Origin of the sequence: Mucilaginibacter sp. (assembly GCF_041663085.1) — a bacterium.
In the GTDB taxonomy this organism is placed as follows: domain Bacteria; phylum Bacteroidota; class Bacteroidia; order Sphingobacteriales; family Sphingobacteriaceae; genus Mucilaginibacter.
On record NZ_JBAZRC010000003.1, the window covers coordinates 1 to 115,343 of the forward strand.

At 42.9% G+C, this 115,343-nt stretch carries 113 protein-coding genes and 3 riboswitches (1 of these 116 running past the window's edge); of the genes, 49 read left to right on the top strand and 64 right to left on the bottom strand.

Annotation, left to right across the window (positions count from 1 at the left end; all coding sequences use genetic code 11):
- Positions 1–742, bottom strand: a 742-nt coding sequence (locus tag WC615_RS01815) for an MFS transporter (protein ID WP_372976441.1), incomplete at its 3' end; no start/stop codon positions are given.
- A 197-nt stretch (positions 743–939) separates the two neighbouring features.
- On the opposite strand from WC615_RS01815, the gene WC615_RS01820 reads away from it, so the two are divergent.
- On the top strand, positions 940–1,548 hold the full coding sequence (locus WC615_RS01820; RefSeq protein WP_372976442.1) for a porin family protein: 609 nt from the start codon (positions 940–942) through the stop codon (positions 1,546–1,548).
- A gap of 100 nt (positions 1,549–1,648) precedes the next feature.
- Here WC615_RS01820 and WC615_RS01825 read toward each other — a convergent pair whose 3' ends face one another.
- From WC615_RS01825 to WC615_RS01840, 4 genes are all read right to left on the bottom strand, one after another.
- Positions 1,649–2,020, bottom strand: a complete 372-nt coding sequence (locus tag WC615_RS01825) for a hypothetical protein (RefSeq protein WP_372976443.1) — start codon at positions 2,018–2,020, stop codon at positions 1,649–1,651.
- Positions 2,021–2,204: 184 nt separating this feature from the next.
- Positions 2,205–2,804, bottom strand: coding sequence for a bifunctional nuclease domain-containing protein (locus WC615_RS01830; protein WP_372976444.1), 600 nt, complete (start codon positions 2,802–2,804; stop codon positions 2,205–2,207).
- A 31-nt stretch (positions 2,805–2,835) separates the two neighbouring features.
- On the bottom strand, positions 2,836–3,813 hold the full coding sequence (locus WC615_RS01835; RefSeq protein WP_372976445.1) for an electron transfer flavoprotein subunit alpha/FixB family protein: 978 nt from the start codon (positions 3,811–3,813) through the stop codon (positions 2,836–2,838).
- Between the two features lie 31 nt (positions 3,814–3,844).
- The gene (locus WC615_RS01840) at positions 3,845–4,585 is read right to left on the bottom strand and encodes an electron transfer flavoprotein beta subunit/FixA family protein (RefSeq protein WP_372976446.1); all 741 of its coding nucleotides are present in this window, start codon (positions 4,583–4,585) and stop codon (positions 3,845–3,847) included.
- A gap of 75 nt (positions 4,586–4,660) precedes the next feature.
- Here WC615_RS01840 and WC615_RS01845 point away from each other — a divergent pair, with 75 nt between their 5' ends.
- Positions 4,661–5,005, top strand: a complete 345-nt coding sequence (locus tag WC615_RS01845) for a tetratricopeptide repeat protein (RefSeq protein ID WP_372976447.1) — start codon at positions 4,661–4,663, stop codon at positions 5,003–5,005.
- A gap of 122 nt (positions 5,006–5,127) precedes the next feature.
- Here WC615_RS01845 and dnaB read toward each other — a convergent pair whose 3' ends face one another.
- The gene (gene dnaB / locus WC615_RS01850; RefSeq protein ID WP_372976448.1) at positions 5,128–6,699 is read right to left on the bottom strand and encodes a replicative DNA helicase; all 1,572 of its coding nucleotides are present in this window, start codon (positions 6,697–6,699) and stop codon (positions 5,128–5,130) included.
- A 282-nt stretch (positions 6,700–6,981) separates the two neighbouring features.
- Between dnaB and rlmB the strand changes: the two genes are divergently transcribed.
- Positions 6,982–7,749, top strand: a complete 768-nt coding sequence (gene rlmB, locus WC615_RS01855) for a 23S rRNA (guanosine(2251)-2'-O)-methyltransferase RlmB (RefSeq protein WP_372976449.1) — start codon at positions 6,982–6,984, stop codon at positions 7,747–7,749.
- Positions 7,750–7,862: 113 nt separating this feature from the next.
- On the opposite strand, the gene WC615_RS01860 is transcribed toward rlmB, so the two are convergent.
- A complete protein-coding gene (locus WC615_RS01860) occupies positions 7,863–8,948 on the bottom strand; it encodes a mannose-1-phosphate guanylyltransferase (RefSeq protein ID WP_372976450.1) in 1,086 nt (361 codons plus the stop codon).
- A gap of 242 nt (positions 8,949–9,190) precedes the next feature.
- On the opposite strand from WC615_RS01860, the gene recQ reads away from it, so the two are divergent.
- Complete coding sequence (recQ, locus tag WC615_RS01865; RefSeq protein ID WP_372976559.1) at positions 9,191–11,383, top strand: DNA helicase RecQ; 2,193 nt, start codon at positions 9,191–9,193, stop codon at positions 11,381–11,383.
- A 124-nt stretch (positions 11,384–11,507) separates the two neighbouring features.
- On the opposite strand, the gene WC615_RS01870 is transcribed toward recQ, so the two are convergent.
- Together WC615_RS01870 and WC615_RS01875 are read right to left on the bottom strand one after the other, a co-directional pair.
- On the bottom strand, positions 11,508–13,412 hold the full coding sequence (locus tag WC615_RS01870) for an OmpA family protein (protein WP_372976451.1): 1,905 nt from the start codon (positions 13,410–13,412) through the stop codon (positions 11,508–11,510).
- A gap of 39 nt (positions 13,413–13,451) precedes the next feature.
- Positions 13,452–14,075: a 7-carboxy-7-deazaguanine synthase QueE gene (locus WC615_RS01875; RefSeq protein ID WP_372976452.1), complete on the bottom strand. Its 624-nt coding sequence runs from the start codon at positions 14,073–14,075 to the stop codon at positions 13,452–13,454.
- Positions 14,076–14,231: 156 nt separating this feature from the next.
- Between WC615_RS01875 and WC615_RS01880 the strand changes: the two genes are divergently transcribed.
- Both WC615_RS01880 and WC615_RS01885 read left to right on the top strand, forming a co-directional pair.
- Positions 14,232–14,981, top strand: coding sequence for a hypothetical protein (locus WC615_RS01880; RefSeq protein ID WP_372976453.1), 750 nt, complete (start codon positions 14,232–14,234; stop codon positions 14,979–14,981).
- 5 nt (positions 14,982–14,986) lie between these two features.
- Positions 14,987–15,322: a Rieske (2Fe-2S) protein gene (locus tag WC615_RS01885; protein ID WP_372976454.1), complete on the top strand. Its 336-nt coding sequence runs from the start codon at positions 14,987–14,989 to the stop codon at positions 15,320–15,322.
- A 134-nt stretch (positions 15,323–15,456) separates the two neighbouring features.
- On the opposite strand, the gene WC615_RS01890 is transcribed toward WC615_RS01885, so the two are convergent.
- The 8 genes from WC615_RS01890 to WC615_RS01925 form a co-directional block, all read right to left on the bottom strand.
- The gene (locus WC615_RS01890; protein WP_372976455.1) at positions 15,457–16,338 is read right to left on the bottom strand and encodes a bifunctional 5,10-methylenetetrahydrofolate dehydrogenase/5,10-methenyltetrahydrofolate cyclohydrolase; all 882 of its coding nucleotides are present in this window, start codon (positions 16,336–16,338) and stop codon (positions 15,457–15,459) included.
- Between the two features lie 81 nt (positions 16,339–16,419).
- Positions 16,420–18,207: a translation elongation factor 4 gene (gene lepA, locus WC615_RS01895; protein ID WP_372976456.1), complete on the bottom strand. Its 1,788-nt coding sequence runs from the start codon at positions 18,205–18,207 to the stop codon at positions 16,420–16,422.
- Between the two features lie 74 nt (positions 18,208–18,281).
- Positions 18,282–19,871 (bottom strand): hypothetical protein, encoded by a 1,590-nt coding sequence (locus WC615_RS01900; RefSeq protein WP_372976457.1) that lies wholly within the window; start codon positions 19,869–19,871, stop codon positions 18,282–18,284.
- 99 nt (positions 19,872–19,970) lie between these two features.
- Positions 19,971–21,248: a DNA polymerase IV gene (locus tag WC615_RS01905; protein ID WP_372976458.1), complete on the bottom strand. Its 1,278-nt coding sequence runs from the start codon at positions 21,246–21,248 to the stop codon at positions 19,971–19,973.
- 165 nt (positions 21,249–21,413) lie between these two features.
- Complete coding sequence (locus WC615_RS01910; protein WP_372976459.1) at positions 21,414–21,938, bottom strand: DinB family protein; 525 nt, start codon at positions 21,936–21,938, stop codon at positions 21,414–21,416.
- Between the two features lie 161 nt (positions 21,939–22,099).
- On the bottom strand, positions 22,100–22,486 hold the full coding sequence (locus tag WC615_RS01915) for an acyl-CoA thioesterase (protein WP_067058329.1): 387 nt from the start codon (positions 22,484–22,486) through the stop codon (positions 22,100–22,102).
- Between the two features lie 56 nt (positions 22,487–22,542).
- The gene (gene metE, locus WC615_RS01920; RefSeq protein WP_372976460.1) at positions 22,543–24,867 is read right to left on the bottom strand and encodes a 5-methyltetrahydropteroyltriglutamate--homocysteine S-methyltransferase; all 2,325 of its coding nucleotides are present in this window, start codon (positions 24,865–24,867) and stop codon (positions 22,543–22,545) included.
- Between the two features lie 169 nt (positions 24,868–25,036).
- Positions 25,037–25,231: riboswitch (cobalamin riboswitch) on the bottom strand.
- A 444-nt stretch (positions 25,232–25,675) separates the two neighbouring features.
- Positions 25,676–26,977, bottom strand: a complete 1,302-nt coding sequence (locus WC615_RS01925; protein ID WP_372976461.1) for a DEAD/DEAH box helicase — start codon at positions 26,975–26,977, stop codon at positions 25,676–25,678.
- Between the two features lie 318 nt (positions 26,978–27,295).
- On the opposite strand from WC615_RS01925, the gene WC615_RS01930 reads away from it, so the two are divergent.
- Positions 27,296–28,390 (top strand): MBL fold metallo-hydrolase, encoded by a 1,095-nt coding sequence (locus WC615_RS01930; RefSeq protein WP_372976462.1) that lies wholly within the window; start codon positions 27,296–27,298, stop codon positions 28,388–28,390.
- 70 nt (positions 28,391–28,460) lie between these two features.
- Here the strand turns inward: WC615_RS01930 and WC615_RS01935 are convergent, their stop codons facing one another.
- From WC615_RS01935 to WC615_RS01945, 3 genes are read right to left on the bottom strand one after another with little or no spacing between them, the layout of a single operon-like run.
- Entirely contained in the window at positions 28,461–30,296 is a 1,836-nt protein-coding gene (locus WC615_RS01935) for an ABC transporter ATP-binding protein (protein WP_372976463.1), read from the bottom strand.
- Between the two features lie 31 nt (positions 30,297–30,327).
- On the bottom strand, positions 30,328–30,867 hold the full coding sequence (locus tag WC615_RS01940; RefSeq protein ID WP_372976464.1) for a hypothetical protein: 540 nt from the start codon (positions 30,865–30,867) through the stop codon (positions 30,328–30,330).
- A 12-nt stretch (positions 30,868–30,879) separates the two neighbouring features.
- Positions 30,880–31,656 (bottom strand): S-adenosyl-l-methionine hydroxide adenosyltransferase family protein, encoded by a 777-nt coding sequence (locus WC615_RS01945; protein WP_372976465.1) that lies wholly within the window; start codon positions 31,654–31,656, stop codon positions 30,880–30,882.
- 102 nt (positions 31,657–31,758) lie between these two features.
- Here WC615_RS01945 and WC615_RS01950 point away from each other — a divergent pair, with 102 nt between their 5' ends.
- From WC615_RS01950 to WC615_RS01965, 4 genes are all read left to right on the top strand, one after another.
- A complete protein-coding gene (locus WC615_RS01950; protein ID WP_372976466.1) occupies positions 31,759–32,718 on the top strand; it encodes a PhoH family protein in 960 nt (319 codons plus the stop codon).
- Between the two features lie 82 nt (positions 32,719–32,800).
- A complete protein-coding gene (locus WC615_RS01955) occupies positions 32,801–33,745 on the top strand; it encodes a phosphoribosylaminoimidazolesuccinocarboxamide synthase (RefSeq protein WP_372976467.1) in 945 nt (314 codons plus the stop codon).
- A 52-nt stretch (positions 33,746–33,797) separates the two neighbouring features.
- Complete coding sequence (locus WC615_RS01960) at positions 33,798–34,175, top strand: STAS domain-containing protein (RefSeq protein WP_067063300.1); 378 nt, start codon at positions 33,798–33,800, stop codon at positions 34,173–34,175.
- 18 nt (positions 34,176–34,193) lie between these two features.
- On the top strand, positions 34,194–35,111 hold the full coding sequence (locus WC615_RS01965; protein ID WP_372976468.1) for a ribonuclease Z: 918 nt from the start codon (positions 34,194–34,196) through the stop codon (positions 35,109–35,111).
- 66 nt (positions 35,112–35,177) lie between these two features.
- Here the strand turns inward: WC615_RS01965 and WC615_RS01970 are convergent, their stop codons facing one another.
- Positions 35,178–36,122, bottom strand: a complete 945-nt coding sequence (locus WC615_RS01970) for an MlaD family protein (protein ID WP_372976469.1) — start codon at positions 36,120–36,122, stop codon at positions 35,178–35,180.
- A gap of 32 nt (positions 36,123–36,154) precedes the next feature.
- The gene (locus tag WC615_RS01975) at positions 36,155–37,075 is read right to left on the bottom strand and encodes an N-acetylmuramoyl-L-alanine amidase (RefSeq protein ID WP_372976470.1); all 921 of its coding nucleotides are present in this window, start codon (positions 37,073–37,075) and stop codon (positions 36,155–36,157) included.
- Positions 37,076–37,169: 94 nt separating this feature from the next.
- Between WC615_RS01975 and WC615_RS01980 the strand changes: the two genes are divergently transcribed.
- Genes WC615_RS01980 through WC615_RS01990 form a run of 3 tightly spaced genes read left to right on the top strand, consistent with a single transcriptional unit; the run spans position 37,170 to position 42,677 of the window.
- Entirely contained in the window at positions 37,170–39,875 is a 2,706-nt protein-coding gene (locus WC615_RS01980; protein ID WP_372976471.1) for a putative LPS assembly protein LptD, read from the top strand.
- Between the two features lies 1 nt (position 39,876).
- Complete coding sequence (locus WC615_RS01985) at positions 39,877–41,118, top strand: competence/damage-inducible protein A (RefSeq protein ID WP_372976472.1); 1,242 nt, start codon at positions 39,877–39,879, stop codon at positions 41,116–41,118.
- 50 nt (positions 41,119–41,168) lie between these two features.
- Entirely contained in the window at positions 41,169–42,677 is a 1,509-nt protein-coding gene (locus tag WC615_RS01990) for a dihydrolipoamide acetyltransferase family protein (RefSeq protein ID WP_372976473.1), read from the top strand.
- Between the two features lie 82 nt (positions 42,678–42,759).
- On the opposite strand, the gene WC615_RS01995 is transcribed toward WC615_RS01990, so the two are convergent.
- From WC615_RS01995 to WC615_RS02010, 4 genes are all read right to left on the bottom strand, one after another.
- On the bottom strand, positions 42,760–43,971 hold the full coding sequence (locus WC615_RS01995) for a glycosyltransferase family 87 protein (protein ID WP_372976474.1): 1,212 nt from the start codon (positions 43,969–43,971) through the stop codon (positions 42,760–42,762).
- 133 nt (positions 43,972–44,104) lie between these two features.
- Positions 44,105–45,337 (bottom strand): homoserine dehydrogenase, encoded by a 1,233-nt coding sequence (locus tag WC615_RS02000; protein ID WP_372976475.1) that lies wholly within the window; start codon positions 45,335–45,337, stop codon positions 44,105–44,107.
- Positions 45,337–46,392, bottom strand: coding sequence for a homoserine O-acetyltransferase (gene metX, locus WC615_RS02005; protein ID WP_372976476.1), 1,056 nt, complete (start codon positions 46,390–46,392; stop codon positions 45,337–45,339). Before metX ends, WC615_RS02000 begins: the two co-directional genes overlap by 1 nt.
- A gap of 83 nt (positions 46,393–46,475) precedes the next feature.
- Positions 46,476–47,786 (bottom strand): O-acetylhomoserine aminocarboxypropyltransferase/cysteine synthase family protein, encoded by a 1,311-nt coding sequence (locus WC615_RS02010; RefSeq protein WP_372976477.1) that lies wholly within the window; start codon positions 47,784–47,786, stop codon positions 46,476–46,478.
- Between the two features lie 29 nt (positions 47,787–47,815).
- Between WC615_RS02010 and WC615_RS02015 the strand changes: the two genes are divergently transcribed.
- Complete coding sequence (locus WC615_RS02015) at positions 47,816–48,001, top strand: hypothetical protein (protein WP_372976478.1); 186 nt, start codon at positions 47,816–47,818, stop codon at positions 47,999–48,001.
- Between the two features lie 21 nt (positions 48,002–48,022).
- Positions 48,023–48,134, bottom strand: a riboswitch (SAM riboswitch).
- A 145-nt stretch (positions 48,135–48,279) separates the two neighbouring features.
- Here the strand turns inward: WC615_RS02015 and WC615_RS02020 are convergent.
- Positions 48,280–49,395: a PLP-dependent aspartate aminotransferase family protein gene (locus WC615_RS02020; RefSeq protein WP_372976479.1), complete on the bottom strand. Its 1,116-nt coding sequence runs from the start codon at positions 49,393–49,395 to the stop codon at positions 48,280–48,282.
- Positions 49,396–49,591: 196 nt separating this feature from the next.
- Here WC615_RS02020 and mqnE point away from each other — a divergent pair, with 196 nt between their 5' ends.
- From mqnE to WC615_RS02080, 12 genes are all read left to right on the top strand, one after another.
- On the top strand, positions 49,592–50,785 hold the full coding sequence (mqnE, locus tag WC615_RS02025) for an aminofutalosine synthase MqnE (protein WP_372976480.1): 1,194 nt from the start codon (positions 49,592–49,594) through the stop codon (positions 50,783–50,785).
- A gap of 74 nt (positions 50,786–50,859) precedes the next feature.
- A complete protein-coding gene (locus WC615_RS02030) occupies positions 50,860–51,480 on the top strand; it encodes a histidine phosphatase family protein (RefSeq protein WP_372976481.1) in 621 nt (206 codons plus the stop codon).
- Between the two features lie 11 nt (positions 51,481–51,491).
- Positions 51,492–52,235: a menaquinone biosynthetic enzyme MqnA/MqnD family protein gene (locus WC615_RS02035; protein ID WP_372976482.1), complete on the top strand. Its 744-nt coding sequence runs from the start codon at positions 51,492–51,494 to the stop codon at positions 52,233–52,235.
- 290 nt (positions 52,236–52,525) lie between these two features.
- The gene (locus tag WC615_RS02040) at positions 52,526–53,332 is read left to right on the top strand and encodes an SDR family oxidoreductase (protein WP_372976483.1); all 807 of its coding nucleotides are present in this window, start codon (positions 52,526–52,528) and stop codon (positions 53,330–53,332) included.
- A gap of 267 nt (positions 53,333–53,599) precedes the next feature.
- A complete protein-coding gene (locus tag WC615_RS02045) occupies positions 53,600–54,073 on the top strand; it encodes a hypothetical protein (protein WP_372976484.1) in 474 nt (157 codons plus the stop codon).
- A gap of 221 nt (positions 54,074–54,294) precedes the next feature.
- A complete protein-coding gene (locus WC615_RS02050; RefSeq protein WP_067061679.1) occupies positions 54,295–54,492 on the top strand; it encodes a cold-shock protein in 198 nt (65 codons plus the stop codon).
- Positions 54,493–54,610: 118 nt separating this feature from the next.
- Entirely contained in the window at positions 54,611–55,855 is a 1,245-nt protein-coding gene (locus WC615_RS02055; protein WP_372976485.1) for an MFS transporter, read from the top strand.
- Between the two features lie 147 nt (positions 55,856–56,002).
- On the top strand, positions 56,003–56,917 hold the full coding sequence (hemF, locus tag WC615_RS02060) for an oxygen-dependent coproporphyrinogen oxidase (RefSeq protein WP_372976486.1): 915 nt from the start codon (positions 56,003–56,005) through the stop codon (positions 56,915–56,917).
- Between the two features lie 2 nt (positions 56,918–56,919).
- Positions 56,920–57,318, top strand: coding sequence for a hypothetical protein (locus WC615_RS02065; protein WP_372976487.1), 399 nt, complete (start codon positions 56,920–56,922; stop codon positions 57,316–57,318).
- 179 nt (positions 57,319–57,497) lie between these two features.
- The gene (gene gyrA / locus WC615_RS02070; RefSeq protein WP_372976488.1) at positions 57,498–60,098 is read left to right on the top strand and encodes a DNA gyrase subunit A; all 2,601 of its coding nucleotides are present in this window, start codon (positions 57,498–57,500) and stop codon (positions 60,096–60,098) included.
- Between the two features lie 3 nt (positions 60,099–60,101).
- Positions 60,102–61,208, top strand: a complete 1,107-nt coding sequence (locus WC615_RS02075) for a tetratricopeptide repeat protein (RefSeq protein ID WP_372976489.1) — start codon at positions 60,102–60,104, stop codon at positions 61,206–61,208.
- A 79-nt stretch (positions 61,209–61,287) separates the two neighbouring features.
- Positions 61,288–62,535 carry a tetratricopeptide repeat protein gene (locus WC615_RS02080; protein WP_372976490.1) on the top strand — a complete coding sequence of 416 codons (1,248 nt, stop codon included), beginning with the start codon at positions 61,288–61,290 and terminating at the stop codon, positions 62,533–62,535.
- A 135-nt stretch (positions 62,536–62,670) separates the two neighbouring features.
- Here WC615_RS02080 and WC615_RS02085 read toward each other — a convergent pair whose 3' ends face one another.
- Complete coding sequence (locus WC615_RS02085; RefSeq protein WP_372976491.1) at positions 62,671–63,453, bottom strand: NIPSNAP family protein; 783 nt, start codon at positions 63,451–63,453, stop codon at positions 62,671–62,673.
- Between the two features lie 217 nt (positions 63,454–63,670).
- On the opposite strand from WC615_RS02085, the gene WC615_RS02090 reads away from it, so the two are divergent.
- The gene (locus WC615_RS02090) at positions 63,671–64,465 is read left to right on the top strand and encodes an SDR family NAD(P)-dependent oxidoreductase (RefSeq protein WP_372976492.1); all 795 of its coding nucleotides are present in this window, start codon (positions 63,671–63,673) and stop codon (positions 64,463–64,465) included.
- Between the two features lie 69 nt (positions 64,466–64,534).
- Here WC615_RS02090 and WC615_RS02095 read toward each other — a convergent pair whose 3' ends face one another.
- A complete protein-coding gene (locus tag WC615_RS02095) occupies positions 64,535–64,744 on the bottom strand; it encodes a hypothetical protein (RefSeq protein ID WP_191174710.1) in 210 nt (69 codons plus the stop codon).
- A gap of 203 nt (positions 64,745–64,947) precedes the next feature.
- On the opposite strand from WC615_RS02095, the gene WC615_RS02100 reads away from it, so the two are divergent.
- Genes WC615_RS02100 through WC615_RS02115 form a run of 4 tightly spaced genes read left to right on the top strand, consistent with a single transcriptional unit; the run spans position 64,948 to position 67,933 of the window.
- Positions 64,948–65,427: a DUF4442 domain-containing protein gene (locus tag WC615_RS02100; RefSeq protein WP_372976493.1), complete on the top strand. Its 480-nt coding sequence runs from the start codon at positions 64,948–64,950 to the stop codon at positions 65,425–65,427.
- A 1-nt stretch (position 65,428) separates the two neighbouring features.
- A complete protein-coding gene (locus tag WC615_RS02105) occupies positions 65,429–65,884 on the top strand; it encodes a GNAT family N-acetyltransferase (protein WP_372976494.1) in 456 nt (151 codons plus the stop codon).
- A 13-nt stretch (positions 65,885–65,897) separates the two neighbouring features.
- Positions 65,898–66,521, top strand: a complete 624-nt coding sequence (locus WC615_RS02110; RefSeq protein WP_372976495.1) for a helix-turn-helix domain-containing protein — start codon at positions 65,898–65,900, stop codon at positions 66,519–66,521.
- 38 nt (positions 66,522–66,559) lie between these two features.
- The gene (locus tag WC615_RS02115) at positions 66,560–67,933 is read left to right on the top strand and encodes an MATE family efflux transporter (protein ID WP_372976496.1); all 1,374 of its coding nucleotides are present in this window, start codon (positions 66,560–66,562) and stop codon (positions 67,931–67,933) included.
- A 248-nt stretch (positions 67,934–68,181) separates the two neighbouring features.
- On the opposite strand, the gene WC615_RS02120 is transcribed toward WC615_RS02115, so the two are convergent.
- The 3 genes from WC615_RS02120 to kynU all read right to left on the bottom strand — a co-directional run bounded on the left by WC615_RS02120 (position 68,182) and on the right by kynU (position 71,420).
- Complete coding sequence (locus WC615_RS02120; RefSeq protein WP_372976497.1) at positions 68,182–69,084, bottom strand: histone deacetylase; 903 nt, start codon at positions 69,082–69,084, stop codon at positions 68,182–68,184.
- Between the two features lie 5 nt (positions 69,085–69,089).
- Positions 69,090–69,947 (bottom strand): bestrophin family protein, encoded by an 858-nt coding sequence (locus tag WC615_RS02125; protein ID WP_372976498.1) that lies wholly within the window; start codon positions 69,945–69,947, stop codon positions 69,090–69,092.
- A 186-nt stretch (positions 69,948–70,133) separates the two neighbouring features.
- The gene (gene kynU, locus WC615_RS02130) at positions 70,134–71,420 is read right to left on the bottom strand and encodes a kynureninase (protein WP_372976499.1); all 1,287 of its coding nucleotides are present in this window, start codon (positions 71,418–71,420) and stop codon (positions 70,134–70,136) included.
- A gap of 107 nt (positions 71,421–71,527) precedes the next feature.
- On the opposite strand from kynU, the gene WC615_RS02135 reads away from it, so the two are divergent.
- Positions 71,528–72,145: a hypothetical protein gene (locus WC615_RS02135; RefSeq protein WP_372976500.1), complete on the top strand. Its 618-nt coding sequence runs from the start codon at positions 71,528–71,530 to the stop codon at positions 72,143–72,145.
- 394 nt (positions 72,146–72,539) lie between these two features.
- On the opposite strand, the gene WC615_RS02140 is transcribed toward WC615_RS02135, so the two are convergent.
- Genes WC615_RS02140 through WC615_RS02155 form a run of 4 tightly spaced genes read right to left on the bottom strand, consistent with a single transcriptional unit; the run spans position 72,540 to position 74,809 of the window.
- The gene (locus tag WC615_RS02140; protein WP_372976501.1) at positions 72,540–73,037 is read right to left on the bottom strand and encodes a pyridoxamine 5'-phosphate oxidase family protein; all 498 of its coding nucleotides are present in this window, start codon (positions 73,035–73,037) and stop codon (positions 72,540–72,542) included.
- A 41-nt stretch (positions 73,038–73,078) separates the two neighbouring features.
- Positions 73,079–73,681, bottom strand: coding sequence for a DNA-3-methyladenine glycosylase (locus WC615_RS02145; protein WP_372976502.1), 603 nt, complete (start codon positions 73,679–73,681; stop codon positions 73,079–73,081).
- Positions 73,682–73,683: 2 nt separating this feature from the next.
- The gene (locus WC615_RS02150; protein ID WP_372976503.1) at positions 73,684–74,334 is read right to left on the bottom strand and encodes an alpha/beta hydrolase; all 651 of its coding nucleotides are present in this window, start codon (positions 74,332–74,334) and stop codon (positions 73,684–73,686) included.
- On the bottom strand, positions 74,327–74,809 hold the full coding sequence (locus WC615_RS02155; RefSeq protein ID WP_372976504.1) for a GAF domain-containing protein: 483 nt from the start codon (positions 74,807–74,809) through the stop codon (positions 74,327–74,329). Before WC615_RS02155 ends, WC615_RS02150 begins: the two co-directional genes overlap by 8 nt.
- A gap of 75 nt (positions 74,810–74,884) precedes the next feature.
- Between WC615_RS02155 and WC615_RS02160 the strand changes: the two genes are divergently transcribed.
- Entirely contained in the window at positions 74,885–75,595 is a 711-nt protein-coding gene (locus WC615_RS02160) for a DUF3291 domain-containing protein (RefSeq protein WP_372976505.1), read from the top strand.
- Positions 75,592–75,840: a hypothetical protein gene (locus tag WC615_RS02165; RefSeq protein WP_067063720.1), complete on the top strand. Its 249-nt coding sequence runs from the start codon at positions 75,592–75,594 to the stop codon at positions 75,838–75,840. The genes WC615_RS02160 and WC615_RS02165 overlap by 4 nt, the downstream gene beginning before the upstream one ends.
- Before the next feature lie 302 nt (positions 75,841–76,142).
- Here WC615_RS02165 and WC615_RS02170 read toward each other — a convergent pair whose 3' ends face one another.
- The 5 genes from WC615_RS02170 to WC615_RS02190 form a co-directional block, all read right to left on the bottom strand.
- Positions 76,143–76,859, bottom strand: coding sequence for an ATP-binding protein (locus WC615_RS02170; protein WP_372976506.1), 717 nt, complete (start codon positions 76,857–76,859; stop codon positions 76,143–76,145).
- A 2-nt stretch (positions 76,860–76,861) separates the two neighbouring features.
- Positions 76,862–77,554, bottom strand: coding sequence for an NAD-dependent deacetylase (locus WC615_RS02175; protein WP_372976507.1), 693 nt, complete (start codon positions 77,552–77,554; stop codon positions 76,862–76,864).
- A 138-nt stretch (positions 77,555–77,692) separates the two neighbouring features.
- Positions 77,693–78,259 carry a DUF6580 family putative transport protein gene (locus tag WC615_RS02180; protein WP_372976508.1) on the bottom strand — a complete coding sequence of 189 codons (567 nt, stop codon included), beginning with the start codon at positions 78,257–78,259 and terminating at the stop codon, positions 77,693–77,695.
- A 50-nt stretch (positions 78,260–78,309) separates the two neighbouring features.
- Positions 78,310–79,368 (bottom strand): YncE family protein, encoded by a 1,059-nt coding sequence (locus WC615_RS02185; protein ID WP_372976509.1) that lies wholly within the window; start codon positions 79,366–79,368, stop codon positions 78,310–78,312.
- A gap of 10 nt (positions 79,369–79,378) precedes the next feature.
- Positions 79,379–81,403: a TonB-dependent receptor plug domain-containing protein gene (locus WC615_RS02190; RefSeq protein ID WP_372976510.1), complete on the bottom strand. Its 2,025-nt coding sequence runs from the start codon at positions 81,401–81,403 to the stop codon at positions 79,379–79,381.
- A 98-nt stretch (positions 81,404–81,501) separates the two neighbouring features.
- Positions 81,502–81,706, bottom strand: a riboswitch (cobalamin riboswitch).
- 112 nt (positions 81,707–81,818) lie between these two features.
- Here WC615_RS02190 and WC615_RS02195 point away from each other — a divergent pair.
- Positions 81,819–82,658, top strand: a complete 840-nt coding sequence (locus tag WC615_RS02195) for an SRPBCC family protein (RefSeq protein ID WP_372976511.1) — start codon at positions 81,819–81,821, stop codon at positions 82,656–82,658.
- A 181-nt stretch (positions 82,659–82,839) separates the two neighbouring features.
- Here the strand turns inward: WC615_RS02195 and rplT are convergent, their stop codons facing one another.
- From rplT to thrS, 4 genes are all read right to left on the bottom strand, one after another.
- Positions 82,840–83,184, bottom strand: coding sequence for a 50S ribosomal protein L20 (gene rplT, locus WC615_RS02200; protein ID WP_067193249.1), 345 nt, complete (start codon positions 83,182–83,184; stop codon positions 82,840–82,842).
- Between the two features lie 76 nt (positions 83,185–83,260).
- Positions 83,261–83,461: a 50S ribosomal protein L35 gene (gene rpmI, locus WC615_RS02205; RefSeq protein WP_067059792.1), complete on the bottom strand. Its 201-nt coding sequence runs from the start codon at positions 83,459–83,461 to the stop codon at positions 83,261–83,263.
- Positions 83,462–83,555: 94 nt separating this feature from the next.
- Positions 83,556–84,122, bottom strand: a complete 567-nt coding sequence (gene infC, locus WC615_RS02210; protein WP_067059793.1) for a translation initiation factor IF-3 — start codon at positions 84,120–84,122, stop codon at positions 83,556–83,558.
- Position 84,123: 1 nt separating this feature from the next.
- Complete coding sequence (gene thrS / locus WC615_RS02215) at positions 84,124–86,049, bottom strand: threonine--tRNA ligase (protein ID WP_372976512.1); 1,926 nt, start codon at positions 86,047–86,049, stop codon at positions 84,124–84,126.
- A gap of 295 nt (positions 86,050–86,344) precedes the next feature.
- On the opposite strand from thrS, the gene WC615_RS02220 reads away from it, so the two are divergent.
- Positions 86,345–86,944 carry a hypothetical protein gene (locus WC615_RS02220; protein WP_372976513.1) on the top strand — a complete coding sequence of 200 codons (600 nt, stop codon included), beginning with the start codon at positions 86,345–86,347 and terminating at the stop codon, positions 86,942–86,944.
- Positions 86,945–87,107: 163 nt separating this feature from the next.
- On the opposite strand, the gene WC615_RS02225 is transcribed toward WC615_RS02220, so the two are convergent.
- The gene (locus tag WC615_RS02225) at positions 87,108–87,641 is read right to left on the bottom strand and encodes a DinB family protein (RefSeq protein WP_372976514.1); all 534 of its coding nucleotides are present in this window, start codon (positions 87,639–87,641) and stop codon (positions 87,108–87,110) included.
- 96 nt (positions 87,642–87,737) lie between these two features.
- Between WC615_RS02225 and WC615_RS02230 the strand changes: the two genes are divergently transcribed.
- The gene (locus tag WC615_RS02230; protein WP_372976515.1) at positions 87,738–88,982 is read left to right on the top strand and encodes a hypothetical protein; all 1,245 of its coding nucleotides are present in this window, start codon (positions 87,738–87,740) and stop codon (positions 88,980–88,982) included.
- 99 nt (positions 88,983–89,081) lie between these two features.
- Here WC615_RS02230 and WC615_RS02235 read toward each other — a convergent pair whose 3' ends face one another.
- From WC615_RS02235 to rpe, 3 genes are all read right to left on the bottom strand, one after another.
- Positions 89,082–90,035, bottom strand: coding sequence for a D-2-hydroxyacid dehydrogenase (locus WC615_RS02235; protein WP_372976516.1), 954 nt, complete (start codon positions 90,033–90,035; stop codon positions 89,082–89,084).
- An 89-nt stretch (positions 90,036–90,124) separates the two neighbouring features.
- Positions 90,125–91,192 (bottom strand): 3-phosphoserine/phosphohydroxythreonine transaminase, encoded by a 1,068-nt coding sequence (serC, locus tag WC615_RS02240; RefSeq protein ID WP_372976517.1) that lies wholly within the window; start codon positions 91,190–91,192, stop codon positions 90,125–90,127.
- A 200-nt stretch (positions 91,193–91,392) separates the two neighbouring features.
- A complete protein-coding gene (gene rpe / locus WC615_RS02245; RefSeq protein WP_067059799.1) occupies positions 91,393–92,043 on the bottom strand; it encodes a ribulose-phosphate 3-epimerase in 651 nt (216 codons plus the stop codon).
- A 171-nt stretch (positions 92,044–92,214) separates the two neighbouring features.
- Here rpe and WC615_RS02250 point away from each other — a divergent pair, with 171 nt between their 5' ends.
- From WC615_RS02250 to WC615_RS02260, 3 genes are read left to right on the top strand one after another with little or no spacing between them, the layout of a single operon-like run.
- Entirely contained in the window at positions 92,215–92,571 is a 357-nt protein-coding gene (locus tag WC615_RS02250; protein WP_372976518.1) for a YciI family protein, read from the top strand.
- An 11-nt stretch (positions 92,572–92,582) separates the two neighbouring features.
- Positions 92,583–92,927: a YciI family protein gene (locus tag WC615_RS02255; RefSeq protein WP_372976519.1), complete on the top strand. Its 345-nt coding sequence runs from the start codon at positions 92,583–92,585 to the stop codon at positions 92,925–92,927.
- A 40-nt stretch (positions 92,928–92,967) separates the two neighbouring features.
- Positions 92,968–94,194, top strand: coding sequence for an RNA polymerase sigma factor (locus WC615_RS02260; RefSeq protein ID WP_372976520.1), 1,227 nt, complete (start codon positions 92,968–92,970; stop codon positions 94,192–94,194).
- A 296-nt stretch (positions 94,195–94,490) separates the two neighbouring features.
- Here the strand turns inward: WC615_RS02260 and WC615_RS02265 are convergent, their stop codons facing one another.
- Together WC615_RS02265 and WC615_RS02270 are read right to left on the bottom strand one after the other, a co-directional pair.
- The gene (locus WC615_RS02265; RefSeq protein WP_372976521.1) at positions 94,491–95,147 is read right to left on the bottom strand and encodes a 3-oxoacid CoA-transferase subunit B; all 657 of its coding nucleotides are present in this window, start codon (positions 95,145–95,147) and stop codon (positions 94,491–94,493) included.
- Between the two features lie 120 nt (positions 95,148–95,267).
- Entirely contained in the window at positions 95,268–95,969 is a 702-nt protein-coding gene (locus WC615_RS02270; protein WP_372976522.1) for a CoA transferase subunit A, read from the bottom strand.
- 549 nt (positions 95,970–96,518) lie between these two features.
- Between WC615_RS02270 and WC615_RS02275 the strand changes: the two genes are divergently transcribed.
- A complete protein-coding gene (locus WC615_RS02275; protein WP_372976523.1) occupies positions 96,519–97,064 on the top strand; it encodes a hypothetical protein in 546 nt (181 codons plus the stop codon).
- Positions 97,065–97,258: 194 nt separating this feature from the next.
- Here the strand turns inward: WC615_RS02275 and WC615_RS02280 are convergent, their stop codons facing one another.
- The 3 genes from WC615_RS02280 to WC615_RS02290 form a co-directional block, all read right to left on the bottom strand.
- On the bottom strand, positions 97,259–98,326 hold the full coding sequence (locus tag WC615_RS02280; protein WP_372976524.1) for a GDSL-type esterase/lipase family protein: 1,068 nt from the start codon (positions 98,324–98,326) through the stop codon (positions 97,259–97,261).
- Between the two features lie 131 nt (positions 98,327–98,457).
- Entirely contained in the window at positions 98,458–100,821 is a 2,364-nt protein-coding gene (locus WC615_RS02285; protein ID WP_372976525.1) for an endonuclease MutS2, read from the bottom strand.
- Positions 100,821–101,279 carry a DUF4296 domain-containing protein gene (locus WC615_RS02290; RefSeq protein WP_372976526.1) on the bottom strand — a complete coding sequence of 153 codons (459 nt, stop codon included), beginning with the start codon at positions 101,277–101,279 and terminating at the stop codon, positions 100,821–100,823. The genes WC615_RS02285 and WC615_RS02290 overlap by 1 nt, the downstream gene beginning before the upstream one ends.
- A 42-nt stretch (positions 101,280–101,321) precedes the next feature.
- Between WC615_RS02290 and WC615_RS02295 the strand changes: the two genes are divergently transcribed.
- The 4 genes from WC615_RS02295 to WC615_RS02310 all read left to right on the top strand — a co-directional run bounded on the left by WC615_RS02295 (position 101,322) and on the right by WC615_RS02310 (position 104,632).
- Positions 101,322–102,011: a YggS family pyridoxal phosphate-dependent enzyme gene (locus WC615_RS02295; protein ID WP_372976527.1), complete on the top strand. Its 690-nt coding sequence runs from the start codon at positions 101,322–101,324 to the stop codon at positions 102,009–102,011.
- Positions 102,012–102,091: 80 nt separating this feature from the next.
- Complete coding sequence (locus WC615_RS02300) at positions 102,092–102,568, top strand: N-acetyltransferase family protein (protein WP_372976528.1); 477 nt, start codon at positions 102,092–102,094, stop codon at positions 102,566–102,568.
- Between the two features lie 2 nt (positions 102,569–102,570).
- Positions 102,571–103,389, top strand: a complete 819-nt coding sequence (locus WC615_RS02305) for a DUF3298 domain-containing protein (RefSeq protein WP_372976529.1) — start codon at positions 102,571–102,573, stop codon at positions 103,387–103,389.
- A complete protein-coding gene (locus tag WC615_RS02310; protein ID WP_372976530.1) occupies positions 103,376–104,632 on the top strand; it encodes an aspartate kinase in 1,257 nt (418 codons plus the stop codon). Before WC615_RS02305 ends, WC615_RS02310 begins: the two co-directional genes overlap by 14 nt.
- Here the strand turns inward: WC615_RS02310 and WC615_RS02315 are convergent.
- The 5 genes from WC615_RS02315 to WC615_RS02335 form a co-directional block, all read right to left on the bottom strand.
- Positions 104,624–105,346 (bottom strand): TIGR00297 family protein, encoded by a 723-nt coding sequence (locus WC615_RS02315; protein WP_372976531.1) that lies wholly within the window; start codon positions 105,344–105,346, stop codon positions 104,624–104,626. The genes WC615_RS02310 and WC615_RS02315 overlap by 9 nt on opposite strands.
- 304 nt (positions 105,347–105,650) lie before the next feature.
- The gene (locus tag WC615_RS02320; protein WP_372976532.1) at positions 105,651–105,827 is read right to left on the bottom strand and encodes a hypothetical protein; all 177 of its coding nucleotides are present in this window, start codon (positions 105,825–105,827) and stop codon (positions 105,651–105,653) included.
- A gap of 66 nt (positions 105,828–105,893) precedes the next feature.
- Positions 105,894–106,220 carry a DUF6686 family protein gene (locus tag WC615_RS02325; RefSeq protein WP_372976533.1) on the bottom strand — a complete coding sequence of 109 codons (327 nt, stop codon included), beginning with the start codon at positions 106,218–106,220 and terminating at the stop codon, positions 105,894–105,896.
- 102 nt (positions 106,221–106,322) lie between these two features.
- Positions 106,323–106,937, bottom strand: coding sequence for an HmuY family protein (locus WC615_RS02330; protein WP_372976534.1), 615 nt, complete (start codon positions 106,935–106,937; stop codon positions 106,323–106,325).
- 28 nt (positions 106,938–106,965) lie between these two features.
- Positions 106,966–109,056 (bottom strand): TonB-dependent receptor plug domain-containing protein, encoded by a 2,091-nt coding sequence (locus WC615_RS02335; RefSeq protein WP_372976535.1) that lies wholly within the window; start codon positions 109,054–109,056, stop codon positions 106,966–106,968.
- 96 nt (positions 109,057–109,152) lie between these two features.
- Here WC615_RS02335 and WC615_RS02340 point away from each other — a divergent pair, with 96 nt between their 5' ends.
- Complete coding sequence (locus WC615_RS02340; RefSeq protein ID WP_372976536.1) at positions 109,153–110,106, top strand: helix-turn-helix transcriptional regulator; 954 nt, start codon at positions 109,153–109,155, stop codon at positions 110,104–110,106.
- Between the two features lie 59 nt (positions 110,107–110,165).
- Entirely contained in the window at positions 110,166–110,639 is a 474-nt protein-coding gene (locus WC615_RS02345) for a DUF4112 domain-containing protein (protein ID WP_372976537.1), read from the top strand.
- Between the two features lie 7 nt (positions 110,640–110,646).
- Here the strand turns inward: WC615_RS02345 and WC615_RS02350 are convergent, their stop codons facing one another.
- Both WC615_RS02350 and WC615_RS02355 read right to left on the bottom strand, forming a co-directional pair.
- Entirely contained in the window at positions 110,647–111,207 is a 561-nt protein-coding gene (locus tag WC615_RS02350) for a DUF6252 family protein (protein ID WP_372976538.1), read from the bottom strand.
- A 518-nt stretch (positions 111,208–111,725) separates the two neighbouring features.
- Positions 111,726–112,163 carry an Hsp20/alpha crystallin family protein gene (locus tag WC615_RS02355; RefSeq protein WP_372976539.1) on the bottom strand — a complete coding sequence of 146 codons (438 nt, stop codon included), beginning with the start codon at positions 112,161–112,163 and terminating at the stop codon, positions 111,726–111,728.
- Between the two features lie 135 nt (positions 112,164–112,298).
- Between WC615_RS02355 and WC615_RS02360 the strand changes: the two genes are divergently transcribed.
- Positions 112,299–112,745 carry an acyl-CoA thioesterase gene (locus tag WC615_RS02360; protein WP_372976540.1) on the top strand — a complete coding sequence of 149 codons (447 nt, stop codon included), beginning with the start codon at positions 112,299–112,301 and terminating at the stop codon, positions 112,743–112,745.
- Between the two features lie 78 nt (positions 112,746–112,823).
- Here the strand turns inward: WC615_RS02360 and WC615_RS02365 are convergent, their stop codons facing one another.
- The 3 genes from WC615_RS02365 to WC615_RS02375 form a co-directional block, all read right to left on the bottom strand.
- The gene (locus WC615_RS02365) at positions 112,824–114,632 is read right to left on the bottom strand and encodes a histidine kinase (RefSeq protein ID WP_372976541.1); all 1,809 of its coding nucleotides are present in this window, start codon (positions 114,630–114,632) and stop codon (positions 112,824–112,826) included.
- 2 nt (positions 114,633–114,634) lie between these two features.
- Positions 114,635–114,946, bottom strand: a complete 312-nt coding sequence (locus tag WC615_RS02370; RefSeq protein ID WP_372976542.1) for a hypothetical protein — start codon at positions 114,944–114,946, stop codon at positions 114,635–114,637.
- A 125-nt stretch (positions 114,947–115,071) separates the two neighbouring features.
- On the bottom strand, positions 115,072–115,343 hold the final stretch of the coding sequence (locus WC615_RS02375; protein WP_372976543.1) for an FAD-binding oxidoreductase. The gene runs 1,129 nt beyond the window's last position; 272 of the gene's 1,401 nt are visible here — the last part of the coding sequence; the start codon falls outside the window, past its right edge; the stop codon is at positions 115,072–115,074.

Below are 115,343 nucleotides of genomic sequence, written 5' to 3' on the forward strand. Positions count from 1 at the left end.
TTGACATAATAATAGCTGGATATTTAACCGGCACCAGGTCTTTATAAGCAGGTATTTTAGCAAAATCGTGTATGTAAGTATCGCCGTAGGCATTAGTAAGTTGTAAAGCAGCGCCTAATAACAATGAAAATGCAAAGAAGATAGCGAACCTTGGTGTTTTAAATAATGCGAAGGCGTTTAAACCCAAAAGGTTAGCAAACGATTTGTTACCTGTTTTAATAGCGAACGGCCTACACTTTGGTAAAGTGAACGCATAGATACCTAAAGCCAGCGATATGGCAGAAGCAATATAAAATTGATTTGATGAGGTTTCGTTGTGGGTTAAGCTTACTGTCCAAAGTGCTACAATAAAGCCGATGGTTCCCCAGATACGTATAGGCGGGTATTCTTTTACAATATCAATGTTACTGTTTTTTAATGCCGAGTAAGCTACCGTGATAGATAGCGATAGGGTAGGCATATAAAACATCATATTTAACAACAATACCCAAAAAAACGTGGTTGGGTCTTGTACAAGAGGTAATGAAAATAAGGTTGCCGCACCCAAAATGTGCATAATGCCATATAACTTTTCGGCATTTATAAACCTGTCAGATATTATACCGGTTATTGCCGGCATAAAAATAGACGCAATACCCATGGTTGAGAAGATGGCTCCAAATTGCGCCCCTGACCAATGTTTGTTTTGAAACCAGTACGCACCAATGGTAAGCAGCCAGGCGCCCCATATAAAAAATTGCATAAAATTCATTAGTATTAAGCGAAACTTAATATTCATACAGCACTGGTTTAACAATTAATAGTTATAAAAAAATAAAGGCTGAAAATAGTGAAATAAAGCGATATGGGAAAGGTGTTAAACTATAAGATTTAAAGCCTTTTTTTAGAGGATTTTATGCACGGAAATGTTATCTTCGCGTTCAAACTAAGTCACAATTTATGAATAAATTTTTTACTACAGTACTTGTACTATTGGCTGTATCTACTACAGCATTCTCACAATCAAAAGGCGAAACTAAATTTGGTGTTAACGTTGGTTTAAATTTTGCCAATGTAACCGCCAGCGGTATGACCAATGATGATTACAGAATTGGTTTCAATGCAGGCGTTTATGCAGATCATTACTTTTCTGATAGCTGGAGCCTTAAAGCAAAATTAACTTACGACCAAAAAGGCTGGGACAAAGGCTACATCAACACAGGTGGTGGCAACATCACTACTAATTACCAGGTTGATTATCTTACTATCCCTGTTTTGGCTAACTGGCATTTTGGCCGGACAAAAAATTGGTATTTAAATTTGGGCCCGTATGTTGGCATTTTGCTGAACGCAAAAGAAACAGCGGGAGGAATGGATCTGAAACCAATTTTCAGCTCAACCGATTTTGGTGCCGACCTGGGTATTGGTGTAAAATTCCCTGTTGCAGCAAAAACAAAACTGTTTATCGAGCTTAACGGCCAAGGTGGTCTTACTGATATTTTTAAGAACAATACAGGTTCTACAGTTAGGAACACGCTATCTGCCATTAACATTGGTTTTGAATTCTAAGAAGCTTATTATTATTTAAAAAAGGAAAGCCCCCGATAATTACCGGGGACTTTCTTGTTTTAGGAATAGGTGAAATTAAATCAATGTTGGTTAAACAATTTTATCGCCTGTATTCTCCCGAAGAATTTACCATATTAGGACCTACCTTAACGTAAAAATTAGAAAAAGTATACCCGTTTGCAGTTTGAACTACGGATGAAAAGACGTTGTAAGCGTTACTTGCAATTAAGTTATTACCACTATCGTAAACGTTTACATTCAAAATAGTTTGTGGTGTTGGGTTGTACTGAACATAAACAATATAATCGTTAGGATACGTACAGGTGCTGCAACTTAAATTAAAAATAGGTCGCTTTAACTTAAGCGTAGCTTTGAGGGTTTTAACCGGAGGTTTGGTTGCTTTGGCATGACTAAAATCAGTAGCCCCTGTAAACAATACCATTGCTAATAATACAAGTAAGATCTTTTTCATGATAATTTGTTTTAGTTTAACACCAAGTTAAATATCATAAAGTATTAAAACAAGAAAAATATATCAATAATTAATATATTCTATATTATTTCATATTAAGCACATTATATACGTAATTTAACAGTTGACACCCGATATGTGTAAACAAAAAAGGATACCGTTCTGGTATCCTTTTTTGTTGTTTTTATGACGACTTTCTCTTGGTGAGTTCGTCTCGTATCTTGGCTGCTTTTTCATAAGCTTCTTCGGCCAGCGCCTGTTGAAGTTTACTTTTTAGTTCATCCTCACTTAGCGAAGCATAAGTACCCGCTGCAGATGAATGTGTTTTTTCCTCGGGTGTTTCGTTAATGTTCTCCAGGTAAACAAAGTCGTTACCTTCAATTACTATCCCCGCGCTTGATAGGATAAACTCGTAAGTATAAATAGGGCACTCAAACCTTACCGATACTGCAATAGCATCAGAGGTACGCGCATCTATCTCCACTATTTTTTTACCATCGCTGCAAATAAGCTTTGAGTAAAATATGCCGTCGACCAGGTTGTAAATAATTACCTCCTGTACAGTAATATTAAATGCCTGCCCTAAACTTTTAAACAAGTCATGGGTAAGGGGGCGGCTCGGGGTCATTTTTTCTATCTCGATAGCAATAGCCTGCGCCTCAAAACTGCCTATAATAATAGGTAACCTGCGGCGCCCGCTAACTTCGCCCAATACCAAAGCATACGCGCCGGATTGTGTTTGGCTGTAGGATAACCCTACAATATCCAGCTTAATCTTTTTCATGTCATTACCCATCACGGCGATATATTATTTTTTAAGCTGTTGCTTTGTACTCTTTAACTGCAGCAATTAATTTTGGTAACACTTCAAAGGCATCGCCTACGATGCCATAATCTGCTACTTTAAAAAACGGTGCTTCGGCATCTTTGTTTATTACCACAATAACTTTTGATGAACTGATACCCGCAAGGTGCTGTATCGCCCCCGAAATACCTATCGCAATATACAAATTTGGACTGACAGCTATACCTGTTTGTCCAACGTGTTCGCTATGTGGGCGCCATCCGGCGTCTGATACCGGTTTTGAGCAGGCCGTAGCCGCGCCAAGCAAGTCGGCAAGCTCTTCAACCATACCCCAGTTTTCAGGGCCTTTCATACCACGACCTGCTGATACCACAATCTCCGCATCAGGTAATGAAACCTTATCAGTAGAGCGTACGATATCTTTGATCATCTCTTTAAAGTCGGATGCTTTTGCTTCGACACTAAAATCTTCTACCGGTGCAGGCGAACCGCCTTCAACCACTTTATAAGAGTTTGGTGTAAGTGCAATAACCTTATTTGCTGAGGTTAATTCAACCACGGCAAACGCTTTGCCGGAGAAGGCTGTTTTTTTAACCGTAAACTTACCGCCATTCTGCTCGGGCAGTGCAACTGCGCCATCGGCAACGCCAGCCTGCAGCTTAACACCCAAACGTGGGGCAAGGCCACGGCCGCTAAATGAATTTGAAAGCACAACAATATCTGCACCGTTAGCCTTTGCAGCCTCAGCAATAACCGATGCGTATGCCTGGTTCACAAAATTCTTTAGTTTATCGTTGCTTACGTTTAAAACCTTTTCGGCTCCGTATTTACCAAGGGCGGCCAAATCATCTTTGGCAACATCACCAATAGATATGGCTATAAGGTTTGTGTTATTTTGGCCGGCAATTGCTTTGGCGTATGATACTGCTTCAAAAGTTGATTTTTTGAATTTACCGCCCGCATTCTCCGCGTATATTAAAACTGACATATATGAAATATTGATCGTTAAAATCCTTTTATTAAATAACCCTTGCTTCTGTGTGTAACAGGTCAACCAGTTTAGCAACATCATCTGCCGAAACTAAATTCACCTGGCCGCGTGGGGCAGGGGTTTCATAACTGATGATCTCTGATAAAGTTTGCACCTCAACAGGTTCAACAATAGCCAACGGTTTGGTACGTGCGCTCATGATACCACGCATGTTTGGTATTTTTGGCTCGGCAACACCTTCGGCACAACCCGCTACAAATGGGAATGGAATGGTTAGCACTTCTTTGCCGCCTTCAATCTCGCGTTCAACAGTGGCTTCGCTATCTGTAGCATCCAGTTTTTTGATAATGGATACCGATGGCAGGTCTAACAGTTCGCCCAGCATACCGGCAACTTTAGAGCCGTTGTAATCGATAGATTCGCGACCGGTCAGTATCAGGTCGAAAGGGTTTGCCTTAACGTACTGGGCTATTTGGTACGCCACATACCAGGCATCATGCGGTTTAGCGTTGATGCGTACGGCATCGGTAGCGCCAATGGCTAATGCTTTACGAATGGTGGCTTCGGTATTGGCTTCGCCAACGTTTATAACGGTTACGCTGCCTTTGCCGCCATCGGTTAATTCGATAGCGCGCGCCAGGGCAATTTCATCGTATGGGTTAAGAATAAACTGAACACCATTTGTATTAAATTGGGTGTTGTTATCAGTAAAGGTTATTTTTGTCGTAGTATCCGGAACATTGCTGATACATACCAGTATTTTGCTCATTATAATTGGTTTATATTTTTACAGGTATTAGTAATTAGGATACTGCAAATTTAGTTAAAAAAGAGAGAGTTTAAAATGGAGATAAGCAGATTAGATAAGCTGTTAGCGTTTATACAGAACGAGCCCGAAGATGAATTTTTAAAATATGCGCTGGCTACTGAATACCTGCGACTTAACGATAGCGAAAAAGCACTGAGCTATTACGAAGACCTGGTGAACAACCACCCAAATTATACCGGCACCTACTATCATTTGGGTAAACTGTATGAGGCCCTTAACCGTAAAGACGACGCGATAAGCACTTATGAGAAGGGTATGGAGATAACAAAAGCCAAACGCGATATGCACGCTTTTAGCGAACTGCAAGCCGTTTACCGCTCGGCCAAAGGCTTTGAGGAAGATGATGATGAAGATTATTAAGAGAGTTAAGATAATAAGAATCAAGAGCCAAGACTTAGAAAAAAGAAAGCCCGTTTAATGTTAAACGGGCTTTCTTATATGCAGCTCTGTCTTGATTCTTACATCTTGACTCTAAAGTCTTTTTAAAACGGTGGTTCATCATCAATATCATCCATCCGCGATGGGCGGATAATGAAGTTACTTGGTTTGCTGTCAAAGTCAGGTGATGGGTTAAGGCCTGTAAAGGCATTATTGCCACCGGCTGCCGGGAAGCTGTCCATGCCCTGGTCAAGATCCGTAAATTTCACGTATTTACCAACGAATTTCAATCTTACGCGGCCTGTTTCACCGTTACGGTGCTTGGCTATGATAACCTCACCAACGCCCTGGGTAGGGTTGTTGTCCTCATCCACATCTAACCCGTAGTATTCAGGGCGGTAAAGGAACAATACCATATCCGCATCCTGCTCAATAGAACCAGATTCACGTAAATCTGATAGCATCGGCCTTTTTGAACCACCCGGCCTGTTCTCAACCGCACGGCTTAACTGCGACAGGGCAATAACCGGTACGTTCAATTCTTTGGCCACGGTTTTCAATGCACGCGATATACTACCAATTTCCTGCTCGCGGTTACCACCACCGCCTTTACCTTCAGCTTTACCCTGCATTAGCTGCAAGTAGTCAATGATGATGAGCTGGATATCGTGTTGAGATTTTAAACGGCGGCATTTAGCGCGGAACTCAAATATGTTTAGTGATGGTGTATCGTCAATAATTAAAGGGGCGGCTTCAAGGCGGCCAATTTTTGAGTGGATCTGTTGCCATTCCCATTCTTCCAGTGTGCCCTTACGGATCTTTTCCTGCTCAATTTCGGTTTCGCCGGATATTAAACGATTAACCAACTGGACAGACGACATCTCCAGCGAGAACACAACAACCGGTTTATCAAAATCAACCGCAGCGTTACGGGCGCAACTCAATACAAACGCTGTTTTACCCATCGCGGGGCGGGCAGCGATGATCACCAAATCGGATTTTTGCCAGCCCGAGGTCATCCTGTCCAGATCTGTAAAGCCTGATGCAACACCGGTTAAACCATCTTTTTTATCTTTTAAAGCCTCAATATCTTTTAAAGCCTCGTGCACCAGGTCGTCCATTTTGCGCGAATCGCGGCGAAGGTTATTCTGGGCTATCTCAAAAAGGTTTTTTTCGGCCTTATCAAGCATTTCCAGTACATCGGCGCTATCCTCATATGCCATGCTTATTACATCTGTAGAGATGCGGATCAGTTCGCGCTGGATATATTTTTGGATGATGATACGCGAGTGGTACTCAATATTGGCAGCTGATGCTACGCGGTTGGTTAATTCGGTAATATAGTATGCACCGCCTATCATTTCAAGCTCGCCCTGCTGGCGTAGCTGTGCTGTTACAGTAAGAATATCTACGGGCGATGTTTTTTCAAAAAGGATGGCTATTGTACTGAATATTTTTTGGTGTCTTACATCGTAAAAAACCTCAGGTTTAAGTACGTCAATTACTGAAGATAGCGCATCTTTTTCAAGCATTAAAGCACCTAAAACAGCTTCTTCCAGATCGAGCGCCTGTGGCTGTAATTTGCCGTTTGCCGGATAAGATGGGGTGGCATTTGTAAACCTGCTTTTACGGTCAGTGTTTTGCTTGTAATTAGGGCTATCGTTCTCGAAATTCATAACTCAACAAAAATATATAAAAAATGTTCCCGCCTGTTTTTAAATCGCTAACAAATGAGTTATTAACATAATGAAAACATTATCAGCACTATAAATTTCGGCGTCCGTAATTAACATCGTATGTTTATAACGTGTTAATAACGCTATAAGTACCTCATTTACATATATGTTTATAAGTATTGTACATTGTTAAGTATTATCAACAATACCCAAACTGAAGTAAGTTCAATAACCGTTAAATCAGTTAATTTAGGTACTTTTGGCGAAATAATTTTAAAGAAAATGACATATAATTCTAAACCTGTACGCGAAGGCAACCAAATGGTTTTTGGCATCAGGGCGGTGATAGAAGCTATACTTGCAGGTAAAGAAATTGAGGCGCTATATATACAACGTGGTTTGGGTGGAGGCTTGTTAAATGAGCTGCGCGATGTAACCAACGAATACAACATAACCCCACAGCAGGTGCCGGTTGAAAAACTGAACCGAATCACCATGAAAAACCATCAGGGTGCTATCGCTTTCATATCGCCAATCATCTACCAAAAAATAGAAAATATTATACCCGACGTTTTTGAAAGGGGCGAAGTGCCTTTAGTTTTGGTGCTGGATAGCATTACCGATGTACGCAACATGGGCGCCATTGCCCGTACGGCTGAATGTGCCGGTGTGCATGCTATAGTGATACCTGCAAAAGGTTCGGCACAGATAAACCCCGATGCTATTAAAACATCGGCAGGTGCATTATACAAGATCCCGGTATGCAGGCACGATAACTTTATGCAAACCGTAAAATTCCTCCAGGAATCGGGCTTGCAACTGGTTTGCTGCACCGAAAAAACCAACGACTATATCTATACGCCCGATTACACCGCCCCAACGGCCATCATCATGGGGTCGGAAGAAGACGGCATCCGCAATGAGATCATCCGCATTAGTGACCACCTGGCCAAGATCCCGATGTTTGGCGAGATAGAATCACTTAACGTATCGGTGTCAACCGGGGTGATCCTTTACGAAGCTATAAGACAGAGACAAGCCGCGAATTAGAATCAAGATATAAGACTCAAGAATTAAGACATAAGAAAGCCCGGCTAAACATTAGCCGGGCTTCTTTATTTTTTCGGTCTTGAATCAAGATTCTAAAAATCTTGATTCTCTCCCTAAATGTATCTCGTCCCAAATTTATTTTTCACATCGGCTACTACCTGCTTGATGTTCTGTTCCTGGTCGCGCGGGCAGATGAGCAGGGTATTGTTGGCTTCAACCACAATAAAATCATGCAGGCCTTGTAGTATCACAAGCTTTTCGCTGGGCACGTTCACCATACAGTTGCTGCTATCGTACATAATAACCTTGTCTGACGGGATAACGGCATTGCCTACGTAATCTTTATCGGCAAGCTGGTAAATAGATGCCCAGGTGCCCAGGTCGCTCCAGCCAAATTCTGAGGGCAGTACGTACACGTTTGATGCCTTCTCCATAATGCCATAATCGATAGAGATATTGATACAGCGCTGGTAAACCTTGTGTACAAACTCTTTTTCATCGTCGGTGTTGTATACCGAGCGTGCTTCGGCAAATATCTCGTGCATTTCGGGCAGGTGGCTGTCAAATGCCGCCACAATGGTTTTAGCCGACCAAACAAAGATCCCTGCGTTCCACAAAAAGTCGCCGCTTTGGATAAAGGTTTTCGCAATATCAACGGTTGGTTTCTCGGTAAAGGTTTTTACTTTATGAAAATCCTCGTTCAGGGTTTGGTCGGTGTATTGGATGTACCCATAACCGGTATCGGGGCGTGAGGGTTTAATACCCAGGGTTATCAGGCAATTATTTTTCGAAGCAGTTTCTAATGATTTTTCTATAGTGGCAATAAAAGCCGCTTCGTCAAGTATCAGATGGTCTGAGGGCGCTACAACAATAGCGGCATCAGGGTTCATGCTTTCTATTTTAAAACAGCCGTATGCCACGCAGGGCGCTGTGTTGCGCATCACAGGTTCGGTCAGTATCTGCTGATCCTCCATATCAGGCAACTGTTTTTTAACCAGGCCGGTATAATTCTCGTTTGTTACAACGTATATATTTTCTTTTGGGCACACCTTGAGGAAGCGCTCGTAAGTATTTTGTATTAGTGTTTTGCCGGTACCCAGTATATCTATAAACTGTTTTGGATGCGATGTTCTGCTGATTGGCCAAAAACGGCTACCGATTCCGCCAGCCATAATGATAGCATAATAGTTTTTATTCATTATATAAGTTGTAGATTTTAATTTGGCAAATCCATGCTAAATATGTGCATTAATTTGTAAATTTAATATCAGGTAAAACTAAAATATTTAATTGTGGATTTTACCAATTCTAAAAGCGATAAATAAACAAATTGTTTTTAATCAAATAATCATTTTAGTATAAAATTTTTAACGAAACGCATCGTTTATTTATAAATTTTTGTTATTTTGAACCATAATTCCAAACGCACAAGTAAATAATGATTGAGACTAAAAAGTCGCTTTTTGATAACCTGCAAAATTTTTTCGGGTTTGATAACTTCAAAGGTGAGCAAGAAGCGATCATAACGAACATCTTAGCGGGGAACGATACTTTTGTGATTATGCCTACCGGTGGTGGTAAATCCATGTGTTATCAATTACCTGCATTAATGAGCGAGGGCACAGCGATTGTGATCTCTCCGCTCATCGCCCTGATGAAAAATCAGGTAGATCAGCTAAGGGCCTTTGGTGGTTCAGACAGCATTGCACATTTCCTAAACTCCTCGTTAACAAAAGCAGATATTTTAAGGGTTAAAGACGATGTATTAAGCGGCAAAACTAAATTACTTTATGTAGCGCCCGAATCATTGACCAAGCAAGAGAATGTTGATTTTTTAAGGTTGAACCAGGTGTCGTTTGTTGCCGTTGATGAGGCGCACTGTATATCTGAGTGGGGGCATGATTTCCGCCCCGAGTACCGCAAGATACGCCAGGTTATCAGCAATATAGGTGATGATATACCCATTATAGCCCTTACCGCTACCGCAACGCCAAAAGTACAGCAGGATATTCAAAAGAACCTGCAAATGAATAATGCTACGGTTTATAAATCATCTTTTAACCGCAACAACCTGTTTTATGAGGTTAGGGCAAAGCGAAATGCTATAAAAGAAATTGTTAAATTTGTAAAGCAAAACCAGGGTAAATCAGGTATCATCTATTGCCTTAGCCGTAAAAAGGTTGAGGAAGTAGCAGAAGCCCTAAACCTTAACGGTGTAAAAGCATTACCATACCACGCGGGTTTAGACCCCAAAGTACGCGCCGACACGCAGGACAAGTTCCTGATGGAGGATGTAGACGTTATTGTGGCTACCATAGCCTTTGGTATGGGTATAGATAAACCCGATGTACGTTACGTGATACACCACGATATGCCAAAAAGCATGGAGGGTTACTACCAGGAAACCGGCCGTGCCGGCCGTGATGGTGGCGAAGGTGTATGTGTAGCATTTTACTCGGGCAAGGATATTGATAAGCTGCAAAAGTTTATGAAGGATAAGCCCGTTGCAGAACGGGAGATAGGTACACAGATACTGAAAGAGGTAATAGATTACGCCGAATCGTCTGTATGCCGCCGTAAACAATTGCTGCACTACTTTGGCGAGAATTTTAACGAAGCCGGTTGCAACAACATGTGTGACAACTGCTGTGGGCCAAAAGTACATTTTGATGGCGAAGAGCATCTGCACAGGGCGTTAAGCCTCATCAAACTCATAGGCGAGAAATTTGACGATTGCCACATCATCAATATTTTAATGGGTAAGGATGATGCCCAGGTTAAAAACTACGAACATGATAAACTGGACTACTTTGGCTCGGGCAAGGAGCAGGGCGAGAACCTTTGGAACTCGCTGATGCGCCAGGCGCTGCTAAATAACTTCCTGTCTAAAGATATTGACCAGTACGGCTTACTGCATTTAACAAAAGCCGGTAACTCGTTTATAGAGAACCCTTACAGCATCCGTTTCCTGTTAAACCAGGAAATGGGCCCAACAGACGAGGATGAAGCCGAGGACGGCCCTAAACAGGGTGGTGGTGCCTTAGATACAGAGCTACTGCAGATGTTGAAAGATCTGCGTAAAAAGCTGGCTAAACAAAAAGGCCTGCCTCCGTTTGTTATATTCCAGGATCCGTCGTTAGAGGAGATGTGTACGCATTATCCAATTAACACAGAGGAGTTGAAACAGATCTCGGGTGTAGGAGCAGGCAAAGCGTTAAAATTCGGCGCGCCGTTCATCGACCTGATCAAGAAATATGTGGAGGATAATGATATTGACCGCCCGGTTGATATGGTGATCAAAAGTGCCGCTAACAAATCGGCCCTTAAGGTTTTCATTATTCAAAACATCGACAGGCATTTAAACCTTGATGATATAGCGGCTTCAAAAGGCCTTACTTACGAGGAAATACTGAAAGAGGTGGAAACCATTGTAAACTCAGGCACCAAGCTTAACCTTAACTATTACATTGATGAAATGATAGATGAGGATAAGCAGGAAGAGGTTTTCGACTACTTTAAGTCAGCCGAGGTTGATTCTATTGACGATGCACTGGCTGAACTTGGATCTGATGATTACACCCGCGAGGAGGTGCAGTTAATGCGCATAAAATTCCTGTCGGAAGTAGGAAACTAAGCTACAACGCAAGTTAACCACAAAGTACACAAAGATAAAAACACAAAGGTCACAGAGATTTATTCTTTGTGACCTTTGTGTTTTATACAAATTGCAGATCTTAGCGTTCTTTGTGGTAAAAAAGCTATTTCGCTATAATCATGAACTCCGTACGCCTGTTCAACGCGCGATTATCCTCGGATGTATTAGGCATTATTGGCTGGTCTTCACCGTAACCTTTATAAACTAACCTTGTGGCAACAATTCCGTTTGCCGAGAGGTATTGATAAACAGCATTGGCCCGTTTTTCTGACAAGGCTACGTTGGTTTGATGCGTACCTACATCATCGGTATACCCCGATATTTCAATCCGTACAGTTTTATTCTGTTGTAAAAATTCTATCAATTTTTGCAGTTCTGCTTTCGATTCTGCTTTTAGTTCAAACTTATTGGTGTCAAAAAAGATGTTCTTCAAGATCACTTTGTTGCCCACTTCAATAGGCGATAACAGCACCGAAAGATTAAATGCCTTTTTGTCCTTCAACCCCATCAGTGAAAAATTATCCGAGTAAAACAGGTAACCTTCCCTTGATATGTTTAAACCATAGTTTTTGCCAGCGGATAAAGTAGCCAAAAACTCACCCGCATCTTCCGAGCTGTAATCCTGGTACACCGGAGTGTTTTTTTGCAGGTCTATGATCTCTACAGCGGCCTCCAGCGGGGTTTTGGTTTTTTTATCAGCAACTGTACCTTTTACATAGGTTACGATGTTAGGGCGCAGGTTAGCGGGCAATTCAAAGGTGTAAATATCATACCCGCCAAAACCTTTTAAGTTATTTGATGAGAAAAATGCAGATGAGCCATTCGCTGTAAGCGTTAAACCATTCTCATCACCGCTTGAATTAATAGGATAGCCCAGGTTTTCGGGTTTCTGCCATTTACCATCCTTGCCGAGGCGACTTATGAAAAGATCTTTACCGCCCATACCCGGCCAGCCGTTGCTGCAAAAGTAAAAGGTGCTATCGTCGGGGTGTATAAAAGGTGATTGCTCATCGTAAGCCGTGTTGATCTCGGGGCCCATGTTTTCCGGCGCTCCCCAGCCTTTATCGGTAAGGTTTGATTTCCATATATCATAGCCGCCATAGCCGCCTTTACGGTTGCTTACAAAATACAGGGTACGCCCGTCGGCACTAATAGAGGGCTGCGCTTCCCAACCGGATGTATTGACAGGGGCACTCAGGCTAAATGGTTTTGCCCAGTCGTCGCCTTTTTTCTGGGCAATGTAAATGTCGCACCTGCCTAAACCATCGGGCCGGTTGCAGCCCGTAAAGAACAAATATTTACCATCTTGCGAAATGGATTGAGCGCCTTCGTTATAGGCGGATGTATTAATTATATCACTAAGGTATACAGCACTTTGCCACTTGCTATTTAACTTATTACTTTTATAAAAATCTTCGTTATTATCTATCTTACGGGTAAATATAAGAGTGCCTTCATCGGCCGTGGCAACAGGCAAATACTCATCTGTAGCAGTATTAATTTCGGGCCCCATGTTTACGGGTACAAAGGCTACCGGGTGGGTTAATGCCTGTATGCTAAACTTACAATCGGCTATTAGTTTTTGTGCATAAGCCATATTTTGCGCGGTGATGCCGGGATAAGTAATATATTTTTCCAGGTGGCGCAACGCCGGCTCATACATAGCGCTACTAATCTCGCAATCGCCAGCTTTTAAATAAACCGAGCGGTTGTATTCCGGGTCGAGCTCAATCACTTTTAAAAAATGCGTTACAGCAGGCTGGTACATATGCCTCATCCGTAAAACATCGGCCAACTGGGCGTGTGCCTCAACAAATTTCTTATCAATGCCAATGGCTTTTTCCAGTTGTGCTATGGCCTCATCATACAAATGATCATCAAGGCTTTGGTTTGACAGGGCATAATACTTTATAGCCTCCTCATTTGTAGTTGAATACCGCCTTTGCTGGGCAGAAACATTTACAGACAGTACCACCAATAAAAAAAGCAGAATATAGGTTTTAAACATTAGTTACTGATACGATAATCAATATACTAAGTTACACTATTACGGGATATTTAAGTACTTATGGGTTTGTAGTGATATTTCCCACTGTGGGTTGGCCATTACATAATCAACAATAAGCGGGGTCATCTCCGCATGTTTTGACCATTCGGGCTGCAGGTACAGCTTACAATTCGGCCCAACCAGCTTAGCATGGTGCTCGGCAAACGCAAAATCAGATTTATTGAAAATGATCACCTTCAGCTCATGTGCTTTATCGGCAACCTGTTGTGTGGGGGCCTTAAACTTTTTGGGCGACAGGCAAATCCAGTCCCAGTTACCCGAAAGGGGGTAAGCGCCTGATGTTTCAATAAAGGTTTTAATACCCTTTTGTTGCAGGTTTTGGGTCAGATAATCAAGATTATAGATCAGAGGTTCACCACCGGTCACAACAACGGCTTTTGAAGGAAATTTAGTAGCGTTGTCTACTATAGTATCGGCAGCTGTAAGCGGGTGCAGTTCGGCATCCCAGCTTTCTTTTACATCGCACCAGTGGCAGCCCACATCGCAGCCGCCAAGGCGGATAAAATAGGCTGCTTTGCCTGTGTTATATCCCTCTCCCTGTATCGTATAAAACTCTTCCATTAAAGGAAGCAACGTGCCATCTTCCGGAACCTGGTGTGCCATAATAAGGGCGCAAAGGTACACTTTTGTGCCGAAACGATAAAGGTAAATACTGCCTGAGCTTTAAGGCTATTGTTAAATTGACATTTTAACAATAAAAAAGTATTATAAAAATTTCTATTTCAGTAAATTTAACTATTATTACTTGAAATTTATCGTATGAAGAAACTATACATACCCCTTGTATTTTTTGCATTCTTCTGCCTCACTTCGTGCGTTGATATTGAAGAGCATTACGATTTTAAGCCTAATGGATCATGCAACGTGGTATACGGTTTTGATATGAGCAAAGCCGTATCGGTATTGGTAAACCTAATGACCGATTCTGTTCGCGAAACACCCCAGTTTAGCCTGGTTAAGGACACCACTCTTAACTTTTACAGCGCCCTTCCCGATAGCATCTCCCAAAAAATGACCACCGAAGAAGCAAAGATGGCGCAAGGTAGCGATCTGGCTATTAAAATGGACCTGAAAAAGAGCCTGATGAAGGTGAGCATTAAACACGAAGCAAAAGATGCCGCCGATTTGCAGTATTACCTGGAGCACCTGAGTAACATATCAATGAATAGCCCGATCACCAATGTAACCAAAAAATCATTTGATGCACAGCCACTCATAACCGGGCAAAGTTACTACAGCTACGAAATAACCGACCACAAATTTTACCGTATTATAGACAAGGTTAAATTCAATGCTTTTTTGAAAAAAGCGGGATCTAAATTTGCCATGGCCAAAGCCATGTTAATAGATATGCCTTATAAAGTAGTGCTTAATTTTGCCAAACCGGTTAAAAAAATGAACAATTCAAAAGCCATACTATCTGCCGACAGGCGAACGGTAACCCTGGTAACCAGTATGGACGAAGTGATGAAGAATCCCGCTTTAATGAACCTTAAAATAGATTTTTAGCGACCGTGAAATGGTATGTTGTACCCGGCATTGAACTTACAGGCGAGCCATTCATCAAAAAGATCAAGCTAAGCGGCAAGGGCATCATTATTATTGGTTACCAAAATAACCTTTATGCATTAGGCTCCACCTGCCCGCATGCCGGTGCCGAATTGAGCGGCGGCTGGTGTAAGGAAGGCAAAATTATCTGCCCGTTTCACCGATATTCTTACGACTTAAAAACAGGTAAAGGCAGCCCCGGTCAAAACGACTATGTAGATAGCTATCCTGTAGAAATAAGAGCAGGAGAGGTGTATGTAGGGATTGATACGTTCTGGGACAGGGTATTTGCAATTAAGTAAAAACCTCTACGCAATCGCCCGGCTCTTGCCGGGTGATGACTATTAATCGGCAAGAGCCGCAGTATATGAAATCGGCCGGAGGCCTTATAATAGTGGTCACTCGGCAGGAGCCGAGCGACTGCATTTTGATAATATTATTGATATACTTCTTTATTAGCCGAAGCCAGCGTATTTTTCAATAACCCTATAATGGTCATCAACCCAACGCCGCCCGGTACCGGGGTTATCCATGATGCTTTTTCGGATACGCCTTCAAAATCAACATCGCCATAAAGTTTAAAGCCCGATTTGGTTACGGTTGAAGTTTCGCGGTTCATACCAACATCAATTACAACAACGCCGTCTTTAACCATATCGGCAGTGATAAAATTCTTTTTACCGATGGCTACGATCAGGATATCTGCATCCAGTGTAAATTTCTTTATATCTGGTGTGCGGCTGTGGCAAATAGTTACTGTGCAGTTACCCGGTGTAGTATTACGCGCCATCAGGATGCTCATTGGCGAGCCAACGATATTGCTACGGCCAACCACCACGCAATGTTTACCTGCGGTCTCTATATTGTACTCTTTCAGCATTAAAGTAATGCCATAAGGTGTAGCAGGGATAAACGACGGCAGGTTGCGCTGCATTCGGCCAAGGTTAACGGGGTGGAAGCCGTCAACATCCTTGCGGTGGTCAATACGTTCGGTTACTTTCTCAGGGTCGATGTGCTTTGGAAGAGGCAGTTGTACAATAATACCGTCGATATCTGCATCGGCATTTAGTTCAGCTACTTTAGCAAGCAATTCGTCCTCGGTAACATCATCCTCGTAACGTACCAGGGTTGATTTGAAGCCCACCTTTTCGCAGTTCTTCATCTTGCTGGCAACATAGGTTTCGCTGCCGCCATCGTGGCCAACCAAAACGGCTACCAAATGTGGCTTGCGACCGGTGCGCTCTAAAATTTTAGCCGCTTCTTCGGCAATTTCACCTTTTAATTTTTCTGATACGTATTTTCCGTCTAATAACTGCATAGGAGAGAGTCATGATATTGAGAGTCAGGAATCAAGACAGAAGCTTTCTTGGGTCTTGATTCTTAACTCTTGATTCTAAAATTAATCTAATTTAAGTACCGCCATAAAAGCCGATTGTGGTATCTCTACGTTACCAACCTGTCGCATGCGTTTTTTGCCGGCTTTTTGTTTCTCTAAAAGTTTACGCTTACGCGATATATCACCACCGTAACACTTGGCGGTAACATCTTTACGCATAGCTTTAACGGTTTCGCGGGCGATGATCTTGGCACCGATAGAAGCCTGTATAATGATCTCGAACTGCTGGCGTGGTAAAAGCTCTTTCAGCTTCTCGCAGATCTTTTTACCAAAGTCATACGAGTTACCGCGGAAGATCAATGATGATAAAGCATCAACCGGCTCCGAGTTTAATTTAATATCCAAACGCACCAAATCACTTGGGCGGTAACCTATCTGGTGATAATCAAACGAGGCATAACCTTTTGATATGGTTTTTAGCTTATCATAAAAATCGAATACGATCTCACCCATCGGCATCTCAAAAACCAACTCCACACGATCAGACGTTAGGTACGATTGATTTTTAATGAACCCGCGTTTCTGGATACAAAGCGACATTACCGGCCCAACAAAGTCAGACTTGGTGATAATAGTAGCCTTAATATATGGTTCTTCTACACGGTCAATTTTACTGGGGTCGGGCAGGTCAGATGGGTTATTTACTGTAATTTCTTCACCTCTGGTTGAGTAAGCGAGGTATGACACGTTGGGTACGGTAGTAATAACCGTCATGTTAAACTCACGCTCCAAACGCTCCTGGATGATCTCCATGTGCAGCATCCCCAGGAAACCACAACGGAAACCAAAGCCTAACGCCGCTGATGATTCGGGTTCAAAAACCAGTGATGCATCGTTTAACTGCAATTTGGCCATCGATTCGCGCAACTCTTCAAAGTCATCGGTATCAACAGGGTATATACCCGCAAATACCATTGGTTTAACCTCTTCAAAACCCTGTATACCAGTTTCGCAAGGTCGGTTAATGGTAGTAATGGTATCACCCACTTTAACCTCGCGAGATTCCTTAATACCTGATATAATATACCCAACGTCACCAGTTTTGATAACGTCTTTTGGTAATTGTTTTAATTTAAGTGTACCAACCTCTTCAGCGATGTACTGCTTTTCGGTAGCGAAGAATTTTACTTTATCGCCTTTGCGGATCTCGCCGTTAACCACCTTGAAGTAAGCCACGATACCACGGAACGAGTTATAAACCGAATCAAAGATCAAAGCCTGTAAAGGAGCTTCCGGGTCGCCAACAGGGGCGGGGACACGCTCTACAATGGCACGCAGAATATCATGCACGCCCATGCCGGTTTTACCCGATGCGGCAAGGATCTCTTCGCGTTTGCAACCAATTAGTTCAACTATCTGGTCTTTAACTTCCTCGGGCATAGCGCCTGGCAGGTCCATTTTGTTTAACACCGGGATAATTTCCAGGTCGTTCTCTAACGCTAAGTAAAGGTTAGATATGGTTTGCGCCTGTATACCCTGTGCCGCGTCAACAATAAGCAATGCGCCCTCGCATGCTGCTATTGAGCGCGATACCTCGTACGAAAAATCTACGTGGCCGGGGGTATCAATCAGGTTCAGGACGTATTTTTGCCCGTCGAGTTCATAATCCATCTGTATGGCGTGGCTTTTTATGGTGATGCCACGCTCGCGCTCCAGGTCCATATCATCAAGCAATTGTGCCTGCGATTCGCGCTGGGTGATGGTGTTTGTGTATTCTAATAACCTATCGGCAAGGGTACTTTTGCCGTGGTCAATATGTGCTATGATACAAAAATTACGTATGTGCTTCATTCAACCGCAAAAATAACTTTTTAAGCGGATAAATTGGTATCGAGTTTTCAATTAGCTTTCAATACATTAAAACATTACGGCACAGCAACTTTCACAAAAATCGGCGTTTCTGTTGCCACAATTTTCAATTCCCCATTTACGGGGCTTACTTCACTGCTAACCATGGCACCGGCACCGGGTTTTAAACTATAAATAATGGCTTTTACCCCGGCACCCAAATTAAGCGTATAATCGGCTGTGCGGCCCTTTTGATCGGGCACGGTAAGCACATACATTATATTTTTACCTACCTGATACTTATCTACAATAGGGTCGGCATTGATAGTGCCTTTGTAAACATACTTACCCATCAGCTTGTTTACCTGCAAAATATAATCGGCAGCGGGGCGGCGCTTAGGGCTTTCGGCCAGGCCGGATGTCATATACTGTTCGGGGTTATTGGGCGCAGCATCAAACAACTGGTAAAAAAACAGGCGTTTTATGCCATGGCGGGCATACATTAATGATGAGCGCAGGATCCAGTCGGCTTGCGTTACCAGGGCCGGTTTATTACCAATTGGCGGCGCGTGCTGATAGCTTTGCTGATTAATATCATACCCCGTTTCTGTTACCCAAACCTCAGGCTTATTTTTTAACCCGTTTGCCAGTTTCACAAAACCATCGGCCACACTGCCGGATAGGGTAAGCTCGGGTGCTACACCCGTTGATGCACGCTGATGGGTGAACACGCTGCCATCATTTGCGTACAGGTGATAATTGATCACATCAAAACACAGGTTGATGCTGCCATCGGGTTTTAGCCCGCGGTTGGCTTTGCACCAGTTTATCATTCGTTGTACATACTTTACATCGGCAGTGGCAAGGCCGCCCATTACTACTATCATGTTGGGGTCGGCGGTTTTAACACCGGCATTGTTGCCCAGTGTGCCCATGTGCCCGTCATAAAAAGCTGATAGGTTAGCCGCATATTCTTCCGGCGATTGCGTGGCTTTATCGCCTTTCCACCAGCGGTCGGGCTCGTTGCCGCATTCTATATATTTAATAAGGCCCAAACCAATTTTAACCGTGTTTACTACGTCGTTTTTCCAGCGGGGGCGGCCGTCAACCTTTACCAGTTCGGGGTTTACATTAGTGTTTGATCCATATCGCGCAGCAAACTGGAACGCAGTACGGGCCTGTACAATATACGAGGCCTGTTTTGAACGGTCAGCCCCGTAAGGTGCCGGGGCGTTCTCGTCGTCGCGCTGATCGGCAGGGTAGGTGTTCATCATCCAAACCGGCAGGTTTTTGATATCGGCCACAACCATGATACTATCCTGTTTACAGCGACTGTAAATAACATCGTAATACCAGCTGCCGTTGTTGGTAGGGTTGTAGGTGTAATTGCCTTGGGTGTTTTCGAGTTTGTTCCAGTTCAGGTAATGCCTTACAGCGCTAAAACTTTTAATGAGTGCCATATTGGCCTCGTAGATATGGTTGCGGTCGTTTTTAGCCGCGGGGTTCTCCAAAAAGTTCCATTCGTAACCGTTTACGCCGAACATGTTTTTCAGTGGTGTTTGGTTGCTGTCGATAGCGTTTGCTTCGTTAGGATTAATAACCCTGATCGTATCTTTTACTAAAACTGTTGCTGTATGCCGGTTATGACATTGTGATAAGCCAAGCATGGCGATTAAAACAGAAAATATAGATCGGTAGCAAAACAGCATATAAAAATTATGGAGGCTTAAAGGTAATAAAAATGCTAAACGCGGGGAGGTAGGAAGCTAACTCTTATAATCCAGATCGGTCAGATCTTTCACTGAGCCAAAGCCGATCACATCTTTTATCACCTTGCCGTCTGTCATTTCTACAGCGCGGATCAGCTTATCTGACCCAAACTTATCTTTTATCTGGTGCATGGTTTTCAGTGCGGTTTCCTGCTTTTCCATGTCATCAAACAGGCTGTACAGCATATTACCATTGTTTACAAAATTAGTAACAGCCACGCGCATTTGCGTTATCTGCGTATTAAGGATAGGGCCGCATTTGGTTGCCTCCTCAAACTTTGCCATACGGATGCGGATCATCCGCATTAGACTGATGGCATCCTGCACGGGCACGCTGATGGTAAAGGCATCGTCCCAGCGGGTATCATCGGCATAACGCGCGGTAAACCCAACCGATTTACAGTGGAACTTATGATGCACCATGCGTTTCTCCAGGGTAAGGCAAAGCGTCATAAACAACTGGTCGATGTAGTTGATGTGCTGGCGCTTTTCGGCCGAGATCTGGCGCATGGCCTGCATGCCCTTGTACTCGTGCGCTACAATGTTGGTCTCGATAAAATTGAGGCGGTAATGCCAGTAGATGCCGTCAATACTTTTAAAGATGCTGCGTAACCGTTCGGGCGGAGCGTAGCGCATTTCCAGCGGAGTTTTAATGCCGGCGCGTTCCAACCGGTACGACATATTTGCACCTATGCCGGGCAGGTCGCCCAGTTTTAGCTCACTTAAAACCGAATCGATATTTTGCGGGGTGATCATCATCAGTCCGTCGCGTTTTTTGCCCCTAACGGATGCCAGCTTAGCTAAAAAAGCATTTGGCGCTATTCCTACCGAACAGGTGAGCCAGTCGCCCACTTTAGCCAGGATGTCTCTTTTGATGTTCATGGCCATTTGCATGGGGTCAACATTTTCGTAATTGCTAAAGTTTACAATGGCTTCGTCAATACTTTTAGGTACCACATCGTTGCAATACTCGCGCATTACGTTGATAATTTTAGTGTGATACTGCCGATAACGGGCGGGGTTACTTTCAACAGGCACCAGATCGGGGCATTGAACCATGGCATCATTAAGCCGCATCCCGGCTTTAAGCCCCCGTTCTTTGGCTTCGGTAGATAATGAGATTACGCAGCCATACTTGCCTGTGTAAACACAAACGCCAACAGGGCGGCCACGCAGCCAGTAGTTGGCTTGCTGCTCGCAACGGGCAAAATAACTGTTCATATCCACAAACAGTACACGCGCTTCGGCCTTTATCTCTATCTTATTCTGGTTCACATACAAATTTGCTAATTATTTTAGCATTTACAAGTATTTATATTGTTTATTTAACCACATAGGGAACAGAGATAAAAAGCACAGAGTGCACACAGAAAAAAAATCGCCTAAACAAAAATGCCACCCCGATATCAGGGTGGCATTTTACGAATTCCCGGTTCTTAGTTAGAACAACATTTCGTTAGGAGGCGTTACACCTTTTAAACGGATGTAAATAGTTGTTTGGCCACGGTGGTGGGTTTGGTGTTCAAAGCCTTTTGCCAACATAAGGCCGCGGGTAGATTTCATTTTACCCATGCTCACTTCTTCTTTAAACTGCGCTTCGGTCATGCCCTGGATGGCGCTGATAGCATAGTCGTAACTGTCTAAAACCGCTTTGGTGGTAGCTTCTTTGGTTTGGGCTACGGTTTTTTCTACAGATACATCTTTACCCAGTGGGCTTACCTTGCCGCTTGCCATACCTACAAAAAAGTAATTGGCATCAGCCAGGTGCAGCATCTGGCCGGCAAAGGTACGAACCTCTGGTGTGGCTTTAAACGCGTAACCATCGGCAGGCATGGCATCTAAATAAGCTTTGGTGTAGGCTTTGGCGCGTGTCCACTCGCCAACAATTTGATCTTTAGTTAATTGAGCGAATACCGAAGTACAGGCAAATGTTAGCATTACTAACAGGAATGATAGCTTTTTCATAATGATTTAAGTAATTAGTTTTTCGTTGGCTAAAGATAGCTATTTGATTTAAGCTGTTATAAAATCGCTTGTAATTTACTTCGCAGGTTTGGATCCAGATGACTTTAATGAACGACGAAACCGGTAAAATAACTATCCTGGAAAAAGGGATGTAATACCCCTTATTTTACTATCCTAACCGGTTTTTTGTGTTCATCAATAGCTACAAAGGTAAAGCTGCCGTGAATGGCCAGCTCTCGGCCCTCAGCATACATTTGCTCTATATAGATCTCCACATCAACCTTTAAGCTGGTGTTACCTACATGGCTAACGCGGCCAATCAGTTCTACAATGGTACCGGCGGGGATGGGTTTCTTAAAATCAATCTTATCGCTGCTTACGGTAACCATTACCTGCCTGCTAAAGCGGGTAGCGGTTATAAAGGCAACCTCATCCATCATGTGCATGGCGGTACCGCCAAAAAGGGTATCGTAATGGTTGGTAGTGTTCGGGAAAACGGCTTTAAATATGCGGGTTTCTGAGGCTTGTATTCTTTCGTCTAATGTCATGATGGGGGTAAAGGTAATAACAGGCAGGGGAGATCCCTGCCTGTTGGTTGTCAGTTTTAAATTATTGATGCTTCGGTGACAGAGGCACGCATTTCTTTGGCTGCCGCTACCATTTCTGTTAACGCTTTTTTGGTTTCGTCCCATCCACGGGTTTTAAGGCCGCAATCGGGGTTTACCCAAAGCTGGCTGTCGGGGATAACCGCCCTTGCTTTTTTAAGCAGGTGGGTCATTTCATCCTTATTAGGTACACGTGGCGAGTGGATATCATACACACCGGGGCCAATCTCGTTAGGGTATTTAAAATCGGCGAAAACATCCAGCAGCTCCATTTGCGAGCGGGAAGTTTCTATCGTGATCACATCAGCGTCCATATCGGCAATGCTTTGGATGATGTCGTTAAACTCCGAATAGCACATATGTGTATGGATCTGCGTATCATCCTGCACGCCGCTGGCCGAAATGCGGAACGCTTTAACCGCCCAGTCCAGGTAGGTTGCCCAATCTGCTTTGCGCAGGGGCAAGCCTTCGCGTATGGCGGGTTCATCTATCTGGATGATCTTGATACCCGCTTGCTCCAGGTCGCAAACCTCATCGCGTATAGCAAGTGCTATCTGCGTACAGGTTGCTGACCGTGGCTGATCGTTCCTTACAAACGACCACTGCAAAATAGTTACCGGCCCGGTAAGCATGCCCTTCATCCATTTATTGGTTAATGATTGTGCGTAGGCCGACCACTTAACCGTCATCCCCTCGGGGCGCGATACATCGCCATAAATAATAGGGGGCTTAACACAGCGGCTGCCATAACTTTGTACCCAACCGTTTTGGGTGAAGGTAAAGCCAGCCAGTTGCTCGCCAAAATACTCCACCATATCGTTACGCTCAAACTCGCCATGTACCAAAACATCCAGGTCAATTTCTTCCTGCCAATGCACCGCCTTTTCGGTTTCGGTAGCTATATGCAGATCATACTGTGCCTGGTTGATGACACCTTTTTTTAATTGTGAACGCCAGCTGCGCACCTCGGCAGTTTGCGGGAACGAACCAATAGTAGTGGTAGTAAACAACGGCAGGTTTAACAAAGCCTGCTGTTGTTGCTTACGCGATGGGAAACGGCTTTTACGTTGAGCATCACTTTCGGATATGCTCGCAACATGCTGTTTTACAAGTTCATTATGGATGAGTAATGAAGTTTTACGTGAGGTATTATCATGGATATTTTCGGCCAGTTTGTATTGGGCGTTAACACCCGGCGTATTGCCTGAAAGGCTTTTTAACAACGCTATTTCGCTTACCTTTTGTTTGGCAAAGGCAAGCCATTGTTTAATCTCCGGGGTTAATACATCGTTGTTGCTCTCGCTTTTTAAATCGCAGGGCGAATGGATCAGCGAGCAGGATGGGGCTATCCAAACCCTGTCGGCACCCAGTTTATCTTTTGCTTTTTGGATGGTAGCCAACGATTGCTCAAAATCATTCTTCCAAACGTTACGGCCATCTACCACACCTAACGAAAGGATGGTTTTGGCAGGCAGCAGTTCCAGCACCTCATCTAATTGCTGCGGCGCGCGCACCAGGTCGATATGCAGGGCATCAATAGGCAAGGATGCTGCCAGTTGCGCGTTATCGCCCAGGCGTTCAAAATAGGTGGCCAGCAAAAACTTGAGGCGCGGAAACTCTTTTCTAAGCTGCTTATAGGTATCGCGGTAAACCTGCTGCTCTTTTTCGGTCAGATCAAGCGACAGGAAAGGCTCATCAAACTGGATCCATTCGGCACCCAGGTCCTGCAATTTGGTCAGTATCTCCGCGTACACCGGCAGCAGATTTTTGATCAGGTCAATCTTTTCAAATCCCGCTTCTTTCTCTTTACCCAGTAACAGGTACGATACCGGGCCAATCAGCACAGGTTTGGTGATAATCCCCAGTTGCTTCGCCTCATAAAATTCATGCACTATCTTTTGCGAAAACAGACGAAACTGCTGGTTTTGATAAAACTCGGGCACAATGTAATGGTAGTTGGTATCAAACCATTTGGTCATTTCCATAGCCACTACATCCAACCCATTTTTTTGGTAACCGCGGGCCATGGCAAAGTAAAGGTCAATCTCTTCATTATCCTGTTTCAGCATCACCTCGTTATAGCGCTTCGGGATGGCGCCAAACATCAGGGAATGGTCGAGCACATGATCATAATAAGAGAAATCGTTTGAAGGGATCAGGTCTATCCCCGCGTCTTTTTGGATCTGCCAGTTTTCGTGGCGGATGTTTTTACCTACGGCCAGTACGTTTTTGTACCCCGTTTTGCCTGCCCAGTAGTTTTCGCAGACCTTTTTCAATTCGCGCTGGCCACCAATACGCGGGTAGCCTAAATTTTGCGTTAGCATTGCTTTAATTGATTAAATGAATAAATCGGTTAAAAGCCCGTTAGCTATTCTTCGCAATGCTTTGGGTAGGATGGATGGAAAAGTTTGGATATAGCACTCCCTTGCATAAAAATACAGGTGGTAACAAAAACTATATCAAACACACCGACCATTGCTTCATACCGCGAAAGCATTGTCAATTCAGTATGGCAGGTCTCCTGACTTGTAACATTTTTGCCGCCCTTCCCGTTCGTTGTTGGTACAAACAGTGGGCATTATTGGCAAAAACCTTTTTGTGTTACTTACAGTTGCGCGACAGTTAGTGATTTGCACACTATTCCCTATTAATCTACAATTAAGTAAAACCTATACCGGTTGATGAAGGAAAGTAAAGAACTTACATCAGCGCCAAATGTAAGTATAATGAGCGAGGAAAAGGTATAAGGGCATAATTCAAATCTTTGCATTTAACCAGGCGTTCCGATGGAACGCTTTTACTTGTTGTTCATTGTTCTACCAACCACACGTCCCGAATGGGACGAATTTGTATAAACGGTCGTCCCTGCGGGACGATTGGTTGGTAGCATAGTCCACAAACCCATTTCACGTTCCATAGGAACGTTTGGTGGCAGGTCACATACGGGTAAATTAAAAGCGTGGGAGTTCTGTCGCCGCAGGGTCTCTCTTTGCCGTCGCCTGGCTCCAGCCGGGTGACCGCTATTATACGGCGTCCCGCCGCAGTGTGCCGGTTATAGTAAGCAGCCGGAGGCCTTGTAATAATCATCACTCGGCTGGAGCCGAGCGATTGCAATAAGGGAAAGCTGAATACCTACCTCGAAATATCTATCTTGATCTTACGGCCTTTTATCTTCTCGTTTTTTACCAATGCCACTGTACGTTCTATCAGGCTACGTTTTACCGCGGCGTAGGAAGAGTGGTCCAGCACCTCAATCAGCCCGAGGTCTTCTTTGGCCAGTTCGCCTTTTTTCAGCAACAGGCCAACAATATCAATCTTATTTATTTTATCTTTTTTGCCTGCGGCGATGTACACCGTTGCCCATGGCGATAGTGCCGGGATCTTGATCTTAGCAGGAAGCTTTTCTTCTTCGGGCATCTCATTCAGGTAGGCCGGTTTTTCGCCGGGGTTTAGCATCAGGTAGGAGGTTCCTTTGGCATGCATCCTGGCTGTGCGGCCGTTACGATGCGTAAAAGCTTCCTGGTTATGCGGCAGCTGGTAATGCACCACGTGCTCTATTTCGGGAATATCCAGGCCGCGCGAGGCAAGGTCAGTAGTAATTAAGATATGGTGGCTACCATTCCTGAATTTTAGCAGCGCGCGTTCGCGGTCGTCCTGTTCCATACCGCCGTGGAAAATATCGTGCGGCAGGCCCATATCGTATAGCAGGTCGCTGATGCGGTCGACAGCCTCGCGGTGGTTGCAGAATACCAGCGTTGGTTTATCGCTTATTTTGCAAAGCAGGGCGAACAGGGCCTCTAAACGGTCGGCAGCTTCGCTAAATACTGCTTTCTGTTTCAAATCTGGCGTAATAGCGGCATTGCTCAGGTAATCCAGTTTGGTAGGGTTACGGATACCGGTAAAGCCCGGGATCTCGTCCATTTGGGTGGCCGAAGTCAGGATCCGCTTTTTGATATTGGGTAGCTGCTTAATGATGTAGGCCATATCCTCCTGAAAACCAAATTCCAGCGATTTATCAAACTCATCCAGTATAATGGTGGCAATAGCCGAAGTGTCAAACGTTTCGCGGCGCAGGTGATGGGTAATACGACCGGGAGTGCCTATCAGCACGGCAGGCGGCTGCGACAGGTTGTTCATCTCTATTTTTAAAGAGTGGCCGCCATAACAGCAATTTACTTTAAAACCACTGCCCATACTACGAAAAACCTGCTCTATCTGCAAAGCCAGCTCGCGCGAGGGAACCAGGATCATCACCTGGACAGTATTTACATTAGCATCAAGTAAACCCAGCAATGGCAACAAAAAGCCCAGTGTTTTACCCGATCCGGTAGGCGAAAGCAGTATTACATCGCCCTTTTTGGCGGCGGCAATGGCAGCCTCCTGCATAGGGTTTAAGGCTTGTATCTTTAAGTTTTGTAGGGCTTGCTTGATCATTTATTGTTGATGAGAAACCGCAAAGATACTTCATTATAGATGAAATGCTTTGCATATCTGGGATACTCAATACAAGAAACGTATCAAAGTGCGCCAGCGTTGCGGAATTATCCTAAAGTTAAGCTTTAGCTAATGTTGACTCCCCAACTGCTTCCTAAAGGTATTTTACGCCGCATGGGCTTTTAATTCTGAATAAATAGCAGGAGTAAGATTGCCCGGAGGCTGTTACTTAACCAGTTGGGTGCCATCAGTAATCTATTATCTAAATCATTCCCCGGGAAAATAATCTCTTAACGTTAAGCGTTATTTACACAGGGTATGAATAGGAATTATTTAGGAATTGGGATGGCTGCGCTGTTGCTGATAGCCATAGCCGGCTGTGGCGTGGTAAAGTCGGTAGGTAAAAACCCGGAGGGTGAAGAACTTGCCCGGTTAGATACTTTACCTAATTACAAAGATGGCGGTTTTGAAAATCTTGCCGAACGTACCGATTCGACAGTAAAACGCAATAAATTTCTTTTGTTATTACACAACCGCTCAAAGATCACCAGGCCTTCTCTTGGGTTGCCATGGGTTAAAACGGATTTGAATACACTTACGGCCCCTGCACCAACCGTGGTTTGGTTTGGGCATTCGTCTTTGCTTATTAAAACCAGGCAGGGTAATGTACTTATCGACCCTATTTTTAGCAATCACGCCGGGCCCTTACCCGGAATTGTTACGGCATTTCAGGGAACTACGAATTACCACGCCAAAGATATGCCGCCAATAGATGTGTTGATCATTTCTCATGACCACTACGATCACCTGGATTATCGAACCCTGAGGAAATTAAAAGATCATATTAAAATGGCGGTAGTGCCAATGGGGGTGGGCTCGGATCTGGTGTATTGGGGGTTTGATCCTAAAAAGATCATAGAACTGAATTGGAACCAATCTGTTACGTTGCCCGGTGGCCTCCGGGTTACGGCTACGCCGGCACAGCACCGCAGTAACCGTACATACGCTAAAACAAGTAAAACGCTTTGGGCATCTTATGTGATACAAACAGACCAATACCGGCTGTTTTACGGCGGCGATAGTGGTTATGGGACATACTTAAAAAAAATTGGCCAACAATATGGCCCGTTTGACCTGGCGCTGCTGGAATGCGGACAGTACAGCCCCAACTGGCCATGGGCACATCTGTGGTTTGGGCAAGCTGCCCAGGCAAGTGTTGACCTGAAGGCCCGTTTGCTGCAGCCTATCCACTGGGCAAAGTTTGAGGCAGCCGACCATGCCTGGAACGAACCGATAGAAAAACTGATGCCCGCTGCCGAAAAGCTGGGTGTACAGGTAAACGTACCGCGTATAGGGGAGCCTTACACCCTGGGTGATCCGCCGAGGGAAGTAGTTTGGTGGGATTTTAAATAAATATTTGAGCCGCCGCCCTGGTGGTGAATAACCCGTGTTATGGGAAATGCCCGGATGTTGGCTTAACTATTTAGTTAGCCTGTGCGGTCTCGAATTGCAGCTGACTTAAATACCTGTATAGGCCCTGCTCGTTTGCTATCAGTTCCTGGTGGTTACCGGTTTCAATGATGTTACCTTTCTCCAGCACGATGATCTTATCTGCCTCGCGGATGGTTGACAGGCGGTGGGCGATGATGATAGACGTACGGCCTTTCATCAACACCTCTAAAGCTTCCTGTACCAAACGTTCAGATTCCGAATCGAGCGATGAGGTGGCCTCATCCAGTATCAGGATAGCCGGATTTTTCAGCAAGGCACGGGCAATGGCTATGCGCTGGCGTTGTCCGCCTGATAGTTTTACGCCACGTTCGCCAACAATGGTATCATACCCTTCGGGGAAAGAGGTGATAAACTGATCGGCATTGGCTTTTTTGGCTGCCGCGATAATTTCTTCTTTGTCTGATCCCAGTTTACCATAGGCAATGTTCTCTAAAATAGTACCGCCAAACAGCAATACATCCTGCGGAACAATAGCTACCTGGTTACGGATATCGGTTAATGCGTATTCGCTTGCATCCAATCCGTCAAAATAAATGCTGCCGCTTTGCGGATGGTAAAATTGCAGTATCAGCGCAGCCATGGTTGATTTACCCGAACCGCTTGGCCCTACAATAGCTACCTTTTGGCCCGCATTGGCGGTAAATGAAATATCTTTTAGTACGGTAAGCTCCGAGCGGGATGGGTAAGCAAATACCACATTATTGAAGGCCAGGTTACCGCTTATTTTTTGTTTAACAAGGTTATCTTCAGCATTGATAGATACATCTTCGCCTTTCTCGTCCAGTATTTCCAAAACACGTTCGCTTGCACCAACGGCCTTTTGCAAATTGGCATACAACTCAGGGAAACTGCCCATAGCTGCGCCTACAAAAATAGAGTAGAGGATAAAGGTGGTTAAGCTACCAACAGAAAGTTCGTGGTGATGTACCAGTACCGACCCATACCAAATAACGCCTACAATGGCCCCAAACAGGCAAAAAACAATAAACGATGCGAACAAGCCACGGTATACTGCGCCCTTAACCGCAATTTTTACCACTTCGCGCAGGTTTTTGTTGTAACGGCCTGCTTCAAAAGCTTCGTTTACAAAGGCTTTAACATTGGCTATGCCTTGCAGGGTTTCTTCAATAATAGTGTTTGATTCGGCCAGTTTATCCTGGGCCTGTCTTGACAGTGTGCGGATGAACCTCCCGAAAAATACTGCTACAACGATCAATACCGGCAGCATCAGCAATAAAGCCAGGGTAAGTTTAAACGATACAATGGTAAGGAATGTAATACCGCCCACAAGCAAAACCAGTTGCCTTATCATTTCGGCAAAGGTGGTGGTCATGGTATCCTGTATCTGCGAAAGATCGGCAGAGATACGGCTATTTAGTTCGCCAACCCTGCGGTTAGCAAAAAAGTTCATGGGGAGGGTAACCAGTTTAAAATAAGTATCGCGGCGGATATCGGCCAGTGCCTTCTCGGCCACCTGTACAAACCAAACCACCCTAAAAAACGATACAAATGCCTGTACAAACAATATCCCGAAGGCTAAAAAACCAATAGCGTTAATAGTTGGCGGTAAAAAGGTGTATTTCTGTTTACCCTGCGCAGCATCTATCAAAGCTCCAAGTAATGATGGGAATGCAAGGCCTGTTAAGCTGGATAGAAAAAGGAAGATGATACCTGCAAAAAATTTGCCTTTGTAAGGTTTTAAATAGGAGATAAGCTTTGATATGCGGCCTAAACTCTCCAGGTTTAATTTTGCCTTTGGTAATTCTGCTTCCGACTTGCTGCCACTATTCAATCGTCCTCGTGCCATTAATATTTTTTATATGTACAAAGCCGTAAAATTACGCCTTTCTTTTTCTTTTTGTGAAGGCTAATGCTAAAATTGACGCAAACGTGAGAACTATCACTATTATATAAAGCTTTTGCCTGCTTTCGTAACCTGCTTTTTGTTTGGCTAAGGTTGCTTTTAAATCCTCGTTTTGTTCACGTAACCGGTTAATAGTGGTCATGAAAGCAATGCGGGTTTTCTCAACCTCTTTAGCGTTACTTTCTACCTGCTTTTTTTGGTAATTGGTGTAATTGAGCTGGTTGGTTTGGTAATCAAAAAGTTTTTTCAGTTCGATGAAGATCTCGTCGTCGGTACCAACAATATCCATCAGTATATCGTTTGATTTGCGGATATCGCCTTTGGTTTGCATATGGAATATGCCGCTGCGTTTGGTGAGGCTGGTATCGTACTGGCTAAATTTTATCTTTCGGGCAGCAAGCATAGCGTTGATCTTTGCCCGCTGCCGGCTGTACGCAACCGAATCTGTTTTTACCTGCGCAAAAACACAGGCAGCAAAAAGCAGCAATGCTGTTAAAATAAATAAACGTTTCATAGCCTTAAGGGGTTATTGAAAATCAATAATTACACTATCGCCAAGGTTTAGGCCAAGCAGGCCGCTTGCGTTGCCTTTGTTTATGGCAATCTCCAAATGGTCGCTTATACCAAAAAGACAAAGTTTTTCGCCTTCGGGTACTTCATTATAATGCCAGCTAAGCTGGTTAATGGTTTCGTTACGTTTAAAGTACAATACAAACCTGCGGCCTTGCTGCACACGGTTAAAAAATTCTTTAGTAACGTTGGTTATCACGTTCTGGAACGAGTCTATATAGATCACTGCACCCTTTATCAGGTTCTTTTCAATAACGGGTTGCAGGGTCATTTTGTTCTCAATGCTGGTTATGGGTAACCCTATTTCAGCAAGGGTGCCGCCGCTGGCCAAATGGCATGCGGCCTTTACAAAAATATCTGCCAGCGGGAAGTGCAAAAACTTCAGGTCCTGCATAATATTTATTTCCACAATCTCATCCGGCTCATCGTTAAACATCAATGAGAATATGCCATTATCGGCCCCAACAAAGTAGTGGTTTTTATACCTTACGGCAAGGTAACGGGTTTGCGTATTGTACACAGTATCAATGCCTATAAGGTGTACCGTGCCGTCCGGGAAATAGTAAAAGCTATTCTTTAAAATAAAAGCTGCCTGCTGCACATTAAAGGCCGCAACATTGTTAGTAATATCAACAATATTTACTGTTGGGAGCAATTTATAAATACTACCTTTAAGGGCAGCCTGATAAATATCTTTATCGCCCAGATCAGTAGTTAAAGTTATAATTGCCATTAATTTTATAAATATTTATTGCTAATCTTGTAAAGCATTTAAAGGTGCAAATATTCAATTTTTAATTCATAAAAATTCGCAAACTGACAAAAATCAATCCTATTGAACGAGCTAAAGTTATCAATTGAGCAAATAGACCCCGCCGTTTTATGGGGACCGAATAACGATCATTTCGAGATCATTAAAAAGCAATATCCTAAGCTTAAATTAGTTGCACGCGGCAGCGAGGTTAAGGTTTTGGGGGATGAGAACGAATTGGCCATCTTCCAGGAGAAATTTGATCACCTGGTGCAGCATGTAGAAAAATTTGAAAGCCTTAATGTAAACGATGTTGAACGCATACTTGGCGCCAGGGTTACTGCCCCAAAAGAAGGCGAAACCGCGCCCGATAAGTTTGCCAGCAGCGAAGTTTTGGTTTTTGGCCCCAACGGCATTATGGTTAGGGCGCGTACGCCAAACCAGCACCGTATGGTTGATAGCCTGAGCAAAAACGACATCCTGTTTGCTATTGGCCCGGCGGGTACCGGTAAAACGTATACCGCGGTTGCACTGGCTGTAAGGGCATTAAAAAATAAGGAGATCAAACGCATTATCCTTACCCGCCCGGCGGTTGAGGCAGGGGAGAACCTGGGCTTTTTACCGGGCGACCTGAAAGAAAAGATAGACCCGTACCTGCGCCCGTTATATGACGCGCTTGACGATATGATACCGGCCGAAAAACTAAAGCTTTACCTGGAGAACCGTACTATTGAGATTGCCCCGCTGGCTTTTATGCGCGGCCGTACGCTTGATAACTGCTTTGTGATTTTGGATGAGGCGCAAAACGCTACAGATATGCAGCTTAAGATGTTCCTTACACGTATGGGGCCATCGGCCAAGTTTATTGTTACGGGCGATGTTACACAGATCGATTTACCAAAAAAACAGCAGTCGGGTTTATACACCGCGCTGCGTATATTAACTGATATAAAAGGAATTGATATTGTTTACCTGAGCGGTGAAGATGTAGTGCGCCACAAACTGGTGAAACGCATATTGGAAGCTTACGGGGATATACAATAGAAGTACGTAGTCTAAAGTCTTTAGTCATAAGCCACCTGCTTTTCGACTTTAGACTTTAGACTACTGACTTAAGACTTAACACATGGACGCAATAAAAGAAACACATTTTAATTTTAAGGGACAAACCAACTATTACAAGGGTAAAGTTAGGGATGTTTATACGATAGATAATAAATACCTGGCCATGGTGGTTACCGACCGTATCTCGGCATTTGATGTGGTACTGCCCGAGCCTATCCCGTACAAGGGGCAGGTGCTAAACCAAATAGCGGCTAAATTTTTAAAGGCTACTGCCGATATTGTACCTAACTGGGTTGTTACCGTGCCCGATCCATCTGTTACTATAGGCCGCATCTGCGAGCCGTTTAAGGTAGAAATGGTAATACGCGGTTATCTTGCAGGGCATGCCGCACGCGAATACGCATCAGGCAAACGCCAGGTTTGCGGTGTTACCCTTGCCGAAAGTTTAAAAGAGAACGATATACTGCCCGAGCCCATCATCACCCCAACCACCAAAGCATCGGTAGGGCATGATGAGGATATATCCCGCGAGGAAATACTGAAACAAGGTATTGTTAGCGAAGCCGATTATGTGCAGCTGGAAAATTATACCCGCCAGTTATTTAAACGCGGTACCGAAATTGCCGCTAAACAAGGCCTTATACTGGTTGATACCAAGTACGAATTTGGCAAGGTTGGCGATACCATTTATTTGATAGATGAGATCCATACGCCCGATTCATCAAGGTACTTTTATAGAGAAGGATACGCCGAGCGCCAGGAAAGTGGCGAAGCGCAAAAACAACTATCAAAAGAGTTTGTTAGAAAATGGCTTATAGAGAACGGTTTCCAGGGTAAGGATGGGCAGCAGGTGCCCGAAATGACAAAGGAGATCGTACAATCAATATCTGACAGATATATTGAACTGTATGAGCAAATTACAGGCGAAAAATTTATTAAGCCCGAAACTACCGATGTGGTAAATAGGGTTGAAAGCGCTATAAATAAGGCGCTGGCCGCTTTGTAATTTTTTATTTAAAGATAAATTAATTCTATCTTAGCTTTTTAATTAGAACAAAATGAAATTTACGGTTGACAAGCACGAGAAATATATTCTTATTAAGCTTAACGAATCAAAGCTAAATTCACTGGTTACCCCTCAGTTAAAATCAGAACTGATCCTGATCAACACAGAAGGCCAGCGAAACATCATCCTTGATCTTTCGCAAGTGAAGTTTGCAGATTCATCTGGCTTAAGCAGTTTATTGGTTGGGCACCGCTTATGTAAAAACTCATCCGGCTCATTTATACTGTGTGGTTTAAATGATGCGGTATCGCGTTTGGTAACCATATCACAGTTAGATAATGTACTTTCTATTGTACCTACCTGCGAAGAAGGCATCGACCTTATATTCATGGAAGAAATAGAAAAAGAACTGAAGAAAGAAGTTAGATAATAAGCTGTTCACCCCGGTATGAAATTCGAAGTAACTATACTGGGCAGCAGTTCTGCAACCCCCATTTTTAACCGGAACCCCACAGCGCAGGTACTCAATATAAACGAAAAGCTTTATTTGGTTGACTGCGCTGAGGGTACACAGCAGCAAATGCTGCGGTTTGATGTTAAAGCCAGCCGTATAGATTATATTTTTATTAGCCACCTGCACGGCGACCATTACCTTGGTTTAGTTGGGCTGCTATCATCCATGCACCTTAACGGGCGCAAAAAAGAACTTAAGATATTTGGCCCGCCACCCTTAAAAGAGATTGTTGACCTGCAACTTAAATATTCTGAAACCACGCTGCATTACCCTTTAGAATGGGTATTTACGGATGCTACAGCAAAAGGTATCATATTAGAGAACCAGGATATTTTTGTAGAGACCATCCCGCTTGATCACCGCATACCTTGTACGGGCTTTTTGTTCAGGCAAAAGAAACGGTTACGTAAGCTCATCAAGGAAAAAATAGAACAACTGGAAATACCTGTTGCCTATTATTCTGCCATAAAAAAAGGTAATGATTATACAGCGCCCGATGGTACTGTTTACCAGAACAGCACACTTACCATTGAACCCGCCGAGCCAAAATCATACGCCTACGTGTCTGACACGCTTTACACTGAAAAATACCTGGCGCAAATAAACTCGGTTACGCTGCTTTACCACGAAGCCACATTTTTAAATGACATGCTTGATCGCGCTAACCAAACCCACCATACTACCGCTTTACAAGCAGGAGAGGTAGCAGTAAGGGTGAATGCAGAAAAGTTGGTTATCGGCCATTTCTCGGCCAGGTACAAAACCCTTAACGAACTTTTGGAAGAAGCACAAAGCGTTTTCCCGAATACAGAACTTGCTGTAGAAGGAAAAACGTTTGTAATTTCTGAATAACGAGGTTGAAAAAAAAGAGATCAGCTTTTCAACTGATCTCCAATATCTTGTTTCTAAATTCTAAAATCAATCTCCCTTTTTACCGAATACAGAGAAGTGTACGTAACGGCTTGGGTGTGCCTTAATATCCAGGAACAGGTTGTTAAGGTTGCTCGATGCCGAGTTTAAGTTGTTGTACATCTTATCATCGTTCATTAGCAAACCAAGCGAGCCCTGCCCGCTATTGATCTTGTTGATAGTAGATTGCAGATCGGCCATAGCTTTGTTAGCGTTATCTAAAGTACCTTTAACATTTGAGTTAGCCAGATCGGTGCTAAACCTTTCAAAATTGCTTGAGATGCCTGTTAAATGCGCACTACTGTTTTTAAGATTTGCAGATGCCTCATCCGCATTGGCCATAATACCATTAATGTGTGCGCTTTGCGAACCAACAATAGCATCAATTTTTTTGGTGGTACCTTCTAATGTTTGCAAAGAGTTGGCAATGCTGGTAAAGCTTTTATCAACATTAGCCTGGAACCGCGGGTTCATGATTTTGTTAATAGCACCCAGGGCAGAATCTACCTTAGTTATCAAAACTTCGGCTTTTTTCTGGATAGGCTGCAGGCTTTCGGCCAGGCTGCCCTGTATATCTGCACGCAGGGTGTCCTGGTCGCCGGCATATTTCATGCTGTTGCCCAGTTCAAATACAATGGCTTTACTACCTAAAAGATCGGTGCTTTGTAATTTGGCCAACGTGTTATCAGGTATGTTGTATTGTTTATCAACCTTAAATTCAACTGTGGTACGGCCATCAGCATGTAATTGCATTTTTGATACCCTGCCAATCTGGAAACCATTTACCAAAACAGGTTTTGATATGGTTAAACCCTCAACACTGCGATAGATAGCGTAAAATTTGTTTGATGACGAGAAAACATCGTTCCCGCGTAAAAAGCTGTATCCTAATATAAGTACCGTTATGGCCACCGCTGTAAGTGCCCCAATTTTTGTTTCGTTAGATATTTTCATATATGGTATAGGTAGTGTTTATAATTTAAAATTTAGTTTGCCGTGACTTGTTCCATCTGGGTTTTATATTGATTAATGGCGCGTACTATAGAATTAACTATCTCTGTTTGTCCCTCTTCGGAGTTTAAATATTGCTCATCATCGGGGTTATTAATATAGCCTGTTTCAACAAGTACCGATGGCATAGCGCTATGGCAAAGCACATAAATACCCTGTTCCCTTAGCCCTTCGCTACGCCTTCCGTCTGTCCCAACAATCTCATCGTTAATTAAGTTTGCAATTTTTATACTTTGTTTACGAAATTTACGCACATAGGCGGCGGTAAGTATGGCAACCACCGGGTCATCGGGGTCTAAAGCGTCACCATCAAGGCCCGATTCATCAACCTGATTATTTTTAATAGCGTTCTGTTCTTCGCGAGACCGGTGCAAACCATAAACAAGCATCAGGGCGCCTTTGCCCGAGCGATCTGGTACACGCACTGATCTGTATACCGCCTTGCCGCGCTTTGTGCCAACACGCTCGCGTATAACCCTGTCTGATAGCGAATTGCAATGCAGTGAAATAAACAGATCCCCCTTGTTTTCGTTGGCAATTTGTGCACGTCTTTCAAACGATACATCATCGGGGGTTGAGCGCGTTAATACTGCTTTTACGCCGTTAATATCTTTTTCAACAGCCTTCTGCAATTTTAATGCGAGGGCAAGCGTTACATTCCTTTCGGAAGAAAAAGAGCCGTCGGCACCCCGGGAATAATGGCCGGGGGGCGCATTATCTGGTTTAGCACCGTGGCCGGCGTCAATAACTATAGTTTTAAGTTTGTAACTATTATTTACAACAGTATCTTTTTTTACTATATCTTTTGAAGTGAACGAAAACAATGAGAAGCAAATTAATATCGCGGCAAAGCCACAAATCGTTCTATTCAACCTGTTCAATATTTTATTTTTCATTAGCTTTGAACGCTGTTAACTGTACCTGCAAAAATACTATTCATAATCAATTTTGAAATTAGTTAGGCCTTTTTTTCTACTTGCACTTATATTAATGGTTAAGATGGTAACCTATGCAAATAGCGGCCACCATTATATAACTGTTAAAGATACTATTATAAAACTTGATTCTGTCAGAGATAGGAAACTGCTTCGTAACCCCAAGCCGGCTACGCCTGCAAAAGGGAAGGGGGGCGGCCGTAATTTTACAGCTCCCCAAAATTCTATTACCGCCAAAAAAGATACTACGCCAAGTGCAGGTGGGTTAAAATCAATAGTTAAAGCCACTGCCGAGGACTCATCATTTGTTGATAACGAGAACAAAATGAAGTATCTGTATGGCAAAGCGCGTGTTACTTATGAGGATTTTGAGCTTGATGCCGAATATATTCGTGTTGATGAAAAAAGGCACCTGATATTTGCCCGTGGTGCTATTGACCCTAAAACGCGGCGGTATATAGGGCGGCCATTATCAAAATCGGGGCAGGAGAAACCGGTAGCATCAGATTCGTTACTGTTTGATTACAAAACCAAAAAAGGTAAGATCTGGAACCCTGCGTCAGAGCAAGAGGGTAACTTTATATCGGGCGGCCAGGCAAAACGGCTTAACGAAACCGAGGTTGCTTATCGCAACGTAATTTTTAGTACCTGCGATCTGCCTTTTCCCGAAACGCATTTTGGTATTGTAATTACAAAAGGTATCGGTCAAAAAAACCGTATCATATCGGGCCCTGCGTATTTAGAGATTGCCGGGGTGCCATTGCCGTTAGCTATTCCCTTCGGTTTTTTCCCAAAACCCGATTCGCGCTCATCAGGCGTTATTCTCCCTACATTTGGTGAAGATGCCAGGCTGGGTTTTTACCTGCGTAACTTTGGTTATTACATTGGCCTTAATGATAATATTGACCTTACAACAATGGCCACGCTGTTCTCAAAAGGCTCGTTCGAGATAAATACAAACGCGCGTTATTTAAAGCGGTATAAATATGGTGGTAGTTTAACGTTAAGCTATGGATCGCATAACTACGGCCTGGCAGGCGACCCGGCACAAAAAGATTTCAACATTGCGTGGACACACTCACAAGACCCGAATGCAAACCCGGGTACTACTTTTAGCGCATCGGTAAATGCAGGTACTTCAAGCTTTTACCGTAACAGCCCGGGGCAAAATAATTACAACCTGCAATCGCTTACGCAGAACAACTTAAGGTCAAGTATCAACTATGGTAAAACGTGGGCAAATTCACCCTTTAACCTTAACGTGAGTTTAGGCCACAGCCAGGACCTTACCCAAAAAACAGTTACGTTGGAACTCCCAACATTCAGTTTTAACATGGCTACATTAAGTCCGTTTGACTCCAAAGACCGTGTAGGCGAACAAAAGTGGTATCAGCGTATTACAGTAGGTTATAGTTTGGTTGGTACAAACAAGTTAAATGCTGTACCAGAGTCTGAACTGTTTAAAGCAAACACACTCACCAAGCGCCTGCAAAATGGTTTCCAGCATCAAATACCGGTGGCATTTAATGCTACCATATTAAAATACTTTCAATTCAACACAGGGGTAAGCTATACCGAACGCTGGTATTTTCAAACCATTCGACGTAGGTTTGACAGGGGGAGTGTAGCAGGCCAGGTATTGCCTGTAACCGATACCGTAGGTGGTTTTTCGCGTTCGGCCGAGTATAGCTTTAACGCAGGTTTCTCAACTAAACTATATGGTACAATACCGTTTAAAAAGGGTAATATAAAAGCTATCAGGCATATATCTACGCCTTCAATCAGCTTTAACTATCGCCCCGATTTTGGCGACCCAAGCTATGGGTATTACCGTACTGCCGTTAGTAATGCAACCGTACCATATCCATATTATGCGCAACGCTATTCAATTTATGAGCAATCAGTGTATGGCGGCCCATCCGCAGGTAAGCAAGCGGGTATAGGTTTTTCGCTTGATAACACGATTGAGGCGAAAGTTAAAGCCAAAAGTACAGACACATCAGGTACTGACAGGAAGATCCCCATTTTACAGGGCTTAACCTTTTCGGGTTTTTACAATTTCGCTGCCGATTCATTAAAACTCTCGAATATCAATTTTTCAGGGCATACGGCTATACTTAACCAAAAGGTGAACATTAACTTTAGCGGCTCGTTTGATCCGTATGTTACTACCGTACGCGATTCCATCAGCAATGGGCAATTAACCAACTATATAAGGCGTATTAATCGCTTTAGCTGGCAGGATGGTAAATTCCCGATGCTGTCTAACTTTAACTTCTCTATGAGCGGTGCTTTAAACCCGGCAACCTTTAGGCCTAAAGCCGTTGTGCCTGTGGGTAGTACCCTGCAAACAATGGATCCAAACCAGGCGCAAAGGCTTGCTATGATAAATAGCGACCCGGGAGCTTATATAGATTTTAATATCCCCTGGAACGTATCCATCAACTACAGTTTTAACTATAGTAACAATGTTACTAATACTTCATCAAGTAACACCGTGATGCTCAGCGGTGATGTAAGCCTTACCCAGAAATGGAAAATACAGTATAACACAACTTACGATATAAAGGCGAGGCAGCTAAGTAGTGCTACATCATTTGCCATATACCGGGATCTGCATTGCTGGGACCTTTCAGTACAATGGCTGCCTTTCGGGTTCTATAAATCATACAACGTTACACTGAAGGTTAAGGCCTCTATTTTGCAGGACCTTAAACTGAGCAAACGAAGCGATTATACCAACAACCAAAACTTTTACTAATATGCTTGCAGAGATCATAACAATTGGCGACGAAATATTGATTGGGCAAATTGTTGATACAAATTCTGCATGGATGGCCCGGAAACTGAACGCAGAAGGTATCAGGGTAAAGCAAGTCTCGTCTGTGTCAGACAATAGGGAGCATATCCTTAAAGCGCTTGCAGAAGCCGCAGGCCGTGCTGATATTATTTTAATAACCGGCGGCCTTGGCCCTACAAAAGACGACATTACCAAATTAACCCTTGCCGATTACTTTAATGTTGGCCTTGTTTTAAATAACGATGCTTTAAAAAATGTTGAAAACATATTTAAAAAGTATAACCGGCCCCTGCTTGAAGTGAACCACAAACAAGCCGAAGTACCCGAAAATTGCGAGATCATCCAGAATAATAATGGTACCGCCCCCGGTATGTGGTTTAATGTAGATGGAAAGATCTATGTATCTATGCCCGGCGTACCGTTCGAGATGATGTACATGATGGAAGATACGGTTATACCCAAATTAAAAACAACCCTAAAGCTGCCGGTTATTCTCCACAAAACAATATTAACCGTTGGAGAAGGTGAATCTTTCCTGGCCGAGAAAATTGCAGATATAGAAAATGACCTGCCAGAAAATATAAAACTGGCCTACCTGCCAAAAATGGGGCAGGTGCGTTTAAGGTTAAGCGCCTATGGCGATAGTGAAACCGGGTTACGGGAGAAGTTAGAGCAATTTACCGCAAGGATTGTTGAGCGTGTTGGCCATAATGTAGTTGCACAGGAAGATATCCCGCTGGAAAAGGTGATATTAAATTTTATGGCCGGTAAAGGCCTTACTTTATCTGTTGCCGAGAGTTGTACCGGTGGTTATGTATCGCATCTGATCACCCAGCATGAGGGTTCATCGCAGGTGTTTTTTGGTGGGGCTGTTACTTATTCTTACGATTTAAAAGAGAGCGTTTTAGGTGTAAAGAACGAAACCCTGTACCAATTTGGCGCCGTTAGTCAGGAGACAGTTACAGAGATGGTTGAGGGGGCATTGCGGCAATTTAAATCGGATTACGCAGTGGCCATAACCGGAATTGCAGGCCCCGGGGGCGGTACCGAAGATAAACCTGTAGGTACCGTATGGATTGCGGTGGCAAATGCAAATAAAACAGTGGCAAAGAAATTCACATTTGGTAATAAACGGATACAAAACATTGAAAGGAGCGCAGTAGCTGCCTTTTTTATGTTGATTACTTTACTAAAAGAAAGTTAATTGTGACATTATAATTGTATAATTTTGACCAACGAACTATAGTTTTGCGTATGGCCAAATACCAATTATTACTGCCAAAAATGGGTGAGAGTGTTGCAGAAGCAACAATAATTAAATGGAATAAAAAACCGGGAGATTATATAGAAGCAGATGAGGCAGTTATGGAAATTGCGACCGATAAGGTCGATTCAGAAGTTCCATCGCCGGTGTCAGGAAAGTTAATCGAACAGCTTTGTAAAGAAGATGAAGTAGTGCAGGTAGGTTCTGTAATTGCTGTTATCGAAACAGACGAAGCAGGAGCTGATGATACGCCACAAACCGCACCGGCACCAGAAACGACCCCCGGGCCTGCACCGCAACCCGTCGCAGAGCAAACCCCGCAATTTGTAGCACAACCTACTTCTCAGCAACCTGTTGTTGCAGATATACCAGGCATCGATCAGGTAGAGCAGAGGCAAAGTGCACCTATTGATGGTGTTACTTACGAAAACCGTTTTTACTCCCCGTTAGTAAAAAATATAGCTAACCAGGAAGGTATCGGCAACAGCGAGCTTGACCAAATACCAGGAACGGGTGCCGAAGGCCGTTTAACAAAAGACGATCTGTTGGAGTATATCCAAAAACGTGGCCCTAAGGCTGGTAATGCATCACAAAGTTACGCCGCACCGCAGCAGGGGCAAACAATACAGCCTGTTGCAGCACCAGTAGCCGAGCCGGCTTATGTGGCGCCCCAGCCAGTTGCACAACAGGCACAACAAACTCAACCGGTGCCGTCAGAAACATTTACTGCACCTCAGCAACCATCGCAACCCCAAGGTGCCCCGCAGCCAGCTGCTACATCAGTATCTGGTGGTAACGAGATCATTGAGATGGACCGCATGCGTAAACTGATAGCCGAGCATATGGTTTACAGCAAGCACACATCACCACACGTAACTTCCTTTGTTGAAGCAGATGTTACTGAACTGGTGAATTGGCGCGAGCGTATTAAAAACTCATTTGAAAAACGCGAAGGCGAGAAAATAACCTTCACTCCGATATTTATAGAGGCAGTTGTAAAAGCAATAAAAGATTTCCCGATGATAAATATTTCGGTAAACGGAACGCAGATCATCAAGAAAAAGGATATCAATATTAGCATGGCAACCGCTTTACCAAGTGGTAACCTTATTGTACCGGTAATTAAAAAAGCCGATCAGTTAAGCCTGTTAGGTATTACCAAAGCGGTTAATGACCTGGCTAACCGTGCCCGCAATAACAAACTTCAGCCTGATGATGTAAGGGATGGTACATTCACCATCACTAACGTTGGCTCGTTTGGCAATGTAATGGGCACGCCAATTATTAACCAGCCACAGGTAGCCATTTTAGCCGTTGGCGCAATTAAAAAGAAACCTGCTGTTATAGAAACACCAAAAGGCGATGCTATAGCCATAAGGCATATGATGTTTCTTTCGTTATCTTATGACCATCGTGTAGTTGATGGTGCATTGGGCGGGCAATTTGTAAGCAGGGTAGCCCATTACCTGGAAAACTGGGACACTAAAAGGAGTTTATAGTTACAGGAATATATAGTTAATTTAATTTGTGAGTTCTACAAAAACAAAGGTTTCCCTAAACGGAAGCCTTTTGTTTTTATATCTATTTTGCTGCTATTGCAACCTCGGCTTGTAACCGGTCATCGGCTGTTTCTGCTCCAAAATCGCGTGTAAGCATTTCATAAATTATTTTGAGCCATATCAACAGGCAGGGAAGTGCTATTAAAGCATACGGTATAACATATTTATCCCTTAAATACCTTGGGAAAAGATCTGAAGGGGAGAAGTTGGTTAACACCAAAGCGAATATAAGCAGGAAGCGTTCGTACCCTGTAATTGGCCGTTTTAAATTCACGTACCATATACTAACGCCAATAAACGCAATGATATAGGTTGGTGGTTCGGAACCTGTACTGAACAATATGGTGAAAAGTAAGGTTGAGGCCAGCAATAACAACTGATATTGCGTATTCCTCCAATATTTTATGCGAAATACAGATACGCCAAACAATAACAATCCGGGTGCTAAAACCAGCATATTTGATAGGTTTTTAATCAAAAATACCTTACTGATCATACCCATTACGCTGACATTACCCCTGATAGAGAATAGGTTATTGGCATTTTTGGCTAACAGGTCGGGGTACCAGTCATGATAAGTTTTAAGTATATACGCCGGTGATGAAACAAGCATAGGTAATACAAACAACACTGCCGACCAAAATATAAGGCTTAAAACAAGTTTTATCTTATTATCTGAAAAGAAAAAGAAAGCAAGCCCAACAATGCCATATAGCTTAATTGCCGTACCTATTATGATCATCAGCGCCGCCCAAAAATCCTGTTTGTTTTTGATGAAAATGAAACTGAATATTACCAGCGCAACAATTAAAGGGTTTACCTGCACATTGCCGGATGATCCCATCATGCTATTTACATTAAGCAATAAAATAATGGTTTTTTGAAAATCATTTAGCGGCAGTTTAATAATGGAGTAGAATAAAATATAGGCCAAAAACATAACCCAAAGCACTACACCAATTTGATTTGGAAGCAGGGCAAATGGCGCAATTATTAACCCGAATACGGGGCCGTAGTGGTTCAGGTCAAAATAATACTGCGGCTCGGGGCCAAACAGGCTTTGCTGATGTATAAGGTTTAGAAAATTGTGCTTATATATAATATAATTATTATGCGAAGTTTCCTTATTAGCAAAATGAGTAATGATATCTTTCGCAACCGCAAATAAACTAAGGCCAAACCAAAGTGTAAGAATAAATGGCCTGTTGAAAAGGATGCGTTTAAGTTTTTGCATAGTTAAAATATAAGTTGGCCATAAAAGTACAGAACATACTTAATATATAAACAACACGCGGGGGAATAAACCAAAAAGAGCCCGCCATTATACAGGCAGGCTCTTTTCAATTATTTAATCTTACTTATCGTTATTATACCGTGGCTGCTTCATGTTTGGCAGCAGCTAAACTAACGCCCGTTAGCTGGTCGGCAAATGCAACAAAAGCTTTGCCATCTGCTATAGCTTGCTGGTTATCTATCAGTTTTTGCAGGTTTATTTTACCGATAACAAATTTGTAACTGCCCGAGTAAAAACGCTCCTGGATGTGTTCAAACTCCAGTGCGTCTACCAATGCTTCATCATCATAACGCAGGTAAATATTTACCTCTACATTATTTGTGAACTGCAGGTTGTTTACGCCTTTTGCCTTTTTATATTCGTACTGGTAATCGTACCGCAAAGCTGCGATATCTGATAACACCGCCGACCCGGTAGCGTGGCCACCGGCTCCTTTACCAAAAAAGAATTGCTGGTCGGCAAAGGCGGCCTGTACCGTAACGCCGTTATATTCGTACTCCACATTGTATAAAAACTCAGTTTCGTTCACAAATTTGGGCAATACAAACAGGGTAACATGCCTGTCATCAAGTTCTTTGGCTACGGGTACCAGTTTTATCTTTAATTTTTTCTCTCGTGCGTATTGCAGATCGTTTGGCGAAAGGTTCTGGATGCCAATGTTCAGCACTTCTTTTGGATCGATAACCACACCATAGGCATGTGCCGCCGCTATAATAAGCTTAAATTTAGCATCATACCCACCCACATCCATAGTTGGGTCGGTTTCCGCGAAGCCAAGATCCTGCGCTTGTTTAAGGGCGCTATCGTAATCAAGGTTTTCTAAATAGCCTTTAGACAGGATGTAATTTGATGAGCCATTGAAAATACCGCTGATAGAATGCAGCAATTCGTTATCATAATACTCCTCCAGGTTACGGATGATGGGGATACTGCCGCAAACCGCACCTTCATACAATAGTGAAGTGCCATGTTTATGTTGCAGTTCGATCAATTCCTCCAGGTAGGTGGCAATCATTTTCTTACTGGCCGATACCACATTTTTACCGGTACTTAGCGCACGCGATACGATCTCGAAAGCAGCTTCAGTATCATTTATCAGTTCAACCACGGTGTTTATTTCCGGGTTGTTCAGTATCTCGTTCCTATCAGTAGTGAAAAGTCCTTTTGGTAACGATCTTTCCTTTTCAGGATTTTTGATGGCGATCTTTACGATCTCGATGTTCAGGTCTTTTGTTTTGATAATATCGTACAATCCCTGGCCTACAACTCCAAATCCAAAGAGGCCAATGTTCAGTTTCTTACTCATTAAGCTATTTTTTGCAATTCTATAATTTTTCCTTTTACATCGGTTTTAAAAAACGATGTGATAATATTTGTTAAGTCTTCTGTTTCAATTAAAAAGCCATCGTGCCCGTAAAACGAATCCAGTTCTGCAAAAGCCGATTTAGGGATATGCCTAAAGAGGTATTGCTGCTCCTCTATAGGGAACAACACGTCTGATTTTATACCAATAACCAGCGTACGTGCTTTGATAAGGCTTAAGGCTTTATCAACCCCATGCCTGCCACGGCCTACATTGTGCGAATCCATCGCCTTTGAAAGGTACCAGTAGCTGTAAGCGTTAAACCTGTTCACCAGTTTTTGCCCCTGGTAGTTTTGGTAGGTTGCCGCCTTGAAGTTATCAGTAACATTATCCTGATCCTCCTGCTGGGTAATGCTGTAGGTTTTATAGCTGCGGTACGATAGAAGCGCAATGCTGCGCGCTACTTTTAAACCTTTGCTGCCACCATCCGGCGAGCCGGCGTAAAAGGTACGGTCGGCAGTGATAGCCAGGCGCTGTGATTCGTTAAAGGCGATGCCCCATGGCGAATGATTGGCATTGGTAGCTATCAGGATAAGGTTTTTGATACGCTCGGGCTCAATAATGCTCCACTCAATGGCTTGCTGGCCGCCTAACGATCCACCTAATAATATCTCTATCTGATCGATACCTAAATGGTCTGCCAGTAAAGTGTGTGCCTTTACAATATCCCTGATGGTAAATTCGGGGAAAGCCAGGTAATATGGCTGCCCGGTTGCCGGGTTGGTGCTTAGCGGACTAAGCGAACCATACGGCGACCCCAAAACATTGGCGCATACAATAAAATGCTCATCGGGGTTAAAATGGTATTCGGGGCCGAAAAGGCCTTTCCACCAGTCAAAAACATCGGAATTTGCAGTGAGGGCATGGCATACCCACACTACATTATCCCGGTTTTTATTGAGGCTTCCATAGGTATTAAAGCCGATCTCAAGTCCTTGTATCTTTTGGCCGGATTCCAGTTCAAACGTTCCGGTATGGGTAAAACTTTGTGTGCTCATTTGTTACTCTTCGTTATTTCGGGGGCAGTTACTTAGGCTGCCCCCTGATAACATCACTTAAAAAACTAAAAAAAACTAAATTCTTATGCTAATTCCAATGCGTGTATTTTGGCAAATGCCTGCTCAAAATCAGCTTTTATATCATCAATATGTTCAATACCAACAGCTACACGCAACTGGCCGGGTAAAACCCCTGCCGAGATCTGCTCAAGGTCTGACAATTGCTGGTGTGTTGTTGCCGACGGTTGTATGATCAATGTTTTGGCATCGCCAACGTTTGCTAAATGGCTAACCAGTTTAAGGTTATCAATTACTTTGTTGGCATTTTCCTTACCACCTTTAAGTACAAAGGATAATACCGCGCCAAAACCATTTTTTAAATACTTTTTGGCAAGGGTATGGTAATGCGACGATTCCAGCCCCGGGTAGTTAACAGATTCTACCTGCGGGTGCTGCTCCAGCCATTTGGCCAGTTCAAGCGCATTGTCCACATGGCGCTGTACACGCAGGGATAGGGTTTCCAACCCCTGTATATTTAACCATGAATTGAATGGTGACTGCGACGGGCCAAAATCCCTAAGCCCTTCAACGCGGGCACGAATGATAAAATTGATGTTTCCAAAAGGGCCGTTTATGCCAAATACATCATTAAATATTAACCCGTGGTAACCTTCGCTTGGCTCGGTAAATTGCGGGAATTTGCCGTTACCCCAGTTATAAGTACCACCATCTATAATAGCACCGCCAATACTTGTACCGTGGCCGTTTATCCATTTGGTGGTCGATTCTACCACCACGTGGGCGCCATGTTGTAACGGGCGAAACAGGTATCCGCCTGCGGCAAAGGTATTATCTACTATCAGTGGCAGGTCGTGTTTGTTGGCTAATGCAGCCAGCTTTTCAAAATCGGGTATGCTAAAACCTGGGTTACCAATGGTTTCGGTATAAATGGCTTTGGTTTTATGGTCGATGTGTTTTTCGATATTTTCGGCAGTATCATCCTCAGCGAAGCGTACTTCAATACCCAGGCGTTTAAATGCAACCTTAAACTGGTTGTAAGTACCACCGTACAGGAAAGGGGAGGTCACAAAGTTATCGCCGGCCTGTAAAATATTGTTAAGCGCTATAAATTGCGCCGCTTGGCCCGATGCTGTTGCCAAAGCCGCTATGCCACCTTCAAGGGCAGCAATGCGCTTTTCAAAAACATCGGTGGTGGGGTTCATTAAACGTGTATATATGTTGCCGAATTCCTTTAAAGCAAACAGGTTTGCACCATGTTCGGCACTGTTAAATACGTATGAAGTGGTTTGATATAATGGCACTGCACGTGCGCCTGTAGCGTCAACTTCCTGACCGGCATGCAGTTGCAGTGTTTCGAATTTTAAATTAGACATGTTCTGTAGATTTAAGGGGTATTTATAAAATGTTACAATTACGACAGGATAAAGCTATCCTAAGCGGGGCATCACGTATTTTTCAGGAAACAGAAAAAGGGAACGTGTACTGCAATCAACAGCAGCAGCAACACATACAAATACAGCCTGCAGAAAGGTTGTATACAGAAGATGAACCCGTTTGGGTTTGCGATGTGTTTTGTTGGGCTAAATAAATCAGACTTTTCATGACTATTAATTTATATCCCCCGGTTAACTATTCTCCGGGACAGGAATTGGCACCTTCTCCACCTTGGAGGGTTGCCAGCGGTTCTTCGAGCCTGATCTCTCGCCGCTTCTTTATAAATCAAAATCCGTGTGAGGGAAAATTGATCGTTGTGGTATTGCTACCAAATAATGTTCCAAATATAGGGTAAACGATATTTACAATCCAAATTAAATTTTTAATTAATTATCATTTCGCTGTAAAACTGCTTTTGCTTAACTGTAATTACTACGCCATCGCCTGCTCCAGATCTGCTATCAGATCATCAATATGTTCTAACCCAACTGATACCCTTAACAGGTTAAACGGTGTTTTGGTATCGGGCCCTTCAACACTGGCACGGTGTTCTATCAGACTTTCTACACCACCCAGGCTGGTGGCTTGTGTAAATACATTAAGCGCATTTATTACTCTTTTGGCCTCATCCTCACCGCCTTTCAGGGTGAACGACATCATGGCACCGGGATGGCTCATCTGCGCTTTAACAATATCATATTGCGGATGCGATGACAGGCCGGGGTACATCACGCTTTCAACCGCCGGGTGCTTTTCTAAAAAAGCAGCCAGCAACAGTGCATTATGCACGTGGCCCTTTACACGGTAAGGCAGGGTTTTTATACTGCGGACAAGATAATAGCAATCCATAGGAGAAGGCACTGCGCCGCCCATGGTTTGTACATTGCGGATCTTCTCCCACCAGTCGTTTTTTTCGGCTGTAATTAATGCGCCGCCCATCAGGTCGCTGTGGCCGCCAAAGTATTTTGTTGATGAATGCATCACCAAATCGGCACCCAGGGCCAGTGGCTGTTGACAAACCGGGGTGGCAAAGGTGTTATCGCACACTACTTTAATATTATGCTGGTGGGCAATGGCTACCACCTTTTTTATATCGGTAATTTTTAAAAGCGGGTTTGATGGGGTCTCAATCCATATAACACGAGTGTTTGGTTTGATGTGAGTTTTTAAAACCTCACTATCGTTCACATCAATAAAGTCAAACTCCAGTATACCTGCAAAAAGCGCCTTTAACTGGTTGCGCAGGCCATGGTACATATCATCAGGCGCTATAATATGGGTGCCGGGCTCCAGTGATTGAAAAACCGACATGCCCGCCGCATTACCTGATGAAAAAGCCGCGGCTTCAACACCATTTTCTAACCGGGCAAGCACATTCTCTAACGAGGTGCGGTTAGGGTTGGCCGACCTGCTGTACTGATATCCTGATGCAAAACCGCCATCCGCATCGCGTTCAAATGTAGTGGCCATAACAATGGGTTGTACAACTGCTTTTGAAGTAGCATCGGTATGGTTACCGGCGTGGATGGCAATGGTTTCTATTTTCATGTGGTTAAACTATGGCGCCAAATTAACTAAGAATATTTGTGATTTGCTGCTGTATTTGTAAAAGTGTGCGGCAATCATCTATTGCTTACTCTACTGTAACATCATTGTCATACTTGTGTGTTTAAACACGCGTTAAGTTGATACTTACGTTTTAAAACTAATGCAAATTGCTACATTTGCTCAAATATTTTTCTAAATGGAAGTATCAGATAATTTGCTGGTATTGCTGAACAACCCTCAGCTTTTACCGGAACTAAAAGACATTGCTGAGAAGGTACTCCATAACCAGCGCATCACTTTTGATGAAGGCGTTTTGCTTTACGAAAAAGCAGAATTAGGCTACCTGGGAGTACTTGCCAACTATATACGCGAGAAAAAACACGGCGACAAGACCTACTTTAACCGCAATTTTCACATCGAGCCAACAAACCTTTGTGTGTACGATTGTAAGTTTTGTTCCTACTCGCGGTTGTTAAAACAGCGTGCCGATGGGTGGGAGTACACCATGGAAGAAATGCTGGATATCGTAAAAAAATACGATGACCAGCCCGTTACCGAGGTACACATAGTAGGTGGTGTTTTACCGCAGTACGATGTTGCTTTTTATAGCGAACTATTCAGCAAGATAAAAGCGCACAGGCCCGATCTGCACGTAAAGGCCTTAACACCTGTAGAATATCACTACATCTTTAAAAAAGCAAAGATAGATTACGCTACCGGTATGAAGTTGATGAAAGACTCGGGTCTGGAATCGATACCGGGCGGCGGGGCAGAGATCTTCCACCCTGAAGTGCGCGAGCTGATAGCTAAAGATAAATGTACCGGCGACCAGTGGCTGGCCATCCATGAGGAATGGCATAAACTGGGCATGCGATCAAACGCTACCATGCTTTACGGCCATATCGAAAAATTTCATCACCGGGTTGATCATATGGAACAACTACGCCAGTTGCAGGATAGGACAGGGGGCTTCCAAACCTTTATCCCGCTAAAATTCCGCAACCAGGATAACCAGATGAGCAACGTGCCCGAATCTACCGTGGTTGAGGATCTGCGTAATTACGCCATAGCGCGCATTTACCTGGACAACTTTGACCATATAAAAGCCTACTGGGCCATGATAAGCCGCACTACCGCACAGCTATCTCTAAACTTTGGGGTTGATGACATTGACGGCACGCTTGATGATACCACCAAAATTTATTCGATGGCAGGTGCCGAAGAACAAACACCGGCCATGAGCACCAAAGAACTGGTAAACCTGATAAAAAATGCAGGCCGCTACCCAATAGAGCGCGATACGCTTTATAATGTAGTGACAGATTACAACGATTACCAGTTTGCCGAAGAAGAGAAACCGCGTTTTTATAAACTGCCGGTTATTAATTAAGCGAAAAGCTGAAAGTACAAAGCCACCGGGCAAAGCTTTAGGCTTTGTGCTTTCAGCTTTTCGCCCTAATAAATATGATAGAAAAGACATTATATATAGTACGCCACGGCCAAACCGACCTTAACAAACAAGGCATTGTACAGGGCCGCGGTAAAGATACCGACCTGAATGATGAAGGTCGCCGCCAGGCAGGCCTGTTTTATGAAGCTTATAAAACGGTACCTTTTGATAAGGTCTACATATCCGAATTAAAGCGTACCCAACAAAGCATCCAGCAGTTTATTGATATGGGTATTCCATACCAAAAATTGCCAGGGTTGGACGAGCTTGCATGGGGAGTATACGAGGGGCAGCCCGCCACACCCGAAAACAAAGCCGCTTTTTTAGATTTGATGCGCAACTGGCTTGATGGCAATCTTGATACGAAATTTGAAGGCGGCGAAAGCCCCAACGAAGTAAAGGAAAGGCAATTGCAGGCCCTTGAAACTATTATGGCACACCCTGAGGAGAAGAATGTACTGGTATGTATGCATGGCCGCGCCCTGCGCCTGCTAATGTGTGTACTCACGGGGCTGCCGCTTACGCAGATGGATACCTTTCCGCATCAAAACCTTGTGCTTTATAAGGTAACTTATGATGGCAAAAAGTTTACAATTGTTGAAGCCAACAATGCCCTCCATTTAAAAAACTCATAGAGAGAACGTACGTGAATAAGATAAGAATATCCGCCGTTAGTTATACTAACACCAAACCCTTTTTATACGGATTACAACACTCGGCTATTAAAGACAGGATAGACCTGAGCCTGGATATGCCGTCGGATTGTGCCCAAAAACTGATAGATGATAAGGTTGATATTGGTTTAATACCTGTAGCGGCTACTTTAAATATGCCACAGTGGGAAATTGTATCGGCTTATTGCATTGGCGCTGTAGGGCCGGTAAACTCGGTTTTTATATTTAGCAACTGCCCTATAGAGCAAGTCACCAAAATACAGCTCGACCCTGAATCGCGCAGCTCAAACAACCTGGCGAAGGTGTTACTAAAGAACTATTGGAAGGTGCAGCCTGAGCAAATTGTGAATGCGCCCGATTATGCTGAATCTACCGATCCTCTAACCGCTTTTGTACAAATTGGCGACCGCACCTTTGGTAAAACCGAAGAGTATAAATATGTATATGACCTTGCCGGCGAATGGCAAAAGTTTACAGGCCTGCCGTTTGTTTTCGCCGCGTGGATAGCCAACAAACCCATCCCTGATGATTTTATAAAGGAATTTGACCAGGCCCTTAGGCATGGTCTTGCTCACAGGCACGAGTTATTAAAAGAACTGCCCCGACGCGCCGATTTTGATCTGGAAGATTACCTGATGCACAAGCTTGATTTTGATTTGACGGAGGATAAGAAGAAAGCGCTGTATTTGTTTTTGGATTATATAAAAGCGTTGTAGAATATTATTTGAAAGCCTTAATTAGGCAATATATAATTGTTGCTAAAAACAAACATATGCCTGATAAGAATAATATAGTATTTACGCCAGCCGGATAAGAACTACCAGCCCATCCCATTCCAATCATTGTATAACTCAAAATCACTAATACAATAGCAGCCAATATCTTTAATATCCTTTTGGTCATATACAAATGTATTGTTTAGTAAAGTGTAGTGCCCTCACTTTTCTTCAAAAAACTAAAACCATATCCTGATATTAGCATTGCATATAGCAAAGCTAATATTACTATGGATCCACAAAAACTTAAAGGACAAGTTGCCCTTGTAACCGGCGCAGACAGCGGCATAGGCAAAGGCGTTGCAATTGCTATAGCACAGGCCGGTGCTAAGGTATTGGTAAACTATGTGCACAACCAAAAAGCTGCAGACGAAGTTGTTGACGAAATAAAAGCTGCCGGCGGCGAGGCCTTTGCCCACCAGGCAGATGTAAGCAAGGAAGATGAAGTGCAGGCTATGTTTGCCAAACTCATAGCAACATACGGCTGTATAGATATCCTGGTAAATAATGCGGGCCTGCAAAAGGACGCGAAGTTTGTGGATATGACGCTGGATGAGTGGAATACAGTCATCAGCATAAACCTAACCGGGCAGTTCCTTTGCTCGCGCGAGGCTGCAAAACTGTTTATCAAAAGGGGAGTGGTAGATGGTGTGAGCCGCGCGGCGGGTAAGATTATCTGCATGAGCAGCGTACACGAGGTTATCCCCTGGGCAGGGCATGTAAACTATTCGGCAAGTAAGGGTGGTATCAGCATGTTTATGAAGAGCATAGCGCAGGAGCTGGCCCCGAATAAGATCAGGGTAGTGGGCATTGCACCGGGTGCTATTCAAACCCCAATAAACAAAGCCGCATGGGAAACTCACGAAGCGCTGGACAAACTTTTAACGCTTATTCCATATAACCGGATAGGCCAGCCCGATGACATAGGTAAACTGGCTGTTTGGCTGTCCTCTGATGACGCCGATTATATTACCGGTACCACAATTTTTATGGATGGTGGTATGACTTTGTATCCCGGTTTTGCCGATAATGGCTGATAATCCCTGTGTGATAGCTGCTGTTTGTCATTAAACAGTCATAAAATAAGCGTTTGTTTACACAAATTTAACTTAGTGTACTTTTTACAATAAGTATATTGCATTTTTATTGACATATTGTTAACGGTACACTAAGTATTTGATTATATTTTTGAATTTTGATTAAAAAGAGGTTTATATTATTGAATATTCATAAAAATTAGCATTAATTATGAATAATTGCAACCATGACTTACTTTTGTTATGTAAATTAAAATTTAAAAGATCATGAAAAAATTATTTATATCAACCGCTATCGCAGCATTGTTCACAGTAAATGTTTTTGCTGCTAACACAATTTCTAAATCAGTAGATGGTTCTGATAATGTATCATATTCAGTATCAGCAAAATTTAACAGCGATTTTAGCAGGGCAGAAAATGTAACCTGGAAAGTTACCCCTCAGTTCCAGAAAGCTACCTTCGTAATTGATGGTGTTAAAAAATCTGCTTTTTACACAATTAAAGGCGACCTTATAGGTGTTACAGAAAATGTACAGTACAGAGAATTGCCTGCAAAAGCAAAAAAAGAAATAGGCGCTAAATACGAAGGCTATTTCGCAAACGAAGTTATCAAATTAGATAACGGCGATGGCGGGTTAGATTCTGTTGTATATTTTGTTGATTTAAAAAGCAGCAAAGAAGAAGTTTTGGTGAGGGTTACCCCATCTGCCGGTGTTTACTTTTTTCAGCAGGTAAAATAATTAACACAGCATATACTTGTTTGAAAGTCATTGGCTTATGCCAATGACTTTTTTGTTTTTCAACAATTGTTACTTATTAAATAAATTTATTTGGTTGTTAATAATTTTATATATTTGATAGAGATAGTTGTACATTCTATATTGATTATTAAACCATTTTTATATTCAGTTGAATTACTTACTGATCTTAACACAATTATTTATACGATTATAATATTATTATGAAAACTGGAAAAGTAAAATGGTTTAACACACAAAAAGGTTACGGATTTATCATTACCGATGATGGTAAAGATTTATTTGTACATTTTAAAGATGTACAAGGCGGTGTAAATGCTATTAAAGACAACGACAACGTTGAGTACGAAGAAGAGGAAGGAAGAAAAGGTTTACAGGCAGTAAACGTAAAAAAAGTTTAATTAGCTGCCTTACAAATATAAAGCCCCTGCTTAACTACAAGGGGTTTTTTTATGCAATTTAATTTGTTTTTTACAAGCATTTTATACCTTAGCCAAACCCAAATTATTAAATCTGATCATGACTGAAATTTCTTCGTCAAAGCTTACCCGCAACGCTGTTTTCCTGGTGTTGGTGGCCTCGCTTGGCTACTTCGTTGATATATATGACCTTTTAGTTTTTTCGATAGTACGTAAAGCCAGTTTGCATGACATTGGCGTAGCTGATGCAGATATATTGGCTAAGGGCCAGTTTATCATCAACGTGCAAATGTTCGGTTTGCTGCTGGGCGGTTTGCTGTGGGGCGTTGTAGGCGATAAAATGGGCCGTATAAAGGTTTTATTCGGTTCTATACTGTTATACTCTATTGCCAATTTTGCCAATGCCTTTGTAACTGATGTAAATACCTATGCCATTATCCGTTTTATAGCAGGTATTGGTTTGGCGGGTGAGCTTGGCGCAGGTATAACCCTGGTAACAGAAACACTGAGTAAAGAGAAACGTGGCTACGGCACCATGATAGTTGCTGTTATAGGTTTATTTGGCGCTGCAGCAGCTTATGCTGTAGCTAAAAACGGCTGGCAGCACGCTTATATGGTAGGTGGCGGTTTAGGTATTGTACTGCTGTTGCTGCGTGTTGGTACTTTTGAATCGGGTATGTTTAAGAACGTGCAGGAAAGCAAGGTGTCAAAGGGCAACTTCTTTATGTTATTTACCAATGCAGAACGATTTAAAAAATACCTGTACTGCATTTTGATAGGCGCACCGCTCTGGTACGTGGTAGGTGTGCTCGTAACCCTATCGCCAGAGTTTGGAAAAGCCCTGGGCGCTGCCGAACCACTTAGCGCCGGCGAAGGTGTGCTTTATACTTACATTGGTATTGCCATAGGCGATATTTTTGCAGGCTTACTGGCGCAGGTCACCAAATCGCGTAAATTAACTATGGCAGTATTTCTGATATTGTCAGTTGTAAGCGCATTTACCTATTTGGGTTCAAAAGGCATCACACACGATAAATTTGTTTGGATCTGTTTCTTTATGGGATGCACGGTTGGCTACTGGGCCACATTTGTAACCATAGCTGCCGAGCAATTCGGTACAAATATCCGCTCAACAGTTACCACCACAGTGCCCAATTTTGTACGCGGGTCGTTAATACCCATTAATATTGCTTTTAATGCCTTTGTAGTTCATTACGGCATGGTTACAAGCGGTTATATCATGATGGTGATACTAACGCTTATCTCGCTGTTCTCGTTAAGCCAGCTAAAGGAAACATTTGGCAAGGATCTGAACTACGTTGAGGAAGAAGCAGGGATCAGTTAATTAGTTATTCGGGATTAGGTATTAGTTACTCCTGTTTTTGGGGGGAGTTATTGGCATTATCCAGTAACGGATAACTAATCACTATTTAACAAATAACAATTACCTGCTTAACTAATCACTAATTAACAAATAACTACATTTGTACCGATGATAAGCAAGGAACAAATAGCTGCCGATTATAAACAGATACAGGACGAGATATGCGCCGCGCTTGAAACGACAGACGGCAAAGCAACCTTTGAAGAAGAAGTTTGGGATCGTGAAGGCGGCGGTGGTGGCCGTACCCGTATTATCCAAAACGGCAATATATTTGAAAAAGGCGGCGTAAACTTTTCGGCTGTGCATGGCCAGTTGCCTCACACCATTAAAAAAGCCCTTAATGTAGAGCAGGACGACTTTTTCGCCACAGGCGTATCTATTGTTATCCATCCAAATCATCCGTTGGTGCCCATCATCCACATGAACATCAGGTACTTTGAAATGCCCTCGTCATTTAATAATGCCACACCACCGGTACGCTGGTTTGGGGGTGGGATAGACCTTACACCGCATTACGTAGTTGAGGATGACGCGCGCTTTTTCCATCAGCAGTTAAAAGACGTTTGCGACCAATTCAATCACGATTTTTACCAGCGTTTTAAGGTTTGGGCCGATAACTATTTTTTTATCAAACACCGGGATGAAACCCGGGGTATAGGAGGTATATTTTACGATCGCTTAACTGCTACCGACGAGATCAGTTGGGAAACCGTGTTCGAGTTCTCAAAAGCATTAGGTCGTTCTTTCATCCCAACATATACCGAACTGGTTAACCGTAACCGCGATAAGCAATTCACCGAAGATCAGCAGCAATGGCAATACCAGCGCCGCAGCCGCTACACCGAGTTTAACCTGGTTTACGATGCAGGTACCAAATTCGGGCTGGAAACCAACGGCCGTATCGAATCGATATTAATGAGCCTGCCGCCAACCGCTAAATGGGTATATAATTACCAGGCGCAGCCGGGCAGCGAAGAGGAGAAAACATTATCCCTGTTAAAAAAAGGCATTAACTGGGTTTAAGTATGATAAAGAAGATTGTACCGGCTTTTTTAATACTGGCTATACTGTTGGCCTTTACCGCAGATGTATCATTAAAAGGCAACTGGGAGTACAGCGGCGGCGTATACAATGGTAAACCGGAACCTGCATCTAAAGATTACACTTTACGAAGGCAGTATGATGAAGCGCATTACACTGCTTTATTCATTGAAAAAGGCGCGGAACCTATCCCTTATGAGAAGGGCGACTATGTTTTAAAACCTGATACCTGCCTGGAAACGCAAACCTTTAGCGCCCAGCCGTCCAAATTGCTTAATGTCACTCTCAAATATCGCTATCAAATAAAAAACGACACCCTTACTTTTAGCGGTATTTTACCTAACGGAACCATTGTGCAGGAGTACTGGAAAAAGGTAAAATAAGCGGCTGCTTTTTATATTGTAACATTACTATTGTTTTACGGCAAAAAAGGTGGAAAACAAGTATAAATGTTAGCAAAAACATATCTCAAAAACCATATAAATTCTTAACTTCGCAGGTCATATAAAAACACATTTTTATATACGCATTTACTGTTAGAATTTTCCACTAAGAAAAACCAATGGCTGAAGAAACCGAAGATAATTCGCACAAAGAAGACAGGATAATTTCAATAAATATTGATGAGGAGATGCGAGCCGCTTACATTGATTATTCAATGTCGGTTATCGTATCAAGGGCATTGCCCGATGTACGCGATGGTTTAAAACCAGTACACAGGCGTGTGTTATATGGTATGCTCGATCTGGGTTTAGCAAACAACAAACCGTATAAAAAATCGGCCCGTATTGTGGGTGAGGTTTTGGGTAAGTACCACCCGCATGGCGATACATCTGTATATGATGCCATGGTACGTATGGCGCAGGACTGGAGCTTACGTTACCCATTTGTTGAAGGACAGGGTAACTACGGTTCAATTGATGGTGACCAACCGGCAGCGATGCGTTATACCGAGGCTAAACTGCAAAAGATAGCCGAAGAGATGCTGGCCGATATCAATAAAGATACCATCGACTTCCAGTTGAACTTTGACGACTCGTTACAGGAACCAACCGTATTACCTGCAAAATTCCCTAACCTTTTGGTTAATGGTGCATCAGGTATCGCGGTAGGTATGGCAACTAATATGGCGCCGCATAACTTAACAGAAATTGTTAACGCCACTATAGCGCTTATTGATAACCGCCAGATTGATATAGCCGAGCTGATGACATATGTTAAAGGACCGGATTTCCCTACAGGAGGTATTATATATGGTTACGAAGGCCCGCGCCAGGCTTTAGAAACAGGCCGCGGCCGTATTGTGATACGTGCCCGCGCCGAAATTGAAACTTACGGCAGCGACCGCGAGCGTATTGTTGTTAGCGAAATACCTTACCAGGTAAACAAAGCGCTGATGATTGAACGTACTGCAGAGCTTGTTAACGAAAAGAAAATTGAAGGCATAACCGCCATTCGCGATGAATCTAACCGCGAGGGTATCCGTGTTGTTTATGAGATAAAACGCGACTCGAACGCGGCTATCGTATTAAATAACCTTTATAAATATACGGCGCTGCAAACATCATTTAGCGTAAATAATATTGCGTTGGTACATGGCCGCCCAATGCTGCTTAACCTGAGGGATCTGATCCATCACTTTGTTGAGCACAGGCATGAGGTGGTTATCCGCCGTACCAAGTTTGAACTTGCCGAGGCAGAAAAACGCGCTCATATCTTAGAGGGATTGCTGATAGCGCTTGACCATATTGAGGAAGTTATTAAGCTGATCCGTGCATCATCAACACCTGATGAGGCAAGAGAAGGTTTGATGAGCCAGTTTGGCTTAAGCGATATCCAGGCACGTGCCATATTGGATATGACCTTAAGGCGTTTAACCGGACTTGAGCGCGATAAAATACGCGATGAGTACGATGCTTTAATGAAAACTATAGAATATTTGAAATCTATCCTTGCTGATGAAGGCCTGCGGATGCAGATCATCAAAGATGAATTGATAGAAATAAGGGAAAAATATGGTGATGAGCGTAAAACCGAAATGGTACACTCATCCGCAGAAATGCAAACCGAAGACTTTATTGAAGATGAAGATGTTGTTATCACCATCTCGCGCGAGGGTTACATTAAACGTACCTCGCTTACTGAGTACCGCAGGCAGGGCAGGGGTGGTAAAGGATCAATAGGCAGTAACAGCCGCGATGCCGATTTTATTGAGCATTTATTGATAGCAAGTAACCACAACTACATGCTGTTCTTTACCGAAAGCGGCCAATGTTTCTGGTTAAGGGTATTTGAAATTCCGGAAGGCACACGTACATCTAAAGGCCGTGCCATCCAAAACATCATCAATATACCTAAAGAGGAGAATATTAAAGCTTACATCAAGCTAAAATCGCTTAAGGATAAAGAGTACCTGGAAAACAACTTTATTATTATGTGTACCCGTAAAGGTGTTATCAAGAAAACATCTTTAGAGGCATACTCGCGCCCGCGTGCTAATGGTATCAATGCCATCAATATTAACGAGGGCGATTCATTACTGGAAGCAACATTAACCACCGGCAGCAGCGAAATTGTAATGGCGCTGCAATCTGGCCGTGCTATCCGCTTTAATGAAAGTACCGTTAGGCCGATGGGCCGTACAGCTACAGGTGTGCGCGGTATCAGCCTTGATAGTGATAATGATGAAGTTATTGGTATGATAGCCATTGATGATAAAGAAACAACTGTATTGGTTGTATCTGAAAAAGGATATGGTAAACGTACCGATATTGAGGACTACCGTGTTACTAACCGTGGTGGTAAAGGTGTAAAAACCCTTAACATAACTGAAAAAACCGGAAACCTTGTTGCTATAAAAGGTGTTACTGATAAAGAGGACCTGATGATCATCAATAAATCGGGTATCATTATACGTATGGCTATAAGCGAACTGCGTACAATGGGCCGCGCTACACAAGGGGTGAGGTTAATTACCCTGAAAGGTAGTGATGAGATAGCATCGGTAGCTAAAGTTGAGCACGAAGAGGAGGAAGAAGAATTGGTTGAAGGTGCTGAACTAACTGAGGGTGAACAACCTGCCGGCAAAACAACAGATACAATTACAGATACCGACGAGAGCAAAGGCGAAGAGCCGGCTGCCGACGACGACAAAACTGAATAATTAATGCAAAAGCGAAAGATCGGGATATTGATTTTAGCGTTGTTTACTACATCTTTTGCCTTCGGCCAGTCTGAAGCGTTAAAGGTTGTGGTAAACAACCTTGCTTTTTATAAGCAAAAGGGCGACCTTAAATATTTAAGCAACGCTAAAAAGTCTGCTGATAGTTTAGTGGTGACCAGGAAAGATTCTGCGGATCTGGAGAAGAATGTTTATCGCATCATAGTAAATTCCAGCATATTGTATACCGACTCTTTAAACAAATTGGGCCAGCCCGAGGCGTTTCTTGATCAAACCAGCGCACTGCTGGATAAATTTGCCGATAAAGGTAAAATATACAAATACCAGCCGGAAATGGACTATGCAAGGCGCTGCCTGGCAAATGTATACATCCGCAAAGGGTTTTTACTAACCAAAAACAACGATTTTAAAAACGCTGTTGATGCTTTCCAAAAAGCAAAGAAGTACGCACCCGCCCAAAAGCAAATAAACTCTTATATTGCTTATGCCAATAATAAGCTTGGCAACCTGCAGGATGCCGCTAAATATTACAGTACCCTTATAAGTACTGATAGTACCAAAGTAGAATACCTGGAAACAGCTTCAACAATTTATAAATCACTTGGCGACACAGCAAAAGCATTACAAATTGTAAAAAAGGGGAGGCGTTTACTGCCGCAAAACAAACAATTACTGCAAGATGAGGCTAATATTTATAATAACAAAAGAGACTACAAAGCGTTAGAACCTTTGTTGATTCCGCTGATTGATAATAATGTTAACAATCCGGATATTACTTTTGTAGCGGCAAATTGCTACGATAATTTAAACCAATATGACAAAGCTGAGTCGTTATACCTGCGGGCAATTGAATTAAATGGTAATGCTTACGAATCTGTATTTAATTTAGGTTTGCTATATTTTAAGAAAAGTACTTTAAAAAACAATAACGACGATAAGAATATTACAAGTGCCGTATTGTGGCTTGAAAAAGCTAATGAAATGGCGCCCCGTGATAAAAAATGCCTTGAGCTTTTACAATTGGCCTATACAAAAACCGGTAATCAGAACCAGTTGGATAGGATAAACAACAGGCTTGAGCAATTAAACTAAAACACACTAAACACTATAACTATTACAGCTGTAAACACTAACAACTGTAATTATCATTACCAATTTAAAACAATAAAAAATGAAAATTAAATTCTTAATGACAGGCCTTTTAGCCTTCATAACGGCATCAACTTTTGCACAAAAGGGAGAGCTGAACACGGCACAAACAGAATATGAGAAGTTTGAAGGCTTAAGGTCACAAATGGCCTTAGCTTTACCAAGCCTTAACAAAGCTAAAGAATCGATCGATAAAGCATCAGCTAATCAAAAAACAGCAGCGTTGCCACAAACATACGCTGTAAAAGCAAGCGTATATGGCGCGCTTGCTGAACTGGATACCGTGTCAACCACCTCGTTGCCATTATTTACCACAGCTGATGAAGCTTTGAAAAAAGCTAAAGAGCTTGATACAAAAGGCGAAAACAAAAAACTAATTGATAACGCAAACATCATTTTAGCCCGTTACCAGTTAAATAAAGGGGTAAAAGAATACCAGGCGCAAAAGTATGACCAAGCTTATAAGTCTTTTGAGTTTTATCGTTCGGTATTACCTGAAGACACTAACGCAATGCTTTACACCGGTTTAGCAGCGTCTAACGCTAAAAATTACCCGGCTGCAATTACAAACTACAATAAGCTGGTTACAACCAAATACTCTAAAAATGAAGGCGTTTATAACGACCTTGTAATGCTATACCTGAATAGCAAGGATACAACCGGTGCATTAAAAACCATTACAGATGCTTTGGTGAAATACCCTAACAGTGCCGATCTGAGAAGAACAGAGATTGAAATAAGCCTGCAACAAGGCAAACAAAAAGAAGTAATTGATAAAATTACAAGTGCAATTGCAAACGATCCTAAAAACAAAAACCTTTATTATTACGCAGGTTTAGTATATTCAAACATAGGCGATGCAGCAGCTCAAAAAATAGCTAAAGCTCCGGCAGCTTCTAAAGCGGCATTACAGACAGAAAAAGATCAGAATTTCCAGAAAGCGGCTGATATGTACAAAAAAGCGATTGAAATAGATCCAAACTATTTTGAGGCTAACCTTAATATTGGGTATGTAATAATATCGCCTGCAATTGATGCTTACAACGCGGCTAATAAATTGCCTACAAACCAGCAAAAAGCATATGATGCTGCAATGGCTAAAGCTAATGCACAGTTTGACCTTGCCAAACCATATTTACTGAAAGCGGTGGAGTTAAATCCAAAATCGTACGACGCATTAAACAACTTGCTTACTTACTACAAAGGCAAAAAAGATACTGCTAATATCACTAAGCTAAACGCACAAATAGCTGCATTACCTAAGCAATAGGGTATGCCAAATAATTAAAGCCCGCAAATAAGTGGGCTTTAATTTGATATTACTACTTAACATAATGTTAATTATGAGAATGAAATTCGAGCGGCTGAATGTGGCTTAATTATACCTATCAGCACCTTACCGTAACTAAACCTGCGAATATCCGGTAGGAACTAAAAAGGTATTTCTAATTTTAGAAATAGTATTTGCATACTGAGGATCTGATACTAATTTTTTCCATTCAGGATCGGCAACGAAGGCCAACCATCCTTTGTTGCGTTCATCCATATTGTCGCATGTGATCATATAAGTTAAACGAGGTTGTTTATCGCCGGCAATCACTTCGCCACAAAATACCGGGTTCAGTTTCGCCCTGTTAAAAATTGGAAACTCCCCATCGTGAAACATTTTAATTTTTCTTCTTACAGCATCTTCACTATAGCCTTCATACGTTCTTAATTCAAATATCCGCGATTCGCCCGGCGGGACAACCATTACCGGGAAACCATCAAAAGCAAGCATCAAAGTAGATGTAAAGCGGCTGTATATAGCTTTATTAGCCGGTATGCTGTTATATGCAGCGCTGTTCTTTATATAATCTGCGTCGGCTTTTATTTTTGTATATACAGAAAGGTAATTCTCAAGAGATGAATAAGGTGTAAGTAAATAAAATTTAGCAGGTTCTGATTGATTCCATTCTTTGAACACACCAACTTTTTTTACACCATATTTATTTAAAGCAGGAATTAGCGCTGTCTTAAAGTAATTATCCAGCTGCCCCTGGTCAGAACCGAAATTCATTTCATATTCACGCCATTCATACACTTCTTTTTGTGGTGGATATTGATCACCCGCTATTACAGGATTGATGGCTGCTGCCATACCCGCAGTAACCGCAAGCGAAGACTGAAGGAATTTTCTGCGTTGCATATTTGATTATGGTTTAAATTGATTTTAGATATGATAAATATATATAATTCTATCATACACAAGCAAATATCATAGATTATATTGTTCTAAATGTTAAATTGTCTGTACCAAGCCATATCCCTATATCATTGTCAGGAATGAAACATATTTTGGTTAACATCAGTATTACTTATTACAGATTTATCTAAACTTACCTCAAATTTAATAACACCTCAAAATGGACTTAAAATTAAAAGATAAAATAGCTTTAGTTACCGGTTCAACCGCCGGTATTGGCAATGCCATTGCCAGATCATTAGCAGCCGAAGGCGCAACAGTTTACATTAATGGCCGTAATCAAACTAAGGTTGACGAAGTTGTTGAGAAACTAAAAGGCGAAACAGGTAATGCAAACATTAAAGGTATTGCGGCAGATTTTTCTGACAGCCAACAGGTTGACGCTCTGCTTAAACAATTACCCGAGGTTGATATCCTGGTGAACAACGTTGGGATATTTGAACCTAAAGAGTTTAAAAACATTACCGATGAAGACTGGGTTAGGTTTTTTGAAGTGAATGTGTTAAGTGGTGTGCGTTTGGCCCGTGTGTATTTTGATAAAATGCTGGCCAAAAACTGGGGCCGTATCATATTTATCTCCAGCGAATCGGGCGTGCAGATCCCTGCGGAAATGATCCATTACGGGGTAACCAAAACCGCACAGATTGCCGTGGCACGCGGCCTTGCCGAGCTTACTGTAAATACCGGTGTTACCGTAAATACCGTATTGCCCGGCCCCACCCTTTCAGACGGTGTTGGCGATTTTATGAAAGCCTTGGCTGCCGACCAGGGTAAAACAGATGCCGAAATGGAAACCGAATTTTTTACCAGTATGCGCGGCTCGTCATTAATAAAACGTTTCCTGGACCCTGCAGAGATTGCCAACATGGTAACTTACATAGCCAGCCCTCTGTCATCGGCCACAAATGGTGCAACCTTGCGTACTGATGGCGGCGTTATCAAAACGGCGTTTTAACCGCAACATCAAAAAAAACAAAAGCCCGGACTATTTAGCCCGGGCTTTTTATCAGATATCAGTAACCAATTACATTGGTTTTTTAGTTGTATCTTTTTTAGTGGTATCCATTTTAACAGTGGTATCTGTTTTTGCACTATCAGGTGCCGGAGCCACAGTTGCTGCTGAGTCGGTTTTTGTGCTGTCAGAGCCGTCAGTAGATTTTGTTGAACTACAGCCCGCCGCAATTGAACCAACCATTGTCGCGACTAACGCGAAACTTAAAATGTGCTTTTTCATAGATATAAATTTAATAGTGATGTTAAACAAAATGCGTTCAGGTTATAAACCCTTAAACATTAAAGTTGTTTAATAAACTTTCCTTTATTATTCAATTAGCGTTCCAAAACCGCTTTTATTAAGGTTGTTTTTATGTCAAATAAATATCAACAATGTCGGTCAAAACAATAAAGTGAATAATATAATGCTGATATTTAACGCTGATGGTTGTATCAGAAAATACCCTTAAGTGGATCATGCGCCTCTACCCTCCCCTTTTATTTCAACGAATCTGGGTAAGGGGTTTCGATAAAGGGTTCAGAGGCGTTAGGGTAAAGATCATAAAAAGCATTTTCAATAAAAACTATAATGGATCTATATTTGGCGGCACAATTTTCGCCGCAGCCGACCCTTTTTACCCGGTATTGTTTGACAGGGTGCTGAACAATGGCGACAGGAAGCTGAGGATATGGTCTAAATCATCAAAAATTGATTTTTTGAAGCCTGCCGTATCCAGCGTTTCATTCAGCATAATTTTAACCGATACCGATATTGAACTGGCCATACAAACGTTAAATACTAATGGTAAGTACGAGCATTGCTTCCTGATAGAAATATTTGATAATAACAACGAGGTTTGCGCATCGTTAATGAACGAGGTTTACATACGCGACCTTAATTTTAAACCAACAGCTGTGTTATAAGATGCCTGTATTTATGAATGATGAGGCCTTTATTAAAAAAGGCTACCAGATATCAACAGATAAGTCATTACTGGATTTTGATACGATATTTAATTATCTTGACCAGCAATCGTATTGGGCAAAGGGTATGCCGCCCGGTAAACTGAAACGGGCCATAGCGCATTCGTTATGCTTTGGGGTGTATAAAGATGGCATACAGGCAGGCTTTGCGCGTGTGGTGACTGATGAGGCCACCTTCGCCTATCTTTGCGATGTATTTGTATTGCCGGCTTACCAGGGCGTTGGTTTATCAAAATGGCTTATGCAAACTATTATGGCACATCCCGGGTTACAGGGGTTGCGCAGATGGAGTTTAGCCACGCAGGATGCGCATGGTTTATATAAGCAGTTTGGGTTTACAGAAATTAATAACCCCGAACGCTGGATGCAGATTTTTACGCCTTACATAGCAGAATAACGAGGATTTGACAATGAATTTAAAACGACAGATTTTTGAGGGAGAAGGCGTATCACTCGATTTTAAGAAAACCATTACCAGTTGCGAAAAGATAGCCAAAACGATGGTATCATTTGCCAATAACGTTGGCGGCCGCTTGCTTATTGGCGTGCTTGATGACGGTACCATAAAAGGCGTAAAAGCCGAGGACGAGGAACGTTATATGATAACCAAGGCCGCGCACTTTTTTACCAGGCCGGCGCTCGAGCCAATTTTTGAGGAGGTTTATTACGACGATAAACTGGTACTGGTTGTTGATATCCCCGAAAGCGAAGAAAAACCACATTATGCCCTTGCCGAAGATGGTAAATGGTGGGTTTATATCCGCGTGAAAGACAAAAGCGTACTGGCCAGTAAAGTGGTGGTTGATGTGCTGAAACGATCGGCAGATGATAAGGGCGTGCTGATAGAATACTCCTCAAAAGAAAAAGCCCTGCTTGAGCACCTGGACAAAGAAGAGCGGATTACGGTAAAAGAATTTTGCACTTTGCTTAACATTGGCCGCAGGCGTGCGCAGCGCATCCTGGTTGATTTGGTGCTGAGTGGTATATTGCGTGTACACACCACCGAAAAAGAAGAGTTTTACACAGCCTCCTGATTTAGCCGGCTATTCGTTACTTTTGCCTCCCCACTGTAATGAAAGCCCTCTACCAAAAATACCGGTCCTATTATCGCGACAGCCTGAAACTGGCTGTACCGGTTGTGATATCACAGCTGGGCCACACCCTCGTACAAACATCCGATTCAATCATTGTAGGCCACTTTGCCGGCACTACGGCACTGGCGGCAGTATCATTGGTAAACAGCTTGTTTTTAGTACCCCTGGTAATCGGTATGGGCATTAGCTATGGTATAACCCCGTTAATTGCCCAAAACAACGGTCGCGGAAATTTTGCCGAGTGCGGCAGGCTGCTCTCCAATAGTTTCTTTTTAAATATCATCACCGGTATAGTTTTATTCTGCGCCATCTATTTTGGGGTGATTTTGTTTATAGATAAGCTGCACCAGGCGCCTGAGGTTGTTGTACAGGCCAAACCTTATTTATTCCTGCTAAGTTTATCCATCATCCCCTTGATGATTTTTAGCACATTTAAGCAATTTGCCGAGGGCCTTGGCTTCACAAAACAAGCTATGCTTGTATCCATATGGGGCAACATACTTAACATAGTATTAGGGATCATATTTGTAAAAGGCCTGTTTGGTGTTACCCCAATGGGGATAAAAGGCGTAGGTTACAGCACACTGATAGACCGTAGTGTAATGGCTATGGTAATGGCTGTATATGTTTTCCGTTCCCCTATCTTTAAAAAGTACCTGAAAGATTTCGCGATCCGGAATATCGATCGCATACGCGGTTTACAGATCATGAAGATAGGCACCCCGGTTGCCATGCAATACGTTTTTGAGGTTGGCGCCTTTGGTGGGGCTGCATTAATTATCGGCAGTATTGGTATGATAGAGCAAGCGGCCCACCAGGTAGCCATAAGCCTTGCCGCCATGACGTATATGATGGCGAGCGGAATTTCGTCAGCGGCGGCTATCCGTTCGGGTAATTATTTTGGCTCGGGCAATCATAAAGAACTGCGGCTTTCGGCTATCTCCAACTACCATATCGTTATTGTATTTATGAGTTGTACAGCAATCATATTTACCCTGTTTAATCAATATTTACCATGGATATATACTTCGGATAAAACTGTAATTGCTATTGCAGCACAGTTACTTATCGTGGCAGCCTTCTTCCAGTTGTTTGATGGCACACAGGTTGTTGGCCTGGGCGTACTGCGCGGCATGGGCGATGTAAATATGCCAACCGTTATCACCTTTATATCTTACTGGGTAATAGGTTTACCAATAGCTTATTTGCTGGGCGTACATCTTAATCTTGGCGTTATAGGCGTGTGGTATGGTTTGGTTTTAGGGCTGATGGCATCCTCAATAATGCTGTTTCTGCGGTTTCAAAAGATCAGTAAAAGCAATAACCTTATTATTGTTGATGATATAAAATAGTTGCTCTGCGCCTTGTATGCAACATATCATTTCGAACGAGGCACGAGGATTTTTATGCAGTCGCTCGGCTCCAGCCGAGTGACAACTATTCTGCGGCGTCCCGCCGCAGTTGTAGTTGTAGTTGTAGTTGTAGTTGTAGTTGTAGTTGTAGTTGTAGTTGTAGTTGTAGTTGGCGGCCGGAGGCCTTATAATATTGGTCACCCGGCTGGAGCCAAGCGACTGCATCGGGGAATTAAGCTGCCCGATATTTAAAAATACAGATCATTAGCTACGCGGTAAGTATTGCAATGCGCTTCAACAATATCTTTTATTTGCGGCGAATAGCCTCCACCCATGCTTACCTGTACAGGTATATTGTTTAGTTTGCATTGTTCAAATACAAAACGGTCGCGCTCTTTGCAGGCTCCTTTTGACAGGGCCAGTTTGCCAAGTTTGTCTGATTCCAGGATATCTACCCCCGAGAGATAAAAGATGAAATCTGGCTTGTGGCTTTCAATTAAGCCAGGCAAAGTGGCTTTTAATAAGCCCAGATATTCATCATCGGCAATGCCATCGGGCAACGGTATATCCAGGTCTGAGCGCTCTTTTCTGAAAGGGAAATTCCTATCGCCATGCATGGAAAAAGTAAACACACGGGGTTCATTCTCAAAGATCTGCGCGGTACCGTTGCCCTGGTGTACATCTAAATCGATAATTAAGATAGATGTGCATAATTTATTGTTTAACAAATAATTAGCGGCTATTGCCTGGTCATTTAACATGCAAAAACCTTCGCCCCAATTACTGCCCGCGTGGTGTGTGCCGCCGGCTACGTTAAAAGCTACGCCGTATTCAAAAGCATATCGGCACCCGTCTATAGTGCCTTGTGCTATCCTCACCTCGCGCTCTACCAATTGTGCCGATAAGGGGAACCCTATCCTTCTTTGCTCTTTTGGCGGCAATGTAAGGTTGCGTAATTGGTGCCAGTAGTCCGCATCGTGGGTTAGTAGTATGGTAGGTTCATCAACCGCATTGGGCGAAAAAAGATTATCTGCTGTGATGATACCCTCGTGTAATAATTGTTCAGGTATCAGCTCATACTTCAGCATCGGGAAACGGTGTCCGGGTGGTAACGGATGTGCGTATATAGGGTCGTAAGCTATTTTAAGCATGTATACTATTCGGCAAAGATCTCGCCAACATGTTTTTCGATATTGTCGCAAATATTATCCAGCGGCAGATCGTTGGCATCGTAACCGAATGGGTCTTCAATTTCTTCGGCTATCAGCTCTATACTGGCGAAAACAAACAGGATGAACCCGATGATGGGCATAATGAAATACTTAAGGTCAAAAGCCCAGGTGAAGGGCAGTGTCATGATATAAGTAAAAATGAATTTTTTGATAAATACGCTGTATGAGAATGGTATGGGTGTTTTTCTGATGCGTTCGCAGCCACCGCAAATATCTGTAAAAGAGGTTATTTCGGCAGTTATACTAACCAGTTGTTCAGGGTTTATCTGCCCCTCTTTATTTAAGCGGTAAACGTTTTTGATGATGGCCGATGCTACCTGGTTAGGCACATGTTTATTGCCATCTGTGGCTAATATCGTTTGGTTGCCGGGCACATATTCATCACGTAAATGATCCCTTAACGACCGTGCATATAACGGGATGGCATAATTAAAGAATGCGGCATCGTTTGCACTGATCAGATGCTTTAACTTGATAGCCAGGTTACGGCTGTTGTTGGTTAAGCTGCCCCATATTTTACGGCCTTCCCACCAGCGGTCGTATGCAGAATTAATGCGGAAGGCAAGTAATAACGAGAATACAAACCCGATAGTTTGATGTACATAGATAACCTTGCGCAGGATGCTGGTTTCTGGCACCTGCCAAAAATCTATCAGTAAAAAGGTAACCACACCGGCGTAAATGCTCACACAAAGCATCAGCGGGAAAAGTTCGCGCAGGGTATCGGCCTTATTAAATTTAAATATAAGCGAGAACCAGCTTTTGGGGTTATAGTATATCATTTTGTAACGTTGTGTATTTAGTTTTAAAATATTAATTGGGGCATGTGCGGTTCCCCTCTTGAGAGGGGTGCAGGGGTGTGTTATGCGTAATGCTTTACGTTATAACACACCCCCGCCATTACGCAAGCCCTTCGCACCCCCTCTCAAGAGGGGAATCGATAAACCGCCAATCTTCATCGCCGCGCATTATTTAACAGCTTCAAGGGCCTTAAAAAGGCTTTCAGCAGCTTTGTAAACATCGGTGTAAGTATTGTAAAATGGCACAGGGCTCAAGCGGATCACATCCGGTTCGCGCCAGTCGCCAATTACGCCGTTATCCGCCAGGTAATTAAAAATAGCTTTAGCATCGCGTTTGCATACCACCGATAGCTGGCAGCCGCGTTGTGTTTTATCTGTCGGGGTGATGATCTGGTAAACATCCTCCCCATATTTTTTATTCACTTCGCCTATCAAATATTCCAGGTAGCCGGTAAGTGTTTCGCTTTTGGCGCGCAACGCAGGCAAGCCACCTGCTTTTTCAAACAGATCAAGCGAGGCGCGGTGCAAGGCCATTAGCAGTATTGGGCTGGTGCTTACGTTCCACCCTTCCGCTCCGTTCTCGGGTTCAAAACCGGGCGCCATTAAAAATTGCTTATCCTTACGGTAGCCCCACCAACCGGCAAAGCGGTTCAGGGTGTCATCTGCAAAATGCTTTTCATGTACAAAAATGCCGCTGATACCACCGGGGCCCGAGTTCATGTATTTGTACGAACACCAGCAGGCAAAGTCAGCATCCCAATCGTGCAGTTTTAACGGTACGTTGCCGGCGGCGTGTGCCAAATCGAACCCTACCAGTGCGCCTGCCGCATGACCGGCTTTAGCTATAGCTTCCAGGTCAAAGAACTGCCCTGTGTAATAGTTAATTCCGCTAAACATCACTAATGCCAGCTCATCAGCGTTATCGGCTATCTGTTTCAGGATATCTTCGGTCCGTAAGGTGGTTTCGCCGGTACGCGGTGCAACTTCTATAATGGCATCTTTTGGGTCGAAACCATGGAAACGTACCTGGCTTTCCATAGCGTACTGATCTGACGGGAAAGCGCCCGCCTCCATCAATACCTTATAACGTTTACTTGTTGGTTTATAGAAACTTACCATCAGTAAATGAAGATTTACTGTGAGCGAGTTCATTACAGTTATTTCGGTTTTTTTAGCACCCAGGATGTTTGCTAACGGGCCAAGTAAAGTTTTGTGATATTTAAGCCAGGGCTCATCGCCCATAAACCAGCCTTCTACCGCGTTATCTTCCCATGCGTTTAGCTGGTCCTGTACATATTTTTTGGCCGACCGGGGCTGTAAACCTAAGGAGTTTCCGCACAGGTAAACGGCATTGTGCCCGTTATGCTTTGGTATCAAAAACTCATCGCGAAAGATTTTTAAAGCATCCTGCTCATCCAGCTGAAGGGCAAATTGTAAAGTGTCCTGGTAAATCATTAGCCAATATTACAAAAAACTGCCTTACCTGTTTTATACTAAATTTAAACATCCTTCCTTTTAATGGTATTCATTGTTATTTTAGAGGCATGTTTACCCCCTCAACTATGTGGAATATTGTAAAGAAATACTATTTAGCAACTTTTGCAGGCATGTTTGCTGCAACTTTAATGAAGATATTGCTGGGTAAGCATACCGAAACTTTTTACAGGGCAATGCTGATTGCCCTTGCAACAGCATTTGCAGTCAGCCTTATTGCCGGCACGCTTTTTTACTTTCAGGATACCAAATGGGGCCCCAAAAAACGTAAAAAGCTATTTAATAAATCCCCTTTCATCGATTTACTGATGAACCGCTTTATCCAAAAGGATGATGCTGTTGTTGGTGTAATAGATGGCTACACCATTATTGTGGGTTATACATGGCCAAACGGCAGCCCCGCAATAGCTGTGAATGTTTTGTTTGATAAGTATTTTGCCGCCCGTTATAAGGGTGATATTGATGATATTAAAAACAGGAATAAATTATACACCTGGACCGAAGGAGCGGTGGGCGATCTTTTAACGTACAACTATAGACGCCCATCATATAATAAAATAATGGAGGCGGCCGAAGTACTGATCAATGTTTTAAGGGCCGAAGGCTTATCTGCTACAAATTATAAGGATAATGAAAAACCAGAACTTGCCACAGGCAATATAACCAGGTTTGGTGCGGTGATATAATTACAGTATCAAAATAGTTGTTCCAAAACGTATTAAAACGGGACAAAATGGAACATGCCTTAAAACTTTAATCATCTACAAATCAAATAATTAAGGTTTTATAGTAAAGTTCTTTTTTTACGGCTGAGGGTTCCTAAAAAGGCCGGATCAGGGCCGAAAAAGGTCGAAATAAAGCCTGTTTTTTACCGCCGTTTTTACTTGACTATTTTGTTTAATTTCTAAAAAAATGGAACAAAACTCAATTTTCATAAATTATTGAAAATTAATACTTTACGAATAATTGATGAAGTTTTCATTTAGATACTGACACGAATTTGTCAGTATTACTAATCTCATTATCAACATGTTCCATCTGTTCCACTTGTCCCGTTTTTAAAATGGGACAGAACTTTTATTACAGGCTTATTTTACCGTGGTTGCCTTCGTCATATTGTTTGCCGCTTAGTGCCGCTTTCAACATGTTAAACAACACTACCATACTGCTGCTACTGCTATCCCAGTATTCGGCATCGGTTGGCTCAAGTTTTATCAGGGTAAGTTTTGGGTCGTCTAATCCTTCGGGGAAAAATGCCTGTACAAACGGGTTCCAAAGCTCCTTCATTTTCGCTTTATCATCAACCAGGGTAGCTTCGGCAACTATGCTCAGGTAGGTGTGGTTCTTGGAGTCTGAATAGGTTAATGATACGGTATTTTCTACCGAGATCTCACTGGCCTTTGGTGAATATTCATTGGTGAAAAACCATATATTACCCTCATTATCTACATCTGCTGTTCCCATAGGCCTGCTGTTAAAGCCGTTTTCCTGGTTATAGGTGGTCAGCATGGCTGTTTTTACTTCGTTTATTTTGTCCTGCATGTATTTCAGGCTCTCTGTTTTTGACCAATTGCTCATAGTATGTTATCTTATAACTAACCAATAAACCAACAACAAAATTATTTGTTGGGCTTACTCACATAAATATTTCCTTTTACATAGAAACGGTAAGGCAGCAAGGCATCCTCACCTGCATAATCAACCCCTACGCGCGGGCCTGCCGCCACCTCAGAGTCGGGGAAGGTTAGCCCCCTGTCCTCTACCCATATCACATCACTTTGCAAACTCATGGCGTTTATTTTGCGGGAAATACCTAATGCTTTAGCTACTGATCCCGGGCCTTTTGTGATATTGGGTTTTAGCATATCTAAGTTACGTCTTAGCATCATAACTTCCAAACCATCAGTTGGTTGTATGGCTCTAATTAAAATAGCATGGGGCTGCCCTTCTTCGGCTACCACAATGTTAAACATCTCGTGGATGCCATAGCATAGATACACGTATGATACCCCGCCCTGCATATACATGGTTTGGGTACGTGGTGTAAGCTTGCCACCGTAAGAATGCGCGGCTTTATCATTGATGCCTGTATAAGCCTCTGTTTCAACAATGTATCCACCGGTAAGTTCACCATCAATGCAGGTAAACAAGTACTTGCCTATCAGGTCGCGACTTAACGCAACGGCATCTGTTTTATGATAATAGCTTTCAGGAAGTTTCATATTTATTTCAGGATATTGGCCAATAAGGCGTTTATCTCATCAGCCTTATCAAACACCATAATGTGGGTGCCGCCCTTTATAACCGCTGTTGGGTTTTTAATGTTTTGGTGAGGGAAAACAAGGTCCTTACCGCCAATGATATGGTAAAGATTGGGAATAGTTTCAGCGTTTTCCCAATGCAGTACCGCCTGCATGGCCCATTTTAAAAATATGGGGGATGAATTACGTAGCATGCTTTTAAATAAAGCCAGATCATCCGGCGCCATTTTGCCAAACATTGGTTTTATCAGGAAGCCCACATATGTCATCAATTTACCGGGGATAGCTTTGTAAACAGGCAAGTTGCGGAAAAATTTAAAGTACCACGGCGCCTCGCTATTGGTTTTGATGCTTGATATCAGGATCACTTTATCAAGCTTAACCTGTTTGGCTATTTCAACCGAGATCATCCCGCCTAAGGATACACCTATTACGGTTGAATTGTTCTGTATATCGTGCTGTTTTGCAATACATTGTGCGTAGCTTGTTAAAGTATCACCGGGTGCCGGAATATGCCAGTCGACCAAAATAACTTCACAGTTTGCAGGCAACTTAATATGCTTAAACAGGCGACTATCAGCACCAAGGCCGGATATCAGGTAAACTTTATGCATTAAATTTGATCAACCCGATAACCTGTGTCAGGTATTTAGCATCTGTTTCGTCAAACTCGTTCAGTTCAGAGCTATCTACATCCAATACGCCAATTACCTCTCCATGCGAAAATAAGGGTAGTACAATTTCTGAACGGGATAATGAACTACAGGCAATATGGCCGGGAAAAGCATCTACATCAGGCACGATCAGTGTTTCGGCTTTATCCCATGCGGTGCCGCAAACGCCCCTGCCTTTGGCTATACGGGTGCAGGCAACCAGCCCCTGAAACGGGCCTAAAACCAATTCGTTGTTTTTAACAAGGTAAAAACCTACCCAAAACCATTTAAACTGTTCTTTTAAAGCTGCCGCCACATTAGCCAGGTTGGCTATCAGGTCGGTTTCTCCATAAAGCAAACCTTCTATCTGCGGGATAAGTGATTGGTACTGCTCCTCTTTGCTCCCTGAAGCTGTTATTTGTAAATCCTCTGCCATAAAGCAAATGTAATGATGCCTTGTTGAAAGTAAATAAGCCAAATCTCATATTTAATATTTTATTTAGCAGGTAAGATGATTGTTAGCCTCACTATTGTTCGTTACCGGAAGACATTTGTACCATTTGCCCTGCTTGCCATGGCTGTGCACCGTCTGCCTATGTGGCTCCAAAGTGGCTGCAGCTTTTGGAAACTGCTTGGCAGCGGCCGCAACGGTACGTTCGATCTGCAACCCGATTGGCAGCAGTGGGGCTTGTTAGCCGTTTGGGATGACCGGGATGATTACGATCGCTTTGCTAAAAAGTCCTTCGTAAGCAAATGGTGGAGGGTGCTGGGCCGCGAAACCTGGACACTCTTATGCCAGCCGATGCAAAGCCATGGTAAATGGGATGGTAAAGAACCATTCGGCAAACCCAATAACGCCATAGGCGATGGCCCGGTTGGTGTGCTTACACGGGCCACGATCAGGATGAGCGGGTTGAAAAACTTTTGGGCGCATGTGGATGAGGTTGCTGATTTGATGGTTGGCGCCCCCGGATATATCACTTCACTTGGAGTGGGTGAAGCACCGGTTTACCGACAGGCGACCTTCTCGGTTTGGGAAAGTATGGAGCAGATGAAGGCTTTTGCGTACGGTAGTAAACATGCCGAGGTTATTAAAAAAACACGTAGTGAAGATTGGTACAGCGAAGAACTTTTTGCCCGTTTCAGGATCATCGAAAGCAGCGGTACTATTAACGGAAAAGACCCGCTTGCAGGGTTACTAAAAACACAAATTACATCATGAGAATAATTGCAGAATTACCCCACCCTGATTTTAAAATATCTATCCTGAACATGAACCAAAAGTATATTGTAAAGATAGAACAAGGCACCCTTGAGCAGACCTACAAAATCCCCGAAATGGATTTGACAGATGGCGTGAACAGCGTTTTTGAATTGCTTGATGAAGCATTTTTGAAGACCGTTGCAGAACGCTTTGTAACAATGGGCACTGATTATAAGGATGCTTTTTATAGGTATAACTACTAGTGAAGGTAATAGTTGTATATTGCTGTAAAGTAGATGTTTATATTTTTAATTAATTCATAACCAAATTTTATTTGGCGGCTTTTTAAGTATAAATCTGTATTTCCTAAAAAAAACATAGCTCTTGGCTTTGAATATTCTGCTGATGTATATCGTGTAAATAATTGATATTAAATAAGTTATATTAAATAAAATTAACAAACAAAATTTTATTTGGGTGTATTTTTAGCTATTATAGGGGCAATTATATACATCCGTAACCTGTTGCAAAATGTTTTTGGGATGGTCTTTTAAAGTGATTTAAATTAGGCAGGTAAAAGATCACAATACCAGAAACCAGATAATGCTTTATCGGTGCTTTCTGCGCAGGGATCATTCAAATTTACAGGAGCCTTATATTCTCTAAATACCTTCTCCCCTGTTTTATATTTAATCTCATTTTTAAAGATCGGACCTTTAAAAGCGAAGGTGTGGAACTCCCCATTTTCTCCGCATACATCTACATTTTCGGGCAGGTTTTTAATAAGCTCCGGGGTTATTTCTTTTCCAACTATTTCTTCCAGATGATGTTGAACGCAGGCTATCACCGTACCAAATCCGAGCGATAAAAATTCATTTATTATTTCACCGGTATCACGTTTCCAGAGCGGGTAGATCCCGGTCATACTTACTTCTGCTAATCGTTTATCGCGGTAGGTTCTGAGGTCTTCCAAAAAGATATCACCAAAGATGGAATGCGTTATCCCTTCATTTTTAAAATGCGTTAGGTGTGTGGTCATCACCTTATCGTAGGTATCCATATCGGGCATCTCTGGTAAACGGATCTGATAAAGTGGTATACCTACACTCTCGGCCTGCTGTATCAATAACGCTGTACGAACACCGTGCATAGATATACGGTCGGCAACACCATTAACCGTAGTAACAAGGTAGCGGATATCCAGCTCTGGATTTTGCAGGCAATAGTAAAGCGCCAATGCACTATCCTTTCCACCGCTCCAGTTAAATATACAAGAGGTCATTTTTAATTAGCTGAATTAAGTAATAACTCATCAACCAGCATGGGTACCCCTATCGTAGCCTTATAAGGCATCTCTACAATGCGCCTGTTGCTAACGGTGGGAATGTTTGGGTCGATAATGTATTTGGTTACCTCGCGGGGCACGTAGTTGATGAGTCCGGCTGCCGGGTATACGGCAAGCGACGTTCCTACCAGTATAAACAGATCGGCCTTTGAGCAAAGCTGCGCGGCGGTTTCTATCATCGGCACAGCTTCGCCAAACCAAACCACATGGGCACGTAATTGCGAGCCAAGCTCACATGTATCTCCCATTTTAATTTCCCATCCATCAATGGGGTAAGTCAAATTTGCTTTTACACTTGATTGCGAACGGGTGATAATACCATGCAGGTGCACAACCTTTGTTGACCCGGCGCGTTCGTGCAGGTCGTCTATATTTTGGGTGATGATGGTTACATCGTACCTTTCTTCCAGTTTGGCCAAAGCATAATGTGCCGCATTGGGTTGGGCTTCTAAAACCGATTTACGGCGCTGATTGTAAAAATCCTGCACCATGGCCGGGTCGCGCTCCCAGGCCTCGGGCGTGGCTACGTCTTCAATGTTGTATCCCTCCCATAGCCCATCGCTGTCCCTGAACGTTTTTAAGCCGCTCTCAGCGCTTATTCCCGCGCCGGTGAGTACTATTATGTTTTTCATATAAGTTTCAATCACGCGCGAAGTATCGCACCTCTACAAATAAACAAAAATGCATCATTTAAGACGCGATACTTCGCCCCTCAAACAAAAAAAGCGGTTAACCAATGGCCAACCGCTTTTCAATATCATATTATCAACTTATAAAGCCAGCTGTCTTTTTCCCTGTAATACAGTATACTTGCTTTTTGCCAGTTCGAAACCTCCAAAAAGGATGGCTCCAAATAGCAGGTCGCCAAACAACATATTCTTTTCAAACGGGATGGCAGCTACCAAAGATGCACCATAACCTGCAAGCGTATTTGGATAACCTGTTATCCACGGCAGATCCATTACTAACCAGTGAATTAAAACCGGTAGTATGGCTACTAATACCACATTGTAAACCGTAAGTTTTTTAATTAAAGTTCCGGCAAATATGATCATTGCAAAACATCCGTACATCCACAAATCGCCCACCGAGAACAGCATTATTTTATGAAAGTAGAAATAATTGATAGGGATGTTACTCAAAAAGATGGAAGCTAGCACAACAGCGTAGGCTTTCCATTTATCGTTAAAGTAAGTACCTCCAAATAATGCTACTGCACCAATTGGCGTAAAGTTACTGAGCCATTGAAATTCTAATGTAACTATACGCATGGCTATAGATACAATGATCATAAGCATTAATACAGTAGTACGGGTGTTTGTTTTTTGTGATGCCATGTTTTGTAATGTAGCGCAAATTTATTGATTATACACTGTAATATAAAATGCTATTTCTTTAGTAAAGTTATCCTGCCTGGGTTTACGCCGGTTTCAATACTGTATTCTTTTGTGCCATTTTTATCAAAGGCAGTCACCGTACCGTTAGATGAATAATCTTTTGCATCAGCAATAAAAACTTCACCTGTCATACTATCAACCGTAATGGCGTAAGGGGCGGTAATAGTTACATCGCCTGTAATAAAGTTAGCGCGTTCTAATTTTTGAGTTTTAGCATTATACATAGCAATTTTATTATCGGCAGTTGGATAATAAACATAATCGCCGTAAGCAGCAATAGGGATGTTATAACCAAGGCTTAAATCGCTTTGAGATTTTACTATATCTGTTGTATTGTCAATAATAGTGATACCCGCAGATACATCACCATAGTTCCCTGCCGACAGTACATACACATTGCCATATGTATCAGCAGTAATGGTAATTGGATTAACGGTTACAGTTATCTTTTTAGCTTCAGCTAAAGTGGTTAAATCAATCACCGACACCGTTTTATCAAAGTTAGGATAATCCAACCCGCCAGAATTTGCTACATATAATTTACCATTTGATACAACCATTTGCTCGGGGCTGCGGCCAACGTTTATTGTTTTTATAATAGTAAGTGATGTAGTATCAATCACCGATACCGTTCCGTTGTAAGAAGTTACAAATGCATTGCTCTTATAAAAAACAACGCTACGGGGTTGAGTAAGGTTGATTTTTTTGATCAGCTTGGAGGTTTTGGCATCTGCGATATCCAAAAGATCGGAGTTATTCACTACGATAAACATTTTCGAACCGTAAATTCCCAGATCGTTACCGGTATCACCCAACTTTTCGGTGTTGGCAACGGTGAATATATCCGATGTGAGTTTTTTAAGGGTGTAGTCGTAATAAGTTAGCGTGCTGTTGTTGTGGCCAATTCCTCCCTGGTTTAAAACATAAACGCCCGCTCTTTCTGCGTCCGGGGTATCTGGTGTTGGTTGTATTTTTTCCTTACTACAGGATGCCAGCACGCTAGCAAAGGCAAGCGAAATAAACAGGTACTTAAGTTTAATTTGTTTCATGTTATTGTTGTTATATGGTCATTTGGAATGAAATTCGGAATGAGCGGCCCGGCATGGGGTAGCTTTGTACCACCATATAGTTTTTATTAAAAAGATTGTTAACCTCTGCTGATAATATTACCGGCAGGTGTTTGCATACCCCTTTGTACACTACTGAGGCATCACTTACAGTGTATTTAGGCAGATAATCCTCATCATTGTTATTGTTATTATAGTACCTTGATGATAATTGCTGCTGGTTATAATAAACCCCGACAGGGCCTTTGGTTACCCCTATGTTAAAGGCAAATGTGTTTTTGGGGATATAAGGCAATTGATTAAGATATATTGAAGATGTTGGGTCGGTTACATTTTGTGCCTGCTGGTACGAGTAGTTAACCGACAATACAGCATTATACCCCGCCCCTAACCTGGCCTGTGTTTTTAAGCCGGCATCCAATCCTTTAATATCAACTTTTCCGAAATTTTCTACCGAACCATTATATAAATTGGGGGTATATACAATCTTATTAATCACGTTGTTATAATAAGCATCTGTAGTGAGGCTGATATACTCGAACAGGCCGGCGAGGTTCTTACTGTAGGTAAAGCCCAGATCGTACTGGTTGGTAAATTCGGGCTTAAGCTTGGTATTGGTTATAAAATTATAGTATAGCTCATTAAAGGTGGGTACCCGGAATATGTATTTATAAAATCCCCTTATTTGAAAACCGGCATCATCAAATGGCTTTATAGTAGCCATAACAGTTGGCGAAAATATATTGCGATGCGGAATGGTGGTACCGGTGGCAACACTTTCGGTAACGTTGGTGTTTAGCAGGCTTGCCTGCAAGGTGGTTTTGCCCAATATCAAAGTACTTGCTAAAACATTTAATAAAGTAACCCGGGTTGGGTAACGAAAGCCTGGCAAATTGGCGCTCATGTTATTTACGGACAGGTCTGCCGCATACGAGACCTCCCAGTTTGATAAAAGATGGTAGGATATCGCTGCAGATTGATAATACTCGTGCTGAGTAAAGTTTTGATCAAGGAAGCCAGCCGTACTGGGAAACTGCGGGTTAAAGTAATGCAGGTAATTTCTTGAAAATTTGGAATTTACCAATATATGAATGCCCGAATTAAACAGATGATCGTACCCGGCCTGCAAAAACAAGTCTTTGTTCCATAAGTGCTGGCCTTCCGGTGGCGGCTTGTTGATGATGACAGCACCGGGAAGGCCACGGTCAGAATTATAATAGTTAGCGTGTAAATTGAATTTACTGCTGTCGTTTTTGGCCCAATATAGTGCACCATCAACTTGTTGGGCATCTATATCCGAGCCAACCCGAGTTTGCCGGCTTTTAAAAAGTCCGTCGTCATTAATATAATCATAGCGGCCATTGGCTTTCTGCAAATAGCTGTTTATTATAAACGACCAGTTATTACTCAATCGTTGTTGCCATTGCACATAGGGGTTAAACAAACCAAACGAACCTGTTTTAGCTGCTACGGTTATCAAAAAGGGTTTACCAGGATCCAACCGGGGCTTTATGGTGATTATGGAAAGAATACTTGCCGATGCAAACGAACGTGCCGGCTGAAGGATATTCGGCAGCTGCCCGTTATACAGCGCTATCTCCTGTACATTGTTTAGGTTAAGTCTGCCGAGGTCAACCTGCCCGTTCTCGGCGTCGTTAATTTGTACACCATCATATAACACGGCTATATGGTTTGCGCCCAGGCCACGCACCGATACCGTTTTTAAACCGCCAATGCCTCCGTAATCTTTAATATTAACGCCTGCAAAATTGCGAATAGCATCGGCAACGTTTGCGGCACTGTAGCGGGAAAAATCGACAGAAGTAATTTGTTGCGATGGTGTAATGGTTTGTATGAAAGGTGCTTTCGATGATGATATAACAACCTCTTTTAGCTTTTTGCTGGTGTCTTGCTGGGCAAGCGCATTGGAACAGGGCAGTAAAAAAACAAACAACAACGCAAAATATCCGGATAAACTCCATGAGTATTTAAAAACACCTGATATTCTAATTTTCATGTTGTAAGCAAAACTTACAGCATACAGGAATGGTACAGAATGGAAATACGCCGGTATAAAAAGAGCATTCACACCCAAGCTTCAATCCCCGAAAGCTGTGAATAATATAATGCTGAGGCAGGTATTCTGACTTACTCCCCTTTGCCCTGCCTTCCCATCCGCCGGTTGGCGAACAGTGACTTGTTGATTGGACGTTGGTTAACGGAGCTTACAGCTGCGGGACAGTTACAGATTTACACTGTATTCCCTTTTAATTCGTACTGGTAAACGTACCGGCAAGAAACCTAAAGCGCTGCAAATGTAGTATTACCATTGTTAATAGCAAAGGCTAAAAAGTAACGTTGGTTAAATAATTTTCAATAAAAGCAAACTCATGGTTTGTTATGATGTTAAACAAGATACAAACTACCAGTATATGACAACATTAGCAATACAAAATAAATGGAGAGGCCCTGCCGAGGATCAGGGACCGGCTATCAACTTATCATCCGCAGAACGTACTATCTCTATAGCCAGCGGTGTAAAACTGGCTTTATCGGGCTTTAAAGGGATATTTAAAAGCCCTTTCTCCAGCATTATAAAGCTTGGAGCAGGCGGCTACCTTTTAAACCGCGGCATTACCGGCCATTGCGAACTTTACTCCCGTATGGGCCGTAACAGTACCGAGCCGGTTAACGTAAATATCCGTTCATCATACCTGATAGATAAACCACGACAGGAAGTGTATGATTTTTGGCGCAAGCTTGATAACCTGCCCCTGTTTATGAAACACCTGGAAAATGTAGAAATAATTGACGAGAAACATTCGCACTGGGTACTTAAGCTGCCCACCGGTGTGGCTAAAGTAAGCTGGGATGCTGAAATAGTACGCGATGAGCCCGGTTACAGTATCGGCTGGAGTTCGTTGCCCGATTCATTGATAGATAATGCCGGAAAGGTACGTTTCCAGGACAGCCCGGATGGATACGGCACCCTGGTAGATATCGTGATCTCCTATCGCCCGCCAGCAGGTGGCTTTGGCGGCGGCATTGCGCATATATTAAACCCTGTATTTAAAAATATGGTTGATAATGATGTACGCAACTTTAAACAATACATGGATATTGATGGCGGTGAACCATCTGCAGCTGTTTTTGAAGAGCCCGTGGCAATTATAATAGAGGAAACGTTTATTGATACCACACCCCGTTTCCAGTCGCATATTGAGCCTTTGGATGACGGGCAAAAACAAGGTTCAGAAAATTCGTCATTGTAAAATGGCGATAAAGTGTTCACGTTCACTGCCGTGAACGCCTGTAAACATGTATAAATAGCTAATAATCAGATATCTTCAAATTTACCACCTGACAAAATACTGTCACCATAAATATCCCGGAAAATACTTTAAACAAAAAGGCCCCGAAATTTGGGGCCTTTTTGTTTAAAGTATGCTATGATTATTTTACAGCATCAATGATTGCTTTGAAAGCATCCGGGTGATTCATCGCTAAATCAGCTAATACCTTACGGTTTAAACCAATTTCTTTAGCGGCTAACTTACCTATTAACTGAGAGTAAGAAATTCCGTGCTGACGGGCACCTGCGTTGATACGCTGTATCCATAAAGCTCTGAATTCTCTTTTCTTGGTTTTACGGTCACGGTATGCATACTGTAAACCTTTTTCTACTGTGTTTTTTGCAACGGTATAAACCTTGCTTCTTGATCCCCAATAACCTTTGGCGAGGATCATGATCCTTTTCCGGCGTCTTCTCGACGCGACTGCGTTAACTGAACGTGGCATTTTGTGTTGTTTTTGGTAGTGAGTGTCCTTTTCAGGAGCTTCTGTACTCTAATACCTGGTTAAAAAATTTGTTTAATTACTTGCCTATGCAAAGCATACGTTTTACGTTGCCTAAGTCAGCTTTTGATACCAAGCTGGTGTGACTAAGGTTACGCTTGCGTTTAGTCGACATCTTGGTTAAGATGTGGCTTTTGAATGCGTTTTTTCTGGCAATTTTACCGGTTCCAGTAAGCCTAAAGCGCTTTTTTGCACTGGAATTGGTTTTCATTTTTGGCATAACTCTATTTATTTGTTTTTAGATGATTTACGTTATCTCAACGTTTTATTTTAATTGCATTTGCATACCACACGCATTTGCACTTATAACCTTATTATTTTTTTTGTGCTTTTGAAGCAACAGTTAAAAACATACGTTTTCCTTCCAGCTTTGGTAATTGCTCTACCTTACCTAATTCTTCAAGCGCCTGTGCAAAACGCAGCAATAATATCTCGCCTTGTTCTTTGTATACAATTGCACGGCCTTTAAAGTGTACGTAAGCCCTTACTTTTTCGCCGGCTTCCAAAAACTTCTGCGCATGCTTTAATTTAAATTCAAAGTCATGGTCATCAGTGTTCGGCCCGAAACGGATCTCTTTGATAACTGTTTGCTTGGCATTGCTTTTTATCTCTTTAAGCTTCTTCTTTTGTTCGTAAACGAATTTGTTATAATCGGTTACTTTACAAACGGGAGGTACTGCGTTTGGAGAGATCTCAACCAAGTCAAGTTCTTGTTCCTGTGCGATGGCCAAAGCATCCCTTAATGAGAATATGCCTTGCTCAACGTTATCACCTACAAGGCGCACTTCTTGTGCACGTATGAATTGATTGATGTTATGTTCGGCTTCTTTTTTCTTAAATGGAAGCCTGGGTCCTCTGTTGAAAGGTTTGTTTAAAGCCAAGTTATACTGTTATTTCTTTAATTATTTGTTTTTTAAATTCTTCTATGCTCATACTTCCCAAATCGCCGGTGCCATGTTTACGAACCGAAACCAACCCTTCGGTTGCCTCTTTTTCGCCCACAATCAGCATATATGGGATTTTTTTAACTTCAGCGTCGCGTATTTTGCGACCAATTTTCTCGTCTCTAAAGTCAATCAGCCCGCAAATATCGGAATCTTTTAACTCATCTGAAAGTTTTTTTGCATATTCTTCATACTTTTCAGATATAGGCAGGATAATAAATTGCTCGGGCGACAGCCAAAGAGGGAAATTACCGGCACAATGCTCTATCAATACAGCCACAAAACGCTCCAGTGAACCAAACGGTGCCCTGTGAATCATCACCGGGCGATGCTTTTGATTATCGCTGCCAGTGTATTCCAGTTCAAAACGCTCGGGCAAGTTATAATCTACCTGGATAGTACCTAACTGCCATTTACGGCCTAAGGCGTCCTTCACCATAAAATCAAGCTTAGGGCCATAAAAAGCCGCTTCGCCGTATTCAACTATGGTTGGCAGGTTCTTTTCTGCTGCGGCTTCAATGATCGATGATTCGGCAAGCGCCCAGTTCTCATCAGTACCAATGTATTTGGTTTTGTTGTTCGGGTCGCGTAAGGATACCTGTGCAGTATAATTATCAAAACCCAAAGCACCGAATACATATAACACAAGGTCAATTACTTTTTTAAACTCTTCTTTAACCTGGTCTGGGCGGCAAAATAAGTGCGCATCATCCTGAGTAAAACCACGTACACGGGTTAAACCGTGCAGCTCGCCGCTTTGCTCGTAACGGTAAACGGTACCAAACTCCGCCAAACGAACGGGAAGGTCTTTGTAAGAGCGTGGTTTTGTTTTATAGATCTCGCAGTGGTGCGGGCAGTTCATCGGTTTTAAGAAAAATTCCTCTCCCTCCTGCGGGGTTTTTATCGGCTGGAATGCATCCGCGCCATATTTTTCGTAGTGACCGGATGTTACATACAGGTTTTTATGACCAATATGCGGTGTAATTACCTGCTCGTAACCGGCTTTAACCTGCGCTTTTTGCAAAAAGTTTACCAAACGTTCGCGCAAAGCAGTGCCTTTAGGCAACCATAACGGTAAACCCATACCCACTTTTTCGCTGAATGCGAATAGTTCCAGCTCCTTACCTAATTTACGGTGGTCGCGTTTTTTGGCTTCCTCTATCAGGTGCAGGTAATCTGTAAGCTCACTTGCTTTAGGGAAAGTAACCCCATAAATACGTGTAAGCTGCTTGCGGCTTTCATCACCACGCCAGTATGCACCGGCAACGCTCATTAGCTTTACAGCTTTTATAGCGCCTGTATTTGGGATGTGCGGGCCACGGCACAGGTCGGTAAAGTTACCTTGTGTATAAAAAGTAATGCTGCCATCAGGCAGGTCTTTGATCAGGTCGAGCTTGTACTCATCCCCTTTCTCGGTAAAATATGCAATTGCATCGGCTTTGCTAACCGGTTTGCGGATGTATTCGCTTTTGGTTTTAGCCAACTCGATAACCTTGTCTTCAATTTTCTTGAAATCGTCTGACGAGAACGGCTCATCGCCAAAATCAACATCGTAATAAAAGCCTGTTTCGATAGCCGGGCCGATACCAAATTTTGTACCCGGGTACAAAGCTTCTAAAGCTTCGGCCAGTAAGTGGGCTGATGAATGCCAATAGGTTGATTTACCTTTTGCATCGTTCCATGTTAATAATTTAACGGCCGAATCTTCTTCAATGGGGCGGCTGGCATCCCAAACCTCGCCATTCACTTCGGCTGCTAATACGTTACGTGCTAAACCTTCGGAGATAGACAGCGCTATCTGCATGGAAGTGATCCCTTTGTCGTACTGACGAACGGAACCATCGGGAAGTGTAATACTAATCATCTACAACTATGATTTAAATTTTAATAAATATGTGAATTGTAACCAATCGCATACTAACGCGATTTGAACTTATCGCAAAAATAGGATTTTATTTATACAGCGAAAGTAAATTATGAAATATACGATAGTGTCGCGTCTCTACGATGACAACAGCCCAATGTTTTTCGCCGTGTTGGTGTTGTCACCAACAACAGTGAAAAAAAGCCAATTTTATATTAAAGGTAGATTTTGAGGTACAGAATTTTTAAGTATTTTCAGGGCAACTAAAACATCACAATAAACTCTTTCACAAATCATGATTGTTTACGGTACAAGATCTAAAATCATTAAAACTGAGTACACAGCAGACCCTTGCCCCAATTGTAAAACGCAAGGCAGTATGCAAATGAACATTTGGCAGCAATGGGCGCATGCTTTTTGGATCCCTATTTTCCCTATAACCAAAATAGGTTCTTCGGAATGCATGCATTGTCGCCAGGTTTTATCCTTCGAAAAAATGCCCCTAACGCTTAGGGTAACTTGTGATAATATGAAATCGCAAACTAACAGACCGATATGGACATACACTGGTATTGGTGTGATTGTCATAACTGCAATCGCCGTTAATATATCTGAGAGGCAAACGGCAAATAAGGTAACGAAAATGATCCCTTCGTTAAAAAAGAACGATATCTTGCATATAAAATTAAAAGATAACGCGTATACCCTAGCCAAGGTAAGTCGGGTTAAAAAAGATAGTGTGTTTTTGTTTGCCAATAACTATCAAATTGATCGCGCAACAGATATTAACGATTTAAGATATAAGGGCTACGCCACGACAGAAGACACATTAACAGTTGCCAACCTTATGGATATGAATAAAAAAGAACGGATACTCGATATAGAACGAAAATAAGGAATAAATTTTGGCCGTGTTGGTGTTGCTCTAACACGGGCGGGGAGAATAATGAAATAAGCGATGCTGTAGAGACGCGATACCCGCCTCTCCCTCATGCAAATCCTGCATAATCTAATAAAACGCGAAGTATCGCGTTTCTATGATGACAACAGCCCAATATCTATATCGTCAAATACTTACTTTTTATCAAATTATAATGATGCATTTCATGCCCGGCAATATGGTAACCTAAAGCCCTTACAGTTGCATCATTGGCGCTGCCGGTGCCATGCCCCATCCTGTCGAAAGCCTCTTCGGGCAGGCCGTTAAACAAGGCTATGGTTGCCAGCCTTACCGCTTCGTATTCCTCAAAAATATTGTCCAGTCCGCGTTTGTCTGCGCCCGAATATTTGGCGTAACTATCCTGATCGAACCCTATCAGGTTTTGCTGCTCGTTACGGGCAAAACGCAGGGCGCGGTAAGCAAATATGCGTTCGTCATCAATAATATGTACCAGCGTTTCTTTGATGCTCCATTTGCCCGGCGCATAACGGTACAATAAGCGCTCTTCGGGCAGCGAATAGATCAGTTCCTTTACCCTGTAAAAGTTATTCTGCAGGTATTTAAGCAGCAGCCCGTCGGTTGGTATCAGTTTCATATACATAATAGCGTACGGCGGGTAGTCGCCGGGCTTGGGTGGTTGTATAACGCGCATATTTACAGGTAGTTTGTTGTGCTGTAAAAATAAAATATAAACGCTGCAACATTTTATAAATTATCATCGTCTTTGCAGCAAATAGTCGATTTTTAGATGAAACTTAAATATATACTTGCATTAGCGGTTTTGTTGAATACAACGGCAGCCTTCGCACAAAAAGAAAAAGCCGCATACCTCACCCAAAACTCCGCTACCTGGGATGGCAGTTTTAAAAACATGGAGCGTGTGTTTACCCCCGAAGTTTTAAAGAACCAGCTATTCATGATCGGCGAAGGGCATGGCATAGCCTACTCTTACGATTTGCAGTACGACCTGGTGAACTATCTGCAACAAAAAGCCGGTGTAAAATATCTGTTTATGGAGTTGGGCTATCTGGATGGCATCCTGTTAAACGATTACTTAAAAACAGGTAACGATTCGGCTTACTTAGCAGGTTTTGAAAAATATAACGGTACCTATTACTACAATAAAAGTGTGCACCAGCTTTTTAAGAAACTTTATACCCTAAACAAAACCCTGCCCCAAGGTAAGAAGATAGTTATACTGCCTGTTGATATTGAGCACGGTTATCGTAAAGCCATTAAATACTTACAGGACAAGATGTTCACTGGCGCTAACGCTAATACACCTATTGGTTTAGCCCTTAATAAGATCGATAGTGAAAAAGGTGTTGGGAAAGAAATAGCTGCCGAAATAGTAAGGATCTACCCGATGTATAAAGCTGATATTGATACCTATAAAAAAGCATTAGGCAACAATTTTAATGATACCGATTTCCTACTGCGAAATACTTATGAAATGCTGAATGTTGCCCTTAAAAAAGCAGCCGATACGCGCCGCGATAGCGTAATGCTGGAGAACTTCAACATCTACAAACAACGCTACCATCTCGAGAATGAAAAGCTTGTAGGCCTGTTTGGTGGCTTCCACGTAAAACAAACCGACCAGCCTAATGATATCCGTTTCGCTTCATTGTTAAAGCGGTCGGGCGCGGTTAAAGGCATTTGCTCGGCATTAATGGTTTATAATGCGGGATATATTATGATGCCAAAGGGAAGCAGAGATACCACTAAAACCGGCAACAAATACAAACAAGTAGCCAATACGTACGATTATTTTACCGGCAGCTTTACCGATGGCGACCTGTTAACGCCATTTAATAATAGCGGTAAAGCCGTTCTGTTTAACCTGACAGCTAAAGGCACACCATTTAAGGGCCAGAAAAGCTTTTTAATGGATAAAGACCAATATGCCAATGTGGATGAAATGTTCCAGTTATTGATCCTAATCAACAACTCCCCTGCTACTGAGCCGCTGACCGGGGGGATGGATAAATAACATAACCTCCGCGCGTCATTGCGAGGTGGGTAAACACAAGAAGCCCTTGCTTTTCGGCAAGGGCTTCTTAAATCCTTCAACAAGTTCAGGATAACAATATTACTTATTAAAATGACCGATAATTAAGCTGGCCAGTTCAACACCTATACGCTCCTGGGCTTCGTTTGTGGCGGCGCCGATGTGCGGGGTTAATGAGATTTTTGGATGAGACAGGATCTCCTGACGCGGCGTAGGCTCGTTATCAAACACGTCCAACGCCGCGTATGATACCTGGCCGCTGTTAAGGGCTTCTATTAATGCCAGCTCGTCAATTAAACCGCCACGTGAGATATTGATCAGCTGAACACCTTTTTTCATCTGCGCCAATTCCTCGGCACCAATTAAAGCTTTATCAATAAATGGTGTATGCAGGGTTATAAAATCAGCGGTTTTGATGATCTCATCAAGTGTTGCTGCTTTAACAGTTACGTTAACTTTTGTACCGCCTGTACCCAAAACAACCTCCACTTCAGGGTTAAACTGGAACAGATCGTAAGCAATTACATCCATACCCACGCCTATCGCAATTTTGGCAACCTCGCGGCCAATACGGCCAAAGCCTACAATACCCAATGTTTTGCCACGTAGCTCAACACCTTTTGCATAAGCCTTTTTCAGGTCGTTAAATTTGGTACCGCCTTCAACAGGCATTTTGCGGTTACTGTCATGCAAAAAACGCACACCTGTAAACAACTGTGCGAAAACCAGTTCGGCAACAGATAGTGATGAAGATGCCGGTGTGTTATACACGCCGATGCCTTTGCTTTTGGCATAATCAACATCAATATTATCAACACCTACCCCACCGCGGCCAATAAGCTTCAGGTTTGGGCAAGCATCAATTAATGCTGCGCGTACTTTTGTAGCGCTGCGTACAGTTATAGCATCAAACTCCTGTAAACGAACAGGCAGTTCATCCTGCGGGATGTTATTGGTTTCAACAAAGAATCCGGCATCTTCCAGCATTTTTTTGCCTATTGGGTCGATACCATCATTAGCTAATATTTTGATCATCTTATTTTGGTCATTAAGTCATTGGTCATTGAGTCATTGCCATGTTAAAAATGACTAATGACTCAATGACCCAATGACAACGAAGTAAATTATTTATTTTTCTCAGCAAACTCGTTCATGGCTTCAATAAGCACATTAACGCTGGCAATTGGCAACGCATTGTAGATCGACGCGCGGAAACCGCCTACACTCCTGTGGCCTTTTAAGCCAACAATGCCTTTTTCGTCGCAAAGTTTAAGGAATGGTTTTTCGTGCTCAGGGTTTTCGGCCACAAAGCAAACGTTCATGTGTGAGCGGTCTTCAGGCGCGGCAACGGCTTTAAACAATGGGTTGCTGTCAATGGCATCGTAAAGTACTTTTGCTTTCGCATCGTTCTCCACCTCGATAGCCGATACGCCACCTTTTGCTTTTAACCATTTAAGGGTAAGCATAGATACGTAGATAGCAAAGCAAGGAGGCGTGTTGTACATCGATCCACCTTCTATCTGTACCTGGTAATTGAACATAGCAGGTATTTTGCGGCCGGTTTTACCCAATAGGTCATCTTTAACAATAACCAAAGTAACACCCGCAGGGCCCATGTTTTTTTGAGCGCCGGCGTAGATCAAACCAAAATCGGCAACGTTAACCACGCGGCTGAATATATCTGACGACATATCGCAAACCATCGGTATTGGTGATTTAGGGAACTGGTGCAGCTGTGTGCCGTAAATGGTATTGTTTGATGTAATGTGGAAGTACGCTGCATCAGCAGGTACGGTATAATCTTTAGGGATATAAGTAAAGTTGCTTTCTTTTGAGGTAGCAACAATCTCTACATCGCCAAAGAATTTTGCTTCTTTTAAGGCTTTGTTTGCCCATACGCCTGTTTCCAGGTAAGCAGCCTTGCCACCTTCAGGCAACAGGTTATAAGGCGCTAATGCAAACTGTGTGCTTGCACCACCTTGCAAAAACAAAACAGAGTACCCTTCAGGAACACTGAAAAGTTCTTTTACGAGGCTTACGGCTTCGTTCAATACTGCTTCAAATTCCGGCGAGCGGTGTGAAATTTCCAGCAGGGAAAGACCGGTTCCGTTAAAATCAACTACTGCCTCTGCAGCCTGTTTTAAAACTTCGTGAGGTAATATGCCGGGGCCGGCACCGAAATTGTGTTTCATAATGGTTGAACTATATTTGACTAATAACTAATTATCAACTTTGTATTAAGAAATGCCGAAGTTAATAAATTCGACAAATTTTATAGACTATTTTTTTAATTTTTATAAAAATGTAGAATTTATGGACAATACAGTCCTCCAATTGCAATTATACGATTGCAGAGCCTTTATCGGAGGGGTAAATTATCAAACTGATAAATTCACGATCGCTTTAGCAGGGAAATAGCCGCGGATTGGTCGGCTGCCGAGAATACCGAATTACCGGCTACAAAAACGTTGGCTCCGGCCTCAATTAGGCCTTTAATATTTTGTTCGCCCACGCCCCCGTCAACCTCTATATACAAGTTTGGATTAGTGTTGGCACTCATGGCTTTTACTTCGGCAACCTTGGTGTAGGTGTGCTCAATAAACTTTTGACCGCCAAAACCGGGGTTTACCGACATGACCAGCACTAGATCCAGATCGGCAATAATATCTTTTAACATGGCTGTTGGTGTAGCCGGGTTAATGGCCACTCCTGCCCTGCAGCCCAATTGTTTTATAGCCTGTACGGTGCGGTGCAAATGCGGACAGGCTTCATAATGCACGGTAATGCTATCTGCACCGGCTTCGGCAAAATCTTTCAGGTAACGGTCGGGCTCAACAATCATCAGGTGCACATCCAATGGTTTGGTGGCGTGCTGCTTGGTAGCCTTCACCACCGGGAAACCAAACGAGATATTGGGCACAAACATCCCATCCATAATATCCACATGAAACCAGTCGGCTTCACTGTTATTGATCATTTCAACATCGCGCTGCAGGTTTGCAAAATCGGCAGATAATATAGAAGGTGCTATCAGGTGGTTCATAGCGGTAAATATAGGGATATTGTTTTAAGGTTGTAAAGCGATATGCCTATATTGTACTTAATACGAGTGTAAAATTAAGAGGCAAATAAAAGTTTATAACTATTGTCCAATCCGTAAAAACTCAATTGTTATTGGGGTATAAAACAATACTTCAATAAATTAAAATTTAATATGATGAACGAGTATGCATTAATTATGAGGCACCAGGACGGTACCAAAGTGGCATCGCCCGAGCAGATGCAGGCATGGATGAAACAAACCATGGACTGGATAGGTGGCATTGCAGCCCAGAACAAATTTGTAAGCGGCACAGGCCTGCCTTTTGACGATGCTAAGGTGGTAAGCCATAGCAAAGTAGTAACCAACGGGCCTTTTGGCGATATCAAGGAAACCATCGGCGGTTTTATCATTGTAAGGGCCGAATCGGCAGATGAGGCCGCTGAATTTGCTAAGGGCTGCCCCGTGCTGCAAGGCGAAGGCAATACGGTTGAAGTGAGAAAAATAGCTAAGAACGATAACACACACTAAAGAATAATATCATGAAAGACTTTTTGTTAATATTCAGGGCAGATTATAGCCGTTTGGCTACCCTATCGGACGAAGAAAGGCAAGCCATGACCAAACGCTATATAGATTGGGTAAGCGGCATAGCAGCAAATGATAGCCTTGTTGACCGTGGTAACCGTTTAGCACCTACAGGCAAAGTTGTTAGCGGCACAGGCGATGTAGTGACCAATGGCCCCTATACCGAGATAAAAGAGTTTATTGGTGGCTATTCGATAATCAGAGCCGGATCTTATGAAGACGCGGTGGCGCTTACGAAAAACTCGCTGGTGTTTGAGTTAAACGGTAAAATAGAGATCAGGGAAATCACCCCTATGTAAACAACGATACGGCCCTGCTATACGGAAGGGCCATTTTAATATGCAGCAGCAGGAACTAATACCGCATTTATTCAGAACGGAATTTGGCCGTATTACGGCTGTACTGTGTAAACTATTTGGTTTTGAGAATATAAACATTGCCGAGGATATTACCAGCGAAACCTTTTTGGCTGCTTTAGATATCTGGCCCTATAAAGGCATACCCGAAAACCCGCAGGCCTGGCTATACACCGTAGCCAAAAACAAAGCAAAAAACAGCCTTGCACGTAATCAGCTTTTTAATAAAAAAATAAGCCCGGCCATACAAGCCGAACACCCTACCGAAGATGTGATGGAAATAGACCTGACCGACAGGAACATAAGTGATAGCCAGCTGCAAATGCTTTTTGCGGTATGCCACCCCTCTATCCCACCCGAGGCACAGATAGGCCTTGCCTTGCGTATCCTGTGCGGTTTCGGAATTGATGAAATAGCCCATGCCTTTTTAAGCAATAAGGAAACCATCAACAAAAGGCTGTTCAGGGCGAAGGAGAAATTGCGGACTGAGCATATCAAAATGGAGTTCCCGGCCGAAAGTGAGCTTAATTCTCGCCTGCAAAATGTGCTTACCACGCTTTATCTACTGTTTAGCGAGGGCTATTACTCCGAGACTGAAAATGAAATATTGCGTAAGGATTTGTGCGATGAAGCCATACGGCTAACAAAAATGCTGATTGATTACCCTTTAACCAACAAGCCTGAAGTGAACGCGCTGTTTGCCTTGATGTGTTTCCAGGCATCCCGCTTTGCGGCAAGGAAGGATAAAAATGGTGAGGTTGTGCTATACGACTACCAGGACGAAAATCTGTGGGATCAGCAACTGATAACAATAGGCGCTATGCATTTAGGTATCGCCGCGCAAGGTAGCTACCTGTCAAAATATCACCTGGAAGCCAGCATAGCTTACTGGCATACTATTAAAGCCGATACGCCTGAAAAATGGGAGAATATCCTGCATTTGTATAACCATTTACTATCGATTGAATATTCACCGGTTGCGGCATTAAACCGCACCTATGCGTTGGCAAAAGTTAAAGGTAATGAAGCAGCTATTATCGAAGCCGAAAAACTGAACCTAACTAATAACCCCTTTTACCACACGCTGCTTGGCGAATTGTATAAAGGCACCGACACGCTGAAAACCAAAGAACATTTCTTGAACGCCCTGCACCTGGCCAAAACAGATACGGATAAAAAAACGATCTACGCGAAGATAGAGGCGCTGTAAAGCATAACTCCCTCCCCACGGGAGCTACTCGTTTACCTACATGTTTTGGTATTCCGTTGGGCACTGCGCCGTAGGTGCAGCAGGTCGGTAGAAAATAGTTTCCCGATCGTATTGCTCCGTAGGTGCAACACATAACGAATTTTTATAGCACATTGTGGAGATTGACCAGGTTCCGCACCTACGGAGCGGACTATCTGTTTGCATTTTTCTACCGACCTTAAACCCCAATGGGGTTTTAAAAAAGATTTCGATATACGGTAGTTCCCGAGGGAAGAATCGCATTGCCTACACTGTCATTATATCACCATTTCCGGGATCTCGCCCTCAATGATCAGCTTACCGGCAGTTGCAGCTTTAATCTCTTCAACAGTAACACCTGGCGCACGTTCAAGCAGTTTAAAACCACCTTCGGGCAACACATCAAGCACGGCCAGTTCGGTCACTATTTTTTTAACACATTTGATGCCTGTTAGCGGTAACGTGCAATTGGGCAACAGCTTTGATTCGCCGGCTTTGTTTACGTGCTGCATGGCTACAATAATGTTTTCGGCAGATGCTACCAGGTCCATAGCGCCGCCCATACCTTTTACCATTTTACCGGGGATCTTCCAGTTGGCTATGTCGCCGTTCTCGGATACTTCCATAGCGCCAAGAATGGTGAGGTTTACCTTTTTAGCGCGGATCATCCCGAAGCTCATGGCCGAATCAAATACCGCCGAGCCGGCCAGTTTGGTGATGGTTTGCTTACCGGCGTTAATGGTATCCGGGTCCTCCTCCCCTTCAAACGGGAAAGGGCCCATGCCTAAAAGGCCGTTCTCTGATTGCAGTATCACGTCTACATCATCGGGTATATAATTGGCTACCAGTGTTGGGATACCAATACCCAGGTTTACATAGTAACCGTCTTTAACTTCTTTGGCAATTCGTTTTGCGATGCCTTCTTTATCTAACATATTTTTTCATTTAACCCGTCATTGCGAGGTACGAAGCACTCTCAGAACATTGCATAGCCGATAAGTCTATCGGGAGATTGCTTCGTACTTCGCAATGACGCGTGGGGTTGATGGGCATTATTAAATATTCTTCTTCCTAACCGTTCTTTGCTCTATTCGCTTCTCGTAATTCTCTCCCTGGAAAATGCGGTGCACATAAATGCCGGGGGTATGAACGTTATCCGGATCAAGCTCGCCGGGTTCTACCAGTTCTTCTACTTCGGCAATGGTAACCTTGCCGGCCATAGCCATAACAGGGTTAAAATTACGGGCGGTAGAGCGGTACACCAGGTTACCCAGCCTATCACCCTTCCAGGCTTTTACAATGGCAAAATCGGCATCAAAAGCCATTTCCATCAGGTAATCCTTACCGTTAAAATTGCGTACTTCTTTGCCAATGGCAACTTCGGTACCAATGCCTGCCGGGGTAAAAATAGCGGGCATACCGTAGCCTGCTGCCATACAGCGGGTAGCCAATGTCCCTTGCGGAATCAGCTCCACCTCCAGTTCGCCGCTAAGCAGCTGGCGTTCAAACTCCGCGTTTTCGCCAACGTACGATGAGATCATCTTTTTAACCTGGTGCTGGTGCAATAACAGGCCAATGCCAAAATCATCCACACCGGCATTGTTAGAGATACAGGTAAGGTCCTTCACCCCTTTTTTAACAAGCGCAAGGATAGTTTTTTCGGGAAGGCCGCACATGCCAAAACCGCCCAGCATGAGGGTCATGCCGTCTTCTATATCGCGTATGGCCTCGTCGGCGCCGCTCACAACTTTATTCATGTTTTATAATTGGTTGCGGTAAAATTAGGCATTTTGAGCGAAGCTTACCAGTAAAATTACTATGCAAGCATAATATTTTTTAATCTTCTCAAACACATCAATTATTGTTACCGTTCTGTGTTCTGTTCCATTTTTAAAACGGGACAAATGGAACATACGTAACACATTGATAGTCAATATATTAATTTTTACCTTTTCTGCTTATATTTAAAGCTTTACTTTATATTTTAAAGTTAAATCACTAAAATACAGTTATTTGTGTTTGTTAATTTTTGTCTCATTTTTGAAAAAAATGAGACAAAAAACAGAACCGGTAAAAAACGACCTTTTCAGTCTTTTTTTCGCCTCTTTTCGCCCTTTTATGACAATAAAAAGTATAGAATAGTTAAAAGTTAAACATCTGTTTTATAGGATGTTATACATAAATACCTGTTCCGGTTTATTCAAAATGGAACAGAAATGGAACAAAGTTTTATTAACCTAAGATTAAAAAATACAAACAATTGAATAATAAAAGTCTTTATCTATATACATCAATCTATAAACACCATGACAGCATACAACGATAACAACCAGGGCCCAAAACCCACCGCTACACGTGTAGATGACGACAGCAATTTGGAAGAAAAAGACCTTCGCCGTACCGCTTTTATGTTTGGCAGCGAGGAAAAAACGGGTAATGAGCCCGGTATGGAGGGCAACCCGGCAGGCGGACAACGCTTTGGCGAAAACAGCAACACCCCTTCCGGCGATGATAAGAATAACCCATCGCAAAACGCGGGTAATAATAACAGGTATTTCAAGCGTACGGAACCGTCTGACGAGCACCCGGAGTACAACAACTTTAAGGATCCTATCCAGTTAGGACAGTCGAACTTCACAGAAGCCAGCGGGGCAGTGCCAACAGGGCAATCTGATGAGGAAAACGCCGCGCCTGCGAAAGAGGGTGCCGATGATAATAAAGATGATAACGATACGGATAACAACCGGAACGAATCGCAGCAAAGTTACCAGGAAGGCACCGCTGATGGTGATGATAATGTGAACATCCCGGGGCCAAATGAAGTACCTGATCAGCAAAAGGTTGGGGAGTAGATAGCTTATAAAACCAATATCATTTCGAACGAGGTACGAGGAGAAATCTTATACGAGCGACGTGCTGGATGTATGGCGTATTAAGATTTCTCCTCACTTCTTTTCACGCCCCACTCATTGTTCGTTCGAAATGACAGGGTGGTATGCACAGTTCGCTAATAGATCCTCCGCTATCGCTCAGATGACAAGCTGATCTACCACTTAAACGTCTTCGTAATATATGCTATCAGATCATCGGCCATTGCCTGCTGTTCTTTTTCGCTGGGGTGGCCGGGTGTGTTTTTATAAGCGAAGAAGTGTGTATAGATATTTTTATCCTGTAAACCGGCTACAGCTTTTTCAATATAGCCCGGCCATGGCGAGCCTTCTTTGGTGGCATCCATAGCGCCTAATGCGCAAATAATTTTGGCTTTTGGATATTTACCCCTAACTGAGGTGATGAATTTCTGATACGCCTTTATAATAAACTCCGGTGTTGGCGGCGTGGTGCCAAACAGCCTTTTAAACTCCGGGTAATCTTTATTTTTGGTGAGCCAGGCATCATTCTGGCCAAGGTTTACGATCACCAGCTCGGGTGTGTACTTTTTAAAATCCCATTTGGCGGTCGAGTCGTGCGCACTTACGCGGTCGTAAATATCGGGAGTGGTATAATTAAACCAGCTTATTAAAAAACCTATCCCGCTTTTTGATATGGAGTGATAGTATGCATCAAAATGGCGCGCGGTAATATTAGCATAGCTTTTGTACCCGTTCTCAAACTCGGCTGTGCCCCTGTCTTTACCCTCAATATCTTCAATAGCATACCCACAGGTGATAGAATTGCCATAAAACTCTATTTTATGGGCAAAGTTTGGCGGCGGCAATATTTTACCATCTATATTAAAACTGTAAAACGATAATGTGCCCATATCGTACTCGGTACGTTTAAATAATTCCAGGCGGTGTTTGCCTTTTGGCAAACCGGTTACCAGTGTATATTCGGTTGGGTTTTGAGCAGGCTGGATGGCTGTATTGGTTACTTTGCCATCAATCACCACGGTTACGCGATCCATCCCTGTATTATCTTTTAAAGTAGCCTTAGCAGCGGTGCCTTCAAAGTTTATCAATACGGATGAAGCCGTCCAGGTGAGCTGCGCCGCGCTGTCTGAAAGCGCAATGCGGCCCATAAATTTGATGTTCTGGTTATCAAAATTGATAATGGTTTGCGCCTGGCTGGTGAGCGTGGCAAGTGCTAAGAACAGAAAAAATGCAAAACGTTTCATGTTGTTAATATATTTAATGTGTTTTCAATCCCCCCAGGGAGGGGTTCAACGCTGTATCGCTTTGCTAAACCCCTCTCTGCACCCTCCCGTTGGGAAGGAATCGCAATCCCTACGCGCTTTATACCTTACTCTTATTTAAAATATACATAAGTAATCCCGTCACCGCCCCTGTCGGGGTGCTCATCTTCCATGCGGTCAACCTGGTCGTACTTTTTAAGGTATTGGCGTATCATCTTTCTTAAAATGCCATCCCCTTTACCATGCAATATCTTCAGGTTGCCAAAACCCATCATCAAAGCGCGGTCAAACAGTTTTTCAATCGCAAACAAAGCATCCTCGGTACGCATACCTCTTACATCAATCTCGGGGCTAAAACTGGCTATATCGCTGGTATGGTTGGTCATTGATTTGCGCAGCTCTTTCGGCACTGCGGCTTTGGTAACTTTCTCTAAACGCTTGCGCTTAACAACAGTACGCAGTTCGCCCATGGCAATCACTACGTTATCCTTTATCAATTCTATGATCTGCCCGGTGGTATCGCCATCAATCAATTTTACCCAATCGCCGGGTTTCAGTTCTTCGTCGGTATTGGCGGTAACTTTTGGGGCTTCGGCTTTAACCGTATTTCTTTTTAACTCTACGTTCAGGGTATCGCGCAGGTTGCGGGTAACCTCCTTATCGGCATTACTGATTTTTATTTCGGCAATGGTGTTTTCAACCAGTTTGTTAGCATTCAGGATGATGTTCTTGGCTTCCTGTTTTGCTTCTTTCAGCAGGCTTTTGCGGTTTTCATCCAAAAAGCTTTTCAGTTCTTCGTTTTCGGCCAGCAGGCTATCCACACGGCGCTGCTGTTTATCCAGCTTTTGTTTGGTATCGAAGATCTCTTTCTTCTCGCGTTCCAGGTCAACCAGCAAGCTATCCACCTTTTTTTGGCCGCTGCTTATTTTGTTTTTGGCCAGGTTTAGTACATTTTGCGGCAGGCCTATTTTCTGCGCTATCTCAAAGGCGTATGAACTGCCCGGTTTGCCTACTTCCAGCATATACATGGGCAGCATTTCGGTATTGTTAAACAGCATCGAAGCGTTCTCTATGCCTTCGGTATTGCTGGCGAAGATCTTTAAGTTAGAATAGTGGGTGGTAACCATGCCCCTCACCTTTTTATGGTTCAAAGCTTCCAATACGGCTTCGGCAATAGGGCCGCCAAACTGCGGGTCGGTACCGGTACCAAACTCATCTATCAGTATCAGCGTTTTGCCGTTTGCATCCTCTACAAACTTCTTCATTTTTGACAGGTGCGCGCTGTAGGTACTCAAATCGCTTTCTATCGACTGGTCATCACCAATATCAACAAAAAGCTGCTTAAACACGCCTGCCACGCTATCGGCACTTGCAGGTATCAATAAGCCCGCCTGTACCATCATTTGCAGCAGGCCAACGGTTTTCATGCAAACAGATTTACCGCCCGCATTCGGCCCCGAAACCACAATAACGCGTGTGCCTTCATCTATAGCCACATTAAGCGGTACAACTGCTTTATGCTCTTTTTTAAAATTAAGCAGTAACAGCGGGTGGCGGGCGTTGTATAGTTTTAACCTTGCCTCGTTCACCAGCTTTGGCATTTCGGCTTCAATATCAATGGCAAACAAAGCCTTGGCACGCACAAAATCGAGCTTGGTAAGCAAACCGTGATACGATAGCAGGATGGGCACATAAGGGCGCAACTCGTCTGTTAAGGCGGTTAGTATTTTGATGATCTCGCGGCGGCGGTCAAACTCCAGGTCGCGGATGCGGTTATTCAGCGAAAACACCTCCTCCGGCTCCATATAAACCGTTTGGCCCGATGCCGATTCATCATGTATAAAACCTTTTAACTTGCGCTTGTTCTCGGCCAGTAAAGGGATACAAATGCGTCCGTCACGCACGGTTAATGAGCCGTCGGCCGTCCACCCGTTGCCGGTGGCAGTTTTAAAGATCTGGTCTATTTTTTTACGGGCTTCCTGCTCGGCTTTGGCAATACCGGTGGTAATATCCAATAGCTCGCGCGATGCATTTGGCCTTATTTTCCCTTTCGGGTCAATAACCTGGTCTATTTTTTTGATGATGGCTTTCTCAATGGGCAGGTGCTCAAACAAGGCTTCGAGATTGGGATATACCCCTTCGCGCTCGTTAAAATAAGCAATAACCGCGAAAACCGTAGTTAGCGATGCCTGTACACGAAAAAACTCCTCTTCGGATAAAAAAGAACCTTCAATGCGGACCTTATTGGCCAGCGTTTTTATATCGTAAAAATTATTGATAGGCAGGGCATCATCGTTTTGCAGGATGTTCTTAAACTCGTTTGCCTGGTTCAGAAACTTGTTGATCAGGTCGTAATTGCTCATTACCTGGATCTTATCAACCATTTCCTGGCCCATAATACTCAGGCAATGTGCTTTTATCAGTTCTTTTATCTCTGTAAACCCAAGCTTATCAGCACTGTTTTGGGGGTATAACATTATTTAATTTCCTTTAAAACCGGTTTTGATGATGGATTAGGATTTGATGATTTGGGTGTAGGTACAGGCGTTGGGCCTGCCGGCGCGGGCTTGGCTTTAGCAGCCTCGGCAGCGGTTACTTTATTCAATGAATCAACTTTAGCCTTTATAATAGCCTCAATCTTACTGTATATGTCTTGTATCTTTTCCGGTTGTGTACTGTAATATTTAAGGCTTGTTTTATAAACCGCGTCGGTTGTGTGGTGCCTTTTAAACAGGGCAACATATTTTTGGCTCGAGTATTTGTACAGGCTGTCAGGCACTTGCGGTACCTGGTATACCGACCCATCGGTTAGATGTATATCAAGCAGCAGGCTTATCATATCCTTCTCGTTCAGTACACCCTTTGGCCGGTCCTCGCTTTGGCAGGCGGTTAAAAAAAGCAATACTGAAAAAAACAAGCTTATATATTTTTGCATTCTGTAATTTAGCGGCGTTTATATAACGCAAAATTACGATAAATGAGCATAGCGGATAATATTAAAAGCTTAAAAAAAGAAACTAACGAAATAAATGTTACCCTGCTGGCTGTTTCAAAAACAAAACCAGCGGCCGACCTGCAAGAGGCGTACGATGCCGGGCAGCGTTTATTTGGTGAAAACATAGTACAGGAACTGGTTGAAAAGCACGAGCAGCTACCTAAAGATATTGAGTGGCACCTGATTGGCCACCTGCAAACCAATAAAGTTAAATACATTGCCCCTTTCGTCAGCATGATACAATCTGTAGATAGCATAAAGCTTTTGCAGGAGATAAACAAGCATGCCGAAAAAAGCAAACGTGTTATTGATTGCCTGCTACAAATTTACATTGCCGACGAAGAAACCAAGTTTGGTTTAGGTTTTGACGAAGCTATTGAGCTTTTGCGAAGCGAAGAATACGCCGCATTAAAAAATATCCGCATCCGCGGGTTGATGGGTATAGCCACCAATACCGATAGCGAGAAACAGATAAAAGAAGAATATTACGAACTGAAAACCTTTTTTGATGGTATAAAACTGAGCTTTTTCCGCAAGGAAGATTCTTTCGATACCCTATCGATGGGGATGTCGTCAGATTACAAACTGGCTATTGAACAGGGCAGCAACATGGTACGCCTGGGTAGTACCATATTTGGCGGCAGGGTAATTAAACACTATAAAAATAATTAGTGAGTGGTTGATTAAGTGAGTGGTGAGTAGTTAAAAATAAAATCACATTGGGCTTAATGGCTCAATGACCTAATGACTCAATGACAAATAATAACTTTAACATCCGTATTGCCGAAAAACAAGACTGCCCGCGGCTGCTTGAGCTTGTACATGAACTGGCTTTGTTTGAACGCGCACCCGAAGAGGTGACCGTTACCCTCGAAGAGTTTGAGGATGCAGGCTTTGGCAATAACCCCGTTTGGAAAGCTTTTGTAGTTGAGGCTGATGGCAAGGTAGTGGCATTTGCTTTGTACTACGTACGTTATTCTACCTGGAAAGGCAGCAGGTTGTATCTGGAAGACCTGATAGTGACCGAAGAATACCGTGGTAAAGGCATTGGTAAGCTGTTGTTCGACAGGTTGTTTCAGGAAACCCGCGAACTTGGTTTTAGCGGTATGGTTTGGCAGGTGCTTGACTGGAACGAGCCGGCTATCAACTTTTACAAAAAATACGGGGCCAATATTGAGGCCGGCTGGTTAAACGCATCTTTATCAAAAGAACAGATAGCTAACTTATAACTATGAAGGTAACATCATTACTGTTTTTAGCGGTACTGGGCTTAAGCTCGTGCCAGTGGGGAACTCCGGCAAAACAAGTACCGGCTGCTATTTTTACGGATACACTTACTTACACCTACCAGGCCATACATGAGCGTGCTGCCGATTGTGGCAGTAAACCTGATAGTACCTGTACGGTGGTAAATATCAAGTATCCGCTTTTTAAAGGGCAGGGTGTTTTAAACGATACCATAAAACACAAGCTGCTTAACATATTTATGTTGGGCGAAAAGCCGGATACCGGACTCAATAGCCTGGCCACTAATTTTTTAAAATCGTACGCCGATGCCAAAAAGGATGATCCGCGTTCGGCAATGTTTTATACGCTTGAGAGCTACGTCAAAGTGATACGCCAGGATTCGGCTTTGCTGGCTTTGGAATATGGCGGCTATTCATACCAGGGTGGTGCGCATGGCGGCAGTTTTACAGGTTTTATTAACTGGGATACCAAAACCAATAAAAATGTGACGCTTGATGACATTTTAGTGGATGGTTATAAACCTCAACTAACCAAAATTGCCGAAAAGATCTTTCGTAAGAATGAAAAACTAACTGATACCTCATCGCTGAAGAACGATTACTTTTTTACAGATAATAAATTCGCGCTGAACGAGAATTATTCTATCACACCGGCAGGAATCCGGTTTGTTTATAACCAATATGAGATAAAGCCTTATGCCGCGGGGCAAACAGAATTGATAATCCCCTATTCACAACTCAAAACATTAATGCGGCCAAAGTCTGTCGCTTCACAATACATATATAAAAATGCTGGTATTTAAGTTCGGCGGTGCGTCGGTTAAGGATGCGCAGGGTGTTATAAACCTGGGCAATGTGGTTAGCACTTATTCGGGGAATGAAATTTTAGTGGTGGTATCGGCCATGGGCAAAACCACCAACGCGCTCGAAAAACTGACCGATGCCTATTTCAACGGTGCAGATGATCTGCATGAGATATTCGAAGAGATAAAAAATTATCATTACCAGATAGCACATGAGCTATTCGGCGAAAGCCACCCTGTTTTTGATGAGATAGCCAATACCTTTGTGGAGATAGACTGGGCTATTGAGGATGAACCGCATGATGATTACGACTTTATTTACGACCAGATCGTATCCATTGGCGAACTGGTATCTACCCGCATTGTAAACGCCTGGTTTAACCATAAAGGTATCACCAGCAAGTGGCTTGATGTTCGCGGCTATATACATACCGATAACACCTATCGTGAAGGCGTGGTTGATTGGGACAAAACCCGTGCAAGCATCCAAAAAGATATCCCAGCCATGCTTAACAAAGGCATTGTGGTAACACAGGGCTTTTTAGGCGGCACGTCAGAGAACTTTACCACTACCCTTGGCCGTGAGGGTTCTGACTACACGGCATCTGTTTTTGCTGCCTGCCTTGGTGCCGAATCTGTTACTACGTGGAAAGACGTGCCCGGTATTTTAAACGCCGACCCAAAGTTTTTTGCCGATACCATTAAGTTTGATGAACTAAGCTACCAGGAAGCTATAGAAATGACTTACTATGGCGCAAGTGTTATACACCCAAAAACCATAAAGCCGCTGCAAAACGCCAATATACCGTTACTGGTTAAACCGTTTACACACCCCGATGCACCGGGTACAGTGATCAAAGAAAACGCGGTCAACAAGTTTGAAAAGCCGGTTATCATTATAAAACAAAAGCAGGTTTTGCTATCCATATCCGCTAACGATTATTCGTTTATATCAGAGAGCCATTTGAGCGAGATCTTCGGCTTGTTTGCCAGGTACCACGTAAAGATGAATATGATGCAAACATCAGCCCTGAGCTTTACCGCCTGTATTGATTACACCACCGACCGCTTTGAGAAACTATTACAAGCCCTTAAACAAACATTTAAGGTGCGCTATAATAACGAGCTCACCCTTATTACGTTAAGGCATTACACTGATGAAGCAGTTATGGAATTAACAGCCGGTAAAACCATATTAATGAAGCAAACCAGCAGGAACACCGCGCAGGTGGTATTAAAGTAGCAACAACAGGCACGAAGCCAGAACAGCAGTAAACGTATTCAGAAAGTTTACTTCGTTATTGTTCATATAACCCTTACGCTCCGGCGTGGCTCCTAAAACCGAATCGGCCAGGTTGCCGATGGTGCCGGCTATCAGGATGTTGAAGAATGTTCCGTTCCAGCCGAACGTAAATGAATAAACGCACGCAATAGCGGCCGAGCCCGCTATGCCCATAAGTGTACCTTCCAGGCTGATGACGCCATCCCTGCCCTTTTCATCCGGCTTTAAATTAAGTATATTATAAAATCGCCTGCCATAAACCGTACCCAGTTCTGATGATAAAGTATCTGCGGTAGCCGATGCGAAGGCTGCTGCCATAAATACTGTTGCCAGTAGTGTATTATCGGGCATGGCGGTTGCCAGTATCCCTAATATTGCGGGTAAACCGCCGTTGGCCAATACTTGCCGCGCATCGCGTTTTTCGGAATGAGCACCCTCGCCCGAATTTCTTTTTTCCTGCTTTTTGTGGGATGTTGCTACTGTAGATAGTACAAAAAACACAGTCAGCATGGCAATACCTGTATAGCCAGTACCAATGTAAATGCATAAGCCAATAAGCCCGCCGGTAATTGCCCCGCCCTCGGTTAGCTTACCGGTTTTGTAACTGGTATAGCTGGCGGCTATCAGGACGATCAAAAAAACAAGTTGGGGTATTGGCATTGTGGTATCAAACATAAAAATTTTTTGTCATCCTGAGCGATAGTGAAGGATCTATTGGTGAAGTGTGTCTATTAAACATTCAAATAATTTGCCTGTCCTTTCGAAACGATAGTGAAAAATTTTGTTCATATGACAGGTAGCGAACTCTGCTTATTACATACTTTGCATAATGAACAAGATTTCTCCTCGTACCTCGTTCGAAATGGCATTATGGAAAAATTACTAAATGCTTCGCTATCGCTCATCATGACGCCTGGTTACATAAAAACGCCCTTAGCTTTTGCTAAAGGGCGTTTTGGGTAATTGATCTAAATTATTATTACTTGTGATTTTCGTGCTTGCGGGTGTTGTCCCTGTTTGATGTTTGATCGGAGCGCTGGCCACCGCCATTGCTTATCCCCTTTTGTTTTTGTGTTTCCTTAGCGTCGTTAAAAGCGCGGTCGGCAGTTGATGAACCTTGTGCGCTGGTGTTGCCTTTAAAATCCTGGGTTTTCATAACAGTTGTATTTTAGTTTATAAATAGGCTTTAGCAGCCTTTGTTATATCCTTGCAACAACTGTGCCTATCTGCTTTGGTAAATAGTATTATAAACCTCCATCAGGTACATAGCTTCCAGCATAGAGGCATTAAAGTCGTCCCATTCGGTATCGGTGAATACAAAATTAATATCACGGTTTGGCGTACACAATACTACCCTGTCAGATCCATCGGGGAACGGAAAGCACCTGTCCTCAAAATCCATTTCCTGCGTAAAGCGATGGAAAGACATGAATTGTTCGGGCGTAAAACACAGCATCAAATTTTGGTGCCATATATTTATCATTCCGCAATCGGCACAATGGCTTATTACCGATTGGCCCTTCTGGGTTAGTATCCTGGTTTCGCACATAATGGTGATGTTTTAATTGGTGCCTGTTTCGCCCGCGGCAAACGCTCTAAAATACCGCAGGCAAACACAGGACTTATTATCTTTAATTATTCATTTCTAGGGCTATTTTAATGTTGTGCTGCCATCTGCCTGGTAAGCAAACCTGAAGGTGTAAAACCTTGAAGCCGGCCTGGTTGCTAAATCGGCAAATGTTGGCGTGGTGGTATCCGGGTTGCCTTTGTAGTAGCTTTTCATTTCAAGTTTGGCATATTTGCCATCGCTTGTTTTTATGACGATGATCTTGCCCGGTACCGGTAGTATAGCATGTTGTGGTGCAGTTTCGGCAGTGTAAGTGTACCAGCCAGTAATTGCGTTTGCGCCTGTAGCATCGGTTTTATAACCATCAGTTGGTGCTGTAGCAAGGTCGGCAAAGGTGTTGTTTACTACCTGTGCCTGTGTTGTGCCTGTACCAGATGTACCACCATTTACAAAAATGCTTGTCGCGGTGAATTTTATGTCCCATTTATTGCTGGTGATATCGGTACCGGTTACTTCGGCGTTTTTGCTTAAGCTGTAATAAACATCACGGCCTGTGCCGTCTAAATCGGCAACGGTGTTTACCGTAAGGGTAACAGGTTTTTCAGGCTCAGGTGCGTTATCGTTGTCTTTTGAACAAGATGTTACCAATAAAGCAGTGCTGCTAAATAATACTAATGCAAGGGTTTTAAATTTATTCATGTTGTTGGGTTAAGTGTGTATATAATTTTTATTGTTTATTAAAATTGTAAGTAACACCCGCGTATATCAGTGTGCCCGCCAGGTTGCTGATGGCGCCGGGATTTTTGTAGTTGCCGATGTTTTCACCCGTTACCTGTAAGCGCAACTGGTTGTTAAGGAATAGTTTTGATACTGATGCGTTGAACAGTACATAACCTTTTACATACTCGTCATCGCGGTTTACAATACCGTTGCCATCCACATCCGAGAAGCCGTAGCGGCCGCGGTAAATGGCACGTACCGATGTAATAATGCCGGTTTTCTCGTCCTGGTAAGCAATGCGGGCATTGGCCATATATTTCGATCTGTTAAGCAAACCACCGTACTGGCTCTTCTTCACCTTGATGGTTTCGCGGGTAGCCTGGTCGGTACCAAATACCTGCCCTGCTTTTATCTTATCGAGCACACTTTGGTCGTATGCTTCCAGGTATTGCATACCGCCGGCAACCGTCCAGTGGGCTAAAAAGTTATAGCTGATATCTGTTTCGGCGCCCTGCGTGTATACATTGTGAATATTGAAATATGAGAATACCGACTGCCCGTTTGTTTTGATGGCGATGGGCTGCGAATCTATCAGGTCGCGAATGTTGTTACGGAATACATTAACGGTCCACATGAGGCCGGTAAAAGGCTTATAGCGGTAACCAAAGTTATATGCGGTAGAGCTTTCGGCATTTAGGCTTTGGAGCGTTGCGGGGTCTATCAGTACCGTTTGTATCTGCCCCTGATCTTGCAGTTTCTTTAGTTCGGTAGCTGCTTCTTCATAACCGAATACGCTGTAACCCACAATGGCGTTAGTAAAATTCAGGTATAACTGCCTGAAATCTGGTGCTTTGTAGCCCTTTCCTGTAGATGCAAGCACAACAAACTTGTCGCTAAACTGGTAGCTGGCCGCCAGTTTGGGGCTAAACTGCGAGCGGTAAACGCTGTGCGCATCAAAGCGCCAACCTAAAATAACATCCAGTTTTTTCAACGGTGTCCAGTCTGCCTGCCCATAAGCATAGCCCGACTGGAATGTTTTTTTATCGTTATAACGGGTAGCTTTTACACTTTCGTCCTGCCCGCCAACACCGCCGGTAAAGCGTAAGGTATTGATGATCTTGTAATCACCCTGCAGTTCGGCGCGGTTAAAGTTCTGGTCAAAAAAGGTTTCGTCATAAACAGAGTTATCTGTGTTGTTTATTAAAAGAGATTTGGTGCTGTAGCCCGCATGATAAAGCCTCACATCCCCCGTAAACTTATCTGTAAAGCGGTGTGTTAACCCTGCCGAGGCATTCAGGTTTTTTTCGGTACCATCACCGGTTATGCGGTCATTATCAACCAAAAAGTTATTATCGGCAGTACTGGTGTAATCGCGCACCTGGAATTTAATATGGGTGCGGTCACTGAATTTATAACCCAGGTTGCCGTTTAGCGTGTACCCGTAAAATGGCGATACTGTTGGGCTGCCAGATTCTGGCACCAGTGTATAACCGCTGCTGCTGTACCTGTTTACAAAACCCGATAAGGATAATCGCTTTGTAGCATAGGCGCCGTTTAATGATACATCGGCGTTTTTATTTGTGCCGTAACGTACCGAAACACTGCCAGATGCACCTACCGGTGGTGTTGCCGATATAATATTGATAACCCCGGCCATGGCCTCGCTGCCGTACAGCGAAGATACCGGGCCTTTAACTATCTCTATCTTTTCGATGTTATTTGTGGTGATGCGGGATAGATCGAGGATCCCGGTTGTGCGGCCTATCAGCGGCAAACCATCCAGCATGATCATGGTATAATCGGGGCTGAAGCCTTGTATCTGTATCCCCTGCCCGTGTGCATCAGGTAGTACACTTAGGCCGGTTTGTTCGTTTAGTATCTCGTTTAAGCGTACCAGGCCGCGATTTTTAATTTCTTTATTGCTGATGGTGGTTACCGGCATAGGTACCTGCATCATGCTTTTATTAGTACGCGTAGCGGTAACCACTACCTCTTTTAGTTTTTTGGTTTTTGATATATCGGTAGACAGGGTATCTGCATGCTGTGCTTTGGCATTTATTGTCAGGACGAATAACAGGCAGAAGAAGATATATTTCATTTATTTAGACTAATTAAAAATAATGATGCAAATTTGCGGTAAGATTAGCGACTTGGTTAACGCCAAACGGATTGAAAACAACGCCAAACGGATTTTATGCACCTTACCTTTATATCTTCTTCATCCGCAGAAAAGAAACTGGATTTAAGCTACCCCATTGATTTTGCAGGATCGGTGCATTTTGAAGAGCGTAAAACAGAATTATCCGAAAGCTGGGGGAAATTCAAAGCCAAAGAATTATGGTTTGAGGGTGCCTGTATTATACAAAGCGAAGCCATTTTAAAAGAGCCATGTACCGTAAATATTGGCTGCAATAGCTTTTGCTGGCTCATGAATTTTATGCAAACCGGCCAACTAACCTTACAACTGGAAAATATTAAAACCATCCAGTTAAATGAAGGTGACCAGCATACCTTTTACACCCCGGCATTAAATGCAGAATGGGTTTTAACGCGGTCGGCCAGGATGTTCACCATATGCCTTACACGTAAGTTTATCAGTAAGCTAATGGGTAACGATACTATCAAATTATCATTAAATGAAAACGCGAAGCTTATTGCAACGGGTAATTACAAACACACCCGGTTGCAGGCTGTTATACAAGAAATAACAGAGGCTGCACAACCGGGAGTTATCCGACGCATATACCTCGAATCGAAAGTATTGGAATTGCTCTCTATACAAATGCACCAGGCAGATACTAAGGCGGCGACAAAGGGCTTTAGCAAGGATGATGTGGCACGGCTGCAGGAAGCAAAGCAGATCATCGCCCAAAACCTGCAGACGCCGTGCTCATTAATTGAACTTGCCCGCAAAACCGGCCTCAATGATTTTAAGTTAAAAAAGGGTTTTAAAGCCCTGTTTGGCCATACGGTTTTTGGTTATCTGTATGAACTGCGTATGGATAATGCTTACCGCCTTTTACAGGATAGTAAAGCCGTTAGCGAAGTTGCCGAAATTATAGGCTATAAAAACCCGCACCATTTTACCGCTGCATTTAAAAAGAAGTTTGGCTTTTTGCCCAGCCAGGTGGCTAAAATGGCCGGTTAGTATTTTAAGCCAGATTTTTAAAAACAAATATTCGGCTTGTTTATTGCTTTACCAGAAGCATGGATAAGTCAAAGCAAGTTGTATTAAGCGGCCAGTTGAAATGGGTAGAACGGGTAGCATCCATCATGGATGATAAATTCCGTATACCGGGTACCAGTTTCAGGTTCGGCCTCGATCCTGTCCTTAACCTTATTCCTTTTGCCGGCGATATATCGGGCTTTGTAGTGTCGGCAGCCTTGCTTTATGTAATGGCCAAAAATGGCGTAAGCCGCAAAGTGCTAATACTTATGGCTGTTAACATTAGCATAGATGCTGCAGTAGGCGCTATACCCTTATTGGGTCAGATCTCTGATTTTTATATCAAAGCCAACACCCGCAATATCAAACTGCTCAAAGAACATTATAATGAAGGTAAACATGCAGGCAGCGGTAATGGCCTTATAGCCATTTTACTTATCGTATTATTTGTAGTGATGAGTGCAATACTTTACGTTAGTTACCTTACCCTGCACTGGCTATTTACACATTTTTAATAGTGCTTTACTCGCGCTTAAAGGTATAAGGCATTTTGGTGATGGTGCCTGCTGTTACTGATGCCAGATTAACCGAAATTATCCCGCCATTTTCATCGTAATTTGTTTTTGATGATGTAAAACTAAAGGTGCCTGTAATGGTTTTTGCATCAGTGTCTACAGCCGAAATGGTTAACGTACCCGAACCCGGCTGTACGGTTCCGAATGATTCAAAAACATATTCGCCGTTCGTGTTCTTTTTTTGAATGGAATAAGTAAATAACACATTAGAGTTTGCCGTAACATTATAGGTGCCCAATGTAATGCCGCTGTTATCTTCAGGTGTTGGGTCGGTTAGCGTTATATCTATCTTTTTTTGATCCTTAACACCGCCGCAGGTAAACACCTTTGTTTTGGCTGTAGCGTTGTAGGTTATACTTGCCGATACGGTATCGGGTGTCCAAACCGGTGAGCCGATGTAAGCCTGGAAAACCGGTGTTGGGGTTGTATCGGCAGAACTGCTTTTTTTGCAGCTTTGAGACAAGATAACCACAGGGATGATGAATAGGAAAAGTGCGTTTTTCTTCATTTTGAGATACATTTTGAGCCTAAGCTAAACTGTATTTCAAACAAAAAAATCCGGTTTACATATTTTAACAAATAGGTAAATCCCGTTGCTTAAAGCGTATACCCCATTAAATTTATATATTATTGATTGTAAGCACTATTGCAGCCGTTAAAAGGCTTTTGAGGGCAAATTACAACAAAAACCTTTTACATTATTTAACACTTTAAATGTTAAAAATATACACAACCCTATGGTTTAACAGGTTTTATATGCAGATGGCATTAGCGTTAAAGTGAAACTACATATTGTTGCCATGGCAAAAGGTTTAGGGGATGTAAGCTAATAATAATTTGATTATAGAATTATAATATAATGCATACAACTTTTAAGAATATATTATTATTTAATAATTAGCTGTATTGGTAAATTGAGATGAACGTGCATGTGCGCCAACTGCTTTGCTCATTCAATACAAAAAAGGCCGCCTCCCTTGCAGGAGCGGCCCTTAACTAAACCAACTTATGAAAACACTCTTCGAATTATTTTATAGCTATTTCTCTTGATTGAAACTTAGCTTCTTCTCTTTTTGCAACGGTTAATTTTAAGATACCGTCGGTGTAATCGGCTTCAATTTTTGAGTGGTCTACAGAATCGGGTAAGGTGAATGACCTTACGAAAGAGTTGTAGCTGTATTCGCGTTTGCTGAATTTTTTTGTTTCTTCTGCATTCTCAGATTTCTTTTCGGCAGATACGGTCAAGATATTTTTATCCAGGTTGATCTTGAAATCTTCTTTCTTTAAGCCCGGTACTGCTAACTCAATGTGAAACTCGTTATCGGTCTCAGCAATGTTTACAGCTGGCACACGTGCAACTAATTTGTCGCCGATGTATGAGTCGTTCAATAAAGAATCGAAAACATCGTTAAAGAAAGGATGTGCGTTATTTTTTAGTCCGTTGTTAAATTTAACTAATGTCATGGTTTTATATCTCCTTTAAATTTTGTTTTGTTAATTTGCAGAGATGAGTTCAACTGTTGTACCAACAGGTAAAAAACCATTTTTGCAAGACAAAATGACTGAACTATTCAATCTTAACCGACAAACTGTCTTAATATGGCTGAAAAACTAACCGATTACAAGTATAAAACAGATGTTGCTATCCGGTTTTCGGATATCGATGCGCGCGGCCATGTAAATAACGCGGTGTACCTAACCTATTTTGAAGTAGCCCGTTTCAATTACTGGCGCGATGTTGCCAAATGGAATTTAAAGGAAATTGGGATAGTGATTGGCCGCTCAGAGATCCATTACTTAAAACCGGTTACTATTGATGATACGCTGGTTTGTTATGTGCGTGTTACACGTATAGGTAATAGCAGTTTTGATATAATGCACGTATTAGCCAAGGTAACTGATAAAGGCGAAGAGATTTGCACCACTTGCAAAACGGTGTGCATCAGTTATGATTATGCCACCAATAAATCTACATCTATAGATAAAGAAGGCCGTAAGAATATGATAGATTACGATGAGCCAAGACTGATTTTGAATACGAATTAATGCTGCGGATGTGCGGATTTTAAATGTGCAGATATGCAAATGCCCTTCTCGGCAGGTACAGCAATAAAGCCGTGGTTTTTATTGCACCTCATTTAACAACGGTAAACAAACTGTAGCAACTGTTCCCGCCCCATTCTCACCCGCAGTAATACTAAACTTTGCCACAGTGGTTTTAGTCTGAATGTTTATCATTTCTATCCGCTCTTTGATAGATGTAATGCCGATAGATTTTTCTTTAACCCCGGCAAGTTTTTTGGGCATTTTAGCGCTCTTTTCCATTCCCAAACCATTATCTGATACGGTTATACATATACCTGTCTCTGTTTTAGTTAATCTCACCTCCAAATGCGCATCACTCCTGCTTTCGGCAATTAAACCGTGCAAAATGGCATTCTCTATCAATGGTTGAATGAGCATTGGCGGCAAAACCAGTGTTTTTAATTCCAAATTCTCATCAGCAATAAAGTTATAGGTAAATACGTGGTTGTAACGGGTGGCCTCCAGTTCGGTATAAAGCATCAAGGCCTTCCATTCCTTATCGGCAGTTACCAGGCTTTTGGTAGAGTTTTCGAGGATCAGCCGTGTTAAGGAAGCGAACTTTTGGATCAGCCGGGAGGCTGTTTTCCGGTCGCTATCCATAATATACGATTCAATAGAATTTAGCACATTAAACATAAAATGCGGGTTCATTTGCGAACGGATAGCCTTTAATTCGCTTTCGGATAGTTGGTATTGATGGAGCAGTTTTAACTCATTCTGGGCAGCTTCCTGCTGTTGCAGGGAGTTTTTGAACCGCAATTGCCTGATACGGTAAATACTGATGAAGAAGACGGTAATAGCAATCAATACCACCAGTAAAATGATCAGGTTCCGTTCGTTCTCTTTGGTTTTGGCATCGGCGAGCACTAATTTTTGCTTATTAATAACCAAACTATCCTGCTTTTGCCGCAGCTCGTATTTAGCGCTCATTTCGGCAACGGCTTTATTGATGCCATCTATATTAATACTGTCTTTAGTTACTTCCTCCAGGTTTTGAAAATAAAAGGCTTTATCAAAAGCCCTTTGCCGGCCGTAGGCATAAGCGAAATTATGGTACAAGGCAACCTTGTTGGCATTAGCAATATATGGTGTTATAAACTGTTGTGCTTTTTTAAAGCAAACGATGCTCTCATAAAGCTTATCTTGCTGCATCAGGCAGTCGCCCTTGTTAGCATAGGCGGTAAACAGGTCGGTACTATCGTTTGATATGGTTAATCCTGATATGGCTTTATCGTAATAATTTAAAGCAGTGGGATATTTCTTCATCAAAGAATAAATATCACCAGTTAATAACAAAGCAATATTTTTTGATGAATTATGTTTAGAGTTATTCGCACTTACTTTATTAAAGTAGGAAAGGGACACATCATACTTATTTAAGCCTTTATAAGCAATACCCAGGTTATTTAAACAATCGAACAAACTGGTGCTGTCTTTCATCAGCCGGGTATAAACTAACTGCCTGTTCAGATAATCGATAGCTTTTAAATATCGCTGCGTAAATACCAATTCAATACTCCCCAAGTGGTTGTACAAAAAAGCAAGCGTGGCGTTATCTTTTTTGCTTTCACTGTATTTTACGGCCTCGCCATAATAGTAAATAGCAGAATCGATCTTATTCAGCGCCTCGTAATTACTGCCCAGGTAAGTGTTTACCCAATCTGCATAGGCGGTGTCTATACCCTTCAGGGTTTTGGCTTTAAGCAAAAGTTTTATAGCAGCATCGTACTTTTGCACTTGCGCACTATCAGCCGCCGCTTTTGTAAGCGCCTTAAAACTGGATTGCGCAAAACATGTAAAATATAAAAGCAACAGCGCTGTAGCTAGAAGCAACCGTGGAGGCTTCATCGCTATCGCTGTATGTTAAAATATAATCTCAGATTTTGCAATATCTGGAAAAGCTCATCATGAGGCATTGGCGGCGGGTTAGGAATCTTTTTCACCGGTACTGCCTGCGTACTCACTAATTCGCCACCTACATAGAATTGCGCAATAATCTCCCGGCCATTTACTTTGATAGATATTTCGCTGTTATTGAGGTTTGCACCCTCTTTTACAGAGAAATTTACGGCAAGCGGCGATTTAGTTTTGCGTAACTGAGCGGCCGAGCTAACGGGTGATTTAGCCCGTGCAATTGTGGAAAGTTTTTTGGTTGAACTCATGTCTCAAAAGTGTTTTTTAGCGTAAATTTTAACAGCAAGATAAGCACTATAATTTATTTTACTATCAAATTCACTCATACAAACCACTCCTTCACTCATTAAAACAGGGCAATTTACCCAAAAACTTAAAAAATCTTTCCGGGGTTAAGTATTCCGTTCGGGTCAAAAATTGCCTTAATGCCTTTCCAGATGGCAAAATGTACCGGCGTATATTTAAGCGACATAAAACTCTTTTGAACCAGGCCGATGCCATGCTCGCCGGATAATGTACCGCCTAAAGCAACCGTTAATTCAAAAACTTCGGTGATGCCATCTTTTAGTTTGCTGTTCCAGTCGGCATCGCTCATGCCTGCTTTAACGATGTTTACGTGCAGGTTTCCATCGCCGGCATGGCCGT

What these genes read in the sequence shown, in the direction of transcription:
- WC615_RS01975 (WP_372976470.1), bottom strand. Translation starts at nt 37,075, where the DNA reads ATGAAAAATAAAATATTGAACAGGTTGAATAGAACGATTTGTGGCTTT.
- WC615_RS01970 (WP_372976469.1), bottom strand. Translation starts at nt 36,122, where the DNA reads ATGAAAATATCTAACGAAACAAAAATTGGGGCACTTACAGCGGTGGCC.
- WC615_RS01915 (WP_067058329.1), bottom strand. Translation starts at nt 22,486, where the DNA reads ATGACATTAGACGAAAGAATACAAGCCTCAGAAACCCGCATATTTAAA.
- WC615_RS01870 (WP_372976451.1), bottom strand. Translation starts at nt 13,412, where the DNA reads ATGTTTAAAACCTATATTCTGCTTTTTTTATTGGTGGTACTGTCTGTA.
- WC615_RS02030 (WP_372976481.1), top strand. Translation starts at nt 50,860, where the DNA reads ATGATAGAAAAGACATTATATATAGTACGCCACGGCCAAACCGACCTT.
- WC615_RS02100 (WP_372976493.1), top strand. Translation starts at nt 64,948, where the DNA reads ATGGTTGTATCAGAAAATACCCTTAAGTGGATCATGCGCCTCTACCCT.
- rpe (WP_067059799.1), bottom strand. Translation starts at nt 92,043, where the DNA reads ATGAACCACCTGATAGCACCTTCTATATTATCTGCCGATTTTGCAAAC.
- WC615_RS01935 (WP_372976463.1), bottom strand. Translation starts at nt 30,296, where the DNA reads ATGGCACGAGGACGATTGAATAGTGGCAGCAAGTCGGAAGCAGAATTA.
- lepA (WP_372976456.1), bottom strand. Translation starts at nt 18,207, where the DNA reads ATGAAGCACATACGTAATTTTTGTATCATAGCACATATTGACCACGGC.
- WC615_RS02015 (WP_372976478.1), top strand. Translation starts at nt 47,816, where the DNA reads ATGTTACAATTACGACAGGATAAAGCTATCCTAAGCGGGGCATCACGT.
- rpmI (WP_067059792.1), bottom strand. Translation starts at nt 83,461, where the DNA reads ATGCCAAAAATGAAAACCAATTCCAGTGCAAAAAAGCGCTTTAGGCTT.
- WC615_RS02355 (WP_372976539.1), bottom strand. Translation starts at nt 112,163, where the DNA reads ATGACATTAGTTAAATTTAACAACGGACTAAAAAATAACGCACATCCT.
- WC615_RS01940 (WP_372976464.1), bottom strand. Translation starts at nt 30,867, where the DNA reads ATGAAACGTTTATTTATTTTAACAGCATTGCTGCTTTTTGCTGCCTGT.
- WC615_RS01825 (WP_372976443.1), bottom strand. Translation starts at nt 2,020, where the DNA reads ATGAAAAAGATCTTACTTGTATTATTAGCAATGGTATTGTTTACAGGG.
- WC615_RS02190 (WP_372976510.1), bottom strand. Translation starts at nt 81,403, where the DNA reads ATGAAAATTAGAATATCAGGTGTTTTTAAATACTCATGGAGTTTATCC.
- WC615_RS01830 (WP_372976444.1), bottom strand. Translation starts at nt 2,804, where the DNA reads ATGAAAAAGATTAAGCTGGATATTGTAGGGTTATCCTACAGCCAAACA.
- WC615_RS02040 (WP_372976483.1), top strand. Translation starts at nt 52,526, where the DNA reads ATGGATCCACAAAAACTTAAAGGACAAGTTGCCCTTGTAACCGGCGCA.
- WC615_RS01880 (WP_372976453.1), top strand. Translation starts at nt 14,232, where the DNA reads ATGAAGAAACTATACATACCCCTTGTATTTTTTGCATTCTTCTGCCTC.
- WC615_RS02140 (WP_372976501.1), bottom strand. Translation starts at nt 73,037, where the DNA reads ATGAGCAATTGGTCAAAAACAGAGAGCCTGAAATACATGCAGGACAAA.
- WC615_RS02290 (WP_372976526.1), bottom strand. Translation starts at nt 101,279, where the DNA reads ATGCAAAAATATATAAGCTTGTTTTTTTCAGTATTGCTTTTTTTAACC.
- WC615_RS02295 (WP_372976527.1), top strand. Translation starts at nt 101,322, where the DNA reads ATGAGCATAGCGGATAATATTAAAAGCTTAAAAAAAGAAACTAACGAA.
- WC615_RS02255 (WP_372976519.1), top strand. Translation starts at nt 92,583, where the DNA reads ATGAAAGACTTTTTGTTAATATTCAGGGCAGATTATAGCCGTTTGGCT.
- WC615_RS01930 (WP_372976462.1), top strand. Translation starts at nt 27,296, where the DNA reads ATGAATAGGAATTATTTAGGAATTGGGATGGCTGCGCTGTTGCTGATA.
- WC615_RS02270 (WP_372976522.1), bottom strand. Translation starts at nt 95,969, where the DNA reads ATGAATAAAGTTGTGAGCGGCGCCGACGAGGCCATACGCGATATAGAA.
- WC615_RS02300 (WP_372976528.1), top strand. Translation starts at nt 102,092, where the DNA reads ATGACAAATAATAACTTTAACATCCGTATTGCCGAAAAACAAGACTGC.
- WC615_RS02120 (WP_372976497.1), bottom strand. Translation starts at nt 69,084, where the DNA reads ATGCTTAAAATAGCTTACGACCCTATATACGCACATCCGTTACCACCC.
- WC615_RS01890 (WP_372976455.1), bottom strand. Translation starts at nt 16,338, where the DNA reads ATGCAGTTATTAGACGGAAAATACGTATCAGAAAAATTAAAAGGTGAA.
- WC615_RS01925 (WP_372976461.1), bottom strand. Translation starts at nt 26,977, where the DNA reads ATGATCAAGCAAGCCCTACAAAACTTAAAGATACAAGCCTTAAACCCT.
- WC615_RS01835 (WP_372976445.1), bottom strand. Translation starts at nt 3,813, where the DNA reads ATGTCAGTTTTAATATACGCGGAGAATGCGGGCGGTAAATTCAAAAAA.
- WC615_RS02235 (WP_372976516.1), bottom strand. Translation starts at nt 90,035, where the DNA reads ATGATCAAAATATTAGCTAATGATGGTATCGACCCAATAGGCAAAAAA.
- WC615_RS02000 (WP_372976475.1), bottom strand. Translation starts at nt 45,337, where the DNA reads ATGAGTAAGAAACTGAACATTGGCCTCTTTGGATTTGGAGTTGTAGGC.
- WC615_RS02170 (WP_372976506.1), bottom strand. Translation starts at nt 76,859, where the DNA reads ATGACCTCTTGTATATTTAACTGGAGCGGTGGAAAGGATAGTGCATTG.
- WC615_RS01820 (WP_372976442.1), top strand. Translation starts at nt 940, where the DNA reads ATGAATAAATTTTTTACTACAGTACTTGTACTATTGGCTGTATCTACT.
- WC615_RS01985 (WP_372976472.1), top strand. Translation starts at nt 39,877, where the DNA reads ATGCTTGCAGAGATCATAACAATTGGCGACGAAATATTGATTGGGCAA.
- WC615_RS02150 (WP_372976503.1), bottom strand. Translation starts at nt 74,334, where the DNA reads ATGCATAAAGTTTACCTGATATCCGGCCTTGGTGCTGATAGTCGCCTG.
- WC615_RS02315 (WP_372976531.1), bottom strand. Translation starts at nt 105,346, where the DNA reads ATGTTTGATACCACAATGCCAATACCCCAACTTGTTTTTTTGATCGTC.
- mqnE (WP_372976480.1), top strand. Translation starts at nt 49,592, where the DNA reads ATGGAAGTATCAGATAATTTGCTGGTATTGCTGAACAACCCTCAGCTT.
- WC615_RS02265 (WP_372976521.1), bottom strand. Translation starts at nt 95,147, where the DNA reads ATGTTAGATAAAGAAGGCATCGCAAAACGAATTGCCAAAGAAGTTAAA.
- WC615_RS02185 (WP_372976509.1), bottom strand. Translation starts at nt 79,368, where the DNA reads ATGAAACAAATTAAACTTAAGTACCTGTTTATTTCGCTTGCCTTTGCT.
- WC615_RS02225 (WP_372976514.1), bottom strand. Translation starts at nt 87,641, where the DNA reads ATGCGCGTTATACAACCACCCAAGCCCGGCGACTACCCGCCGTACGCT.
- WC615_RS02325 (WP_372976533.1), bottom strand. Translation starts at nt 106,220, where the DNA reads ATGTGCGAAACCAGGATACTAACCCAGAAGGGCCAATCGGTAATAAGC.
- WC615_RS02345 (WP_372976537.1), top strand. Translation starts at nt 110,166, where the DNA reads ATGGATAAGTCAAAGCAAGTTGTATTAAGCGGCCAGTTGAAATGGGTA.
- WC615_RS02335 (WP_372976535.1), bottom strand. Translation starts at nt 109,056, where the DNA reads ATGAAATATATCTTCTTCTGCCTGTTATTCGTCCTGACAATAAATGCC.
- WC615_RS02195 (WP_372976511.1), top strand. Translation starts at nt 81,819, where the DNA reads ATGACAACATTAGCAATACAAAATAAATGGAGAGGCCCTGCCGAGGAT.
- WC615_RS02305 (WP_372976529.1), top strand. Translation starts at nt 102,571, where the DNA reads ATGAAGGTAACATCATTACTGTTTTTAGCGGTACTGGGCTTAAGCTCG.
- WC615_RS02160 (WP_372976505.1), top strand. Translation starts at nt 74,885, where the DNA reads ATGATTGTTAGCCTCACTATTGTTCGTTACCGGAAGACATTTGTACCA.
- WC615_RS02285 (WP_372976525.1), bottom strand. Translation starts at nt 100,821, where the DNA reads ATGTTATACCCCCAAAACAGTGCTGATAAGCTTGGGTTTACAGAGATA.
- dnaB (WP_372976448.1), bottom strand. Translation starts at nt 6,699, where the DNA reads ATGAATTTCGAGAACGATAGCCCTAATTACAAGCAAAACACTGACCGT.
- WC615_RS01965 (WP_372976468.1), top strand. Translation starts at nt 34,194, where the DNA reads ATGAAATTCGAAGTAACTATACTGGGCAGCAGTTCTGCAACCCCCATT.
- WC615_RS02115 (WP_372976496.1), top strand. Translation starts at nt 66,560, where the DNA reads ATGAAAGCCCTCTACCAAAAATACCGGTCCTATTATCGCGACAGCCTG.
- WC615_RS02065 (WP_372976487.1), top strand. Translation starts at nt 56,920, where the DNA reads ATGATAAAGAAGATTGTACCGGCTTTTTTAATACTGGCTATACTGTTG.
- metE (WP_372976460.1), bottom strand. Translation starts at nt 24,867, where the DNA reads ATGCTAACGCAAAATTTAGGCTACCCGCGTATTGGTGGCCAGCGCGAA.
- WC615_RS01960 (WP_067063300.1), top strand. Translation starts at nt 33,798, where the DNA reads ATGAAATTTACGGTTGACAAGCACGAGAAATATATTCTTATTAAGCTT.
- gyrA (WP_372976488.1), top strand. Translation starts at nt 57,498, where the DNA reads ATGGCTGAAGAAACCGAAGATAATTCGCACAAAGAAGACAGGATAATT.
- WC615_RS02365 (WP_372976541.1), bottom strand. Translation starts at nt 114,632, where the DNA reads ATGAAGCCTCCACGGTTGCTTCTAGCTACAGCGCTGTTGCTTTTATAT.
- WC615_RS01845 (WP_372976447.1), top strand. Translation starts at nt 4,661, where the DNA reads ATGGAGATAAGCAGATTAGATAAGCTGTTAGCGTTTATACAGAACGAG.
- WC615_RS02370 (WP_372976542.1), bottom strand. Translation starts at nt 114,946, where the DNA reads ATGAGTTCAACCAAAAAACTTTCCACAATTGCACGGGCTAAATCACCC.
- rlmB (WP_372976449.1), top strand. Translation starts at nt 6,982, where the DNA reads ATGACATATAATTCTAAACCTGTACGCGAAGGCAACCAAATGGTTTTT.
- WC615_RS02165 (WP_067063720.1), top strand. Translation starts at nt 75,592, where the DNA reads ATGAGAATAATTGCAGAATTACCCCACCCTGATTTTAAAATATCTATC.
- WC615_RS02275 (WP_372976523.1), top strand. Translation starts at nt 96,519, where the DNA reads ATGACAGCATACAACGATAACAACCAGGGCCCAAAACCCACCGCTACA.
- WC615_RS02105 (WP_372976494.1), top strand. Translation starts at nt 65,429, where the DNA reads ATGCCTGTATTTATGAATGATGAGGCCTTTATTAAAAAAGGCTACCAG.
- WC615_RS02010 (WP_372976477.1), bottom strand. Translation starts at nt 47,786, where the DNA reads ATGTCTAATTTAAAATTCGAAACACTGCAACTGCATGCCGGTCAGGAA.
- WC615_RS02250 (WP_372976518.1), top strand. Translation starts at nt 92,215, where the DNA reads ATGATGAACGAGTATGCATTAATTATGAGGCACCAGGACGGTACCAAA.
- hemF (WP_372976486.1), top strand. Translation starts at nt 56,003, where the DNA reads ATGATAAGCAAGGAACAAATAGCTGCCGATTATAAACAGATACAGGAC.
- serC (WP_372976517.1), bottom strand. Translation starts at nt 91,192, where the DNA reads ATGAAACACAATTTCGGTGCCGGCCCCGGCATATTACCTCACGAAGTT.
- WC615_RS01945 (WP_372976465.1), bottom strand. Translation starts at nt 31,656, where the DNA reads ATGGCAATTATAACTTTAACTACTGATCTGGGCGATAAAGATATTTAT.
- WC615_RS02360 (WP_372976540.1), top strand. Translation starts at nt 112,299, where the DNA reads ATGGCTGAAAAACTAACCGATTACAAGTATAAAACAGATGTTGCTATC.
- WC615_RS02050 (WP_067061679.1), top strand. Translation starts at nt 54,295, where the DNA reads ATGAAAACTGGAAAAGTAAAATGGTTTAACACACAAAAAGGTTACGGA.
- WC615_RS02145 (WP_372976502.1), bottom strand. Translation starts at nt 73,681, where the DNA reads ATGAAACTTCCTGAAAGCTATTATCATAAAACAGATGCCGTTGCGTTA.
- WC615_RS02350 (WP_372976538.1), bottom strand. Translation starts at nt 111,207, where the DNA reads ATGAAGAAAAACGCACTTTTCCTATTCATCATCCCTGTGGTTATCTTG.
- WC615_RS02330 (WP_372976534.1), bottom strand. Translation starts at nt 106,937, where the DNA reads ATGAATAAATTTAAAACCCTTGCATTAGTATTATTTAGCAGCACTGCT.
- WC615_RS01980 (WP_372976471.1), top strand. Translation starts at nt 37,170, where the DNA reads ATGGTTAAGATGGTAACCTATGCAAATAGCGGCCACCATTATATAACT.
- WC615_RS01995 (WP_372976474.1), bottom strand. Translation starts at nt 43,971, where the DNA reads ATGCAAAAACTTAAACGCATCCTTTTCAACAGGCCATTTATTCTTACA.
- WC615_RS02340 (WP_372976536.1), top strand. Translation starts at nt 109,153, where the DNA reads ATGCACCTTACCTTTATATCTTCTTCATCCGCAGAAAAGAAACTGGAT.
- WC615_RS02110 (WP_372976495.1), top strand. Translation starts at nt 65,898, where the DNA reads ATGAATTTAAAACGACAGATTTTTGAGGGAGAAGGCGTATCACTCGAT.
- WC615_RS01875 (WP_372976452.1), bottom strand. Translation starts at nt 14,075, where the DNA reads ATGGCACACCAGGTTCCGGAAGATGGCACGTTGCTTCCTTTAATGGAA.
- WC615_RS02080 (WP_372976490.1), top strand. Translation starts at nt 61,288, where the DNA reads ATGAAAATTAAATTCTTAATGACAGGCCTTTTAGCCTTCATAACGGCA.
- WC615_RS02020 (WP_372976479.1), bottom strand. Translation starts at nt 49,395, where the DNA reads ATGAAAATAGAAACCATTGCCATCCACGCCGGTAACCATACCGATGCT.
- WC615_RS02090 (WP_372976492.1), top strand. Translation starts at nt 63,671, where the DNA reads ATGGACTTAAAATTAAAAGATAAAATAGCTTTAGTTACCGGTTCAACC.
- WC615_RS02125 (WP_372976498.1), bottom strand. Translation starts at nt 69,947, where the DNA reads ATGATATACTATAACCCCAAAAGCTGGTTCTCGCTTATATTTAAATTT.
- WC615_RS02135 (WP_372976500.1), top strand. Translation starts at nt 71,528, where the DNA reads ATGTGGAATATTGTAAAGAAATACTATTTAGCAACTTTTGCAGGCATG.
- thrS (WP_372976512.1), bottom strand. Translation starts at nt 86,049, where the DNA reads ATGATTAGTATTACACTTCCCGATGGTTCCGTTCGTCAGTACGACAAA.
- WC615_RS01990 (WP_372976473.1), top strand. Translation starts at nt 41,169, where the DNA reads ATGGCCAAATACCAATTATTACTGCCAAAAATGGGTGAGAGTGTTGCA.
- metX (WP_372976476.1), bottom strand. Translation starts at nt 46,392, where the DNA reads ATGAGCACACAAAGTTTTACCCATACCGGAACGTTTGAACTGGAATCC.
- WC615_RS02220 (WP_372976513.1), top strand. Translation starts at nt 86,345, where the DNA reads ATGATTGTTTACGGTACAAGATCTAAAATCATTAAAACTGAGTACACA.
- WC615_RS02155 (WP_372976504.1), bottom strand. Translation starts at nt 74,809, where the DNA reads ATGGCAGAGGATTTACAAATAACAGCTTCAGGGAGCAAAGAGGAGCAG.
- WC615_RS02280 (WP_372976524.1), bottom strand. Translation starts at nt 98,326, where the DNA reads ATGAAACGTTTTGCATTTTTTCTGTTCTTAGCACTTGCCACGCTCACC.
- WC615_RS01840 (WP_372976446.1), bottom strand. Translation starts at nt 4,585, where the DNA reads ATGAGCAAAATACTGGTATGTATCAGCAATGTTCCGGATACTACGACA.
- WC615_RS02095 (WP_191174710.1), bottom strand. Translation starts at nt 64,744, where the DNA reads ATGAAAAAGCACATTTTAAGTTTCGCGTTAGTCGCGACAATGGTTGGT.
- WC615_RS02180 (WP_372976508.1), bottom strand. Translation starts at nt 78,259, where the DNA reads ATGGCATCACAAAAAACAAACACCCGTACTACTGTATTAATGCTTATG.
- WC615_RS02085 (WP_372976491.1), bottom strand. Translation starts at nt 63,453, where the DNA reads ATGCAACGCAGAAAATTCCTTCAGTCTTCGCTTGCGGTTACTGCGGGT.
- rplT (WP_067193249.1), bottom strand. Translation starts at nt 83,184, where the DNA reads ATGCCACGTTCAGTTAACGCAGTCGCGTCGAGAAGACGCCGGAAAAGG.
- WC615_RS01910 (WP_372976459.1), bottom strand. Translation starts at nt 21,938, where the DNA reads ATGAAAAAGCTATCATTCCTGTTAGTAATGCTAACATTTGCCTGTACT.
- WC615_RS02175 (WP_372976507.1), bottom strand. Translation starts at nt 77,554, where the DNA reads ATGAAAAACATAATAGTACTCACCGGCGCGGGAATAAGCGCTGAGAGC.
- WC615_RS02075 (WP_372976489.1), top strand. Translation starts at nt 60,102, where the DNA reads ATGCAAAAGCGAAAGATCGGGATATTGATTTTAGCGTTGTTTACTACA.
- WC615_RS01955 (WP_372976467.1), top strand. Translation starts at nt 32,801, where the DNA reads ATGGACGCAATAAAAGAAACACATTTTAATTTTAAGGGACAAACCAAC.
- WC615_RS02320 (WP_372976532.1), bottom strand. Translation starts at nt 105,827, where the DNA reads ATGAAAACCCAGGATTTTAAAGGCAACACCAGCGCACAAGGTTCATCA.
- WC615_RS01900 (WP_372976457.1), bottom strand. Translation starts at nt 19,871, where the DNA reads ATGCTTGGCTTATCACAATGTCATAACCGGCATACAGCAACAGTTTTA.
- WC615_RS02260 (WP_372976520.1), top strand. Translation starts at nt 92,968, where the DNA reads ATGCAGCAGCAGGAACTAATACCGCATTTATTCAGAACGGAATTTGGC.
- WC615_RS02045 (WP_372976484.1), top strand. Translation starts at nt 53,600, where the DNA reads ATGAAAAAATTATTTATATCAACCGCTATCGCAGCATTGTTCACAGTA.
- kynU (WP_372976499.1), bottom strand. Translation starts at nt 71,420, where the DNA reads ATGATTTACCAGGACACTTTACAATTTGCCCTTCAGCTGGATGAGCAG.
- WC615_RS02230 (WP_372976515.1), top strand. Translation starts at nt 87,738, where the DNA reads ATGAAACTTAAATATATACTTGCATTAGCGGTTTTGTTGAATACAACG.
- WC615_RS01860 (WP_372976450.1), bottom strand. Translation starts at nt 8,948, where the DNA reads ATGAATAAAAACTATTATGCTATCATTATGGCTGGCGGAATCGGTAGC.
- WC615_RS02055 (WP_372976485.1), top strand. Translation starts at nt 54,611, where the DNA reads ATGACTGAAATTTCTTCGTCAAAGCTTACCCGCAACGCTGTTTTCCTG.
- WC615_RS02310 (WP_372976530.1), top strand. Translation starts at nt 103,376, where the DNA reads ATGCTGGTATTTAAGTTCGGCGGTGCGTCGGTTAAGGATGCGCAGGGT.